We start from the raw sequence: 115343 nt of genomic DNA, 5'->3' as shown, positions 1-115343 counted from the left end.
TTTGGCGGTTGGATTTACCGGTATAGTGTAATTGCCGCTGTCGAGGGAAATTAATGCAAATATAGGACCATTGATACCTTGCCAGATGGTTTTATCAAAGTCCCCGAGCGGTGTAAGCAGATTATAACCTGCAACATGGGTGGGATCTGCGCCAATTGCGGTTAAGGCCAAAATCAAGCGGGAGTATTCCGTGTACTTTTTATCGTGAAGGTTGCCTTGTACATCTTTGACATAGGTTTCAACACCTTTATAATAATCGTCGTAATAGCTTTGAGGTACGTTATAGTTGGAGCGGGCAAGCCCGATAATTGCCCATTCACCGCCTATAGAGCCTACCTGGGGCTTTTTGATAGTTTCAAGTAAATACGCAGCTGTAGACTTTACAGCATCGTCCACAGCCGAATTCGAGTTAGCCGATACACGAACGATGCTTAGACTGCTTGCAAATAGGAATAGAGCCATGAATAGGGTGAAAATCCTATAGGTTAGTTTCATTATTGTCCTCCTAGTAAAATGATAGGGATGATGAGCATACAAAAAAGCCCTTGATTTGAAAGAATCAAGGGCTGTGATGTCAATATGGGTCGTAGACAACAAAAAGGCACCCCCTCCATCGTCCGTAGAGTTTGTGAATACACATTAAGGCTGGTCTCCTGACTCATGCGTCAACGCTTCTCTAACCTTCCCGGTATAGTCATACCAGTGGCAATTCATAGAGTCGCTATTCATTTACAGTGGCGGGACCGTGCTGGATTTGCACCAGACTTCCCAATTAAGCATTACTTATTCATAATAAGCATGCACCTTAACTATCAATTATTTAATTAGTCTAATCATATAGTCAGTTCAATTGTTTGTCTATGGAAGTTTAGTATGGATGTGGCTCTTATAGATGCCATTCAAGATACGGTGATTCACATAATGTGTGTTACAATATTCAAAATTAAGTAAGCTGCTGGTTCGGATTATAGTCGAAGGAGGGATATCCATGACGTTACAACAATTAAAATACGTAATCGAGGTAGCAAATCGCGGATCTATTAATGAGGCTGCCAAAAGGCTGTTTATTTCCCAACCAAGTCTTTCAAATGCGATTCGGGAGTTGGAAGAAGAAATTCAAATCGCTATCTTTGAAAGATCAAATAAAGGGATATCACTTTCCAAGGAAGGTGTTGAATTTCTTAGTTATGCGCGGCAGGTCGTCGAGCAGGCAGAGTTATTGGAAAGTCGATACCTGAATGCGAAGCCTTCATCGCAGCATTTTTCTGTGTCGACTCAGCATTATGCTTTTGCGGTAAATGCGTTCGTAAGTCTTGTTTCGGAGTATGGCCAGGATGAATATGAACTAGCATTACGTGAAACCAAAACCTATGAAATTATTGAAGATGTAAAAAACTTGCGTAGCGAGATTGGGATTTTATATTTGAATGAGTTTAATGGGAAGGTTATAAACAAGCTGCTTAAAAGCGGGAATCTGCAATTCAACAGCCTATTTATCGCCAAACCGCATATTTTTATCAGCATTAAAAATCCCCTCGCGAAGCAATCCATCGTGACTATTGACCAGCTGCAAAACTATCCGTATTTGTCATTTGATCAAGGGGAGTATAATTCCTTTCATTTTGCCGAAGAAATTCTCAGTACGATGTCACATCAGAAAAGCATCCGTGTGAATGATCGGGCCACACTCTTTAATTTGTTGATCGGTTTAAACGGATATACCATATCGACCGGGGTATTGAGCTCAGATTTGAATGGAAATGAGATTATTCCCGTACCTTTGGATTGTGACGAAACGATCAATGTCGGGTGGATTTCCCATAGCCATATTCCGCTATCTAAGCTCGGTGCAGCTTACGTAGCAGCACTCCAACAGGCAATCGCCCCCATGGCATTCTAATATAGCTTTAGGCTATATCTAGATATAGATAATTCCAGTTACGTTATAACTACTTCTCTATGATAAATTTGGTGTAACAAATTATTGCAGAGGAGTTTTGTCGAATGGTAAGAAGCAGTGTATTGGGATATCCGCGTATTGGTGCTGACAGGGAATGGAAGAAAGCACTTGAAGCGTTCTGGGCAGGCAAGCTTGAAGAGTCGGAGTTTGAGTTACAGCTGCAGGAAATTCGTTTAAATCACTTGCGCAAGCAGAAGGAAAAAGGCATCGATCTTATTCCGGTTAACGATTTCAGCTATTATGATCATATCCTTGATACAGCTGCTATGTTTGGCATTATTCCTGAACGTTTTGCTTTTGAGGGGGGCGCAGTGCCCTTGTCAGTCTATTACGGAGTTGCCCGAGGAACGAAGGATGCTACAGCAAGTGAAATGACGAAATGGTTCAACACCAATTATCACTATATTGTGCCAGAACTGACCGGAGCATCTCCTGTCATTACGGAAAACAAGCCTTTAACAGCCTACCGGGAAGCGAAGGAAAAGCTCGGAATCGAAGGAAAGCCAGTCATCGTCGGTCCTTTAACTTTCTTGAAGCTATCCAAAGGATACAGTAAATCAGAAACAGACGCTTGGTTGAGCCGATTGACACCGCTTTATGTACAGATCCTTCAGGAGCTTGCAGAAGAAGGGGTTCAATGGGTACAGATCGATGAACCCATTCTCGTAACGAAGTTAAGCGATGAGGACATGGAGAGACTTCAAAACATCTATGCAACATTTGCTGCAGCTGTGCCAAATCTAAACATCATGTTGCAAACCTATTTTGAATCGGTAGATCGCTACGCTGACATCATCTCTCTGCCAGTGAAGGGGATTGGACTGGATTTCGTTCATGGTCTGGGCGCTAACGTACAGAACATTAAATCACTAGGATTCCCAGCAGATAAGGTTCTGGGTGCAGGCGTAATTGATGGCCGTGGTATCTGGAAAGCATCGATTCGGGAGAAGCTTGAGCTCGTGGAAGAACTCACTAAGCACGTTGCAACGGAGAATCTGGTTATTCAATCGTCGAGCAGCTTACTCCATGTTCCGGTTACGACTGAAAGAGAGACAAAGCTTACTTCTGAGCTGAAGAATGCGCTAGCCTATGCAGAAGAAAAGCTGGATGAGCTTGTTCTTATCACGAAAGCAATCGCTTCGGGCAAAGCTGGGGTACTTGAAGAAATAGAACAATGTGATCGCGCCATCCAAGCACTTCAACAATCGGATGAGCGTAACCGCAGCGATATTCAGCAGTCCGTAGCTGCACTAAGTGTTCAGCAGCCAGAACGTTCCCGTCCTTTTGCCCAGCGTCATGTTGCACAACAAGCGAAATGGCAATTGCCGCTTTTCCCTACAACGACGATCGGTAGTTTCCCGCAGTCTGCAGAAGTTCGTAAGGCGCGTCAATTATGGCGTAAAGGCGAATGGAACAATGAGCAGTATGCTGCGTTCATTCGTGAGCAAATCGATGTTTGGATCAAGCTTCAAGAGGAAATCGAATTGGACGTTCTTGTGCATGGTGAATTTGAGCGTACCGATATGGTCGAGTTTTTTGGTGAAAAGCTTGCAGGATTTGCATTTACGCAAAATGGATGGGTGCAATCCTATGGTTCCCGTTGTGTGAAACCGCCGGTGATATTCGGGGATGTAGCCTTCACAGGGGAAATGACTGTTGAAGAAACCAAGTACGCACAGTCACGCACAAGCCGTCCTGTTAAAGGCATGCTGACTGGACCGATCACGATTATGAACTGGTCGTTTGTCCGTGATGACATTCCTCGTGAACATATCGCCTACCAACTTGCGTACGCGCTTAGACAAGAAGTAGAGGCACTTGAGAGTGCTGGTATTGGCATGATTCAAGTTGACGAGCCTGCTGTTCGCGAAGGTTTGCCGCTGAAGGAAGAGGAACAAGCCGGTTACCTGGCATGGGCTGTTAAAGCGTTCCGCATCGCGACATGCACCGTACAAGACACAACACAAATTCATACGCATATGTGCTATTGCGAATTTCATGACATGATTGATTCGATCGAGGCGATGGATGCCGATGTCATTTCAATCGAAACATCACGTAGCCATGGTGAATTAATTCATAGCTTCGAGTTGAATACTTACAAGCTGGGAATTGGATTAGGCGTATATGATATTCATAGTCCACGTGTTCCAAGTGTTGAGGAAATGACAGCCATGATCGAACGCGCCCTGCGTGTGCTAGATCCTAAGCTATTCTGGATTAACCCAGATTGCGGTCTGAAAACGCGCGGACTCGAAGAGACGGTTGCTTCCTTACGCAACATGGTGGATGCTACTAAAATTGCGCGTGACAAGCATGCTGCTCTCGTATAAATCATTTGAAGCGTTATGGAACCAAAGACCAACAAATCGATTCTAAGGAGTTAGCTAAAGTGGAGCAATTACGTAAACAAGACCCTAAAATTGTTGAAGCGATGAACCTGGAACTTGGCCGTCAACGCGATAAAATCGAGCTGATCGCTTCTGAAAACTTCGTAAGTGAAGCTGTGTTGCAAGCGATGGGAACGGTTTTGACGAATAAATATGCGGAAGGCTACCCAGGTAAACGTTACTACGGTGGTTGCGAGCATGTCGATATCGTTGAGGACATCGCGCGTGATCGTGCCAAAGCATTATTTGGCGCTGAGCACGTTAACGTACAGCCGCATTCCGGCGCACAAGCGAATATGGCGGTTTACTTGGCTGCTCTTCAGCCAGGGGATACGGTGCTTGGTATGAACCTTGCGCATGGCGGTCACTTGACGCATGGCAGTCCTGTTAATGCTTCTGGCATATTATATAACTTTGTTCCTTATGGAGTTAGCGAAAACGATGCACAGATTGATTACAATGAGGTTCGCAAATTAGCCTTCAAGCATAAACCTCGCATGCTCGTGGCTGGTGCCAGCGCCTATCCACGCACGATTGATTTTGAAGCTTTAGCTTCTATCGCGCATGATGTGGGCGCGTTGTTCTTCGTGGACATGGCGCATATCGCCGGACTTGTTGCGGCAGGCTTACATCCGAACCCGGTGCCACACGCGCATTTTGTTACGACTACTACGCATAAAACGCTACGCGGTCCCCGTGGCGGTATGATCCTTTGCCGCAAGCCTTGGGCGGCAGCGATTGATAAAGCGGTATTCCCTGGTACGCAAGGCGGACCATTGATGCATATCATTGCTGCGAAAGCTGTCGCTTTCGGTGAAGCACTCGAACCAGCTTTTAAAACGTATGCTCAAAATGTTGTAACGAACGCCAAGACATTATCAGAAGAGCTCCTAGCTGAAGGTGTTGATCTTGTATCCGGAGGTACAGACAACCATCTGATGCTCATCGACCTTCGCAGCCTCCATATCAGCGGTAAGGATGCTGAACACTTGTTGGACGAAGTAGGTGTAACGGTTAATAAAAATGCGATTCCTTTTGATCCTGCTAAACCGATGATTACAAGCGGGGTTCGTATCGGTACTCCGTCTGTTACTGCCCGTGGCATGGACCAGGCAGCTATGAAAACGATTGCTAAAATCGTCGCTTTAACATTAAAAAATCCATCGGACGCAGCTGTGCATGAACAAGTACGAGGTATGGTAAAAGATTTAACTGCGCAATTCCCGCTTTATCCGGGCTTGAGCTACTAAATTCACTGAATTTAGTTGGGAAAAGTATTTGATCTTTGGATCAAATACTTTTTTTGTTTCCCTCATAATGTTGACTTATCGGAATGAGTGGATTAAGAAGACGATCACATAAGTAAGGGATTGGTGATTATTGTGAAGTATGAGTTCTCTGGTGCTTTGCCAAATCAAAAAATCATATTATCAAAGGAATGTCTCATTGAAGAAGCGAACTGTGTCCTGATTTTTGCCTTCTATCAAGGGGACTTGGTTCTTGTTAGACATCATTCTCGCGGCTGGGAATTACCTGGAGGAACTAGGGAAGAAGGCGAGTCGATTATACAAACGGTAATCAGAGAGATGTATGAAGAGGCGGGAGGAGAACTCGCTTCGATTGAAACGGTTGGACAATATTTGATTTTTGAAAAGGACCATCTTGTATACGTGAAAAATATATATATTTCAAAAGTAAGTATTCTAAGGGAGTTACCGGTTGGATATGAAACGAATGGTGTCATGCTGTTAGATACAATTCCGGAGCAGTTTGAGATCATGAATGACCCAACATTTAGTTCTTTGATGAAGGACAATGTTTATTTAATTGTCTCCGAATGGATAAAGGATCATCGCTTTACGATATAAAAAGCAAAATAACCAAAACCGCAAAGTAACGGTATTTTTGCACAAGATAGCGTCACAATTGTAATCGCATTCTTGGTATGCTAGGAGCAACAAATGTCAGGGAGATGAAATAGATGCTGAAGGTAGCAATTATCGGTGCTGGCGCGATCTCGAAGGCGCATATTGAAGCTTATTTACAATTTCCGGAGCGGTGTACAATTGTCGCGATTAGTGATATTTATGAGGATAAAGCGCAGGAGCGCATTGATCAATTTAAGCTGGATGAAGCAAGAGCGGTAAAAGATTACAAAGAGCTGCTGCTGGAGGACATTGATCTCGTCTCCATCTGTACACCCCCGTACACGCATGCTTCCTTGACGGTTGAGTTTCTAGAAGCAGGATCACATGTGATGGTGGAAAAGCCAATGGCTTCCTCGCTCGAGGAGTGTGATTTGATGAATGCTGCTGCCAACCGCACGGGTAAGCTTCTATCCGTTGTGGCACAGAACCGCTTCAAGACGCCAATGATGAAAATGAAATCCGTCCTGGAAAGCGGCCTGATGGGCAAAGTCGTCCACGTCCAAGTTGATTCCTTCTGGTGGCGCGGTCATTGTTATTACGACCTCTGGTGGCGTGGCACGTGGGAGAAAGAAGGCGGCGGCCCGACGCTGAACCATGCGGTGCATCATATCGATGCCATGCTTTGGATGATGGGCAGTCCGACGGAAGTACAAGCCTTCATGAGCAACGTGTCGCACGATAACGCCGAGGTTGAGGATCTCTCTATCGGTATGCTTCGCTTCGCGAACGGCTCGCTAGGGCAAATCACGAGCTCAGTCGTCCATCATGGTGAGGAGCAGCAGTTGATTTTCCAAGGTGCGAAAGCACGGGTGTCTGCGCCATGGAAAGTGAAAGCGTCGAACTCGACGTCGAACGGTTTTCCAGAGCCGAACACGGAGCTGGAGGAGCAATTGCAGACTTTCTACAACCAACTCCCAGAAGTCATCTACGAAGGACATGCTGGCCAAATCGACAATGTGTTAACCGCGATTGAGACGGGTGCATCCGTGTTGATCGATGGGATTAGCGGTCGTCAAACGTTGGAGCTTATTACGGGGATTTACAAATCAGCGAGCACAGGCGAGCTTGTGAAATTCCCCCTCGATACGCAAGACGCGTTCTATACGAGAAGCGGTGTGATGGCGAAGGCCACTCATTTTTACGAGAAGAACACGTCGATCGAGAATTTCGCGCCACAGACGATTACTACGGGAAGTACTTTTAACTAATATCAGAGGAGACTGACGATAATGCAAAAAAGCGACGGCATGAATTACGCACCACAAGGAAGTTTTAACACGGTTTGTCAGCCAGGGGAGTTTATTTTTGCAGCAGCGGCGCTTGATCATGGGCATATTTATGGGATGTGCAATGGTCTGCGGGAAGCAGGCGGGGAATTGAAATGGGTGTACGATCCGGATCCGGCCAAAGTGGATAAATTCTTGAGCACGTACCCAGGTGTCCGTGCGGCAAGCTCGTTGGAGGAGATTCTAGGCGATGCCGAGGTAAAGCTTGTGGCAGCTGCGGCGATTCCTTGCGATCGCGGGCCGCTTGGACTGCGCGTGATGGACAGTGGAAAGGATTACTTCACGGACAAGGCTCCTTTCACAACACTTGAGCAACTGGAAGAAGCACGTGCGAAGGTAGCCGAGACAGGACAGAAATATGCAGTCTATTACAGCGAGCGTTTACACGTAGAAAGCGCAATTTATGCTGGCCAATTAATTGAACAAGGCGCGATTGGTCGCGTTCATCAAGTCATTGGATTAGGGCCGCATCGCATTAGTTTGTCGAGTAGACCGGATTGGTTTTTTGAGAAGGAGAAGTTTGGTGGTATTTTGTGTGACATTGGGAGTCATCAGATCGAGCAGTTCTTGTATTTTACGGGGGCGAAAGACGCGAAGGTTGTACACAGTAAAGTAGCGAATTACAATTACCCTCAGTATCCGAGTTTTGAGGATTTCGGCGATGCTACTTTGGTCGGGGACAATGGTGCAACTGGCTATTTCCGAGTAGACTGGATGACCCCGGACGGTTTGAGCACATGGGGCGACGGCCGTATGACGATTCTGGGCAGCGATGGGTATATTGAACTTCGGAAATATGTCGACATTGCAAGAGAACAGACGAGTAATCATGTGTACCTCGTGAACAAGGATGGGGAGCAGCATTTCGCCGTCAGCGGCCAGGTTGGTTTCCCTTACTTTGGTCAGTTGATCTTAGATTGCTTGAATCGCACGGAAGTCGCGATGACGCAGGAGCATACCTTTAAAGCAGCGGAACTGTGCCTTATTGCACAGCGCGATGCTATGATCATTAAGGCAGCTGAGTAAGAGTGGCCTCGTACTGCTTCTGTAGTTGCTTGCGATACTGGTGCGGCGTAATGCCGATGTGGCTTTTGAACATTTTGCAAAAATAAGAGCAATTCGTCACACCAATCGCCTCGCCAATGCGAGCGACCGTCTGATCTGTTGACATAAGCAGCTTAACGGCCTGCTGCAGTCGGCGAGCAGTTACATAATCGGAAATGCTGGTACCTGTGCACTCGGTAAACAGATGGGATAAGTGGTAAGGGGAGAGATGCAGCTCTGCTGACATCTGCTCCAAACGCAGTGGTTCGGTGTAGTGCTCCTCCAACCAGCTTAGGATGCGCTCGGCTTGATGGGTTTTGCGCGTAGGGCCAGAACGAATCTGGCCATCGTGCTGCTCCCACAGCGGCATAAAGCTTCGGAAAAAAGCGATGAGAAAGAGGGAGTACTCCTCTAACTCATCGTTTTTATTTATAGAGGGCTGCTTCGTTTCTAAGCTTTGGAATAGGGAATGAAACTGATCCGCCTCGTTTAGTCCATAGAGACAAGGGGCATGCAGCTTGCTGGTATGGATATGCTTGAAAAAAGCCAACAATCGCGGCCAGTGCGCGAAGTAGGATTCATAAACAGATGGTTCATATTGAATAACAGTGCGCGTGAATGGCGTCTCAGGGTCTACCTGAATATGGTGCAGCTGATAAGGCTGAAACACACATAACATCCCGGAGGTTACTTCATAGCTCTTCTGATCAACAATCAACGTGCCGTGGCCCTTGTGAACAATTAAGATTTCTATCCCTTGATGGGCGTGGAACGTGCCCTGAAATTGCTCGGATCCAATGGTTTCTCTCTGATAGGCAAAATAGAGTGGATTCTCGTTCAAACCGATATTTCGAACATAGGACATCAGGGTCACTTCCTTAGCAATACGTAGGGTTTTAGGCGCTCGATACAGCCAAAGTATACAGGAATGAAGCCGTAATCGGCAAGGCATCAGCTGAAGAATTAGCAGCGCAATGAACTCGCTGGGGGATAGAGCTGCTGGAATGGTTAATGGGGTTAAAGATATTGGAGTAATTGGGATCACGTCCAAGACATCTGTCTTGGGCTTTTTGTTGTGCGTGTGGAATTCCATCCGCATCACCTTCTAATCCATTTCTAATTTTCAGATGAGAGAATGTGATCTAAGGGAAGGAGGAACGCATTTGTGCAAATATAAGCAATTAGTTGTTTCACATGATAAACCGGTTATATTTTTGGATAATCGCAATCGTCCTGTAGGGACGAAGGAGTCGTTTATTGTATGAGATGGTTACGGGGCAACGAGGGTCTTACAGCTCTTCTATTTCTATGGCCAAGTCTGGCCGGATTTGCAGTGTTTTTCTTAATACCCTTTGGGATGGGGTTTTATTACTCGCTCATGGACAGCCCTGTGGATGGCTCATTCGTGGGGTTAGAGAACTATCGCGAGCTGCTGGGAAATCCCATTTTTCGGCGGGCAGCCGTGAATACAAGTTTGTTTATGGCGATCTGTGTACCGCTTAACATGTTGATTGCACTAGGCTTGGCCATGCTGCTCAATAGGAAGCTGCCGATGCGCCAAACGTTCCGGATCTCGTTCTTGAGCCCGCTTGTTGTGCCTGTGGCCTCGGTGGTGCTGGTATGGAATGCCCTATTCGACCTTCACGGGACGATCAATGCATGGCTCGCTAGCTGGGGGATGCGTCCGCATGACTGGATGGAAAGCGAGGCCTCCTTGTACGTGCTTATTATTGTCTATCTGTGGAAAAACATCGGCTACAATATGATCCTTTTCTTAGCGGGTCTTCAGAATATTCCAAACGATTATTACGAGGCAGCGTCGATGGATGGAGCCGGTAAATTCCGGCAGTGGCGATCGATTACTTTGGTGTATTTGACGCCAACCGCTTTCTTCGTGTTCATCATGTCGATTATTAATTCGTTCAAAATGTTTCGGGAGACGTACTTAATTGCCGGAAATTACCCCGATGAAAACATTTATATGCTGCAGCATTATATGAACAACATGTTCAAGTCGCTGGATTATCAGAAGCTCACTTCTGCCGCTTTTCTAATGGCAGTGGTGATTGTTCTACTCGTCTTGACGCTATTCGTGGTGGAGAGGCGCATCAGCAAATCACTCGGATAACGGAGGATAGGCGCTTTGAAAGGAGAACCTGCATGCAAAACATTCGCTTAAAGCCGCTTACCGTCCGCATAGGGCGGAAGTCTGCACGAATCGTGCTCATAACCGTGCTCACCGCGCTGATGGCGGGATTTCTGTTCCCGATGGCGCTGACCATTGCGAACTCGTTCATGGCGGAAACAGAAATTTCAAGTAACTACGCTGCCCTTTCGGGAGATATGGATGATGGTCAATTCGTCACCATGAAATGGGTACCTGATCGTGTCACCTTATCCCAATTCTACGCCGTATTGGTTGGCAGACCGCAGTTCCTATTCATGTTCTGGAACTCGGTGAAAATGACCTTGCCAATCATTGCAGGTCAACTGCTTGTGGCATCGCTAGCTGCGTATGCTTTCGCCCATTTGCGTTTTCGCTTTCGCGAGCCGCTCTTCTTCCTGTACATTGTCACGATGCTGATGCCCTTTCAAGTCACGCTGGTGCCAAACTTTATTGTCGCGGAAAAGCTTGGACTACTGGGTTCGTATGGGGCGATTATCTACCCTGGTATCTTCAGCGCCTTTGGCGTGTTCCTGTTGCGGCAATTCATGATGGTCGTACCTGTCAGCTATATCGAAGCAGCGCGTGTAGATGGGGCGAGCCACTTGTACATATGGACAAGAATTGTGCTGCCAATGTGCGGGACCGGCGTAGCGGCACTTTCGATCCTCGTCTTTATCGATAACTGGAATATGGTGGAGCAGCCGCTGATTTTCTTAAATGATGCGATCAAACAGCCGTTATCTGTGTACTTAGCCGTCATTGGTGACGAGGAGCGAGGTATTGCCTTTGCTGCTTCGGTGGTGTATATGCTGCCGCCACTCTTGGTTGCGCTGTATGCAGAGAAGTATTTGGTCGAAGGTATCCAGCTCTCAGGTATTAAGGGATAAGGACGAATGGATCTATACATAGGAGGAACGTTGTATGGAAGTATTAATGGCCGCCGCCGACGGTGAACGCGCCAAGAAGAAAGGAATCCGAAAGGCCATCTTTGCTTTTATTATCGCTATGGTGGCATTAACATTTTTCTCCAATACTTTGCTGGGTATATCGCTGGCTAAGGTGACGGTGGAGAAGTCTGCGGCGAGCACATTGTCACACGAGGTAATGGGTTCGGGGACTGTCGAGTCGGCCGAAACAGCAGATGTTTATGTGGAGACAAACTGGGTCGCAAACGAGGTCGCAGTGAAGGTCGGGGATAAGGTAAAAGCTGGCCAAGAGTTGGTGGTTTTTAAAACAAGAGAGACAGAAGATTCGTTGAAAGACAATCAGGCGCGATATGCCCAGAAGCAGTTGAGCTTGGAAAAGCTGCAGGAAAACTATCAGGAAACTTTCCGCAGCAGTGATGAGAAACTCATGCGCAGCACAGCCCGTGATATCGAAAGCACACAGCTGGACATGCAAATCCTAGAGCGGCAAATCGCGAATCAACAGCGTCAGCTTGCCGAATCCTCTCGGTTGATTGCACCTGTCAGTGGCATTGTGACAGCAGTTAATGCCGTTAAGGGGGCGCCGGTTCAGAGCGGGAAAGCCGCAGTGAGCATCGCCGATTTGTCCAAGGGTCAGCAGATGAAGTCAATCATTGACGATGCTAAGGCGTCTTATGTAGCTGTGGGAGATAAGACGGAGCTCATTTTTGCCACATTAAACAATGCGAGAATTCCAGCGCAAATCACAGATATTCGGGATGCGGTGAGTGCTAGCGGTCAGTCTGGTGAAAAGGGAAAGGAACTGACATTCACGCTGAAGGATGATCGTTTGAAAGGTGGGGAAACGGGCGAATTCGATATTGTCAAAAAAACAGCCGCATTCCGCTCACTCCTGCCTAACGATGCTGTGCGGGAGGATGATCAAGGGACTTACGTGCTGCTCTTGAAGGAGAAGAAGGGTCCGCTTGGTACAGAGTACGTTGCACAGCGGGCGAATGTCCAGATCGGAGATGCGGATGATACGAAAACATCCATCGAGAATGGCGTTACGCCGCTCGATAAAGTGATCGTGTCCAGCTCGAAGTCAATTGCTGATGGCGACCGTGTCCGCGCGGAGCCATAAATGAGAGGAGAGCAGGATATGCAGCGTTCCCGATTGGCCGCATGGATGGTATTTGCTGGTGTGCTGTTGTTGCTGGCCAGCAGCGGATTAATCGCTTCCTTCGTCAGCGACTGGGAGCAGGCAAACGGTGCTCACGGCGTGCAGCAGCTAACGGTGAATGTGGATCCATCTGCTGCGCGAGCAAGCCCAGTAGGCTCCGCAGAGCGGGCAGGCTTGACCTTGAAAGATGCCGAGCTGTTGACGAAAAAGTGGGCGCCGCTGCCCATTGCCTATACAGCGAGAGAGCAAACTCGCGCGGTATATGGCGCTGCGAAGCTGAATACCGATGTTTACGGTGTGAACGGCGCCTACACGGATTTTAACGAGATGAAGCTGAAGGCAGGTGCTTCGTTCGGGCGAAACTCGGTGGAAGAGCACAGCCGAGTAGCTATCGTGAGCAACACGGTTGCTCAGCAGCTATTCCGTGCCAATCTAGTCGTAGGTAAAACGATTGATCTCTTCGGCGTGAATTTTACCGTCATCGGAGTGTTTGACGATGAAGGCTCTCTGCTTCGGCAGATGTCCAACGATGGCAGCCCGAATGTGTTGATTCCTGTCACGACCTTGTTCGATGTGCAACCGAATGCAGTCATTGAGACGATTCAAATGGCAGGTAAGTCTAACGCGGTTGACGGCGGAGAAAGTCAAGTGAGGGAAGCGCTCAGAGCAATCGCTCACAATCCTTCGCAATTCAACATCGTCAACCACGAGCTTGCTTATACGCGCATGACACAGTGGCGATTCATTCAATTATTTGTCTGTGGGATGATCGCGATCTTCTTGCTCGTGAGGTTGATGGTGCGGCAATTATCCGTTATGCAAACGGTTCTAAGAAGCAGATTGACTAGAGATAATTGGACCGATGTGTTGATTCACGAGCGAAAAGCATTGCTGTTAATTACGCTCGCTATACTCGGCATGGCCGCCTGCATCATGGCCCTCTGGATCGGCATCCGGTTTCACCTCTACATTCCGTTGGAATGGGTGCCAGAACAAATTATTGATGTTTCATTTTATATGGAAAAGCTAATAGGCCTTTGGCAGCAAGAAGCGGCACAGATGGGATATGTCCCATCGCCGCAGGAGCTTTTGACGGACGCCGCTAACCATCTTACAGGCAGGTTATTTATCGCTGGCATGTTGTTCGGCTTGCCGCTGTTTATGCTGGGTGCCCGGTTATGGGCGCTGGAACGAGTGCCTGTATATGCCCAACTGCAACGCGTGTTTATCTATGTGCCAGCTGCAGCTGTTATTATTTTCGCCATTGCCCAGTGGGCGGGGTTGTCTTACCAGATCGAACCGCTGGATTATGCGGTAGTAGGTGCGCTATGCACCGTTGCTATGATTCATTTTAACCCATCAGAAGGAGTGGAATTTTCTTATGCGCAAACTCACAGTTAAACAATCGGTTATTGCTTGCTCGCTCGTTTCTCTCTTATCTCTTACAGCCTGTTCGTCCAATACGACGACTACGACAGGTGACACTGGAAGCACGACAACACCTGCTACAGGGAATAAAACCGTTACTTTATCGGTCATGACGTCCGATCGCTTTCTCGAGCTAGCCAAACAGAAGTACGAGGCCCTGCATCCAGATACCAAAATCAACATTAAGGAGTATGAGGCTGCACCTCAAACGGCGACCGGACAGGGGCAAGGACAAGGCCAACAGCAGCAGATGGTAATGGTGAAGAAGCCAGATCCGAAAAACATCGAGAAATACGCTAGTTCGATCGGCGCAGAGCTTATGAGCGGCAAAGCATCGGATGTGATCGTAACGAGTGGACTTCCTTTTCAGAAATATGCGGACAAGAAGCTGCTAGAGAACATTAGTGACCTGATGAGTAAAGATGCTTCATTCAAAAAGGAAAACTATTACGCAGGTATTTTTGATGCTATGACATATAACGGTTCCTTATACACAGTCCCTATTAAAGTGGGATTAAATATGTGGATTGGTAATCAAGCCCTATTGAGTGGTCAGCAGGTCGATGACGGCAAATGGACTTGGGCGGATTTTAAGAAAAAAGCCAGCGCGTTAGTCTCGGATAAAAATAATGACGGCAAGCCGGACACATATCCGCTCGGTAAAATTGAGCCTGACCAGTTGATTACCTCCATGCTGAACAGCAGCTTCTCTAAATTCGCCGATGTTGGCGCAAAGAAAGCGAAGTTCGATTCACCAGATTTTATTAACATGCTAAAGCTGGCAAAATCCTTGTATGACGATAAATTGATTCTTGCGGATAATTCGGACCCTGACAATGTTGTGTTCCAACCTAAAGGGAACGTGCTGATGTACATGGATATGTATATGATGCCGAAGATGAATTTTGATGGCAAGGGAGCTTACTATAACCTGCCTTCCGAGAGCGAAGCCAAGGGAACGCAGTTCACTTCCTCGTTGCCACTCGCAATCAATAGCAAGTCAGCCAACAAGAAGGAAGCTTGGGAATTCGTGAAGTATTTGCTGTCTGATGAGATGCAATCGTCCAGAGAGCTGAGCGGGATTGCGGTCAACAAGAACGGAGCTAAAGCGCAAATCGACTTGTTGAAAACCTTGGGTACAGCAGGTGAAGGTGGCGCTGGCAAAAGCATGAAGCTTAACATCAATGGCAAAGCAATGGCAGTTACGCCTCCTACAGAGCAAGAAGCTGCCGCTATAGAGAAAGTGCTGAACAATATTAGCGTAAATGGTGAAAGCGATCCGAAAATTACGAACATCGTCGTAGAAGAAACAGCCCCATTCTTCCAAGGTCAGAAGTCGGCTGAGGAAGTTGCGAAGGTGATTCAAAACAAGGTCAGCACGTATTTGCAAGAGTAACATGAAGTGCCGATCATCTAAGGAGGATGTTGTCATCATGACGATTCGTCATCATCAAATCATGTATTTGCTTCTGTTCCTCCTCCTAAGCAGCGTAGTTTCCCCCGTTTCGGCTTCGGCCGATTCTGGGGATGCTGCATCTTCTTCCGTGGAGTCAGCGGAGGAGCTTGTCGTAGGATCAACATCGCTAGGGAAGGCTTCCATCGGCGGGGATAGTTACATGGAAGTCACGGATCTCATGCTGCTGCCTGGCGATCAGGATGGGATAGTTACCTTCACGGTGCATGTCCATAACGGCGGTGTGAGTGAGTTGTCTTTCAAGAATTATTGGGTGCGTCTGCAGTCCAAGGCTGGAAGTACCTTTACAGCCAACCAGTTAGCGCAGAGCGGTGATACGAACCGGATCGCACCAGGTACAAGCGAGATGTATAGCTTTTATGCGAAAGTAAGTGCTTCGACCGAGCTTCAGGATCTCGTTATTAAGCTCGTTCAGTTGGATTTCTCGGTGTCTGGCTTTGAGCGAGTGGTGGGTCAAATGTCTCCTTCTGCGGACTACAGTGTGGCGACACCAGTGGGAGCGAATCGCTCGGTTCGAATCGACGGTACGCCATTCTACGCGAACATTCATCGGACGTCCATTAGTCGAAATGAGGATAACTATTTGCCGTCGATCTATTTTGAAATGGAAAATAAGGGGACAGGTAGCATCAAGCTGCCAGATCTGAGCTATTTCATTCGCACCGCCCAAGGGCACATGTATCCGTTGCAAGCGACGAAAGTGGGTAAAGGCATGGAGCTGCAACCTCTAGCTGAAAAGGAAGGGCTGCTCAGCGGGTCTATTCCTAGGGAAGCGGGTGCGGAGGGTTGGCAGCTTGTCATCACGGAAACGACGACCACAAGTGACGGCAAAAGCAGCTTGAAGCTGCCGGTTGCTTTTTTCAAAATGCCGGAAGCTGTGGAAGTTGAGGTTTCGCTTGGGAACGACTACGAATTCTCCAACAAGTCAGGCACCTATACCGCACGGTTGACATCTCTGCAGCGATTGCCATGGGAAGATCAAGACATTTTGGCGGCTAATATCACATTGACCAATAAAGGGAATCAGGCGCTGCCCATTCCGGATTTGAAAGGTTATTTTGAACTTGATGATGCGGTTACTGTTGAGGCGAGTTTAATTCGGACAGACCGTGTGATCAGCCTTCAACCCGGGAAAGAGGTCCATCTACAGCTAGCGGGGAAAATACCGTATACGAGCGATTTCAAGGATTTGAATCTCATTTTGCAAGAGAAGACTGCGGATAACCAAGTGAGTGATTTGCTCACGTTTCATCATAATAAAGAGCTGATGGGGATGAAAATGATTCCTACTGATGGGACGAGAACACTGACAGATATTGGTCAAAGTGCTGCTTATTCTGTTCGCTCCACGCAAACGTTCGAAGGTGAAGGTGCTGATTTATTCACGGTTCAGTTGCGTGTTGAAAATTTGGAGAAGCGGTTCACTGATCTGCGGAAGCAGGTTGCCCAATTTAAGGCGGAAGACGGCACAGTGTTCCCTGCGCATATGACAGCGATCAACAATAAGATCATACCGGGTGGCAAGGCGCTTATCTATATCTATGGTACGATCCCGAAGGGGTATAAAACGGCAGACTTGCAGCTTATTCTGGGGGATGCGGCAACGTTTCAAGGCACAGGTTCGGGTAAAGGAGCCAGTGAAGACGAGGTCGGCTACGTTAACGCTGCTTCCTTCCAATTACCGGATGAAATCGAAGATCCGAAGAATGGCTTCGCTGAGCTAGATGTGTACCCTTATACTCTTACATTAAGTCACATAGGGACACAGATTAATTTTGCACAAGGAACCGTCATGCTTGATTTCGACTATGATTTAAAAAGGGATACCTTCGTGGAAACGAGCATGAAGGACCATTCGTTAATTGTTGAGCTGAGAGACGAATTGAGTGAGAGTGGGAAGGAGATTATCGTGAGCCAAACATATGAGCTGGATGGGACGGATCCGATCAAATCTCTGCAAGTAGGCTTCCACGATACCACGATCACGTACACGAACAAAGATACCATTTATAAAATTCGTGATATGAAGTCGTATCAATTGAATGTCTACCACCAATTCCAAAATGGACAGAAAAAATTACTAGCAACCAAAGAACTAGATTGGTTTATTTATACAGACTAGCCTAAGCTAATTTTAAGCTAGCCTTCATCTAATCCCTTTATACTGAAGCCATGTGTGAGGTTGCGGGTAACGCTTGGGAGGAAAGTTGATGAGAATACTCGTTGTGGAAGACGAGCTGCCTTTGCTGCAAACGATACGAACGTTGCTGGTGGAAGAAGGCTACCAAGTGGATGCGACAGCTTGCGGCGAAGAGGGCTGTTATTTGGCAGAGCAAGGCATCTACGATTTAGTCGTGCTCGACCGGATGCTGCCTGGGATGGATGGCGTCAAGATTGTACATAGTTTGCGAGCTAAGCAAGTTCTGACGCCGATCTTGTTTCTCACGGCCAGAGATAGCGTTGAGGATATGGTAAAAGGGTTGGATTCCGGTGCCGATGATTATATGACGAAGCCTTTCGGGGTACCGGAATTGCTCGCAAGGGTACGGGCGCTGCTGAGAAGGCGCGGAGGAATCGAGGTCGAAGATCGCCTATCCTACAATCAGCTAGTGCTGACAGGCAGAACGAAGGAAGTTGCGATTGCTGGGCAACCGTTGGAGCTGACACTGAAGGAATTCGAGCTGCTCGAATATTTGCTGCGCAATCGCGGGCAAATTCTGACGCGTGAGCAAATTTGTCTACGGGTCTGGGGACTGGATTCGGACGTAGGGTCGAATGTCGTAGATGTCTATGTCTTCTATTTGCGCAAAAAATTGAAGCCCTTCGATTACGATCACATGATTCATACGATTCGCAACGTGGGGTACATTTTGAAGGAGAATACCTCATGTTCAAAAAGACCCGAATTCGTCTGACAGCATTGAACGCGGTTGTTTTCTTCGTCATCATCGTCTGTCTGGGTGTGGTCGTCTATACCGAATTGCGACATCAATTATATGCCAAAGTCGATGAATCGTTACAGCAGAGAGCCCAGCAGGATACACAGTTTTTCTATACCAAATCTCAAATGTTGACGCCTAATCCGGATGATCCTGCAGATGGAACGATGAAGAAGACATTAATTCAGGTTCAAGGGATTGATCCTCGTGTGTTTTTGGTCATGTGGGATGATCAAGGGAACTCCTATCCCATATTAACCGGGGCAGGGATGCACAAAGAGGTGGACGCCTTCAAGCCTTATCGATCCCTCCCCATGCCTCAAACGGTTAACATAGCTAATCATTCATATCGTGTATATGCTGTTCAATACGAGCAGCCGAAACTGATGAATCTGAAAGTATTGACCGATATTTCCCAGGCGAAGGGACTAGATGCCATTACACCATCAACGATTTTTACCGATGCTACGACCAAGATCGTATCCATTCAAGCCATAAGTCTCATTGACTCGGAGCAAAATATGTTGAAGCAATTGTTCGAGCTTATTTTGATAGGAATCGTGATAGGTGGCGCTATAACAGTATTGGCGGGGATGTATCTAGCCAATCAAGCGCTGCGTCCGATTAAGCAGTCCTGGGATAAACAGCAACAATTCGTTGCTGACGCTTCCCATGAGCTGCGGATGCCGTTATCGATTATTCGGGCGAATGTCGAGCTCGCTTTCCGTCATCCGGATCGCTCGATTCTGCACATGAGTGAGCCGTTGTCGGTGGTTTTGGAGGAGTCGAAGCGTATGGGCAGGCTGACGGAACAGCTTTTGACGCTGGCGAGAGCGGATTCCAATCAAGAGGAACTCATGCTGAAGCCGTTGCAGCTGTCAGAGGTTATCCACGAAGTCGTGCAGAAATTCGAACCGTTAGCGGAGCTGAAGCAGCAGAAGCTGGAATCGGATGTCGAGAGTGGGATTGAATTGCTGGGGGATGCCGAACGGATCCATCAGCTGCTAGTTATTCTGCTCGACAACAGCATGAAGTTTACACCTGCTGACGGAACGATTCGTGTCGTTGCTCGGAAGAAGGGCAACGACATTGAGTTGGTGGTAGAAGACACGGGAGCTGGGATATCGGCAGAGGATCTGCCGTATATCTTCGACCGCTTCTATCACGGCGACAAGTCGCGGACGCGCAGCACGGGGGGCACGGGACTCGGCCTCGCGATCGCGAAGTGGATCGTGACCACGCACGGCGGTGAAATCACCCCGTCTAGCGTGCTGGGGCAGGGAACGAAGATGGTGCTTCGTTTCCCGGTGTTGCAGCGGCGGGGGTAGTGTTGTGTAAGAGAGCCGATCCTGTGGATCGGCTTTTTCGTGTATTTAAATTGGACGTGATGTTTAACAGGCTGACTGCGAGCTTGGGTAGTTGTAGTTGTTATTGGAGAAGTAGCAGTAGTGTGCTGTGCGCTCAGTTGAGTAGCTAGTTTTCAAATAACTGTAAAATGTACAGCTAATTTTGCCGTACTACCTAAGTTTTAGCAAATAGATGGAGAAATGGACCTCTGTCAAGAAAGTAGACACCTACTAAGAGAAATTAACTAACGCTTTTGTAATATAGTTCTTCAAATCGATCAGGCGAGACATAGCCCAAAGAACCATGGATTCTTTTACGGTTGTAAAAGAGTTCAATGTACTCGAACATGTCCTGTTGAGCCTGTGCCTTTGTCCAAAATTTCGTACAGTAAACAAACTCCTTCTTTAATACGCTGTGGAAGGATTCGATGCAGGCATTATCGTAGCAGTTGCCTTTTCGGCTCATACTTGCTTTCATTTTGTAGGTTTCAAGTCTTTCGCGGTAATCTTCCGAGGCATATTGTGAGCCTCGATCTGAGTGATGCACAAGCCCTACTGGGGGTTGCTGCGCCACATAAGCTTGGTCTAGTGCAGCCAGGACTAACTCTGTTGTCATGCGGTCTCCGAGCTTCCAACCTACAATTTTGCGCGTGTAAAGATCTAAAACACTAGCTAAATACAACCGGCCTTCACGGCACGGAATATAGGTAATGTCAGTGACCCAGACTTTGTTAGGTGCGGTTGTTTGAAAATTTTGATTTAGCAAGTTAGGTGCAATCGGTGAATCGTGGTTTGAATCCGTCGTGTTCACTCGAAACTTCTTAGAAACGCAGGAACGAAGCCCATTGGCTTTCATTAGTGAACCAACTAGTCGTTCAGATACCGTCCAGCCTTCACGCACGAGTGTCTCTGTGATTTTAGGGCTGCCATACCTACCAAAATGGTCATGAAATATGAACGTGATTCGAGCTAAGAGCGCAGTTCTGCGCTTCTGGTAGCTATTCACCGCCTCTTTTCCAAGTAACCATTTATAGTAACCGCTCCGGGAAACCTCAAGCGTCTGACACATCTTCTCCATTGAAAATTCGGAACGATGCTTTTCAATGAACTGGAACCTTAGTTCTTTGGTTTGCTGAAGATGTGTACGGCCTTTTTTACGATCGCAAGTTCTTCTTGAGCATCTGCAATGAGGCGATCTTTATCTGCAAGTTCGCGGTCTTTCTCTTTCAAAAGCTGTTCTAACTGGCGGAGTCTTTCTGGTGTTGCAATGGATTCACTTTCAAACTGTCTATATTTCGCTACCCATTGGTGCAGGGTTCCTGCCGGAATGTTCAATTCCTCGGCTATCTGCGTTACCGACTTCGTTTGTTCTTGAATAAATTTTACCGTCTGTTGTTTAAATTCATCATTATACCGTTGCCGCTGTTCACCCAAAATGAACACCTCCTGATAAGATTATTATCCTCATCTCTTAACAAGGTGTCTACTTTTTATTCTAGTTCCAAAAGTACAGCTAATATGACCATGATGGGCTGTTTGGTGTATTTTGGCGGAAATTAACAGCATGAAATCCATCTATTGCTCCAAAATGGGGAGAATCAGCAAAATTAGCTACATTAACTCCATTTATTTGTTTAGTGCGGCGGAGAAAAGGCCGGGCAATCGAAGCGGCTTTTAAACTACACGTGCTTCGCTCCGCCTATTATTTCCGTTTCCTATACTCACTGGGGGTCATCCCTTTAATCCGCAGAAATGTGCGTGAAAATGTGGGGTAGGAGGAAAAGCCAGATTCATACGCTACCTGTGAAATAGGAAGATCGGAGGAATTCAATAAACTGCAAGCATGACGAACTCGAAGTTCATGTAGAAAGTCGACGAAATGAATGCCAATGGTTTCGCCGAAATGTGTACTTAACAAGGTCGGATGAATGTGAAATTGTTCGGATAATGATGTTAAGGATAAAGGTTCCAAGTAATGATCGTACACATACTGGATGACGGACCAAATACTTTTCCTGACAGCGGAAGACTGTTTCTCTGCATGTGTGGATTTGTTGTTATCTCTGCCACGGACAAATAACGATAATGCTTCCAGCAATAGAGCTCTGAGCATAATTGGCTTCCAGGTTAGCGATGAATTGTGTTCCTTATATAATTTCTCCCACAGTCGCAGGCTTTCCTCATAAGCTTCGCCTTGCAATTGAATATAGGTCGGTTGGGCGCTATCGAGGCCGAGAAACAGATCATGCAGCCCCCAAGCGGATTCGGGTCCAGTGGTAATTAGCTTCATGTCAAAATTACAAATGTACATCGATAACGTCTCATCAACGTCGGCTCGGTACTCGTGGATCTGATACGGAAGCAGCAAGACCATCGTGCCGGGCAGCATTTCGTGCTCGACTCCGTTTATCCGCTCTTTTCCTTTGCCCTCAAGCACTAACGAAAATTCAATGAAATCGTGACGATGAGAGAAGACAGAGGTATACTTCTTCTTTTTCATATGAAATGGAAAATCTGTATCGATATTCGGGTATTCGAAAAGATATTGTGGGTACATTAGGTTCTGTTTCACCTCCTGACCAAAGTAGCTCTATTATATCTGTTCCTATTTCGTAAAGAAATGATAGGATTTATAAAAAAATGAAATATGAGCCGATCTCCTCCGAGCTACAATACAGGCATAACGTAACTACTATTGTGCGCGAGCAGCGCGAAGGAGAGAACGAACACCATGAACACGACAAAGACAAACAGTAAATCGTATCGCGGGATTTTCACAGCACTTCTGACGCCAATGTTCGAGAATGGCGACATTGATTTCCAGTCTCTGGCTCGGTTGGTTGAGCATCAAATCAAGCAAGGTATCCACGGCTTTTACGTTGGCGGAAGCACGGGAGAAGGATTTATTCTGACAAGTGAAGAGCGTCAGCAGGTGTTGGAGGCGGTTGTTAAGGCTGCGGCAGGTCGTGTTACAATTATTGCCCATGTCGGCAACATTAGTACAAGAGAATCGATCAAGTTGGCCAAGCATGCTGAGCTCCAAGGCGTCGATGCGGTATCCGCGGTCGTGCCGTTTTATTATAAAGTAACGATGAAAGAAATTCGCGAGCATTACGAAGCGATTATGGCAGCTGTGTCATTGCCAATGATCGTTTATCATTTCCCAGGAGCAACGGGAGTTAACCTGTCAATGGACTTCTATGAGGAGATGAGCCGTAATCCGCAATGCATTGGTGTGAAATTCACATCGCTGAATCTGTTTGAAATGCAGCAAATTCGTGCGCGTTGCGGACAGGATTTCCTCATTTATAACGGACATGATGAAGTGTATACAGGCGGTGCTTATGCAGGTGCGGATGGTGCCATCGGAAGCACGTTCAACATGATGCCTGGTTTGTTTGCAGAGATGTTTAAGATTATCTCATCGGCGGAACAGCCTCTAATGGCTGCTCTGCAGGCGATGCAAGCAGAAGCTAATGAATTAATTGCACATATGATTCAGTTCGATGTCATTGCTTATGAGAAATACATGCTGTATCTCCAAGGTGTCTTATCTACGCCAACCGTCCGTCAGCCGTTGAAACAATTTACAGCGGAAGAGCGCGAACGTATCGAACAATATTATGCACAGAGCGATGTACTGCGTCGTCATTCGTTGTAAAGACTGAGTGTTAGGAGGGAACTGTCTTGATTTTGGACTCGATTAGCCATTGGGAGAACAATAAGTGTCAATACGGCGAAGTTGTACGTCGAGCACTTACGGTTATCTCTCATTTGAACGTCACTGACATGCCGTCTTTGCTCGAAATAGACGGAATGAGAATGTATGTGATGAAGCAAACGCCTACGACAGCTACTTTTGAGGAACGGCTTGCTGAGAGTCATGCGCAGTATGCGGATATCCACCTTGTGGTAGAAGGGGAGGAATGGCAAGGCATCGCCCCTGCCTCTCCTCATAACAGCAGCGTGGAAGATCGATTGGAAGAGAGCGATTACGCGTTATTCGAGCAAGTCGAGAAGGAGTCGCGCGTTCAGCTGCTACCGGGTGATTTTAGTATCTTTTGGCCTGGTGAAGTTCACCGTCCGAACTGTCATCCTAAGGGTGTAGTTCCTTTAGTGAAGTTAGTTGTGAAGATTCATCGTGATATATTTGAGTGAAACGAAACGACATCCCGATCATGGTTACTGCTGAGCACAGTCGATGATCGGGATATTTGTAGTTAGGATCAGTGTAATTCATAAAAACCGCTTACTTTTAGTTTTATTTGAAAAGGGAGGTGATTGGTGTTCATTCCATGGGGACGGACCCATTCGTAATCACGATCATAGCTGATGTCCACTAGAGTCCATAGAAGCCCATGGCCTATGAAATTATTTTTGAGCGCAAACTTGGATAATGATCGGATTATCCGCAATAACCCCCTTCTCAAGACAAGGGGGTTTATGATACACTCAACTTGTCTGATAACCTGATAAGTTTACGAAAGAAAGTGGGGCTTCTCCTTATGAAGGTTTCCTTATTTATTACGTGTTTAAGTGATGCACTATATCCGAAAGTTGGCGAAGCAATTGCACGTCTGCTTGGGCATTATGGCGTCCTGTTAGAATTGCCGACGGTGCAAACGTGCTGCGGCCAGCCTGCCTATAACAGCGGCTACTGGGATGAGGCGCGAGCAACAGCGAAGACGATTCTTACCGCATTTGATGATAGTGACTTTGTGATTTCGCCATCGGGCTCATGCACGTATATGATTCATCACTATCCGAATTTATTTAAGGATGAACCGGAGTGGTTGGAGAAAGCCACGCAGCTTCAGAACAAAACGTATGAATTTACACAGTTCCTCGTCAATGTGCTAAACATCGAAGATTTGGGCGCTGTGTTTCCACATAAAGTAACGTACCATCCGTCTTGTCACGGAAGTAGGCTGCTCGGCGTGAAATCAGAGCCACTCGCACTCCTCCAAGGCGTTAAAGATCTGGAGCTAGTGCCGCTTCCTTTTGCAGAAGATTGCTGTGGATTCGGTGGAACCTTTGCAGTGAAGATGGCGGATATCTCTGGTGCGATGGTGCAGGAGAAGGTCGATCATGTGAAGGAAACCGAGGCTGAGGTGCTGGTCGGTCTGGATTTGGCTTGTTTGATGAATATTGCGGGTAATTTGCGCTATCGAAATGAGCCGGTGAGGGTGATGCATCTGGCGGAGCTGCTATATGAAGGGGTGAAGCGAGCATGAGTCACACGACGAGTAAGTCAACAGTTAAGGAGCGGGCAGACCTCGCACTGAACGACGAGTTTTTGCGCAAAGCGGTGAAGTTTACGACAGAACGGCTTCGCGGTGGTAAACTGAAAGCAGCAGCTGATCACGGCAATTGGGACGATTGGCGCGAGCGCGGCAGACAGATTCGTTTGCACACGATCGCGCATTTGGATTATTACTTAACGACGTTTGCGAACAATGCGAGAGCGAATGGGGTTCATGTGCATTTTGCCGATACGGATGTCGAGGCTGTTCAAATTTCCTTGGAAATCGCGGCTGCCAAACAAGCCAAAACTGTCGTCAAATCCAAATCGATGGTGACCGAGGAGCTGCATTTGAACAAGGCGCTGGCCTCCATTGGGGTTGAAGCGATTGAGACGGATCTAGGCGAGTACATCATTCAGTTGGCGGACGAAACACCTTCCCACATCATTATTCCAGCGATTCATAAAAATAGATATCAAATCGCCGACCTGCTCTCCAAAGATGCTGGGGAGACGTTGGCTCCCGACACGACGATTCTGGCTGGCTACGTTCGCAAGAAATTAAGAGAGAAATTCCTTGAAGCGGATATCGGGATGACGGGTTGTAATTTTGCCATTGCGGAGAGCGGATCGATGGTCTTGTTCGAAAATGAAGGCAACGCCCGCATGGTCACAACGGTGCCCAAAACGCAAATCACGCTCATGGGGATGGAGCGCATTATCCCGACGTGGGCGGATCTTGAGGTCATGGCGACCTTGCTCCCACGTTCAGCAACAGGGCAAAAGCTAACCGTGTACATGTCCGGCATCACAGGTCCGAGAAGAGAAGCAGATGCGGATGGGCCGGAAGAGATGCACATCATCATCGTCGACAACGGGCGTTCGCAGCAACTCGGCGATCCCGAGTTCCAAGAGCTGCTTAACTGCATCCGCTGCGGCGCTTGTCTGAACGCCTGCCCGGTGTACCGCCATATCGGCGGCCATGCCTACGGCGGCACGTACAGCGGCCCGATCGGCGCGGTGCTCACGCCAGCGCTCAAGAAAAACGTGGCGGAATGGGATGACATCGCCAATGCTTCAAGTCTTTGCGGCGCCTGTTATGAGGCATGCCCAGTGAAGATCCCACTGCACGACATGCTCGTGTCGCTGCGCCGCCGTAAGGTCGAAAGCGGCCATGGCGATAAGATCGAGGCCGCAGGTATGAAGGGATTTGCTGCGTTGATGGGGAATTCGAAGCGTTTCAACGCCGTGCTCAAGCTGGGCAGAATTGGTCAAAAGCTCGTTGTTCGTGACGGCGGCATCCGCCTGAAGGTAGGACCGCTCAAAGGGTGGAATTCCTACCGCGTGACGCCAAGCCTGCCGAAGGCATCCTTCCGAGATGGCTGGAAAACACTCGAGCAAGAAATTCGCCATGGTCTTACAGAGGCTGATCCTGCGATTCAAGCAAGATTAGCAGAAGCACTGGCTGCACGAGGCAAAAAGGGAGGACATCATCATGGTTAAACGCGACATAACGCCCGAGTGGCAGGAGAAATTAACGAAGCTAGACCAGCAATCGCTGGTTGAGCAGGAGCGTTTCATCCAGGGCATCGCCCAGAAGTTAGGGCGCGCTCGTGTGATCGAGAAGCCAGCTCACCCTTTCCAAGGGGCTTCAGATAGCTGGAAAGCGTTCAACTGGTCTCCAGAAGAACGCATCGAGAACTTCACGGCGAACTTCCATGCCGCAGGCGGGCACGTCGTCCGTGTACCTTCGATGGAAGCGGCGAAGGCAACCATCCAAGAACTCGTGGGCATGTTAAGTGTTAAACGAGTTATCCATCAGGATCAAGCGGAATTACATGCATTGGAACTAGAAGAAGCTCTTCCAGACGTAGACCTCTCGATCTGGAACACCGATGAGGATACGAACTGGAAGGCCAGCGCAGCGAATGCTGATCTGGGGATTGTCCTAGCCGATCATGCGGCGGCTTACACAGGCTCGCTAACTGTGTTATCATCGAAAGAAAAGGGCCGATCGGTGAGCTTGCTCCCTACAGCATTAGTCGTCCTGTTGCCGGTTGAACGATTGCAAACGAGACTAGGCGAGATTCTCGCCCCACTCGATCAGATAGCAAGGAAAGATCTGCCTGCCGGCATTCACTTCATCTCGGGTCCGAGCCGCTCGGCGGATATTGAGAACGATTTGACAATCGGTGTTCACGGTCCAGGGATTGTGCACGTGCTACTTATCGGATAGAAGAGGTATTCCTATGGAAGTTACGAAGCTGCAGAAACAGAATCACTATGATGAGATCGCTCAGCAGATCAAAGAGATGATCATTCAGGGTCAGTTGAAGATGGGCGACAAGCTTCCTTCTACCAAAGAGTTGTCCGAGCGCTTCGGCGTCGGTCGTTCCACGATGCGTGAGGCTCTCAGCGCCTTAAAGGCGATGGGCCTCATCGAGATTCGGCAAGGGGGTGCTTGCCGTGTCATCCGGCAGGCGCCCGCGGAGGTTTCTTTGCCCGAGTGGACAACACTGCGGATGAATCGAACCACGCTCCTGGAGCTCATGGAAGTGCGGCAATCTCTTGAGATTTCGATCGCTGCTATAGCTGCGCGGAAACGAACGACGGAGGACCTAGCTCAGCTCCAGCGAATCATGCAAGACATGGAGAACTCCGTGGGCGATGATGCGGAGGGGGAACGAACCGATCTTGCCTTTCATGAGCTGCTCGTGCAAGCGACACACAACGCCATCATGGTGCAGACGTGTGACTCGATCCGCAATGCGATGGAAATGATGATTCGCGATATTCGGCGCGCGGAGCTCTACGCGAATCAGGAAGTGGCTGTTCAGCTTTTGAAGGAACATAAAGTGATTCATGAAGCGATCCTCAGCGGAGATCCGGTGCTGGCATCTCAAGCGATGCGTGTTCATCTGGAGCATGTTGAAAGTATTTTAATCAAATATATTTGAATAGCCAGAGGGGCTTTCCACAACTCGATGAGGTGAAGGGAAGGCCTCTTTTTGGTATATGAGGGTACTTGCAGGTGTTATAGTCTGTGAAACCGACTAACTCGGAAGAAACAGAGGCCCTGCAGGTGAGTTAGTCTGTGAAACCGAATAACTCGGAAGAAACAGAGGCCCTGCAGGTGGAATTAGTCGATGAAACCGACTAACTCGGAAGAAACAGAGGCCCTGCAGGTGAGTTAGTCTGTGAAAACGACTAATTCCAGGCGAGGGGCAAGCAGGCTCGAAGGTGGCCTACCGCTCTTTTAATGCACCAAACCCGTGCTCTCGATTTTCACATGAGTCTCCACCACGAACTTAACCTCGGGATAAACAGACTGCCAATGCTCCCAATCCTTCTCTTTGCCAAAATACTGTCCCAAATAATGAAGCCCAAAGCCATAAGGGTCAACCTTGGCATCTCTGATTTTGTAGAGGAGAGCCTCAACGGTTTGGTTGACATGCTGTTCAAGTTGCGGCTGAACCTTATGAATATCCAAGCCTAACGTACCTTGTTCAACTATGCCTGTAAGATTGAGTTTCAGCTTGATGACCGGAATATCTGCATTGGAAATCGAGATATGGCGGGAGACTCTGGCGACATAGAAGGCAAGCGGTTCCCCATTATATGTGATCGTAATCCCTGACTTGCTGAACTCATTCGCACTCATATTATACAGCTGAGTCTCAGGTGGGTTGAGAACGATACGCTGATTGGTTTTATTCATCAAAGCAAGATGCTCAACGACATAAGAATCACCATCAAAGCTAATGATCGGAAAATAGGGATCTAACCCTTTTTCTTTGAAACGTCGGAAGGTGTCAAACAAAAGCTCTGTTACTGTGTAAGGAGACACCGTTCCCTCTTTCCCAAAAGTAAGAAAAAAGGAGTTACCGGAAAGTCTCTCGGTAGTTGGGTTCGACTCTAGCAGCTTGCTCGCAGTAGGTTCAGCGACAGCTGTATAAGAAATAAGTTGAATGTCGCGTCTTCGTGTAAGCCAATTCAATGGCTCTTCTAAGGACTCCTTCGTTAAACTAGCGCCAAATAGAAACATCCGGCAATGACCGAAATCAAGCTCTTTATCGACATGAGCTTTAAGATTTCTGACGGCTTCCGCAATGCTCTTGGCTTCTTGATATTCGATCTGGCTCTCTGCCAGCCCCTCGCCAACTTTAGAAGCGGGAATGGCAAGCCGCAAAGTGACGAGATAAGGTTTATCCTCTTTGCCTGTCCAATCGACACCCATGGCGACGACAAAGAAACGCTTGTCGATATCTTTAAAGCTGCAACCGCCAAGACATGTACAGATAAGTAGAAGGGAAATACAGGTGAGAAATGTTTTCATAGGCGTACCTGTTCCTTTTTTTGCTTCCATACAAAATAAAGCATCAAGAAAAGGAAATAGATTTCAACGAAAAATCGAAGGATTAGCCAGCCCTCAGAGAAGTATTGATTTCGCTCCAGATTGACAATACGCATGAACAGGAGAGTAAGTAAGCCAATGCCCACTCCGAGCCATACGTTCATCCAAGGAACAGGGTCTTCTTCAACTTCAGTTGCGCCATTAATTGAGTAGCGAAGCAACATGATGGTCGTATGCCAGGTATTCATGACGAACAACAGCGATAACCCTGTGAAGAGGAGCAGGAAGACGAACAAGACACGGTTAATAAACCCGTATTCCGTCACCATGGAGTCAGCCGTCATACTCCAGAGGTACACATAATTTTCAACCCCAACCGTACCATGAAAACCGATAGGCACAAAAAAAGTAACCAGCAAGAATAATATGCCAAATAGTGGCACGATCCAGCGAAAATGAAATTTAAAACCTACGGTATACAGCCGATTAAAAATAAGGAGGCTGAGATAGCCAGAGAATAGGAAGGTAGAGGCAGCAATCGTCATGAAAGAAGGAGGCTTATTGACATAACCAGCTACATAACGAATCGCATCCCAGTTAATGTTTTCATTGAATATAGCTTTCATGATAAACAAAATGAGCAATGGTGAACTAAGTATGACCATAATTTCATGAATAAATTGGACAGTACGTGTAGATCGGCTGCATGCCCATACGGCTGCGGTTGCCATGAGAAGCAGGTTCAGAAAGGGGTTAATGTCGGGGTAAAAGAACATGCGAACCGTTTCTGAATAAGCATAGATCACGATAATTCCAGCCGGTAACCAAAGACACAGCGCGGCAAATAAGATATTGATTTGACGAAACCAACGTGGCGTATACCGATCACATATTTCCGGGAAGCCGAGTCCTGGAAACCGTTCGAAGCAAGCCATGGTGCCAAGCGAGAGGATGGAGCCAATAACCATTGCGACCAGCATGCCCGAAACGGCGCCATTGAACCGATCTCGAATCAGCAGAGAGGGGACGAACATCATGATATTAATCAAGCCTACATAGAGCACATGATAGTAGGTATAGCGTGACATGATTTACTTTGACCCCTTTCTAAGGTTGTTGTGGTGTGCTTTCGCCTCAAGTTTGGGGATGTAGAAGGCCAAATAGGGTTGGCCAAAGCTTCGAAGACTACACCAATAGGAGATTAAGATGAAGCCAAGGACGACGACACCGAGCAACCCGAAGAAAATGGCAGCTATCACAAAGATGTATTTAACGAAGCGGACCGAGTAGCCGAAGCCGTTATTTGGAATGACGAAATTGGAGATCGCCACAACGGAGGTCACAATAATCATAATGGAGCTTACTAACCCGGCTTGTTGGATAGCTTGACCCAGAATGAGCCCCCCAACCGTTGTGGCTGTCGAGCCCACATATCGCGGTAACCTGAGGCTAGCCTCGTTCAAGGCTTCGATCATGAATAACATGATGAAGACTTCGATAAAGGACGGATAGGGGACGACGACACGGCTTCCTGCGATCGAAAGGGTCAATTGGACACGAAGCACTTCAGGATTGTAAGAGACGATCGCAATATAAAGAGCGGGCAGTGTAATCGTTAAAAGCATGGCGAAATAGCGAAGCAGGACGAGGCACTTGCTCATCCAATAGGATTCATAGTCATCATCCATGGCATGTAGGAAATCAAAGAGCCGTACAGGAAGAACGAGTCCGAAGCGGCTTCCATCTTGAAGAAGGGCAATCTTCCCTCGTTCGAGCATGGCTGCGATACGGTCGGGTCTCTCTGTTTGAAGGATGATCGGGAAAAAACGATGTCTCCGTCCCGAGAGCGACTGCATGAGCTGGCCGGCAGCTTGGAGAATTTTGATTTGTATGGTGGAAATCCGCTCGTTTAAAAGTCCAAGTACATCTTCATTGACCAGGTCTTTGTCATAAAGAACGGAGACTCGCGTGTTCGAAATTTGTCCAATTGTATGTGTTTCTACACAAAGGGAGGGCGCATTATAACGCATCCGAACGAGGCTAATATTTAAATCCAAATCTTCGGTAAGCGCACTCTGAGGCCCCTGAATGGCAACCTCAACCTGAACGGTATCAGGCTTGTCTTGGAACTTCCGCTGTACATCAAAGCGATAGACCTGCTCTTCAATTTGAAAGAGGACAGTGCCTTTGAGCAGCAGGGACGTCCAGTGCTCGGAGTGATCCGCTTTGCCGAAGGCAGGGTTCGAATTCAGCATACGATCGAATTCTTCAGGATTAAAGCAGTAAGAGTAAGGAACGGTTAATCCATTTTTGATTAGTGCAAGGTCACAAAGAGATGGGAAGTAAATCACTTCCATTTGCATATAGCCATTGTCTAGGGTGTCATAGAATAGGTCAGCTGGATTATTCAATTCAGCACGGATGCGTTCAATCATGCCAATCCCCCCAAATTCCCTTACATTACCATGCGGCTTAGCGTGCCCTGAAAGGGAGGAGAATAATCAGAGATTGATACAATCGAAACAGCGACAGTCTTGGACGAGTAATTAAAGTCCTAGACCTGTCGCTGTATGTTTAAACGTTGAAAAGTAATACCGGGTAGTTAGATGCAGCGCCAGCTACTTACATCGCACCGCTATGACAGGCAGGGGTTCACAGGGTTCATGAATCTCACTCAATACTTGAGGGTAGATGTTTCCGATTTTCCATATACCATTGAAAGATCCAAACGCAGAAAGTGAACCAGAATCCGCTAGCTAAATATGCGCCGACAACGTCACTCGGATAATGGACACCGAGATAGATCCGACTGCTGCCAATCATAAGAATCATAAGGATACTAATACAAATGACGATCGTTCTGCCACTTTTCGAAGGGACGTGTCGCCAAAGCAGGAATGAAAGAGCAGCGTACAACGCGAAGGCAGTCATGGAATGACCACTCGGAAAACTATATCCGGTTTCTTCAATCAGTCTGTGAAGCGTAGGGCGCTCCCGTTGAAAAACTAACTTCAAGAGCTGATTCAAGATGGCTGTGCCAGCCACGAGGACTAGGAATAGAACTAATTCAAGTCGGTGATTCAGAAATTTAAATAAGAGAAATAGGGAACATATGGAAATGGTAATTACAACGGGCGTTGAACCGATGAATGTGAAACATTTCATGATGGTAGTCAGCCATGGAGATTCCATTCCTTGAACGACAGAAATAACTCTGCTGTCGAATTGTGCGATCCATCGCCCTTTTATAAGGGAAGCAACTACGCTAAAGCAGATAACCGAAAGAATGCTTAGGACTAAGAAAACAGTTATTTTTAATTTTGATTTTGGTTGCATCGTGAAGTTAGCCCCAGTCGATCAGATCTATGGAAGATAAGGCAGTCGTGCAAACTATTTACATTACCTTCATTTAATTATATTAAACAATTGTCTGCCAAGGTGCAAAGGGGCGATGTCATCGGATATGTCTAGAACCGTAAGTGCCATAGGAAAACGATGGATGGATTTCAGGTAGGAGGAGCAGGATATAGAGATAATGGGAATTGGGAGGAAGTTATTTTATGGCTATGGGGAGAAGTATTGCTGAAGGGCACGGTTTCGATTATAATGAATTGCGCGAAGTTTGGCTCAAGGCCCTTCGGAGCATAAAAAATAACAGACTTCGTCATCGATTGAGTAAATATGTGTTGAAATTGACTATCTATGGACCTACAGCTGAATGCTGCAGGTCTTTCTTAGTAGTTATTCGCTTAATCGACAAGACTTCTTCGACACACTTCTTGTCGTAGTGCTTATAACTATCATATAATAGTAATAATATTTTATCGATTGGCTTATTAATTGATACAGAAAAGGTGTGTGTCTAGGCCGCGACTTGGCTTGCTGTAACGCGAAGCAGGCGCGCCTATATCCTTTCTGCAAATTTCAGGGTATAAGGATGGTAAAAATGAGCAACAGACAAACGAAAACAGACGTCATCTTAATCGGTGCTGGCATCATGAGTGCGACTTTAGGGACACTTCTGAAGGAATTAGTCCCAGAATGGGAAATTAAAGTCTTTGAGAAGCTCGAAAATGCTGGAGAGGAAAGTTCCAACGAATGGAATAATGCAGGTACAGGTCATGCGGCACTGTGCGAGCTTAACTACACTTCCGAAAAACCAGACGGATCTATAGATATCAGTAAAGCTATCCAAATTAATGAACAGTTCCAGCATTCCATGCAGTTCTGGTCTTATCTTGTAAACAGTAAGTTAATCCGTGATCCGCAAGACTTTATCATGCCATTGCCTCATATGAGTATGGTTCTAGGGAAACAAAATGTATCGTTTTTGAAGAAACGGCATGAAGCGATGTCGAAGAACTCCCTATTTCAAGGGATGGAATTTTCCGATGACCCTAAAAAGCTAATGGAATGGATTCCGTTGATTATCAAAGATCGTCCATCAAATGAACCGATTGCGGCAACCAAAATTGACTCCGGTACGGACGTTAACTTTGGCGCTTTAACGCGTATACTATTTGATCACTTAAAGAAGAAGAACGTTGATATCAAATACAAACACAGCGTTGATAATTTGAGACGTACTAGCGATGGCTCGTGGGAATTGAAAATACGCAATATCAATAGTGGCAGTGTTGAGCGCCAAACAGCTAAATTCGTCTTTATCGGCGGAGGCGGTGGAAGCCTGCATCTGCTGCAAAAATCCGGTATTCCAGAAGGTAGAAATATCGGAGGATTCCCTGTAAGCGGCATATTCATGGTATGTAATAATCCAGCTGTTGTCGCGCAGCATCATGCCAAAGTATACGGCAAAGCGAAGCTGGGCGCACCGCCAATGTCAGTTCCGCATTTGGACACACGATTTATCGATAACAAGAAATCGTTGTTATTTGGACCATTTGCCGGGTTCTCGCCGAAGTTCCTGAAGACCGGTTCTATGTTCGATTTGGTAACTTCCGTTAAACCGAATAACCTCGTGACGATGTTGTCGGCTGGTGCCAAGAACATGTCATTGACGAAGTACCTGATCGAGCAAGTGATGCTATCGAAAGAAAAACGGATGGAAGAGCTGCGGGAGTTTATCCCAAGTGCCAAAACCGAGGACTGGGAGTTAGTTGTAGCGGGTCAACGTGTACAAGTTATTAAAGACACGGCTGCTGGCAAAGGTACGCTTCAGTTTGGTACGGAAGTAATTAGTTCAGCTGACGGCTCCTTAGCAGCTTTGCTCGGTGCTTCTCCTGGAGCTTCTACCGCGGTTTCGGTTATGCTTGAGCTAGTAACGAAATGTTTCCCAGAGCATGTTAAGGAATGGGAACCGAAAATTAAAGAAATGATTCCGAGTTACGGTGTGTCACTTCTGAAACATCCAGAGCTTATTGATGAAATTCATACGTCAACTTCACGGATTCTTGGTCTAAGTGGAAAGAAATCGTTAGAGGTGTCACGTTAATAAATAGTGGGGAATTCAGCTTAGCGGCGGGATTCCTTTTTTTGTTGTATACATGACTCCCACGGGGCAAAATAAAAAGCACCACTTGGGTGCTTTGTTGGATTCAGCTGGATGTTCAATTCAGAAGAAGCTGACTTTTTTACACCCGATTTTTGTACACCCGCATTGCAAAGAAATAGGCTACAATCAAAATCCCAACGCACCACGCAAGCGCGACCCATATCTCATTGCCCACTGGCTGCTCTGTCAGTAGTGCACGTATGGCGTTCACGATCGAGGTCACCGGCTGGTTTTCGGCAAAGACGCGAACGATCGTCGGCATTGACTCGGTCGGCACAAACGCCGAACTGATAAACGGCAGGAAGATAAGTGGATAGGAGAATGCACTGGCACCTTCAATCGTTTTTGCGGACAGTCCGGCAATCGCCGCAACCCAAGTTAAGGCCAGTGTAAACAACGCGAGTATGCCTACTACGGCGAGCCATGGCATTATGCCCGCGGACGAACGAAAACCCATAAGCAACGCTACAAGAATGATGACGATTAGGGATAAGGCGTTGGAAACCAGAGAGGTCAGCACATGCCCCCAAAGCAAGGCGGAACGTGAAATCGGCATCGTGTGGAACCGCTCGAATATACCTCGCTGTTTATCCATGAACAGGCGGTAAGACGTATAGGCTATGCCGCTTGCGATCGCCATAAGCAGGATGCCTGGCAACAGGTAATTCACATAGTTATCCGTTCCGGTTTGAATGGCACCGCCTAACACATAGACGAACAGCAGCATCATGGCAATTGGCGTGATGCAGACCGTGATGATGGTGTCTATACTGCGGAAAATATGGCGCATGGAACGTCCAAGCATAACGCTAATATCGGTGAAGAAATGATTTTTTGCCGTTTCCATTTACTTCGCCTCCTTTTTGCTGACGATAGAGAGGAATATGTCCTCTAATGATGGCTGTTTTTCAATATATTCCACTTTTGCAGATGGGAACAGTTTTTTTAGATCCGAGAGGGTGCCGCTGGCGATAATCTTACCTTCATGCAGAATAGCAATTCGGTCTGCAAGCTGCTCAGCCTCCTCCAAATACTGCGTGGTTAGGAGTACTGTCGTGCCGCCATCGGCAAGCTCCTTGACAATCTTCCAAACCTCGATGCGTGCCTCGGGGTCAAGCCCAGTTGTCGGCTCGTCGAGGAAAATAATCTGCGGATTACCCACAAGGCTCAAGGCGATGTCGAGCCTGCGGCGCATACCACCCGAATACGTAGACGCCCTGCGGTCGGCGGCATCTATCAAGTCGAAGCGTTTAAGCAAGTCGTCCGCAACCTGACGCGGATCCTTGAGGTATCGCAGCTTCGCGATCATGATCAGATTTTCCCGTCCTGTCAAAATTTCGTCCACCGCGGCAAATTGCCCAGTCAGAGAGATGGCCTGCCGAACATGATCGGGTTTTGACGCAACATCGTATCCGTTTACGGTGGCAGTTCCGCTGTCTTGTTTGAGCAGCGTGGTGAGGATTTTGACAACCGTTGTTTTCCCAGCCCCGTTGGAGCCGAGAAGGGCGAAAATACTGCCCTTTTCCACCTCGAAATCAACGCCTTTAAGGACTTGATGCTGCTTGTAGGACTTGTGCAATTCAACGACTTGAATCGAATTAGTTGGCATAAGTTTTCCCTCCTTATCGAACAGTTACTTTAGACAAATCGGCTCCCATACCTTTAAGAGATGCATAAGTCAGTTTATCCATGACTGCGCCGTCAAAGCAGATGGTTTTGAAGGCACGGTAATACTTATTGGTCAATGAAAAGAACGCTTGGAAAGACACATTCTTGAATATAGCGCCTTTAAATGAAACTTCGTTTACTGCCGATTTATCAAATTTAACGCCGATAAAGGTTTGCCCGTCAAAATTCAGCCCGCTCAAGTCGGATAATTCAAAGTTCACGCCGTCAAAAATACAATTTACAAAGACTGTTTTCCTAAGGTCGATCTTGCTTAGCGTGACATCGGTTAGTTTTACACCTGTGAATTTGGCACCCTCCATCCCCGAAACGCTGAAGTTGGTACGTACAAGAGTCGATTCATTGAAGCTTACATTTGTAAGGTCAGTTGCAGTTAGGACACAGTCCGTCAGATTGGCGCGGTCAAAATTGGCATCACGTAGATCACTGGTCTTAAATGAACTTCCGGTTAAGTCAGCGCCTGCAAAGTCGGCACCGCGTAACGCGCTAGCATTAAATTGACCTTTATGAGCCTTAACGCCTGCAAAGTCGCTCATTGCCAGGTTGCTTGCGCTAAAGTTAGTCACTAATTGCCGTTCCAGCGAGCGGGAGAGGTTGGCGACTTCTAAGATCGTTTGTTCGATGTCGCCGATGCTCTCAATGGTCATCGTAAACGCGGTTTCATCGTCTTTGCCCTCAGCTTTGAGTTCACGGTAGCGCTCCTGCAAATCGGAGTGCAGATCTGTCTTTAATTCAGTGACGCTTTTTACCCCATCATAGGGTGTGAAAACACCGTTCAAATAGTTCGTTAATTTCTGATTCATCATAGCAATCTCTCCCTTATAATAAATTTTCTAGTACGCGCTTCGAATACTCCCAATTGTTTTTGTTGCTGACGTAAGCACTCTTGCCCTTTTCGGTAATCCTGAAATACTTGCGTCTTCCTCCCTGAGACTCATCGCCCCAATACCACTCGATATCGCCGTCTGTCTCAAGCCGCTTGACGCTGGAGTACATGGTGGCTTCCTTTAATTCATATTCGCCGCCCGAGCGTTCAGCAATCAATTTGACAATTTCGTAGCCGTAGCGGTCAGCTTCGGATAAGAGCCGTAGTATCATCGTATCGGTATGTCCGCGGAGCAGGTCGGATGTAATTTTGTTCTCGCTCATATCATCACCTCACATTTATTATAATACGGCATAGTACTATGACTGTCAAGGTACTATTTTAAATAAAATACTTTGTTTGAAATAAAATTCAATCCACCTGCCCTTCGCCGAGCGGATAGGGCTTCTCGTCTTTTCTTCTTCCCCTCATCACTGAGTATAACAATGACTATACGGTGTTTGATGATGACTACCATGCGGCGAAAACCCTTGGTATGACAGGCTTTGCACGTTCGCATGAAACACGTGCAGGAATGACTATGGACGGCAATGGCGCGTGTTCCCTATGATGCAGAGGTAGCAATTGACGTGTTCGAACATGAACATCACCACTTCAGTCTGATAGGAAAGGAAGTGCAGTTATGCACACGGAATCAGCCCTAGCCGCGAGCAAGGCATCCGCGACATCCGCGAGAGGGATACATCGTAAGCAACATGTGAAACGCTTGCTGCGTAACCGATGGCTGTATCTGATGCTGCTCCCTGGCATCTTATATTTTCTCATTTTTAAGTACGTACCTATGTACGGCGTTCTTATCGCTTTCAAGAATTACCAGCCGTTTCTCGGCTTCTGGGACAGCGAATGGGTGGGGATGAAGCACTTTGATCGTTTCTTTGGAGACCCGCTGTTCTGGCGGCTGCTCAGCAACACGTTCATATTAGCGATCTATAATATTGTTTTCTTTTTCCCATTACCCATTATTATCGCGCTGATGCTGAATGAACTTCGCATTGAGCTGTTCAAAAGAACGATTCAAACCGTGGTGTACATCCCACATTTCATGTCCTGGGTCGTCATCGTATCCATTGTCTACTTGTTCTTCACAACCGAAGGGGGACTGGTGAATGAGGGGATTAAGTCACTTGGTGGTGAAAAGATTAACTTCTTGCTCAGCGCGGATTGGTTCCGAACGTTCATCACAGCAGAGGTGATCTGGAAGGAAACAGGCTGGGGGACGATCATTTTCCTAGCTGCGTTGTCGGGTGTGGACCCCCAGCAATATGAAGCTGCTCGCATCGATGGTGCGAACCGCATGCAACAAATGATGCATGTGACGTTTCCGGCTATTCGCTCCACGATTGTGATTCTGCTCATCCTGCGGCTCGGACATTTCCTGGACACCGGATTTGAACAAATTTGGCTCATGCTGAATGCGATGAATCGCGAGGTAGGCGAAGTGTTCGACACGTATGTGTATTCCACAGGGATTTCGGAAGGACAGTATAGCTATAGCACGGCTGTAGGATTGTTCAAATCAATTGTTGGACTGGTGCTTGTGGCAGCTTCGAACTTTATCGCCAAGCGAATGGGCGAGGAAGGTGTCGTGTAAGACAATGGAACGGAGGTTATCCCATGGTAAAAGATCGTTCGTTTGGCAGTAGACTGTTTGATACGGTTAATATCACATTGTTAACGGTGTTTGCATTAGTGACATTGATCCCTTTTATTTATATCGTTGCGGGCTCGTTTGCGACCCAAAAGGAATTACTGCAGAGAGGCTTTATCCTGTTCCCGACGGAATTTTCGATGAGTGCCTATGAGTACATCTTCTCCACCGGTACGTTGATGCGCAGCATGGGCGTCACAATTTTCATCACGATTGCAGGTACGCTCATTAATATCATAATGACGTGTTTGATGGCCTACCCGCTGGCGCGGAAGGATTTGGATTACCGCAAACCGATTCAGATCGCTGTCATTTTCACCATGTTGTTTAGCGGCGGTATGATTCCTACGTTTCTGGTGATTAAGCAGCTGGGCATGATTGATACGTATTGGTCTTTGTTGATTCCAGGCGCGATTAGCGCATTCAATCTTATCATTATGCGGAATTTCTTTCAGCAGTTGCCCGATGGCTTAGAGGAATCTGCCAAGATCGATGGCTGCTCCGATCCGGGAATTTTGTTCCGCATTGTCATTCCGCTTTCCCTGCCGGCCATTGCCACCTTCTCACTGTTCTACGCGGTGGGCCATTGGAACACTTTTTTCAGTGCCGTGCTCTATATTAATGATTCCACGAAATGGCCGATTCAGGTGCTGCTCAGACAGATTGTCATCATGTCAGATGGCGGCGGGCTGGGGGATTCGACTTCACTCGCAGCTGATTTCGTACAACCGCCTGAGCAAAGTGTGAAGATGGCTGTTATCGTTATTTCCACATTGCCAATCCTCATTGTGTATCCGTTTTTGCAAAAGCATTTCGCCAAAGGCGTGTTGCTTGGTTCTGTTAAAGGGTAAACTGTTTCCACAGTTTCTCGATAGATGTATCATATAAAAAGGGAGGACGTTTATCATGAAAAAAAGGTTACATCCGAAAATGAGTAAGTCCATCGCATTAGCTTCTCTTCTAACACTGACTGCTGGGGTTGCTGCAGGTTGTGGCGGAGGAAGTAAGGAAGCGGTAAGTACCGATGCAAGCGCAAAGCCATCCGGTGCAACAACGGAAGTCGCGAAGCCCGCAGCTCCTTATAAAATGTCGATCATGATGCCGAGCTTCAATCCGGAGCCGATGGCAACTGATGGTGAGATTTTCAAGAAAATTCAAAGCGTGACGAACACAGAACTGAAATTGAATTGGGTGCCATCTGCGACCTATTCGGATAAATTGAGTGCAACGGTGGCTTCAGGTGAGCTGCCGAGTGTCATTACCGTTTTGAATCAGAAGGTACCTTTCATCGTGAATTCCGTCCGCTCAGGCATGTTCTGGGAGCTCGGCCCTTACTTGAAGGATTACAAAAACTTGAGCCGCATGAACCCGATTGCCTTGAACGCGATTTCTATCGATGGGAAAGTGTACGGGATTTATCGTGAGCGCGATTTGGCAAGAGACGGGATTACCCTGCGTAAGGATTGGTTAGACAATCTGGGCCTACAGGTACCGAAGACGATTGATGATTTTTACAATGTGCTGAAAGCTTTTACGAATAATGATCCAGATAAAAATGGTAAAAATGATACGGTCGGACTCGTCGAGCAGCAAACGCCAGCGGGTTGGAGAGACATGTTGGCTTGGCATGGTGGACCAGCAGACTGGGAATTGAAGGATGGCAAGATGAGCCCAGCGCACCTGTCACCGGCGTATTTGGAAACGATGAAGTTCTACAAAAAGCTGTACGATGAGAAGCTGATCAATCTCGATTTCGCTGTAGTCAAAGACGGTCGCCAAGTGATGAACAAAGGAACAGCTGGAGCTTGGGTTGCTAACTTGAATGATGCGAACGGAATTGAAGAACAAGCGAAGAAGGTAGATCCGAAAGCTAAAGTCACAATAATTGGTGCATTGGAAGGGCCGAAGGGACTTCGCAGTATTGCTGGAACAGGATCCTATGGGATATTCATGATTCCCAAAACATCTGTAAAAACAGAAACTGAACTGAAAGCGATTTTGAACTATTTCGATAAATTATCCGATAAAGACATGCAGAATATGCTCTATAACGGAATTGAAGGCCGTCAATACACGGTTGAAAACGGGGAATACAAGAAAACAGCAGATCCTAAATTACTCGTAGAATACGGGATGGGCGATTCTTCTCAGCTTGCTGTATTGAGAGATCAAGTGACAACCTTCGGTCCTGAGCTTGTTCACCAACGGGACAATGTATGGAAAGAAAATGCGAAAATCGCGATTGAGAATCCGGTAAACGCTTTTATTTCGGACACGGCTAGCGAAAAAGGCAAGGAACTGGATAAATTGATCGAGGACGCGAGAACGAAATTTATTATGGGCGCGATTGATGAGAACGGCTGGAACAAAGTAGTGGAACAATGGAAGCAAAATGGCGGCAGCAAGGTGATCGAAGAGTACACAGCCGAATATAACAAATCAGCCAAGAAATAATAAAAGTTTTGTGCCCCGCTGTCAGGGTCTGTGTTTTTCCCCATGACACAGATCCTATTTGTTATACTAGAGGAATTGGCAGTAACCGAGACTAGCCTGCTGAAGGAGACAACCGGGGCATGAAGACACATACTTACTTACGCAAATTAATCGTGCTGACGCTCGTTGTGGGGGCTTTTCCAGTTCTTATTTTGGGGTGGTACTCTTATACGTATTCCTCTCATACCGTTCTGGAAAAGGTAAACGAAAGCAACGCACAAATCTTGCGTCAAACGCAGCTGCGCGTCGAGCAAACCTTGAAGACTATCGATTACACGGCGTCGCAATTGCTGAATACCCCCCTGATGGCGAGCGCGATTGGCAAGCGGCTTACCATCACGGATGCGGAGCTTATCAACGATCTCTATGATAACCTTCTGGGGATACAGACCTTCGAGCTTGGGATCAAGGACGTCTTCCTGTATAGCCTGGAGAATGACTGGTTAATTAACAATTCAGGTTTTAACGAATATAGTCATGTGAAAATGAAGGATCTGTTGCGTGAGTTCGCTACGATGCAACCTGGCTCCAAGTGGGTCAGCATGGACTTATCCGAGCGCTATGATGCGGAATCATTGGTCGTGAGCAATAACTATACGATTATGAATGTGAAAAAGTGGCCGATCAACTCCCTGAAGCCTCAGGGGATGATGGCGGTTCTGTTGTCAGGGAAGGAAACGAACAACCTGATCGATTTAGAAGACGACAACATGGGGCAAATGTACATCGTGGATGAAATGAACAAGCTCGTTGCTCATCGGGATCGAACGTTGATCGGTCAGGATATGTCGCAAGAGGTGTTCATTCGGCACATTGCGGAATCTAGCGAGCCAACAGGACTGTTCAAGTCCAAAGTGCAAGACGAGGACATGTCTATTTCTTATCGTAAATCAGCCTACAATGGTTGGACTTACGTATCTGTGCTCCCAATCAGCGAGATGACGAAGCGGGCCAAAAGCATTGCATGGACGTCCTTATGGGTCAGTGTCATCGCTTTATGTACGTCTGTAATCATCGCGGTACTTGGTACACGCAGCGTGTATAGGCCTGTAAGGAGCATTTATCGCTCCCTTGCAGATGCCAAAACTTCCCGTGAGGCGAAGGACGAATTAGGCGTTATCAGCGAAGGCATACAATCGCTTTTGTCCAATCAATCGCGTATGCAATTTCAGTTAGAAGGCCAACAGGAGCATATGACGGAGCTGCTTGTTCGTAAAATGCTCACGGGCGAGGCGAAGTCATCCGAGATTCAAGAGCGACTCCAGTATTATGGCTATACCTTGGAATGGGATAAAATGCGCGTGCTGCTCTTCCAAATCGATGATTTAGCGGAAAGTCGGTTTGATGAGAAGGACCGTGATTTACTGCTCTTCGCTATCAGCAATATTGTTTCGGAACTAGTGCCAAGTCAAGAGCGACTAGCTCCAATCGTTTTTCAAGATGCGGTGCTATTGATTGCTGGGACGCAGACAGGTTCTGAAGAAGCCTTCAAGAATAAAGTGTTCGATATGGCCGTAGCGATTCAAGAAGCGGTGAAAGGTTACTTATCCGTAGAAGCGAGCGTAGGCATCAGCCGGAGCTTCACGCATTGGATGGATGCGGAGCAAGGCTACGCGGAATGCGTAGTAGCGCTGAAATACCGCGTGCAGCTTGGGAGGGAGGCGGCATTGTTCATTGAGGACGTGCAGCCTAAGAAAGGCAAGGAGAGTCAATATCCGAAGGAAGCAGCAGCGCAATTAATCGATGCGATTCAGTCGTCAGATAAGACGCGTGCACATGAGTCGTTAGCGACATTCATTGAGAATGCCTCCAAATCCGTCGATAACCACAATGATTATCAGCTTTCACTCGTGCGTCTGTTGGTCGATTTGATCCGTCTGCTACAAGATTCCGGCATCTCGTTATATGCGCTGAATCAGAAGGAGCGTTCCTTATTCGATGAACTGCTGCACCTTCATGCTGCCCGCGAGATTGAAGCTTGGTTCTATGAGCAAATTGTGGAGCCTAGCATCGGCTTGCTGGAAGAGCGGAGAGATACGCAGTTCCGCACGATTTCGGATGAGGTGAAGCGACTGATTGAGGAAGCGTTTGATACGGATTTAACGTTGGAAAAATGCGCTGCACGCATTAATTATCACCCACAGTACATCAGTCGGGTGTTCCGACAGGAGACGGGGATTAACTTTGCCGAGTATTTGGCTCAATACCGTCTCGATATTGCCAAACGTTGGCTGCGTGAGACGAATATGACCGTCACGGATATCGCGGAGAAGCTCAAATACAACAATCCGGCGAATTTCATTCGCTATTTCCGCAAAATGGAAGGTATAACCCCTGGACAGTATCGGGGTAAACCAGAGAAGTAAAGAAAAGGACTTTAGGAACAGGTAGTCTGCTGACCTAAAGTCCACCTTCATCACTTTTTGGAAAGCGCTTCCTTATTATATATCCAACTATTTTGATGGGAACAGGAGGTAATTCGGTGTTAATAAAACGATTAACAAGTATGCTATTGCTCTTCGTATTGCTCTTCACGGGAAGCATTGTCGATGCAGCTGAGCCCTCAACGAGCCTTGCTGCGATCGGACAGAAAAAGCAGGGCGAATCGTTGACGATTCAAGGAATAACGAGCTTGCAGGAAGTCCTCGTTCAGATTATGCGACCGAATCAAACGATGTTGGAAATGGACCAACTGACGAAGGCGGAGCTGCTCGCGGGAATGACGGTAACATTGCCGACGAATGCACCACTGGGGGGTTATACGGTGAAGGTTGGTTCTGGAAGCGATGTGAGTGTGGCAACGTTCTTAGTCATTGCAAGCGGGGGCGGTGATCCAGATCCAGGGACGGATCCGGGAACAGATCCAGGGACAGACCCAGGAACAGATCCGGGAACGGACCCAGGTACAGATCTAGGATCAGATCCTGTAACAGATACCCCGACAAAGCCTGAGCTTCCTGCCGTGAAGCCTGACGGCATCGGTGAGCTGAAGCTTCAAGTTGTGAGTAGGCCTGACGCAGCTGGCGTGGCGAAAGCGGCTGTGACACTGGAAGCGCTAGACCAAGCCTTCGCGAACGTGCAGGGCGCTGCTTCGTCCAAACTGACGCTGAACGTGCAGAAAGTAGATGGTGCGCTAGCCTATGAGACGACCCTTCCGGCGGCTGCACTAACCGCAGGAGGCAGGGTCCGACAGCTGACGCTTCAAACCGAGTTCGGTACGATAACTTTGCCTAGCAACATGTTTACGACAGAGGAAATGGCAGGGAAAGCAAATGTGTCTATCACATTGCGTCATATCCAAGCAGATAGCTTCTCGGAGCAAGTGAAGGCAGCAATTGGCGATCGGCCCATCGTGGACATTCATGTGAAGCTTGACGGTAAACCTGTGCCTTGGACTAATGTCCAAGCGCCTGTCAACGTATCGATCCCGTACCAACCTACGGTAACGGAGCGGAATCACCCGGATAACATCACGGTTTGGTATCTTGATGAGAGTGGAAAGCCCGTACCTGTGACAAGTGGCAAATACGACGCGAGCACTGGGCTAGTGACGTTCACCACCACACATTTTAGCCAATATGCCGTTGTTTACGTGACGAAGACATTTGGAGATATCGCCAAATTTCCATGGGCTCAAAAGCAGATAGAGGCTCTCGCAGCCAAAGGAATCATAGCAGGAACTTCGGAGCAGGATTTTTCTCCAGCGGCCTCGATCAAACGGGCTGATTTTGTTCTGCTTCTCATGCGGACAGTAGGAATGACAGCGGCAGCTGGGGAAAGCTTCGCAGATGTTAACGCCAGTGATTACTATCACGATGCGATTCAGACGGCAAGAACGATTGGCATTACCCAAGGCTTTGGCGATAACCAGTTCAAGCCGAACCAAACCATTTCCAGACAGGAAATGATGACGTTTACAGCGAGAGCGCTGACCATCGCGGGTAAGCTGAAGTCTGCCGGATCTGGTATGAATTTGGCCGCATTCAAGGACGCAGCTGATGTAGCGGGCTATGCTTCAGAGAGCATCAAGGCACTGATTCAGCAAGGGATCATCGAAGGCAGCGATGGCTTGCTGTTACCGTTGGCTAATACGAGCAGAGCGGAAGCAGCCGTTATGCTGTACCGGATTTATCATTTATCGGGAGGTAGGTAAGGATGGGATTATTTAGAAAGCATTGTGCTGCGCTGACCGCAGCCCTCATGCTCAGTTCAGTTGCCGTTAGCTTTGCCCCGCAATCTGTCCATGCAGCGAGTGTAAACATGGAGGCAGACTATGCAGTCTCCGAAGGGCCGCTCGTGAGAACGGAGCAATTTAATAATACGAATTACACCCCTTTGCCTGTTCATGTCGTGGATGAATTGAAAGGGATTAAGACGAAGGTCGTAAGGGATTTTGTCAAAATCAACTGGTATTACAATAAAGATAGTGCGAACAGTGATTATTTGGCCTACTCCATCGACGATGCACGGAATGCGACGAATCCAGATTTGCTGAGCGCACGCAAAGAAACGTATGATTTCATGTCACAATTTTCTGATTCCCTCCTCATCTCCCTTGCGTATTCCTATGGCGGCGATGCGAATCCGGAGAAGAACCGTTTGATCGCGGGTGAAACGACGATGAATTGGCCGGAATTTGACAAGGCCATGAAGAAAATTATTTATACGTTGAAGGAAAAGAATCCAGAACTTGAGTACATCGAGGTCGGCAACGAACCTAACCTAGAGCCAGCATTTTACGGGCATACGAAGGATGACATTCCCGGTTATATGCGCATGTATCAAGGCATGTCGGAAGCTGTGAAATGGGTCAATACACAAGGACTAACGGGCCAATCCGTTAAGGTTGGAGGACCGGTGTTATCCGGATATAACTTTGACAAGCAGAAGCAGTTTGTTGATATCGCCTATGCCAATGGTTATCAAGTGGATTTCGTTTCATGGCACCGCTACCAAGAGGATGTGCGGATGAATGAGACACAGGAAATTCAGATGAAGGGCTATTTGCATCAGTTTTATCCGAACGCTACGACAATTGTGAGTGAATACGGTTGGAAGGGCGGTGGAGGCTTAAGCGATGCGACGAACAATGTCGGCCTCGCCAAGCAAGCAGCCTTCATGACCGATTCGGCCTACTTCTATGCGCGTGGAGGTACCGACATTCCGATGAACTGGGTCGCGGTGCATACGCTCAATGCCTATTTCAAAAACCAATTCGATGTCGACTACGCATTAAGCAACGGGGATACGACGAATTGGCAATCTTTTACCAATAGTAATCCTAGATCCTTGCAGTATTTGAACTTACGCGGTTGGCGTGAATCCGCTTCGACTTCGAAGCCAATGAAAATCAAAGAGATTCGCTTCTTTGATAGCAGCAATAATCCGATCCCAATTCCGAATGTACTCAATGATCCTAGCATTGCAGCTGTAACAGACAATGACGATGCAACGCAATTTACGCAATCCGACTACTGGACGTGGTTGAAGTTTGATTTAGGTTCCAATGCCCCAGCAATCGCGAGAGTGGATATCAAATGGGGAAATACAGACATTAACACGTTCCAACTGATTGGGACGAGTGATAAGCTGAAATATTATGAGGTGCTCGGTCGTACCTTCTTTACACCTTATTTCAACACAATGCGTATGTTTGCTCAGTTAGGGGATACGCGCGTTAAAGCTAGCGGCGGCAGCACAGACATCTATGGGACACGGATGTTAGCCACGAAGAATAGCGATACGAAGGCTACGATGATGGTTTGGAACAAGCAAGGTGACGGTACAGCATCCGCCAATGTGGATATTAGCGTGAAGAATTTACCTGCGGGTTTCCAGGGGAAAAGCGTACGCTACAAAAAACTGCTTGTCGATGAGTCTCACAGTAATCATGCGTATAACAAAATTGATGACCTGCAAATGGTCGATGAAGGGATCGTCAATCTTACCGACACGATCGTGCTAAGCCAAACGCTGGAGAAAAACGCAGTCATGCTCATCGAGCTGGAAGCCGTGGATCCGAGCATTAAGAATATCGTGTCCGCAGGTAAAACGGTAACCCTATCTCCCGGCATGACGGGCGGGGCCAACCTGGTTGATGGCTATGAGACAACGGCAGCGGTCGCCGCCAACACGTATCCGCAAACGGTAACAGTCGATCTAGGGAAGTCTTACCAGCTTGCGGGGATGGGCATTGATTGGACGAATAGTGCTTCTAGAGGGTACACCTATAAAATCGAAACCAGCTTGGATGGTGTCAATTTTACACTAGCATCGGATATGACATTTAGCTCGAACCCGGCCTATGTGCCGCCTCTGGGAAATAGTCTGGCGTGGTTCACCGGGAAAGCTCGTTATGTCAAGCTAACAGTAACAGGCTCTACGTACGATGGCCCGTTATCGATCAATGAAGTGAAAGTATTTGCAGATGGCATGTACAAAAATGGTTTCGAATCGGTCACCGATCGGGATACTTCCGCTTGGACGATGACAGGGTATAGCAGCGCCGCCACACCGTGGACATTCGCAACCGACAGCGTGACGAACAACACTTACGCGATTCCGGTAAATACGTATGGCACAACGCCTAGCTTTGCCATCCTTGGGGATGACTTAAAGGACTACGGGGTGGAAGCGCGTGTAAAGGTGGCGAATAGCAGTTACACAGGTAATGTGCAGATGGGATTGCTGGCTAGAGCGAGCACGTATAATAGTCAGTATTATTTTAAATTAATGAGAACGAGTACGACGAATCAAGCTATTCTGGAAAAAAGAATCAGCGGAACGACGACGGTTCTTGCGACGATTGATTTATCAACACCGATTGACTCGTCGAAATGGTATAAGCTCAATCTGGAGACGATCGGCACGACAATCAAAGGCTATGTCGATGGTAAACTTGTCATTGAAACGACAGATACAAGCCGTACGAGTGGTAAATTCGGATTGCGCAGTCATGAAGCCTTAGCAAGCTTCGATGATGTGAGGGTATATCCAATCGTACCATTGCTTGGCAGTATCCAAGTAGATGGCGTGACGATCAACGGCTTTGATCCTAAAATCAACAGTTACACGGTACTTGTGCCTTCTTCAACGAGCACGGTGACGGTTACAGGTTCTGCCTATGGGACTGGCAGCATCTCCGTTGCGCCAGCTTCTGGGCAAGTGACATTTGATGCGGTAGGACAAGAGAAAACTTACACGATTGCGGCCTTATCCAGTGAAGGGAATGGCGCGAATTATTATTCGCTTAGGCTTAAGCAAGCGAGCTCTGATGCGACGCTAAGCAGCTTGAGGCTGTCTGTGGTCACTGATCCATTGACATCTCCAGGTCAGAAACTGCCAGCTATGAGTATTGCACTCATCCCAGGGCAAACGGATTATACAATTCACGTACCTTCCAGGACGAATTATGTTAAAATCGTCGAGGCTGTACCGACAGCGAGCAATGTGGCAACAGCGCAGATCTCAGATGCCGTTATGGTGAATGGAACGGGTACCGCGAAGGTGACAGTTACCTCGGAGGCCGGCACAACTACGGTATATACGCTGCATTTGGTAGCGAATGCAGCGGCTCCGACCGGAGCGGTGCTTTATCAAGAAAATTTTGAAAATGCCAGCTTTAATTCCGATCCTTCTACAGGGTGGAGCAATGGGGCAACACCGAATGGTGCCTCCTCGCATTTACGAGTCGTGGATGAAGAGCAAGGTAAGGTGCTTGAGAAATATACAACGACGAGTATGGCCTTTACCGTTGGTCAAAGCGCATGGACGAATTACGATGTTCGGGCAAGAGTCAAAGCGCAGGTCGGAACTTCCCTGCCTGGTGTAATCGCACGGGCTTCTGATGATGCGAAGAACTTCTATATGCTGCGTATTCACAATGGCACCAATGGCTTAGCGGGCGGCAGTACAGGCTATGTGGCCCTGGGTCGTATGGTGAATGGCAGTCTGAAGGAGCTGGACAGCAAAAAAATCCCTTATCCCTACATCGTCGGGAATTGGTATCAATTGAGACTGGTCGTGAATGGCAATCAGATCAAGGGCTATATCGATGATAACCTCATTTTCGATGAAATAGATAATGGCACGTTATTTTCTTCGAATCCACCTACGTTAACGCAAGGGAAAGCGGGTATTCGAGTCGCCAACCAAGCAGCTAGAATTGATGATTTTCTCGTGACTGAATTGACAGATGAGGTCGTTGTCGTACCGCCGGTTGAAACGCCATTACCTTTCTCCTTAGAAGGTCAATTGAACAGAAGCAATGGGCTGAGTGCGAGTGTACTTGTTAGCCGTACACCAAATGCAGCTGATCATGCGGGTACGGAAGTTGTCTTTTTCCAACTGCTCAAAGGCACAACACCTGTTTCTTATGTCGCAATGGAAAACGATATTGGCATCGGGAATCGTGTAGTTGGACACTTCGATGTAGCGGACCCTGATAATCTGAGCTATCACGTGCATGCATTCGTGGTTAGTTCATGGGATCTCCTGAATGAAAGCTTGCCGGTTTCGCTATCGAATAAGCTGGACATCGAATAAATGTAATAGACAGGCTGTAATCCGACTATCGCGTCGTGTTTACGGCCTGTTTTTGATGGAAGTCGAGATATGACTATAGACGACTATATTTGAATCCGCTTACAATTACGTTGTCTTCAGCGGTACGCGCGGCCGAGGGAGTACGCTATAGGTGAGGAGTGGTATTCAGTTGAACACGAATCGTTCGATCTTTTCGATCAAAGTAGTGATGATGCTTTTTACTGTTATGATAGGCTTCACGTGCTTACCGTTCAGTATCCCGATTGCCGCAGCAGCCGATACGATTACCCTTACGAAAGGGACGACATACCAGGCGATTGATGGTTTTGGAGCGGCGGCGAATAAGCCCGTGTACGACTTGCAGCACACTATGAGCACGGCGAATCAAAGCGCCATTCTAGATAAACTTTTTCTCAATAGCGGCTCTAATGCTGGACTTACGATGATTCGTTGGGAAATCAATCCTTACAAGCTAAGTGAAGATTCATCAGGCATTGAGATTTCCTATTGCGGATGGAACAATTGTACAGAGGACTGGACCACGGATTCGCACCAACGGTGGTTTGCAGACCAGGCGTTGACGCGCTACAGTGCTATGCAGTTCTATGCCGTTCCATGGAGCCCTCCTTCGTGGATGAAAGATACAGCTACTGTAAAAGGCGGCCATTTGCTTCCCGCCCGCTATGCGGATTATGCGAACTATGTGGCGAGATGGGTCCAGAAATATCGGGGAGATTTCGGATACAACATTAAATGGTTAAGCGTTCAAAATGAACCTGATTATGAGAATCCCCTATGGGCAACTGCACGGTACTATAACGCAGAAATGGACAGTGTCATTGGTGAGGTTGACAGCGCTCTAACCAGCAAAGGGATTAGGTCGCAGGTCAAGCTAACGTCTCCTGAGGCCACATCGGAGAATGTCGCGATGAATTTCCTGAATAATATGCCAACGAACAAGAACCTCGTCGACTATGTGGCCTATCATAATTATGGCAATGACAATAGCACGCTGTATGCGGAAACAAAGCCAAAACTAATGACGGAATATAATTTTAAGGACGAGACGAATAATCTCTGGGATCCTGGCAACACGACCTACGATAACCAACAAGCGATTGATCTCGCAGTCCGAATTCATCGTGCACTGACCACCGGCGGCTCGAATGCGGCCAAAGGGTTCTTGTATTGGTGGAGTGTTGGCAGCAATGAGAGCTTGGCGCAACAGTTGATTAATTTGGACACGAGCGGAGGCACGTACGCAACGAGTAAGGTTTTGTATGCGATGGGCAATTTCAGTCGAGTAATGAGGCCTGGCTATGTTCGTATTCAAACGGTATCCAGCAACCCGTCTTTATTGGTCGTGGCGACGAAAATCAACTCAACCAGCAAAGCGCAGCTCGTCGTCATTAACACCTCATCGTCGGATATCACGGCTACCGTGAGTGGGTTCAGTACATCCGCTACTGCAGCCTCCAAGCTTAAAACCAGTGCCACCGATAACCTTACCAACATGACCGATGTGACACTTGTAGGGGGATCGTTTACGCAAACCTTTTCAGCCAAATCGGTCTATTCTTTTTCGGAGAAATAGGCTCAGTTAGTCCTTCCGTACCTTTCATTGCGGGCCAACTGCTGCCGACAAAAAGCGCAGACTTTAATGCATCAAGCCAAAGGCTGCTTGGTCAGCGGTATGCGGATGAAATTTTGAATCCATAGTAAAAGGTTATGGGGCTGCTCCTTTGGGGTAGCCTCTTTTGCTTATTGTTCAACAAGTCGAGGTATTGGTAAAATGAGAAATATAGGAAATATTCAAGACATATATGGAAAATATAATAAAATCCGGAGTGGTTCTATAGGGAGGTAAGATGCAAATTCATATAATGATTATTCTATTTCTTATGGTGATTACTGGGTGTACTACTACAACCAAAGCATTGACCCTTGAGCAAGTAATTGCAGCTTTTCAAGATGAGGGGATGCAACTCCATAAAGCAGATGGAAATGAAGAGAACATATTCCAGCAAGGCATAAACGAGGTAACTCCGAGCTTTTACCAGTTGTCTGATGGCGTAACTTACTTTAATATATTTAATTCAGAGAAAGAACGGATGAAAGGTCTTGAAGATTTTTATCATAGACCTATTGATTTTGTAAAACATAAAGCGTTCGTTATCAATAATGTGCTTATATTTTATGTCTATGGGAAGAATCAAGGCAACGAAATGGATGAAAAAATTAATGTTACTCTCGCAAAACTGAAGAAAACTAATTAGTTAGTATGAATAAACAAGCCACTCCATTGGAGTGGTTTTCTCTTTATAGCGGATGATGTGAAAAAGTCAAAATTTTGGAGTGAAATGTCATATTATTGGAGCCTGCCAGGGAAAATCATAAAATATAATGAAAAAGCGTATTGGAAAGCGCTTTCTTATTTGGGGCGATACCAACATTTTAGGGAGGGGAAAAATTGAGCAAGAACGTACAGCAGTTATTCGCATTCATCCTCATCGTAGCGCTCATGTGCAGTGCTATTCCGGGTGGCAAAGCTTATGCTTTGGAGAAAAGCGAGGAGCCAGGATTGCTGGCTTGGTACAAACTGGATACACCTTATGATCTTAACGGCAAGAACGTGGCAGAGGATTCCTCCGGACAAGGCCATCATTCCATCACTGCAAACGGCACTTGGGTCGAGGATGGCGGTGTACACGGAGGAGCTCTATCGTTTAACGGCGTATCCGATCTAATTCAGCTGAATTTGGGGTCGACGCCAGCAGGATCGTACCTGAAAGATGCCTTCACTGAGCATTCCGCTTCGTTATGGTTTAAAGCCAACGATACGCAAAAGCTGCAGGTACTGTACGAACGTGGAGGCAATGCGTCGGGTATGGCGTTGCAATTGAATGCGAACAGGCTGGAAGCCGCAGTTGCGAGCGCCGACGTGAGGGGTATTGTATCGGTCGATTTTACGGATACTGCCTCTTGGCATCATGTGATGGTTACGTTCAACAATGGCGTGTTCACACTGTACCTGGACGGGAAGGTAGCAGCCACTAAGACCGTGCCATTTACAAAAGTGAACACGGCGCTTAACGAAGCGGCTATCGGTGCAAAATTCGCGGTGTATGCATTCGGTGGGGATAACCAGACTGGGGCTTGGTTCAACGGGATGATCGATAATGTGCGTTTGTACGACAAAGCGGTTACACCATCAATCGAAGTAACAGGCGTTAGCTTGAGCAAGACGCAGTTGACTACGACGGTAGGTGAATCGGTGTATCTAGATGCTTTTCTCCAGCCGTCATTCGCGACGAATCGAAATATCACCTGGACTTCCAGCGATGAATCTGTCGTGACGGTTGCCGTTTACGGTTCAACACAAGCAGCTATTGAAGGCAAAAAAGCGGGCAGTGCAACCGTTACCGTGACAACGGAGGATGGAAATTATACGGCTGCAAGCGTTGTAACTGTTCTTCCAGCGCGGATCTCCATGCCTTTTGAGGGATTGGGCGCCTGGTACAAGTTGGATGCGCCATTCAGTTATAATGGCAAGCAAGTTGCAGAGGATTCCACAGGTAATGGGCATCATTCTGTAAGCGCTATCGGAAGTTGGGTGCCGGATGGTGGTGTTGATGGAGGAGCCTTCTCCTTCAATGGATTGACAAGCACTATTCAACTCAATACAAATACAATGCCCTTCTTGAGGGATGAGTTTTCCGCATTCACCGCTGCGATGTGGTTCAAGCCGACAGATTTGAACACCAGACAGGTATTGTTCGAGCGCGGAGGCAATGGGGCAGGATTGGCTATTCAAATTAACGGAGGGAAGCTCGAGGCAGCGATTGTGAATAACAAACCTGCAATTGATCGCGTCATTCTTTCCACAACGCAGACTGGTGCAGACCAATGGCATCACGTAGCTGTCGCATTTGGCAAAAAATCCTTTAAGTTATTCCTAGACGGACAATTGGCGAAAGAAACCACGACGTCTTTCGATAAAGTTGCCGCAGCCGCTAACGAAGGGGCGCTCGGTGCGAGATTCGCGGTTGACGCTTTCGAAGGACCGTCAACCGGGGCCTATTTTAACGGGGTTATCGATGATGTACGATTGTACAATGCCGCTGTCGAGCCTATCTTAGGTGCCGTCCACCCGCAAAGCGTCAGTCTGGATCGGGCAGCGGTCACGGTTGGGGCCGGCCTTACGCAGGTGCTGACTGCAACAGTTTTCCCGAGGCATGCGACGATTCAGGATGTAATCTGGTCCTCAAGCGATGAATCCGTGGTGAAGGTTACGTCGAATAACGGCCTCAAATCTGTCGTGCAAGGGGTATCGGTAGGTACGGCGACAATCACCGTGACGACGGTCGATGGGAAATACTCGGCGCAGAGTAGCGTAACCGTTGAGAATATTCCGGTAGCGGGGGTCGGTCTTACACCTGCGGCAGCAGAAATTCTGATAGGAACGACACAGGCCTTAACATCGACAGTCACACCGACGAATGCAACGAACCAGAGGGTGAATTGGTCTTCTGACAACCCAACTATCGCATCGGTTAACGAAGCGGGTGTCGTTACGGCACTTCAGCCAGGTACAGCGACGATTACCGTAACGACAGTAGATGGCGCTTATACGGCTTCTGCGGTTGTGACAGTTAAGGGGATCTCGGTCTTGACGATCTCTCCGAATCATTCGAAAGTTGAGTTATCGGTGGGGGGGACGCATTTGTTGTCAGCCGTCATCTGGCCTAAGAACGCCACGAATCGGAATGTATCCTGGTCAACCTCCGATGCTTCTGTGGCAACGGTTGATATGAACGGCTGGGTGACAGCTGTCGGACTGGGCAGAGCGTTCATCACGGGAACAGCGGAGGACGGAGGCTTGTCGGCGAGCAGCGAAATTACTGTAATCCCTTCCGCCATTGAGAAAGTAGATAACCTGTTCAGAGTCGGTTCGGGGTCCGACCTTGGCAAGAAGGCTACCCTCTATGATGGAACGATCGAGAAGTATAACGGTTACTATTATGCGATGGGAACCGGAACTTTGGGGAAGGTATATCGCTCGAAGGATATGATTCACTGGGAAAGCCCGTATCGGTTAATTTCGAATGACCCGAGTACGATGCCGCAGGCGGTGACTCCATCCGATCACAACGAATTAGGCGCATCCGATTTGTTCTTCCATAACGGGGTGATGTTCTATATCTACAATGGTACCTCACTGATCTACGGGGACCCTAGCAAGATGAATACGTCGCCGAATTTCGAGTATGCCCTCAAGGATAAGAAATATGATGATGGGATTGACCCTCAATTATTCGTTGCGCACAACGGAGATTTAATCTTACTGCGCAAGGTAAATCCGGACGAGGTAGACCCTAATACCGGGGCAGCAAAGCCGGCGAATGCCGGTGCATGGCTCTGGGATGTGCAATCCTTCTTTAATGAGAAGGGCAATCCGGGCCGAAGCAAAGCGATCGAAACGGTTCATACACAGAAGGGCCACTGGGCCAATGTGAACTTCGTGAATTTCGAAGGACCGGAGTTATTTTACCATAATGGCGAGTATTACATGCTGTATGTCGGAAATCAAATGTTCCCGGAAACAGGACTGTATGAGACCGGGGTAGCGCAAGCCGATAGCTACGATAAAATAACGAATGCTTCCAAATACCCAGGTAAGCTGCTGGCACGCAATATTGAGGGGCTACTCCTGAAATACAACGTCATCCTGCCGACGGCCGAGCATGGCAGCCAGCCATATCAATATACCTTTAATGCGCCTCAGGTAGGCTGGAACGCGGTTGGCTCAGATGTGAATGGTTGGACGACTGGGGAGGGCGGCTTCGGCTGGCCGGATACGAGAACGGGGAAAATCCCAACTATTTATAACAACGGGAAAACAGCGCCATCCGAGATTTGGGCACACCCGAGCGGTCAAGCCTCCATGTGGGCAAAACGCTCCTTCCATCTGGATGTAGTACCTGAGACCACGGTCCTTCGCTACCGTCTGGAAGGGTATGGAAAGTTGTATGTAAACGGCAAGCCATTCTACACATTCGGTGGTCAGCAGCGAGCCTATAAAATGGTTGAAGTTCCCGCTGATATGCTTCAGCCCGGCGAGAATGTGATCGCCGTAGAGATCAGTAAAAATGGCGGGGCATCTTTGAATTACTACCATCTAGATTTTGGTCTGTATGATACGAACGGGCATCCTGTGGAACCCGACATTATCGGACCATCGCAACCGAATATGATTAAGGGGCCGAATGGTTTTGAGGATTGGGTTACCTATAAAGCTTTTTGGAACAGTGATGAAGGGCAAGGGAAGGATCGTGTCTACTTCTGGGATCAAGAGATGGTCGTTGATGGACCAACCTCCTATGATTCGGAAGGCATTCATCCGGAGGCTTGGACACCAACGTTCCAAGACAGGTTCGATTCGGAAGACAGCTTGCAGCATTACGAAATGCCGGAGACAGGCGTATCGATCGATAGCGAGGCGTTATATGTGAATACGCCTAGCGATTCGAAACAAGTGCTGCTGAACGGATACGAAGCGGAAAATGTGTTTGTAGAGGCTAATCTTCGATTCAATGACAACGATTTTGGAGATGAGGGGCAAGCCGGTATTGTTGCCTGGCATCAGGATGAGAACAACTATGTGAATGTGTTGATCGATCGCAATGACCGGAAACTTATCGTCGATTCTCGCATAGACGGTGTTTCGGAAAGTGCGATCACAGATTTACCTTCGACGTTCGCGTTCATGGAAAATGACTCGCGTGTTAAAGACTTTGCAGAGCAATATCATACGCTCAGAGTTTACAAGAACGGGTCCAAATTGTTTGCGGAATTGGATCATTACACGCTTAACGACGATCGGCCGGTGTTTGAGCAGGAGGCAATGGCTGCTCCTGGGCGAATCGGCTTGATCAGCAACAAGGCGAACGTTCGGATGGATAACGTAACCGTAACGACTGGTTGGAGCGAATACGGTACGTACATCAACGGTTGGGATGAATCATGGTCGGTTTCGGAGAAAGGCTTGCAGTCCCCTGCTGCCGGGGAAGCGATCACGGTCAAGGGTGATCGGACGCTCGGCCATGAATTTTCGGTCAATGTAAATACGGGAGCCTTGCCAGACAGTGGGAAAGCGGGCGTCATGCTGGAGTATGTCGACGACCAAAACTACGTGACGGCAAGTACGAATTATGCCACGAACGAATTCGAGTTGCGCAAGGTCGTGGATGGTCAGGAGGAGGTCATGGCCGTCGCTCCCACAGCGAGAGATACGATCTATGGGCACAGCAACTACGCAGAGAACGGCCAGCGTGAGTATGTGTACGATCTGCGTGCAGAAGCGGAAATTTCATCGGCAAAAATTTTGTGGTTCAATGGCCTGTTCCCATACATGAACAAGAACTTTGAGCTGCCCGATTCAACATCGGCAAATTTCAAGTTCGACAGTCAGAAGGACGGTTGGAACTCGGTACCATTTGCGTATCAAGAAAAGGGAAAAGGCGCGTATCATATCGCCGACTTTACAGATCATGTAAAAACCAGTCAACTTCGACTGAGCGTGCCATCAGATTTAAATCGCCCATTCTCCTTCGCCCTTCGTGAAGAGATCAGCGCGCAAAACTTCTATAAGGTGGTTCGGTCAAAGGGGAAAATCTATGTCTGGGTGAACAACAATCTAATCTTTGATGCAGAGGATCCTTTCGAAAATAAACCCGCACAGGCTGGCCTTTATTCAGATGGGATTCAGGCGACTTACAACGCCCTTACCAGCTTCGACGTATCGGGACAACTCTCCACTAGCGACAACGGCGGTGCTTCCTTGGCCGTGAAAGCGGAGGTTGCCGGTGAATCCGGTAGCAACGGATGGTACGTTTCGGATGTACAGGTCACTTTGCGTCCGGAAGGCGAAGGCTTGGATCATGTCAACATGTTCTACAGCCTGGATGCGGGAGACACATGGCACACGTATAGCGAGCCGATAACGATTTCCGCTGAAGGCCTCAATGAGCTTCGCTATCACGCTGATGATGGAGCCGGTAATAAAACGGAGACCGCAACGTTGACCATCGGCATCGATAAGACGGCGCCGGTCATCACGTTAAATGGACAGTCCAACGTGACCGTACCATTCGGCAGTACTTATAGCGATCAAGGCGCAACAGCAACGGATAATATCGGTCCAGTAGGCGAGATTGTTGTCACAGGCGAAGTGAATACCAATACAGCAAGTATATATACGCTGCGATACAATGTTATCGACCAAGCGGGGAACGCTGCTGTGGAAGCGGTACGCAAGGTGACAGTCGAGGAGGAAGAGGATTCTTCCGGAACTGAGGAGCCTGTCGACGAAGGCAACCAAGCGGAGGAAACCCCTACTGGAGAAAGCACTGTGCCGCCATCTTCCGGGAGCAAGGAACAGCAAACGGATGTGAGCCCGGAAGAAAACAACCAGTTGGAGCTAGAAGGTGGAGTAAAGATTCAAATTCCTGCCGGCGCCGTGTCTTCGAAGGGGACGATCCATATCGCGGTCGTTGAACCCGACCAGATTCCCGCGAATGGCGATCTTCAATCGGTCAGCCAAATTTTCGAATTATCCAGTACGACGGGCGATCGGTTTTCAAAGCCGCTTGAGCTTTCATTCGTCTACGAAGCCAAGCAATTGAAGCCAGGGAACCAACCGGCCGTGTACTATTATAACGAAAGTCAGAAGCGTTGGATATTCATCGGCGGAACTGTAAATGAAGCCGGAACGATCCAGGTGAATGTCGATCACTTCACGAAGTTCGCTGTTTTCACTTATGAACCGGCAGAGATGAAGGATATGGCGAATCATTGGGCAGCAAGCTACGTTCGTCGTCTCACAGGGATGAATGTCGCAGCCGGATACCCAGACGAAAGCTTCCGTCCGGACGCAACCGTAACGAGGTCCGAATTCACTAAGATGCTGGTTTCGGCATTAGGTGTTGAAGTGGCTTCCCGCGACACGAGCTTTTCGGATGAAGCGGTTATCCCATCTTGGGTGAAGCCGCACATCGTGGCCGCAGTGGAAGCGGGCTTGATTCATGGTTACGAGGAAGCTGGCACGATTAGCTTCAAAGGCGAGCTCACCGTGACGCGGGCGGAAGCAGCCGTGATGACGGCAAGAGCTTTGCAGATTTACGGAAACGGTACTGCGAACTTGACGAGTAAAGCATTGAGCCTGAAAGACGCTTCGGACATTCCGTCCTGGGCGAAACCATTGATCGATAAGGCTCTATCCGGGGGCATCCTGAATGGTTACGAGGATGGCACTTTCCGTGCGGGCCAAACAACGACGAGAGGCGAAGCAGCTGCCATGATTTACAAATTGCTGGCCGCGTTGGGAATATAGTTTTAAGCAACACGCACAGAGACCATCTCCACTTTGGAGATGGTCTCTAATTTTAGTAGAAATTCTAGATGCTGTATTAACCGGATTTTATTATCTTAGTAGTAATAACGCACAAGTTGGGAGTATCATGGAAAAGTAATAAGTCGAGGATTTTAAATTGTTAGATATAAATTAAATTAATCTATCCTAAGTGGTTAGAGGGAGATTCTATATGCCATTTCCATTCGATTGTATTAGTGATTTTATGTTTTTTGAAACTGAATTGGGTAATTCAGATGTAATATTAATTCCTGGTGCAAGCCATCCTCAATTAATGGAAAGAGCTGCGATGTTATATCATAAGGGAATAGCTCCGTTGATCCTACCTTCAGGTGGTGCCACTCCACATGTAGAAACAACTGAATCGGAATTTTTACGAAATGTAGGGGTAACACTAGGTGTTCCTTCTGAAGCAATACTTCAAGAAGATAAAGCGACGAATACATTTGAAAATGCACGATTCTCTTTGAAAATATTAGAAGAAAAACGTATTATACCTAATAAAGTAGTATTGGTTTGTAAAAACTATCACGCGCGGAGAGCACTTCTAACCTATCAATTTATTTTTCCAAGAGAAACCATTTTTTACGTAAGTCCAGTGATTGATAAGACAGGTACTTCCAAAGATAACTGGTATTTAGATGAAGATAAAATTAGATATGTAATGAATGAACTTGAGAAGGTAGGAAAATATTTCAGGCCAGCTATATACCAAATTGGATCGAATGGCTAACAATGCTAACGCAGTACCCCAAGCAGCGGTATATGCAGGATATGCCAAGATTGACGCTGATTTAAGCCATTGATTGAGTGAAAAAAGCATCGAGCCTTGGCTCGATGCTTTTTTGGAACTTGGATTATCCTAGTTTAAGTATACAGAACCCTCAGGTAAAACAGTATCCTTATCGACCGCAATGATGCCTACTCCTCCGGGGATATAAACGGCTATTGTATCTTCATCAATTAAATAACGGCCGGGCACATAAATATCATGGACAAGGGTGTAGATATAGCCATTCTGATACGTGTAGGTTGGTGCATCAGTCTCGGTTGCGGCGCTAATGACGCTTGGAACCATTAAACACGATGTTGCAAGAAGCACAGCCAATTTTGTTTTAAGGAATTTCATTTGAACCACTCTCCCAGTCTGTAATATTTATTTTAACTTTATACAACATAAGTAAACCAACTAGATATAATTGAATCATCGTATTACGAATTAATTATTGAAGGAGCAATTAGGTGATGTACAAATCTATCCAGATACATTACTATGGTAAAGTAGTAAACTATTAACGCAGTAAAATAAAGGGGCGTGTTTTTGTCTATGTATAAAGCAGTATTTCTTGATTTCTACGGTACACTCGTGCACGAAGATGATGTTTTTATTGAGGATATATGCCAAAGGATTTTGACATCGACATCAACGCAAACTACGACAAGAGACATTGGGAACTATTGGTGGAATTCTTTCTCTAGCAATTTTCAATCATCTTATGGTGATAACTTTAAAACCCAACGTGAGATCGAAATTTCTTCCTTAGCGGATACAATAGCTTTCTACAAGTCGTCTGAAAATCCAAAAGAACTTAGTAAAATTTTATTTAAACACTGGCAATGCCCACAACTATTTGAGGATGCAAAGACATTCTTGGAAAGTATTAGAACTCCGATAATCATACTGTCTAATATCGACCGAAAAGACATTCTATCGGCAATTCGTCATCATGGATTATCCTTGGACAACATGATTACGAGTGAAGACGTTAAATCATATAAGCCAAGACCTGAAATGTTTCAGAAAGCACTTCAGAAATATAATCTTCATCCCACAGAGGTTCTTCATGTTGGTGATTCTTTGACTAGTGACGTTGCAGGTGCCCAGAGAGCAGGAATTAAGGTTGCTTGGATTAATCGAAGAAATAAAGAGTTACCACAATCCGTTTCTCCAGATTATGTTGTTAATTCGTTAGAAGAATTGATACCTTTGTTGGTGTAAGGACTCCAACATGCTTGAAGTCTGCAAATTGAATTTGCAGGCTTTTTGTCATATGCTGCTTGCGAGTAAGGTTGGAATGTGGGGAGTGGGGGTGAGATTTCCATTTAAAATGATTCACATGATAAGTCGGAGGACTCCAAAAGGTTCACAGACTGTTCACTTATGAAGAGGGTCCTGCTACCGCTATACTAACAAGGGAAAACAGAAAGGATGATGGAACGTGCCAACAACGAAGAAAGAAGAATTTTATTTTGGATTGATGATGTGCTTTGGCATGGTTGTATTCATGACATTTTATAATCTATTTACACACGGTTTGATGGGTAGCATATCAGTGAGGGGGATTTTCACTCAACTTTTACAAATCTTTATTATTGCAACCTTATTGGAATTATTTATTGTTGGTCCAGTGGCCAAAAAAATTGCTTTCTCGTTACCCTATGACAAATCAAACAAGCTGTTTGTGATTCTCTTCCTAGCCTTTTTTATGGTGAGCGGAATGGTTCTTTGTATGTCCTTGTATGGATTGGGGAGTGCTTATTTTTCTAATAGCTTGCAGGGAGAATCTTTGCTGGGAAGTTACTTTACTTTAGTATGTCAAAATTTTATTTTCGCTTTTCCGCTTCAACTCATCATTGTAGGGCCTCTTGTTCGGTATGCCTTTATAAAGTTAGTTAAAACGACTTCTTTTAGCGGAAAAACGATCTGAGGTTCGTTGCCGCGAATTTGACTCCACATGGTCACCATATCGATCCATCCGCGATGCTCGGTTCAATTGTGATATCCGGTCCATATGGGAAATCTGTCCGCATGCCGAAATGGCTGATGTGACACTCGCAACCGTGGTACATGATGAATCGACATGGCGATCAGCACCTCGAAGGTTCTTGAAATGGGGGGATGCTCGCGGGTGAATGAATCTGGAGGAGTTTGAAGCTAGAGTGAAGAAAGCAGCCGGTTATGGCTGCTTTTTTGCTGGAGATAGTCGATAAAACCGACTAACTCCAGTGAAACCGAGGGCTGCGGCCCGGAGATAGTCGACAAAACCGACTAACTCCATTGAAACCGAGGTCTACGGCCTAGAGTTAGTCGACAAAACCGACTAACTCCATTGAAATCGAGGTCTACGGCCTGGAGTTAGTCGACAAAACCGACTAACTCCATTGAAATCGAGGTCTACGGCCTGGAGATAGTCGATAAAACCGACTAACTCGAGTGAAACCGAGGTCTGCGGCCCGGAGATAGTCGATAAAACCGACTAACTCCAGTGAAACCCAGGGCTGCGGCCCGGAGATAGTCGACAAAACCGACTAACTCGAGTGAAACCGAGGGCTACAGCCTGTAGTTAGTCGACAAAACCGACTAACTCCAGTGAAACCGAGGGCTGCAACCCCACAGATGCGGCAACCTATCTTGATTCAACTTACCATGGAATCGAAAACCGGTGGCGCGTACTTTTTCGACTCAATGTACCCGTGAATACGAGTGTGGCGAAATAGAGAAACAGGGAACAAACGATGGAAGTGATTACGCACCATAATTGTGGCATACCATTGCCGACAAAATAGTGATAGGTCCAGTTTCCGCAAAGCATCATCAGTATCATGGAGATCGCAACCTTGACATACGGACGAATACTCCAATAAAATCCGATCGAGCTTGAGATGGAAAAAAAGTTCAGCAGTGTTTGCAACACAATGCCGATACCGATGCCATACGCAACGCCAATAATACCATATTGGCTGCCGAACACGAAGATCGAGACGCTCTTGAATAGGGTGGCTATTACATAGTTCCACAGGGTAGCTTTCGCGCGGCCGAGCCCAAGTAGAATCGCATGAAGTGGCGCGTCGAAATAATGCAGGAAAAACATCGGCGCCAGTATTTGTAGCAGCACGCCTGCTTCCGGCGCATGATAGACAAGTGTCGTTAGTGGAGTTGCCCACACGTATAGGATAACGGTCGCCGGTGCGCCGATCAGGAGTCCCAAGATCATCGCTTGATTCATCCGCTCATGTATGAGCAGACTGTTCTTGTTCGCTGCGGCCTCGCCAATTGCAGGAATGAGAGCGGTGGACAAGGACTGTGTGATAAAACTTGGCATGAACAGCAGCGGAAACGCATAGCCAGCCAACATCCCAAATTGCTTCGTGGCTAACGCTGTGCCGATGCCGGCCAGCGCTAGGCTGGTCGTAATGAGCAGCGGTTGGAAGGTGCTGTACAACGAATGAATAACGCCGTGCCCCGTCGTTGGCAATCCAATTTGAAGCAGCTCGCCGAGCGTGCTTCTTCCTTGTTTCAAGTGACTTGCCCAAGTCTCTCCAGGCATCTTGGATTCGCCGTAAAGCTTGTAGCTTGCCACTAGAAATAAGAGGCTGATCGCTTCGCTGACGACAGAGGCAGCCATCGCTCCGGCAGCCGCATAAGCGACGCCATAAGGGAGCAAGAGGTGGACTAGCGCAAGTACGCAGGCAATTTGAACCGTATGCTCCAGTACATCGGAAGCGGCAATGGTTTTCATTTGCTGCATACCGCGGAAATATCCTTTCAAAACGGCTGAAACAGCGACAATCGGCGCGATCGGCGTAATGGCCAGCATCGCGTAATACGCGCGTTGGTCGCTAAGCAGAATGGATGCGATCCACTCTGATCCGAATAACGATATGGTCGTGAGTGCTACGCTTAAGAAGCCTGTGACTGCGAGAGAGACATGCAGGATGCGCCTCACCTTCATCCGTTCGCCGCGAGCGTTGGCCTCTGCGACCAATTTGGAAATGGCGACCGGCAATCCAAGCTCCGTAATCGTAATGACGAGCGGGACGAGCGGATGAGCCATCATCAAGATGCCGATTCCCTCTGCGCCCAGCACGCGGGCGATATACATGCCGCTAATAAAACCGAGAATACGGTTGATGAAAGCAGCGACAGACAAGACGAACGTTCCTTTCATGAACGATTGCCCATGTTGTGACATGACTTGTGTCCTCCTGGTTATCGAATACTTACATATGTATTCAATAATTGGAAAAGCATGCGAACAAGCCGATGATGATGTTTTTTTGCCTACTTATTTACGATCATCGCGAGTTGCCCTGAGGAAGATAACATGTTATCATTAACCTGACGAACGTTCGGAAGGAATGATCTTATGACAGCAACAAGGATCAAGGAAGTAGCGCGCACTCATTTTGCTAAAAATGGCTATGAAGGTGCATCGCTTGCAGATATTGCTACGGATGTAGGAATCAAAAAACAATCCATTTACACGCATTTTAAAGGGAAAGATGAATTGTTTCTTGCTCTGTTTGATGAGGTGCTAGCGAAAGAATTGCATTTTGTTCATACGTATCTCGACAACAATAAGCATCTTTCAATTGATCAACTTCTTTATGAATTTCTGATCCAATATCAAGACCGTTATGAACAGGATGATAACACGAAATTTTTCTTGCGCGTGGCCTTTTTCCCGCCGTCCCATCTCTACGATGAGATCGTTAAGCAAGGTTACGACTATCTAGATAAGATTGAAACCATGATAATGCCGCTATTTGATCAAGCTTTGCATAATGGGAGCATTAGCCCTGAAGTAAGCAGCGATACGGCCACGGTTGCGTTCTCTGCGGTATTAGATGGCATGTTTGTAGAATTGCTATTTGGAGGTTCTGCTCGGTCGATGAAAAGGCTTGAATCTTCCTGGTTCGTCTTTTGGCGTGGTATCAAAAAGTAAAGTAAAACAGCAGGAGGATTGTACACATGAATCGTTATTGGATCTATATTTTCGTTGGTGTCATTTTTGAAGTGGTATGGGTGACAGGATTAAAACATTCGGATACGACATGGACGTGGATCGCTACGGCCATTGCCATATATATTTCATTTCATCTCGTTATTAGTGCGTCTACCAAACTGCCAGTGGGAACCGTATATGCCGTATTTACAGGGATGGGGACAGCTGGGACAGTCATTGTGGAAATGCTATTTTTCGGAGAGCCATTCCAGTTTCTTAAAGTATTCCTAATTCTACTTCTTTTATCCGGTGTATTTGGATTGAAATTTGTGACAAACGGTGAGAAAGGAGCTGCAGCCTAATGGGTTGGTTTTTTCTAGTATTTGCTGGGATGTTCGAAGTTGTAGGTGTTGTCGGTATGAATCAAATCAATAAAGCGAAGAATATTCGTAGCTTTGCTATTTTCATCGTAGGTATCATTATGAGTTTTGGATTTCTAAGTCAAGCAATGAAAAGCTTACCAATGGGTACCTCTTACGCGGTCTGGACAGGGATTGGGACGGTTGGAGGTGCAGTCGTAGGAATGCTGTTCTATGGGGAATCTAAGAATTGGAAGAGAATTGTGTTCATCGCGATGGTGTTAAGTGCTGCAGTAGGATTGAAATTAATAGCTTAACCATTAGATTGATAATGTGAAAAGACTAGGCACTCCGAGGGGGAGGCTTGGTCTTTTTTGCGTTGGCAGCGGCTTGTTGGCGCTATTCAACCGCACGAATTCCTTTAGACTCCAGTTACTTTCAAGTAACTACGCACATAGAAGTGCCTACTTTTCTGATGAGCGGCATGGCCCTACAATGGGTCTATGGCATTCACCAGAATTGCAAATAGAAGGAGAGATTCTCGATGGAATTGCAACTAGCTTTAGATTTAGTGGATATTCAAGGAGCGAAAGAGATTGTAAATGAAGTGGCAGCTTATGTTGATGTCGTGGAAATTGGCACACCGGTTATCATTAATGAAGGTTTACGTGCTGTCAAAGAATTGAAAGCCGCATATCCTCATGTAAAAGTACTGGCAGATTTGAAGATTATGGATGCGGGCGGTTATGAAGTCATGAAAGCATCTGAAGCGGGAGCGGACATCATTACCGTGCTGGGGGTATCAGATGATACAACCATCAGCGGTGCTGTGGCTGAAGCAAGAAAACAGGGAACTAAGATTATGGTCGACATGATCAATGTGCCTGATATGGCAAAACGGGCAAAAGAAATTGATGCACTGGGCGTCGATTATATATGCGTTCATTCCGGTTACGATCACCAAGCGGCTGGGAAAAACTCGTTAGAAGACTTAGCCACAATTAAGCGAGTGGTTAAACATGCTAAAACGGCTATCGCCGGAGGCATTAAGCTGCACACACTACCCGAGGTATTGGCGGCTAGACCTGATTTGGTTATTGTCGGGGGAGGCATTACGGGGCAAGAGAATCGACAAGCAGCTGCTGCGGAGATGCAGCGGCTGGTTCAAGCGGCAAGGTGAGTCCATGATTCCTTCTCAAACGGCAGGATTATCAAAAGTAGCGACTGAGCTTTATCAAGCACTTCAGCAAATTAATGAAGGTGAAGTTGCAGGGCTTGCCGAGCGGATTATAAAAGCGAAAAGGGTTTTTGTAGCGGGAGCGGGAAGATCGGGACTCATGGGACGTGCTTTTGCCATGCGACTCATGCAGTTGGGTATTCCTGTTTATGTTGTTGGAGAAACCGTTACACCCGCAATAAAGGCCGGCGATCTACTCGTTATTGGTTCAGGTTCAGGGGAGACGCCCCTACTTGTCGCCTTTGCCAACAAATCCGCTTCGCTTCATGCGGAGGTCGTCTTGATTACGCTCTCTGCACACTCGACTATCGGGCGAATGGCGAATCATACGATTACGCTGACAGGGGCTCGCAAAGATCAATTTGATGCAGCAGTCTCCTTACAGCCTATGGGGAGTTTGTATGAGCAAACGCTGCTTTTATTTTACGATGTTGTCATCTTAAGCCTCATGCAGAAGCTAGAGATGGATACGAGCAGCATGTATGCAAATCATGCAAATTTAGAATGATGTTATGAGGTAGAAGGCTTCTTCCTAACTACTGTATAATGGGTATGTAGAGAGGAGGCCGCAACAGAATGGCACTTGAAGTCAAAGAACGAATTAATTTGCAGGATATTAATTGTGAGAAAGAACTAACACTGGCTGTTATCGGAGGAAAGTGGAAGTTAATTATTATGTGGCATCTGGGATTGGAAGGGACGAAGCGCTTCGGAGAGTTAAAGCGGCTGATCCCCGGCATTACTCAGAAAATGTTAACGAATCAACTTCGCGAGCTGGAAGAGGACCTTCTGATTTGCCGTGAAGTATTCGCGGAGAATCCGCCTAAAGTGGAATATTCCCTGACTGGGTATGGGCAAAGTCTGATGCCTTTACTGCAGATGATGTACGATTGGGGCAAAAGCTATAGAGAGAACGTCATTCAAAAAGACGATTCAGTTAGAAAGTAAAGAGAGGTCATTTACATGACTTCTCTTTTTTGCTTATGATTGCCAGTTGACCTTATATAAGATCAGGAAATAAAGATATATGGTGAATGTAGGCAATATTTGGTAACATAAATCTTGACAAAGGAGTCTGAAAGCGTCGACATCTGTCCGAGGAGGAAATGAGCATGATTCAAGCGATCCGGAGTTCATTGGAATGGAAGCTCATTCTAATCATCTTTGCCACTATTTTTATTACGGTAACCGGGGTCAGCACATTCAGCTTCATTAAAAGCTCAGAGGCAATCAATAATGATGTGGTGCGTTTCAGTAACCAGATCCTGAAGCAAGCCAACCTGAACCTGAGCCGATATATCAGGGATAATGAACAGTTCTTTCGCACGATTAGCGGAAGCAGAGAGTTCCAGGATTGGTTAAAGACGGGATCCGATGATCATTATGGCCTCTTCGACAGCTACCAAAAGATAGAAACCGTATGGATTGCTCCCTTTTCCACCTATCATCCAGAAACCTTGTCCATCAAGTTGTATAACGAGAATGGGAACGAGAGCACCTATCGCCCAATGTTTATTTTAGCACAGGCAATCCTGCTCAGACGGGTGGGGATGCTTCTCGATTGGTTAGATCTAAAAACTTGAACGAATATTTGGTCTATAAATCATTTATGAATATGGATATAGACAAATTCGCTGTAGACACATGGTTCTTACCCAGTGAGCCGATCACGGATTTTCAATTCTTTTCTTCACCGGATAATATAACGTATTCTCAAGTCACGCCTATCAGGTCTACAGTGCTTAACGTACCTGGGGTCTGGAATAAAGTCAGCTATAATGAATCACTGCCGATAGGCAGCAAGTTCTTGAAAATCGTCTACATGCACGATTCGGTCAATGCTTGGAATCCGCAGGTAGGTAAAGTTTCGATTACAAGTAAAACGGGAGCACCTGTTACACCGACGCCGACACCAACACCAACGCCAACGCCAACTCCCACACCCACACCCACACCCACACCCACACCCACACCAACACCTCCTGGGCCTACTAATGTAGCATTGAATAAGACAGCAATAACATCCAGTTCAAATGCTCAAAATCGAACACGCTTAACAGACGGAGACAAGAGCACGGCTAACTTCGTCGATATGTATACCAACACGGCTAACTGGATACAGGTAGATCTCGGGGAGAGTTATGATATTAATGATATTAAATTGTGGCATTATTTCTCAGTCGGCAGGATGTATCACGATGTAGTTGTGCAAGTATCGAATGACCCTACATTTGCGACAAAAACAACGGTATTCAACAATGATACGGATAATAGTGCTGGGCAAGGAATAGGGTCAGACGCAGAGTATGCAGAGACAATCGGAGGAAAGGATATACCGTTTGCTGCAACCAACGCAAGGTATGTACGGTTGTGGGTGAATGGAAGTACACTCAATGCCTACAGCCATTATGTGGAACTTGAAGTTTGGGCTCCTCCTATAACAACATCACCACCATCTAATGCTACACTAGCTGCAGATATCACAACGCCGACCAACGCCAATGTGACTGTATCTATCAGCTATCCGGCTGACGCAGCGGTGAAGGAATATAAAGTGGGCGAAAATGGTACATGGACGGCTTATACAGCTCCTGTTGTCGTTTCGGTAAATAACACGGTATTTGCCAGAGGAACGAATACGGCGGGCAACGTATCTAATGTCACCAGCTATATCGTCAGCAATATCGATAAAACAGTACCAGTTACGACTGCAAGCGTATCCCCAGTAGAGCCGGATGGACCCAATGGGACATTCGTGAATACCGTCACAGTAACATTGCATAGTACCGACAATTCGTCGGGTGTGGCGAAAACCGAGTACAGTCTGGATAACGGGACAACATGGCAGCTATACGCGTCAGCTGTAACTTTTGATAACCAGGGTCAGATCAGCTTGATGTATAAGTCAACGGATCAGGCAGGGAATGTTGAGCCTTCTCATATTCTTGGCTTTACGCTTGCTGCGACAGCTGTGAAGGTTCAGCTCAAAGATAGCAACGGGAATCCATTGAGCGGTGGTACAGTTAAATACTATGACAGCGGATGGAAGGATTTTGGTGTAACGGATGCCTCCGGCAGGGTAAGTAAGTCTTTACCGAATAAAAGCTATACATTTGCGATGAGTTATGAAGGAACGTACAAAGAGAAGGTGCAAAATACCGGAAGCGATGCCGTGGTTGTCTTCCAGACGGTGAACGTCAAGGTGCAGCTGAAGAATAGTCAAGGGAATGGGATCGACAGCGGCAATGTGACCTATTATGCAGGAAGCTGGCGGACGATCGGCCATACAACCAGCGGTGAAGTCAGCAAAGAGTTGCTGCCTGGATCTTATACCTTCGCTATGACTTATGAAGGTACATACAAAGAGAAGGTACAGAATACCGCAACCGATGCTGTGGTTGTTTTCCAGACGGTAAACGTGAAGGTGCAGCTGAAGAATAGTCAAGGTAATCCGATAGACAACGGCAAAGTGACCTATTATGCAGGAAGCTGGCGGACGTTCGGAAATACGAGCGGCGGCGAGATTAGCAAGGAGTTATTATCCGGATCGTATACGTTTAGCATGACGTATGAAGGGACGTACAATGAGAAGGTGCAAAATACTGAAACCGACGCCGTGGTTGTCTTCCAAACGGTGAACGTCAAGGTGCAGCTGAAGGATAGTCAAGGCAATCTAATAGACACTGGCAATGTGACCTATTATGCAGGAAGCTGGCGGCCGTTCGGAAATACGAGCGGCGGTGAGATCAACAAGGAATTATTATCAGGCACCTATACCTTCAGCGTGACCTATGGAGGCGCGACGAAAGAAAGTGTAAATGATATCACTGCAAATCCAACCATCGTATTCCAAGTGTGAAATTCGTTAGGCCGCTACAACTGGTCGAACGATCTTATAAGGTGCATGAAGTCACCCTTACTGAATAATATCGGATACTTCGGGTATCGAGGAGCCGCCAGCTTTGGCGGCTTTTTGGCGTGCACGGAAACGCCGGACCTTCAACAGGTTGCCGCACAATTTATCGTCACAGAACCGTTTGGAACGGTTTCGGGTTTCGTCGTAGTAGACGGCCAGGCAATCTGAATTTTCGCAAATGCGCAAGCGAGACGGCTCGCAATCGGTAAGGATGCGACCGAAGGAAGTCGCCACCTCAGCTCCGATACGGGACCAGCCAGCTTGTAAAGGGATGGATTCTAGACGGAAATCTGAATCCGATTCCGCGATACGCAGATACATCGGTCCACCGGACAGTGCCCGATTCAGCCCTTCCAGATCCGCGGGGTCCGCAGACTCGTGCACCGTCAGCTTCTGAACGATACGACGCATGTGCCCCCTCAACCATCTCAGTTCATCTAATTCTTTCGTCGACGGAGCGCCTGGATAGGGAAGGTTGTGGATAGCCAGCCATTGTTCCAACCATCCTGGCTTGTCTAGTCGGTCTTCGGAATGACCAGTACCTCTCCAGTCGTGATAGTCGCTTTTCATAAAATCGTCCCATAGCATCACGCCGCAACTCCCTTGTTTTCAAAATATAGATTTTATATGTTTCACATACTAATTTGTCTATATTTCTCCATAAACACTGCGATATGTCCTCGAGGACGGCGTAGTCGTTTATTTTGTGTGGAATGATTTTATTGTAACATCCAAATCATTCCTAAGCTAGTGTCTTCTAAATGATGTAAAAGCCACAAGTAACCTTCTAAAAAAAAATAGAAGGTTACTTGCATTCCAATATAGTTCGTGCTATATTACGCTGTGTAACCCGTAAAAAATAAATAGAGGGTTACTTAATTGCGGAGGGATCGTAAGATCCGGGTGGAATCATTACTTTTTTTTCTATGATAAGTTCCCAAATGTGCTATTCATGTCCGTTATGATCACGGTCTTTCCTAGCGATATCCACGCAAAAAAAACAAAACATTCAAAAGGAGATTAAAAAATGACACAACCAAGTACTGACAACAACGCGATTCGTCCATTTCATGTCCATATTCCGGAGGAAGAAATTATTGAATTGCGTAGACGTATTAACGCGACTAGATGGCCTGAGAAGGAAACAGTCACGGATCAATCGCAAGGCGTACAGCTAGCGACGATTCAGGAACTTGCTCGTTATTGGGCGAATGATTACGACTGGCGTAAGGTTGAGGCTAAGATTAACGCCATGCCTCATTTCATTACCGAGATTGATAGTCTGGACATTCACTTCATCCACGTTCGTTCGAAGCATGAAAATGCGATGCCGATCGTCATTGCGCACGGCTGGCCGGGTTCGATTTTCGAGCAAATGAAGCTTATTGAACCACTGACCAATCCTACGGCGTTTGGCGGAAGTGAAGCGGATGCTTTCCATGTGGTTATTCCCTCGATGCCTGGTTACGGGTTCTCGGGCAAACCAACCACGACCGGTTGGGATCCTAAACGCATCGCGAGTGCTTACGGTGAGCTAATGACTCGCTTGGGTTATACGAAATATGTGGCGCATGGCGGTGACTGGGGTGCGATTGTCGTTGATTTCATGGGTGTTCAGGAGCCAAAAGGATTGATCGGCCTTCACACCAACATGGCTGGTGTCATTCCGTCAGACGTTGACGCGGCGATTTGGTCTGGCAACCCGCTGCCATCCGGTCTCTCTGACGAAGAGAAGAAAGCATGTGCGCAAGTTCTCGAAAATAAATTCGCCTACGCGTCCATGATGGGAACTCGCCCGCAGACGCTGACTGGATTGGTGGATTCACCTATCGGTTTGGCAACGTTTATGCTTGACCACGATTGGAAGAGTCTTGCCTTGATCGCGAGATCTTTCGCGGGAGTCCAAGAAGGTTTAACGCGCGACGACGTTCTCGACAACATCTCGCTCTTCTGGTTTACGAATTCTGGCATTTCCGCATCCCGTATCTATTGGGAGAATGGGCAAGCTGGCATTTCCTTCTTCGGCGTTAAAGGTGTTAAACTTCCGGTTGCCGTAAGCGTCTATCCAGATGAGTTGTATGAAGCGCCGAAGAGTTGGGCAGAGAAAGCTTATCCGAATCTGCTCCACTACAATAAACTTCCTAAAGGCGGACATTTCGCAGCTTGGGAGCAGCCAGAGTTCGTGACTTCAGAACTTCGCACGGCATTCAAGACGCTGCGCTAAACGAATTAATGGTTGGATAGCAAGAAAGGTGAAGATCATGGATCCAGCAGAAAAAGAGCTTATGGAATCACGTTTAGTTCAATTAATCAAAAAGTACCCAGGCATTACACCAGAAATGGAAGCTATGTTTTACATCGCCTATACACGAGGATTTAGTGATGCATGGTGGGGGCAACAATATAATAATCAACAGGTGATACACTAAGAAATAATCATTTATAAATCGGAGACCCGCAGCCTCGTGCTGTGGGTCTTTTTGTGCTTGGTATTAATAGGACAACGTAATCTGGTTAAGACTATATCAATAGGGTATAAATTCCCTTACATGGCGTCACATGAGAAGGGAGTTATCGATGATCCCGAAAGTTACGGATATGGTCTGGAAAAATCCTGCTTCGTTGAGGTGGCTGTTCGGGCTGAAGCTCGTTTATGATTTGGTTCTGACAGGCATGTTTTATGTTGAAAACTCGATTGCGATCTTTTGGAGATTAAGTTTTGTTGTACTTTCGGTGTTCGTTTTTCTTTTCGTGAATCTGTATTATGCCAAAATGAAAAAGCAATGGCTCTTGTTCCTCTTAATCATCGATTTCTTATTAACCGCTTCTTACGGCTATGTGTATATTGGCGGCCAAATCCCCAATCATTTATTTAATGGCATTACAGCTTTAGCAATTTGCATGTTTGTCAAGAATACCCGTACGCTGATCCTAACGGGCATATGTTTATTAGTGATCTATTTAATTACGATGGGCAGCATTGATTGGTATATGTATGGACGATTTGATAAAACAAGCTATTTTATTTCCTCTTCGTTCATTGTGTTCGCATGCATAGTAAGTTATTTGATTCATTTTTATCAAAGGGCAAGTAAAGAAACCATGCAATTGTATACACAATTGATGCAATCTCACGAACAACTGCAGGCCTATGCAAGCCAGACGGAAGAGTGGGCAGCCGCGAGGGAAAGAGTACGTATTGCACGGGATATCCATGATACGGTTTGTCATAAACTAACGGCATTGTTGGTCCAAATGCAAGTGGCACGCAAACTAAGCAAAATGGATCCTTTACGCAGCGAACAAACCTACTTGGTATGTGAAGATTTAGTTAGGTCTGCCTTGCAAGAGGTACGTCTTTCCGTAAGGGCCATACGCGACGAATCGATTACATCAACTTCATTAGAAGAAAGCCTGACCCGTATAGCAGAAGAGTTCACCCAATTTGCCAAGGTTCAAACGGTTCTTGAAGTCGAGGGGACCCCTGTTGCCTTACCAGGAGATCTTCAGTTAACGGCGTATCGAATTGTACAAGAATCGCTTACGAATGCGCAGAAGCATGGCCATGCGGCCCATGCAGTCATTTCGCTGGCTTTTGCCGAAAATGAATTTTCACTAAGTATACGGAATGATGGCGAACTGCCTACCGAACTGAATCTAGGGTTTGGTTTACTGAATATGAGGGAAAGGGTGAGGGAGTGGAAAGGGGATGTACATTTTGGTATCGATCAGAAAACAGGCTTTTCGGTTGAAGTGAAGCTTCCCTATGCCCAAACAGAAATGGAGGGACATCCTTGAGAATCCTGATTGTCGATGATCAGCGGCTGATGCGAGATGGCCTTGCCACAATCATTAATTTGGAGCTAGGGATGGAAGTAGTTGGCACCGCCGAGGACGGTAGAGATGCCTTTGCCAAAGTCGCCGAACTGCGACCGGATGTTGTGTTGATGGATATTCGAATGCCGGGGATGGATGGTGTTGAAGGTACGGAATTGATTCTGAAACACTACCCCGAGACGAAGGTGTTGATTCTAACTACTTTTGATGACGCGGAACTCATTATGAAGGTGTTGGAAAAAGGCGTTCATGGCTTTTTACTGAAGGATATGCCCTCGGAAGCGATCATTAGTAGCATTCAAACGGTGTACAATGGCGGAACGGTACTTCAACACGATATCACGTCGATGCTGCTCAAAGAATTAATTACGATGTCGGATAGGCACCCTAATCAGACACACACATTAAGTAAAGCAGAGCCAGAGAAGCTAAGTCCATTGACTGACCGAGAGAAGGATGTGCTCGCCTTATTGGGACGCGGGCTTAATAATAAAGAAATTGCCGGCATGTTATATCTGACAGAAGGTACCGTGAAGAATCACGTTTCTAGTTTAATAGCAAAACTGGGGCTTCGTGATAGGACACAAGTAGCTCTATTTGCAGTACGTCATCTACTGGGTTGAATGGGCATGACTTTTGGCATAGAAGCATGAAAATTATCATGCTTTGCTATCCAAAGTTTTGCCTTTTTTCGTAGGCAGTTCATGACTTTTCACAGCTTTGTTTACAATCTATTCATGTTATACTCTTCGAGCATAAAGGCAAAGGAAGTGAATGGATGAAAAAAGGCTGGTTTGAACTGGACAAATTCAAGCATGATGATTGTTATTGTTGCGATTGTCCTGATTGCTTGAAAACATGGGAAATCCATATTTATTCTTACGAAGCCGACGACGATTCAGCACCTGATGTTACATTAATTTTGAATAAGTCAACAGAAACCGGCAACGGATATTATGTCATGGAGTATTCGATTACTTATGTGGGGCGTGCGATTATGTTTGATGAAGCAACTGCCATGGTCAAAAAGATAGATGAGGTCAGCAGCACCAATGACGCAATGGGCTTGACCGATCATTTGGTCATTTGCCGCGAATTCTTTGATTGCGGGAAAATGATTAGCTAATTGGTATCAATTTGGTAAATCATGCAGCCCAAAGTATAGTTGGGTTGCTTGTTTACGAATCGTTATTGTAACTATCATATTTTAATATAGGAGGTTACTTGTAATCATTCAATTTTCGTGATATATTCGTAACCAATAAAATAATTATAAGTAGTTACATCATTGAACGCGATTCACAAATTCATGAAAAAGGGGTTTTCCGCTATGCGAAAAAAATTCATTATATTTCTTCTCATTATTTTAGCTGCGGGCTCTTTTTATGAAATTAATTGTTTTTTGAACTACTGATTCGGGGAGGGGAACAATAAAATGAGAGCTGAATTCGCATTGCGCTTATTGGATAAACACATGAATCAATTCATACATGCATGCAACCAGTGTCCACCGGACAAGCGCAGTATCATTCCGGAAGGATATAAAAACAACATACATTGGCATCTGGGTCATGTTCTTTACATTGCACAATTCGACGTGCTTGGTCTTTCCAAGCGTCATCTAGTTCTTCCGGAAAGCTATAAAAGCTTTTTCGCTTACGGTACGAAACCAAGTGATTGGAGGGAAGAACCGCCGGAGTGGAACGTATTAATCGCTCATTTGAAAGAACTCCGCAATCATATCCACGATACCTTACAAGATAAACTGGATGAGCCCGTGAGCGAGAATTTACTGCGTGCCGAGAATATCGGTGAACTCATCTACGCGACTACGTTGCACATGTCCTATCACCAAGGCATCATTTACGGCATGAATAAATCGCTGAGGTCGCATACGAGCGAGGATCAAGATGTTTTGTCGGCGGATAATGAAAGCTCATCTCCGTCTTCAGATACCGCTATCTTTGCTGGCGGTTGCTTCTGGCACTTGGAAAAGTCGTTCCGTGAGCTTGAAGGCGTTACAGATGTATACACCGGCTATACGGGTGGAAAAGATGACAAACCGACTTACAAAAAAGTCGTTTCTAAAACGTCCGACCATCTTGAGTCGGTTGAGATTCATTACGACCCGAATGTGATTTCGTATGGGGAGTTGCTTCAGAATTTCTGGAAAAACGTCGATCCAACGCATGCTGGAGATCATTCCGCCATTTTTTACACAAGCCCTGAACAAAAAGAGATCGTGGAAGCATCTCGAATGGAATTGGATGCATCCAAACAGTTCTCTAAACCAGTCGTAACGAAGGTCGCCGCTGCATCAACATTTTACAAAGCCGAGGACGAACATCAGAACTATTACAAGAGAGTTCGCTTATCGGTAAAGAATACGATGAACAAGTACTTCTCCGATCCGCGGTATCTGGAACAAAATATGTGGGACTGGGAGTGATGAAACATGAGTACGAACTCAAAGCAAAGTTATCATGGCGATTTTAATAAAGAAGAAAAGTTAAAAACGCTGACCAAACAACAATATAATGTAACCCAGCATGGTGTGGACGAGAGGCCGTATGAGAATGAATACTGGGATAATGAAGCTGAGGGTATTTACGTAGATATCGTTTCAGGCGAGCCGCTGTTTAGTTCGAAGGATAAATTCGATGCACGTACAGGCTGGCCGAGTTTTACAAAACCACTGGATTCCACTAACGTTGTTCTGAAAAATAAAGGATTCTTTTCTGGGTGCGAAGTCAGAAGTCGAAATGCGGATTCCTTCCTAGGTGATGTGTTTAATGACGGACCAGGCGAGACAGGATTGCGATTCTGTGTGAACTCTGCATCCATGAAATTCATTTCAAAAGATGAGCTTGAAGAAAAAGGATACGGTGCCTATCTCGCACTATTTAGCGAGGTATAGCATCAAACCTCTATAAGGATTCTATCACCAATAATGGAGATAGAATCCTTACTTTGTTTCTTCACTTACAACTAACGTTCGTATTTTTTAATGGTTACATAATGCACCTAACCATCCCTAAGATCATTTTGATTTTCCGATATGAGTCAGATCTACTTTTACTTTTACTTTAATATTCAAGTTTGAATAAGTCATATTCCAGTTCATATTGTTCCATCTTTCATATGATAAATGATTGCGTACCACCTTTCCTATTCCGATAGGATCTGTTTGAACTTTTTGTAATTTGGCTAACAGCTTTTCTGAACTGGTTAGTATATATTTTTCAACCTGTTTTTCCAATTCTCTTTGATACTGCTCTTGAGTTATATCCATGGTGCCTGTGTATTCAAGGACGCTTCCTTTTACATCTAAAATGACTTCGACCGACATATTTCCTGTGTTCATTTTTTTATCATTTTTAGAATTAATATTATTTAACAAAAGCTGATAATTTTCTCCTGACTCTTCAGGATTCATATTAATCATTAATCTGCCATTTTTGATGTCACCCATTAATAAATTAAAGATCTGTGTTTCACTTAAGGTTAGGCGTGTAACATATTGATCTCCTTTAAAAATACCCAATCCTTTTAATTCAATGCTCTCGCCTTCAGATGAAAAAACGGGTAGTACCGGATCAATACCATCGTCATAATAATCTCTTAAAAAACGATATTTATTTGTAATAAAAGCTTTATTTTGTTTGCCCGCCTTATCCAAGAACGTGTAAAGAAACTCAGCATTATCTTCGACAGAGGGTAACTTTTTTTTAAGTAAATTCCCTGCATTTCCCTCCACGATAGCAAATTTAACGCGAGTTCCGATTTCTGGATCCCTTGTAAATGACTTCACAACATTGATAAGACCTTTTTTCAACAGTTCCTCACCAAAGAGAATCGTACCCTGACCTCCAACTAACTTTAAATTCGTTAAATTTTGGATTTTTAGGAAAGTATCATGAACGGATTTACCATTTGCAGTAAGCGTCATTGTATCAACCAATCCTTCTTTAGTAACAGTGGGAAAAAGGACTGTTGTTCTAATTGGATTTACATCACTTTCCGACAAATCGTAAGCACCAGCTTCAAGTATGGCCAATTCTTCAATAATATTTCTTTCTGCACAACCTGTTACTAACAAACAGCATATTGCGATCAATACAAGTTTTTTATTTTGCATGATCTGTCTCCCTAGGCATCTTTTTTTTAAGAATTTGAATAGACAGGTTGCATAATACGAACATAGGTAATGCCCAAGCAATTCCGATTGAACAATTACTCAACAAGTTCAACCATTTTTTAACATCCAACAGAGAATCTGGAATCAATGCAAGTATAAAACCGCTTGCTAGTATGATAATAATCCAAACATTAGGTTTTACACTTTTTACCATATTCCCAAAAAATTGCTGAGCTCCCCAATAATAAATGATAGTTGTTGATAATACCTTGAAGGCATACACACAAAAACAAAGATTCTCGGCGCGTGAAATGAATGAAACTTCTGTATATTCAAACAATGTCATAACGGGGTATAGATCATTTAATATTTGATCGAAGCTAAAAAAGCCAAAGCTTATACAGGTGATAATTAAATAAATGAACGTTGAGAGCATATTTCCAATAAAAAGTGCTTTCGTCCATTTTTTTTCAACAAAAGGGAAAAAAAGAATGGAAACTTCAATACCTAAGAATGCTGAATAAACATGAAGAGTCCCCTTGAAAAAATCTGTATCTCCTTTAAAAATGAAAGGCGTGAAACGTGCAAAATCAAATTCTGGAATAAGGTAAAAAAGCAAAACAATCATTGGAATCACGACGAAGAATAAAGCCACAAGTGCTTTAGCAATATGGTAGATTCCACCTCTTAATAATAGAAAACTAAGAAGAGTAAAGAATATGACAAAAAATATGGCAGGTAATGTTGGATAAAACATTATTTTCATGATGAAGATATATTCCCTCATAATCATGCTTGCCATTCCAATCCAAACACAAATGATAAACAAATAGAAAGGAACCATTACCCACTTGGGAACTGTTGCCTCTATGATTTCAAATATTGATCTTCCTTTGCCCAGCTTATAACTTATTGCAATCATCGTAATATTCATATTAACGAGTACGAAAATGAAAATAATACTTAACCAGCCATTTGTTCCAAAATATTCGGCAGTTACTCGAGGTAATGTATACAAGACAAGCCCATTTTGGATGCTATAGAAAAGTAAAGACAGTTGAAGTGGATTGAGCCGTTCTTTCATATTGTCACCATTAATTCCTCTCATTTTCACCATCGTTTTGCATCAAAGAATGTTTCGGTTGCTCCTTTTTAATTTTATAAAAAGGCCCTCTCACAATGCCCTCCATCAAATTTTTGAAGAAGGTGGCAGAAACAGGCTTAACATAAGGTGCTGATAAATTTGTTAACCCGGTTAAGTGGATGATAACTATTCCTAATGCGAAGAAAATGCCGATATTACCCAAAAATCCTGCCATTACAATAAATAGGAACCTAATGATTCTAACGGAAGAACTCATAATATAACTGGGTACTATGAATGAAGCTATCGCCGATACAGAAACAACAATGATTAAGATATTGCTGGTAACCCCAGCTTCAACAGCTGCTTGGCCAATCACAATACCGCCTACTACGCCAATTGTTTGACCAATTTTTGTAGGCAGCCTCGCACCCGCCTCTCTTAAAAGTTCAATTACTATTTCTAAAAACATAGCTTCAACGAAAGGTGCAAAAGGCACTCTACTTCTAGACTGCATAAGGCTTTGTAGTAGGGATTGTGGAATCATTTCGTAATGAAACGTACAAATAGAGACATAAAAAGCTGTAAGTACTAAGGTAATAAATAAAGCAAAGTATCGTAGAATCCTAACCGCTGTTCCTATAGTCCAACGCTGATTATAGTCATCTGGTGACTCGAAAAAATCAGAGAAACTGGAAGGCGTACAAAAAATGTTTGGACTATCTTCGACAAGTCCAATTATCTTTCCAGCATATAGTTTTGTCACAGCAATATCTGGTCTTTCCGTGGTATAAAATTGAGGGAATGGGGAGTTTTGATGATCATCTAACATTTGAACCAAAACATTGGAGTCAGTTATGGAATCAACTTTAATCGATTGAATCCTTTCTTTCAGCTGATTCACAACATCCATTTTTGCAATACCCTCAATATAGATGATAAGAACTTTTGTTCTTGAAATTTCCCCGACAGATAACGTAATCATTTTTAAACGAGAACTTCTGACTCGTCTTCTAATCAACGATACATTCGTTTTTAATGCCTCATTAAAAGAGTCATGTGGCCCACTGATTACAGTTTCTGTTTCAGATTGTGAAATGGCACGTTCTTCAAATCCAGACACATTTATTAAATAGGTATACTCCCCAGTGAACATTGTCACATTGCCGTCTAATATTCCTTGTATGATTTCCTCTTGATTATTTACTTGTTTATAAAGGGATTGTTGAAGGGAATTTCCGAAATCATTGAATGACATTTCTCTTAATGGTGAAAGTATTTCCCACTCTAATGTGTTGGAATCTACTAATGAATTTAAATATATAAGGTGAATGGTACCTTGATGAAATGAACGGTGAACAAGGTCAAAACTATCCCCGAATTTCGCAAGTGTCTTTTCCATATTAGCTTCTGTTTTTGTTTTTTCATTAGAAGCTTTTATATTATTCGACTCATGCATATGATGTGGATTCCTAAAATCTGTATCTGAATCCTTTAGGAGAATTTTTTTGATTTTTGTTCGAAAGCGCCACATGTAAGTACCTACCTTTGAAAATAACATTTGTTATAATATGAACCATAAATCCTACAAATATGTATATAGACACCAATATCAGCTTTATAGCCCACCCCCCAAGCATTCGCAGACGATTGGCATCGGATGGGAGATTAGGTAACGAATGATGGATCAATGGAAAAATACAAATAGAAAAAAGTTACAATCGCTTCTTTTTGGAAGGAATTGCAACTTTTCTATTTCGATGAATTTTATTTGGAGCCTCTCTTTGAGAGGCTATTTTTCACTTTTGCTATTCTTGGGACAATAATCTTTTATAAGTAGATAGGGTTGCGAAGTGCAAACCTTCATGGTACAGGTTATAGCGGAGCGATTGCTCTGGAGTTACTCGAGCGAGTCCCGTGGACGTATTAATCGCGGCTACATTTTCGTTCAAGCGATCCATCGGATACTGCTTGCGAATTCTATCCACGTTCCATGGTTATCAATCCCTTCTTCATATATTGTGAATTAATGGTTTTCGTTATGCTCCAAAAATCTCTCGACATCGATAGCTGCCATTACACCGCTACCCGCCGCAGTAATCGCCTGACGATATTTGTTGTCCTGGACATCTCCGCATGCAAACACGCCATGAAGGATCGGCAAGCCAAAAAGCCGCCTAAACCGGCGGTTCCTAGAGAAAAACGTATTCAAAAACTGGAGGAATCTGCGGTCTATGGCCTGACATGGAGGCAAGTTAAGCACATTCCGATGAAATCATTTTAAGTCACATTAATCCGAAGTTGCATATAGACTTTTTCATTTGGATTTATTCAACACAACAATAAGATCCTCTGTATTTAACTGATCATTTAAAAAGACTGTTAATTAACGTTATATATCTGAAGATAATCGCGTAGAGATCTCCTCGACTTCATTCCTATAATAGACATGAATGTAAATTCATTGTACAAGGAGAGATGTTATGAGAGATAGGATCGCGAAATGGCTAATTGTGTTCATGCTATTGTTAGTCGCGTTGCCAGCCAACGCGGGTATTGGCGTTCAAACTGCGTATGCGGAAGGTCAAACCTACGAAGCAGAGGCGACAGTTAATCTCCTAGGTGGAAACGCATCAGTGGTTGAATGTACCGGATGTTCCGGAGGTAAGAAGGTAGGCGGTCTCTATCAAGGAAGCTCGTTGCAATTTAACGGCGTAACAGTAAACGAAGCTGGAAGTTACAAGATGTCGGTTTCTTATATATCCGGCGATCCCCGTTCGGTGAACATCCATGTAAATGGAGGGAGTGCGGAAAATTACGATTTGCCCAAAACGGTGGACTGGAGCACGGTTGGCACGTTTGATATTACGCTTCAACTCAATGCTGGTGCGAATGCCATCGTGTTTGACGACGGAAATTGGTATGCGCCGGACATTGATAAAATCTTGATTAGTCCCGCTGGTACGCAGAATCCTGGAGATGGTGGCGGAGGTGATCCACCTCCGGTATTCGCTCAGAATTACGAAGCGGAGTCTGCTATCAATTTGCTAACAGGCAAAGCTTCGGTGTCTAATTGCGGGTCATGTTCAGGAGGTAAGAAAGTCGGCAACTTATATCAAGGAAGCGCATTACAATTCAATCAAATCCAAGTGAATGCTCCCGGTATCTACTCGGTGAGGCTTTCCTATATTTCCGGTGATCCTAGGTCTGTTCAAGTCAGTGCTAACGGAGGGGCATCCGAGCTGTATGATCTGCCGAAAACGACGGATTGGAATACGGTCGGTACATTTGACGTCGATCTTACTTTACAGGCGGGCAGCAATACGATTATCTTGTCTGATGGCAATTCGTATTCCCCGGATATCGATAAGATCTCTGTATCCCCCAAAAGTGTAACCTATGAAGCAGAAGCTTCCACGAACACACTTGGTGGCAAAGCAAGCATTTCAAATTGCAGCAACTGTTCAGGAGGCAAAAAAGTCGGCAATTTATATCAAGGCAGCTCCCTGCAATTTAATGGGGTAGAAGTGGCTTCAACAGGGAATTATCAAGTTACGGTTTCTTATATTTCTGGCGATCCTCGCTCTGTACAAGTCAGTGCAAATGGTGGAACGTCGGAGACCTATGATTTTCCCAAAACACCGGACTGGAACACAGTGAATACGTATGTGATTCCTTTGGCTCTAGTGGCTGGCAGCAACACGATCCAGTTCGCTGACGGCAACGGCTACTCCCCGGATTTGGATAAAATCGTCGTCGGTCCGAAGATTGTACAAGATCCTGGTGATGACGATCATGTCGACAGCAGTCTTGGCGAACCCGGCGAGTCGAAACAGTACGGTGCCATTACCGTAACACATTATACGTATGGCGCGACTTTTTCGAATGGTGATACGACTATTACGTACCATACGGATAGCGGCATGGCCGATTATTCATGGAAGGATGCCAAAGTTGTAAAAGGCGTTTACGGCAGCTTACAATTGGGCGAGCTCGTCACCAGCAAGAGTTATCCACAGCATACCTTATCAGACGCGGCGATCGTCCCCGTTCATGACGGTTTCGGCGTAGGAATTCGTTTTACTGTCATCAACGAATTGCCTGGTAAACCTACGCTTCATCAAATCTATACCTTGTATGAAGGGAAGAACTTCTTCCTGACTCAGTTAAAAGCGGCTAACACCGCATCCATGACGACGAATACCATAGCACCTATTGTTGTGAACAATAGTGGCGGCGTGGATATTGGCAGCTATGCGGATAATAGAGCGCTATTTGTCCCTTTTGATAATGATAATTGGATACGGTATAAAGCTCAATCGATCAACACTTCGAACACGGGTTATGAAGTAACGGCTATTTACAATAATGTGAATCGGAATGGTCTCGTGATCGGCTCTGTCACGCATGATACGTGGAAGACGGGTATCTCCTGGAACGGTTCCAATAATAAATTGAACAACCTCACGGTGTATGGCGGAGCATCATCCAACATTACACACGATACTGTGCCTCACGGAAGCATTTCGGGTGTGGAAGTAACATCACCAACTATGTTTGTCGGCTACTTTGCCGACTACCGTGATGGTCTCGAGGAATACGGGCGTGCGAACGCCGTGTTTACTCCGCCATTAAGCTTCCAGGGCTCAGTTGCCCACGAGGTTCCGGTAGGCTGGAACAGTTGGGGAGCCTACGGCAGCGATCTCACCTACCAAGATATTATCGACACGTCGAATTATTTCAAGGAGCACCTACAAAACAAATCTTTTAACAACAAGGGCTCACTCTACATTAACTTAGACTCCTATTGGGACAATTTAACGGATACTCAGCTGCAAAATGCGGTGACAGCCATTCACCAAAATGGTCAGCAAGCCGGTATTTATTGGGGACCCTTCGTCTACTGGGGCACGAATATGAGTCAGACGGTTGAGGGGACGAACAATCAATATACGTACGGAGACATCGTATTGAGAGACAGCACGGGGAAAATCTTCCCTACGCTGGATGGCGCCTATGCACTTGATCCGACTCATCCGGGTACGAAGGCACGAATGGACTATTTTTTGGGTAAATTTAAAGCTTTAGGTTTCACGTATATTAAATTGGATTTCTTAACGCATGGTTCTTTAGAAGGGAAGCATGCCGACCCGACTGTAACCACCGGTATTCAAGCTTATAATCAAGGGATGGCGTACGTGAATCATGTCATAAATGGCAGCATGTTCATTAGCGAATCGATTGCGCCGTTATTTCCTAGTCAATATGCGCACAGCCGTCGAATATCTTGTGATGTATATGGCAAAATCAGTGAAACCGAATATGAGCTGAACTCGCTCACCTATGGTTGGTGGCAGAACGGAACGATTTATCCTTACACCGACCCAGATCATATGTCGTTGTCGAGGGCTAGTTCCATGGATGAGGCGCGCAGCAGAGTAAATTCTGCCGTTATTTCGGGTACGGTTTTCTTGAATTCGGATGATGTGCATAATGAGACTGCTCAAACCTACATGAACGAATTATTGACAAACAAGGCAGTCAATGAAGTCGCTTTACTAGGTAAGGCTTTCCAAGCAGTGGAAGGGAATACGGGAGCGAATGCGGCCGAGACTTTCGTGTTGAATCACAATGGCACGTATTATGTGGCTGTCTTCAATTACAGCGGAGCTTCCTCTGCGACGAAGTCCATTGATTTGGCCCGTGCTGGATTGAATGGCGCCAGTAACTATCTACGAACGGATCTATGGACAGGAGCCGAGGATAAGGTGAGCGGTATGCTGAATGTAACCCTGAAGCCCGCCGAGTCTAAACTATTTAAGCTTCAGCTAGATACAGTACCTCCTACGACCAACGTCATCTTCGACGGGATCAGCGGTTCCGGCACTTTTACCAATAAAGACATCAAGATGACCTTCAACGCAGTGGATCAACAAGGAGGCACCGGCATACTGTTGACTGAATATCAGCTAAATAGCGGAAATTGGGTAACGGTTAATGGACCTGTTACGCTATCCACGGAAGGTGCTTACAGCGTTCATTATCGTTCGAAGGATCGATACGGCAATGTGGAGGCATCCAAGCAAGTGACGGTAGGCATCGATCGTACAGCACCCGTTGTCCAAATAAACGGTCCATTAACAATTTGGCAGACAGATCCGTTGAACCTATCGGTTCAGATCACGGATGCGTTAAGCGGTATAGGCAGTAGCAGTATTCAACTAGATAAGAAAAACTCGGGCAATCCAGTTCAAGCTGTTCCTGCATCCTTAACCGTTGGAAACCATGTGATCGAGATCATCGGGACGGATCTGGCCGGCAATGTGACGGCAAATACGTATACGCTGCAGGTAGAGATGGATACCAATCATTTCATGGATCTCATTAATATCGGTGTTGCGAATGGTTCGATCACAATATCAGACAAGGGCAAGGAGTTGCTTGCCAAAGTGGAAGCGATTGTGCGCAGCCATAATAAAGATGCGACTGTCCTGCAATTAAAAGCACTGCGAATCTTTGTGCAAGTATTAACTGCCGGCAAGAAGATCACCAAAGAATTCTCTGACATCCTTATTGCCGATATTGATTATTTCATCCAAAAGACCAGTAAATAGCTAAAACAAAGGGGCTCTCGCGAGAGCCCCTTTGTTTCACAAGTCGCATTTATTAACCATGTTAAGAATGAATACCGTGCAGAGGAATACGAATTTGCGCCTTCGTTCCGATCCCAAACTTGCTATAGAGATTAACACCGTATTCGTCGCCAAAGGCTAATTTGATCCGCTGGTCAACATTAGTAATCCCGTACCCCGAAATGTTATCGGTTTTATTTAAAGCACGTTCAAGAGTTTCAGGCTGCATGCCCATCCCGTCGTCGATCACTTCCAGATAAATATCGCAATCATCCCTGTACACTCTAATGATGATATTAATGCCCATTTCATCGTCCCAAACAGCATGATTGATGGCATTCTCTACAAATGGCTGCAAGGCTAGTTTGACTGTCTGATAAACAAGGACAGAATCATCAATGTCATAATGGAGTCGAAGCAATCCTTCAAATCGATGTTGTTGAATGGCAAGGTAATACTTCGTGAGTTTGATTTCTTCACTGATGGGTAATATCATTTTTCCTTTATTCAATGAAATTCGATAAAACTTAGCGAGGTGCGAGACCATTTCGTTAATTCTGTTATCCCCATGCTTAATGGCTAATGCCGAGATAGAAGCCAGCGTGTTATATAAAAAGTGCGGATTGATTTGGGCTTGCAGCATGTTCATTTCCGCTTCTTTTTTTGCAATTTCCTTTTTGTAGACCTCATTAATCAATTCTTTGAGGCGACCTGTCATCTTGTGGAAGGCAAAGGATAGCTGTCCAATTTCGTCATGCCCCATAAACGTCATGCTGACATTAAAATCCTCCCTTTCTACCCGTCGGATGACTTGAAGCAGGGATTCGATTCGTTTGGTGAAGAACCGTGAGGTTATATAAATTAATACAACGGAGATCGCTATACTGCTTAAAGCCATGAGTAGAACTCGTTTAGAGGCTTTTTGAGCATTCGTCATGAAGCTCTTGTAGGGGATAACGGAAATCGTTTTCCAGCCATTTTTAATCGTATTGTAAACGACGAGCGATTTTTCACCATTGTATATGCTGTCAAAGCTTCCTGATTTGTTCTCACCAAAAGTACCGGGGATCAAGGTGTCGATATTTTGATTCAGATACGCTTTATTGCGGTTGGATAAAATATTGCCGTTCTCATTGACGATATAAATATCTTTATGTTTATCTTCTTTCTCCATGAGCCGATAGATGTCGGCTTCGGCAATATCGAACGTAAGAATACCGTAAGGAAAGTTAAGGCTGTTGTTATTGAGCAATCGTGCTAGGGTGAATACAGGCTCAGTGGCATCTGTATTTGTGGAAACACTGTAAGTCACATTACCATGAGAGTTGGCGATAGACGCGTACCAATTGGTTGCTTTGGCTGCAGCATCAATTCGCTTAATATATACGCTATCCGCAGGAAATGTGGTATTGCTTATGTAAATGGATACCGCCCGAATATCGGGATTCGTTGCCAATACATTTTTCATTACATTATTGAAGTATATGTAGGAATCCACGTACTCTGTTTCGTCTTCAGAGTAATCTTTGATCAATAGCAGACGTAACGTATTATCCAAATAAAGAGAAGCTGATATTTTCGAATAGGAATCAAGTTTCGTTTCCAAGTTCGTGTTAATTTGATCGGTCGTTGCAATCATATTGGAGTAGATTTGTGTCGTTAACTCCTGTTTGGTCGTGTCATAGGAATATTTGACGAAAAACAATAAGGGTAAGATGGAAACGATGCAAAAGACGGCGAATAATTTACGATTCAAATTGAGATTAAGAAACGTTTTGGCTACAAATCGGAGTGGCCATGGCAATCGTCTCTGTTTCATAAAAGTTTTTTCCTGTATTCGTTAGGGGTCGTTCCTTTGAACTTTTGAAATACGGAGCAGAAATAAGAGACATTTTCGTATCCAACGGATGCAGCAATCTCATGGATTTTTTTGGATTTATCCTTTAGTAACTCAGCTGCATGATGAATGCGTATGCGTGTCAAATATTCCAATATCGTTTCTCCCGTTTTTTCCTTAAATAAAGTTCGTACATAATTGGGTGACAGATACACTTGTTTCGCAAGATCCTCGATGGTTAACTGTCTGCTGAAGCTGTTGTCGATAAGACTAGTAATTTGATGAATAATATAAAGATTCTTGTCCTTGTCCTTTTCTTTCATAAGAGAGAGGATGGCATGACAGACACCCAAAATGTGATTTTCAATTTCATTGATGGTTGAACAATTGGCTATCCCCTTCCAATCGTCGACATACATGGCATTCACGGAGTCACCACCGATAATATTGGTAAAATGCTGCTCGATGGCGGTAATAAGGCGCAATGAGCTTGAGCAGACTAGGTCTCGATCAACCTTGGAGGTGCGCAATTCGTTAAAGAAGTCATGAATAACAGTGCTGGCGACAGCTTCTTGTAAATGGGAAATAGCATGACAAAGTGAAGCAATTGCCTGTTCAGGGTTCACCTCTTTGTACACCGGCTCGACAGCTTGATCGGCCCTTATACATGTCCCCAAGCCGTAATAAAACTTGCTTTCATTCGCTCGTTTAGCGCCATCATATAGCTCGTATAGGCTATCCCAGCCCAGCTGAACGTCGGAGACACCGATTGAAATGATCGCGTTGTTGCTGTCGTTGATATAGCGAATCAGTTGCTCTGCTGCATGGTATAGCTCGAGTGACGCTGTATCTTGCTTATGGCAGAGAAGTAGGAAGGTTCCTTCTTTCATTTGACAGAGAAAGGAACGAGGGATTTCCGCCTGTGCGAAATTGCGGATCTGTGTTACGAGCTCCACACCATAATGGTTAACAGGGTCAATAGTTAGGTAGATCAATTGAAAAAGACCGCTTGAAGGGATCGAAGATGGCAGCAAGACTAGTTTCTCGATCCATTGGGATCTAACCAGAGGACTACTTTCCTGCACCAGCTCCCTCAGATAGGATTCTTTGAGGACTTCCGAGGTCTGAGAGGAAATCCGGAATTCCTCACACTTCTGTTTCACTTTCTCCATTAAAAGTTGAAGCTCTCCCATATCAAGTGGCTTCAATAAATAGCCGATCGCTTCAACCGACAGCGCTGCTTTAATATAGTGAAATTCATCGTGACCACTTAGGAATACGATTTGGACATTGCGATTGATCTGTTTGGCTCGCCTGCTGAATTCCAGGCCGTCCATAATAGGCATACGGACGTCTGTTAATATGATATCAGGTCGAAGTTCTTCCATGCGCTGAAGCGCTTCTCTACCGTTCTTCGCTGTGCCAGCGACACGAATACCCATGTCACCCCAGCGAACGTAATCGGCGAGCATCTCGAGTTCCATTCTTTCATCGTCTACCAGCAGTATGCTGTACATTGAGAGCGCTACCACCTTTCTAAACGCCAGTTATAACACCATTTATTGTAAAACGTATAGCTCAAATAAACAATGACCAAACCCAAGGATCGTTCATTTGGAGTACGTTTCGGAGGATGTTTGTATAGAATTGTTAATTGCCCATTCCTATAATGAGAATATACAAAATGATGATGGTTGTGATCGAGCGGCATTAGCCGTCGCAGCCTGGAAAAGGCGGGTTAACTACATGGAAGCGCGACTCAGAAGGATGAAGAGCCAAAAATACTTATACGTCATGATCCTGCCGGCTTTCATCTCTACCCTATTATTCTCGTATGGTCCGATGTTCGGCTTATACATGGCGTTTATCAATTACTCGCCTGGTGGAGGTTCATTTTTTCATCAGTTTTTTACAAGTAAGTTTGTCGGTTTCGAGTGGTTTCGGTACTTCTTTACCAGCGGTGATTTCTATATCATTATGCGGAATACGATTGCGCAAAGCTTCTTATCGCTGTTAATCGGATTTCCGGCCCCCATTCTGCTGGCTTTAATGCTCAATGAGGTGAAGACGGGTTTATTCAAAAAAGTGATGCAAACGGTATCCTACTTACCTCACTTTATCTCTTGGGTCATAGCAGCAAATATCATCATCACACTGCTTTCTTCACAGGGGCTGATCAACAAGATATTGATGCTCCTGCACATCACAGAGCAACCGGTGCAATTTTTTCAAAACGGTCATTATTTCTGGGGGATCATTGCCGTCTCGAATATGTGGAAGGATATGGGGTTTAACGCAATCATGTATTTGGCTGCAATAGCCGCTATCAATCCCGAACTATATGAAGCAGCAAGAGTTGACGGGGCCAGTCGCATGCGCCAAATGTTCCATGTAACACTTCCGTCTTTACGCCCTACGATTGTCATTCTGGCTATTTTATCCATAGGGGGTATTTTGAACGCGGGGTTCGATCAGCAGTATTTATTGCAAAATAACACGATCTTGAAATATTCGGATGTTATCGATACCTATACGTACCGTTACGGATTGCAAAATGGCATGTTTTCTTATGGAGCCGCTGTAGGGTTGTTCAAATCAGTCATTGCCTTCATCCTCGTGGTTAGCGTCAATTCGTTATCCAAGCGAATGAATCAGCAGTCATTGTTCTAACTAAGAAAAGATAAGAATGGGTGGGTTTACATGAGAACAAAATCGAAAGGCGATGTTTTCTTCGCTTGGTTCGTTTATGGGTTCCTCTTACTGATGTTTATCGCAACGTTCTACCCCTTCTGGAACATTCTTGTACTTTCTCTAAATAGTGCAGAAGATACGATCCGGGGCGGCGTTTATTTCTGGCCAAGAGATTTCTCCCTGACAAGCTATGCACAGATTCTAGGCGATCAGGAAATCATTAATGGGCTCAAAGTGACGATAGCACGTACACTGATTGGCACGCCACTCGCTGTTCTGGTCATCTGTCTGCTTTCTTATCCGCTGAGTAAGCGTGATTTGGTCGGTGGTAAATTCATTACACTGTTTTTCATATTCACGATGTACTTCGGCGGCGGCTTAATCCCTTACTATATGATTCTAAAGAGCCTGCACCTTATTGATACCTTCTGGGTGTACATTGCACCAGGACTTATGAATGTCTTCTATATGATATTGGTACGTACATTTATTCAACAGCTTCCTGGGGAATTAGATGAATCAGCGAAGATAGACGGTGCGAACGATCTGCAAATCTTCGTTATGATCATATTGCCTTTAACAACGCCAGTGCTTGCAACAATAGGTTTGTTTACGGCGATCGGTCACTGGAATTCTTGGTTCGATTCCTATGTATTCACGTATAAGCCCGAATTGAAGACCTTGCAGGCGGTTCTGGTCAAAATTTTGAATCAGTATCAGACGTCTTCTATGGTGTCGGATGCGCAGCAAATGGCGGATTCGGCCAAACGTCTCGCCGTATCATCGGATTCGATCCGCATGGCGGCAACGATCGTCGCAACGCTCCCGATTGTTATTGTGTATCCATTCCTGCAAAAGTATTTTGTCAAAGGGATGACGGTTGGAGCAGTAAAAGCCTAATCAGGTTCATATTTCTGAAAGGTGGTGGTTGGGCGCATTCGTATAAGTTAGGACATTATCCAAGTAAGTCATGCATGCAGACATGTTTCAAATACATTCAGTCAAGGGGGATTTTATTTCATGTTCAATACGAAGAAAACGTTCAATGTGCTGATTTCAGCGGTTCTTATGGGTTCAGTCATTGCTGGTTGTACGACCAAGGAAAATACAGCTTCCTCCAGTGATAAGCCAGCAGCCACAACCGATAACAAAGTAAATGATATGACACCGATAAAAATGACTTTTTTTGATAAAAATACGGGCGATGCGTTTACCAATGAAGTTGCTAAGGAAATTACGAAACGAACGGGAGTCACGATTGAAATTCAGCAGCCAACCGGTAATCCTTCCGAAAAGCTGAATCTGATGCTCGCCAGCAGCGATCTGCCGGATCTTGTTCTAATGGACCGCGGAGATATCGTTAGTAAGTACATCGCTGCAGGGGCGATTATTCCACTGGATGATCTCATTGCGAAATTCGGCCCTAACGTTCAGAAAATGTATGGGGACACTTTGAAAAAGACGCGTTTTACCGACGGTAAAAACTACTATCTTTCTAACTGGTACGGCCAAGAGAATGAGCCTGTATTCGGCATAAATATGCGGAAGGATTGGCTGAAACAGATTGCTCCTGACAAAGCTGAAGGAGGAAAGCCGTTCACGACAGATGAATTCGAAGCTCTACTGAAGGATTTTAAAACAAAGCTTGGTAAGGTAGATGGCAAAGACGTATACCCGATGAGCTTCAACGGTGAAAACATGGGCGCTGTGCTCGGAACGTTTAAAGGCATGTGGGGAATGAGAGTGTACTACGAAGATAATGGAACGCTGAAATATGATGTGAAGGATCCGAAATATAAGGACATGCTGATGTATATCAATAAGTTGTACCGTGAAGGTTTAATTGATCCAGAATGGCCTGTCAACAAGAAACAAACGTGGGAGCAAAAAATCTCGAAAGGGCTCGTATTTGCCTCACCTGGCGCTTATTGGGATTTCGGCACGCCTAACGGTGTACTGAAGAAAGAAGGCGGCATTGAGAAGCAGGTTTATCCGTATAAAATTGTCGGACCAGGCGTTGACCCTGCAAAAACGACCTTAGGGCCAAAAAGCTCGCTTGGTTGGGATGCAATTGCAATTACAAAGACGAATAAAAACCCTGAAAGAACGATGAAACTCATTGACTTCCTAGCTAGCGAAGAAGGGCAATACCTGCTGATGTGGGGAATTGAGGGAGTGCACTGGGATCAGAAGGACGGTAAACATACACCGCGTCCAGAAGTACTTCAAGGTTTCAAAGACGATTGGGATAACTACGCTAAGAAAACAGGTATTCGCAAATGGACTTGGTTCGTGAAGAACGGTAAAGGCTCCGATGGTACGCCGTACGATTTGCCGGGACGTTATCAACGTAACGAGATCGACCAGATGGCACTCAAGAACTTGTCCGATACAGTGTGGGAAACAGCGGCGTATGATAATCTCGGCCCTGCCGGCGGCACCCCGGATGCGCTCGTCAGTCAGAAAATTTCAGATATCATGAGTCAGACCATTACGAAAGTGATCATTTCCAAAACGGAAACGGATGCAGCTGCACTGTTCGATAAAATGCTTGCCGATATGAAGGCAGCAGGTGATGAGAAAGTGGAGAAAATCATCAACGATAACTACAAGAAACGCATGGATCTTTGGAAATAAAAGACTAATTAGGAAGCCGAGAGACTGCTCCGGCTTCCTTCTTCATTTAAATAGGCGTGAAGGAGCGAATCATGATGATAGCGAGTACGATTATCTTTCAAGAGTTAAACGGGAAAGTGGTTGTAGAAAATGGGGTGTGCCGAATTGTCGTCGATTTGGCAAGCGGATTAACTGAATATGAATGGGATTCCGGGAGCCGCTTGAGCAGCGCTTACAGTGCAGCGCGGATCGACGGCAAATACCTTGCTTCGACCGAATATTCGGAGCACAAACTGGTCGGAACGCAAATGATCCAAGATGATTTCGGCAAGGGCTGTTGCTTCTCTGTGATTCATTCCGCTGAGCCGCTACCGGATATGAAGCAGATTTTTTGGCTCTATGAAAAAGCGCCATATTTTTTCATTCAAGTCGAGCTGGAAGGTGAATCGGAAGCTTTGGAGACGAACTATATGTCTCCACTGACGGTGAATCCAGCAACAGGATCATCAGCCATTTCTTTGGATATGGAGGAAAAGGAACTACGTGCGCTGTTGGTACCTTTCGATAATGACAAATGGGTTCGTTACGAATCTGTCGCCATGCCGAATCAGCTGGAAAGCTACGAGGTAACGGCTATTTTTGAACCTGTATCGAGAAATGGGTTAGTTGTTGGTTCTGTTACCCATGATACTTGGAAAACCGGTATCAAAGTAGTCGGATGTGAGGGAACCGCCATACATCATCTGGAAGTATATGGTGGAGCAGCAGGTGAGTACACGCGCGATACCATTGCTCACGGTATGCTAATCGGCAAAACAATTGCTTCACCGCGCATCTTTGTGGGCATGTATGCGGATTACAGGACCGGACTGGAGGAATACGGAAAGGCCAATGCCGTGATAGCCCCGCCACTTCAATGGAACCACGGCGTTCCTTTCGGATGGAATAGTTGGTCGGCGGCAGGGGGAGAACTCGACTATGAACTTTACACCCATACGTCGGACTTTTTAAAGAGTTTGCACGATGGCGGGTTTCATAATCAGGGAACTGTCTATATAAACTTCGATTCCTTTTGGACGAATTTATCCCAAGAGCAGCTTGAAAACGCCGTGAGTCATGTTCGAAATAATGGTCAAAAACCAGGCATATATTGGACACCTTTTGCATTCTGGGGGAAAGATTTCGATCGAGTTGTGGAAGGTACTGATGGCAAATATACGTACCGAGATCTTCTGCTAAGAGATGATCAGGGGCAAATTTTACCTGAGTTGGACGGAGGGCTTGCGATTGATCCTTCCCACCCTGGTAATCTGATGCGAACGGAGTGGCAGCTTGAACGGTTTGTAAAATGGGGCTTCGAGTATATTAAACTCGACTTCCTTGGACACGGTGCATTAGAAGGCAAGCACTTCGATAAAGAAGTTCGTACAGGACTTCAAGCGTACAACCTTGGTATGGCCTTAATCAGGAACAGGCTTGATCCCATGGTTATCGGGCGACCATTCTTTATTAATTTGTCTATCGCACCGATGTTTCCACATCAATACGCGCATAGCAGACGCATTTCATGTGATGCTTTTGGCACATTGGAAGATACGGAGTATATGTTGAATTCACTCACCTATGGTTGGTGGATGAATGGGACCCTCTTCCCTTACAATGATCCGGACCATACTGTACTCTATAAAAGCTTCAACCAAGAACCTACGATGATACAGGAAGGTAGAAGTCGTCTGAATGCTTCCTTAATAGCCGGGACGGTTCTCCTCATGGGGGATGATTTCCGAAATGAGGAAGCAAGAACTAGGGCAGAGGACTGGTTGAGTCGACCTGAGCTACTACAAATTGCAGAGACAGGAAAAAGCTTTGTTCCAGTTGAGGGAAATACAGATGCTGCTTCTGATAGTGTGTTTTTCAAAATGACGGATAACGACTGTTGGATAGCCGCGTTTAACTTTAATAAAGATGCAATGATTGAGAAACAAATATCCATTGAACGTTTGGGCCTGCCCAAAAATGCGACGTATTGGCTGCATGATCTTTGGGAGAAAACTGTCCTTCAGTCAACAGGAGATATAAGCGTTCAATTAAAACCGGCAGAGTCTAAGATTTTTAAGTTGATTTTGTAGAAGAAATATAAATAACTGACGCCACCGAATTTCTCCGATGGCGTCAGTTGTTAGGTATAGCAGGTTACTTATCTATCTCCGTCTCCGTTTTCTCAAAACCGATATAGTTGCCGTAAAGTTCTTCTAACGCAACACCTACATGTTTGTGAGACTTTTGACCTTTCAAATCTGATTTTGCACCGTCACGTAGAGATCTTGCTCTCATGGACGAAGCAACAACTAGCGAATACTTGCTACCAATTTCAAGTAGTTTATCAATTGAAGGATATAACATTTAAATTACCTCATCCATTGTATGATTTTTTTACTTCTGGACTATGACAGAATTAAATATACTCCGTCATTCCTTTTTCTTTTAGCAGGTCTACGATATCTTTGACAGATTGCGCTTTGTCTTTGGGACATATTAACAGTGCATCCCCAGTATCGGCAATAATGAAGCCGTCTATGCCAATTGTCGTGATTAGTCTTCCATTTCCGTATATGATTGAATTTCGTGTATCTATACCCATATGGTTAGCTTTAATAATGTTTCCCGATGGATCTGGAGGGAAGATCGAACCGAGCGCATCCCAACTGCCGATATCATTCCAGCCAAATTGGCCAGACAGGACAACGACTTCATCGGAACGCTCAAGGATCCCGTAATCAATCGAAATATTTTGAAGTGTTGGATAGATGTTAGTAATGATTTCATCTGCTTGATCCGTGCCTAGATAATCGCTGATTGGAAGCATTGTCTTATAAAGCCGTGGCAGGTAACGCTTGAAATTATCTATAATGACGGAAGTTTTCCAAATGAAAATGCCGCTATTCCATAAATAATTACCGGATGACAGATAGCCCTGGGCTTTCTGGAAGTTCGGTTTTTCTACAAATTCAGATACTTCGTATACAGCCACAGGATTTGAACTAATAGGTTCTTTATCAAAAGCGATATAACCGTACCCAGTCGATGGAAATGTAGGCTTAATTCCGATGGTAACGATTTTATCCGTCTCCATTGCGACCGTACAGGCTTCGTCTAACGTAAGCCGAAATTGTTCTTCATCGGTTATATAATGATCGGAAGGTAATACGACCATTAAGGAATCTCCGTGTGATTTCTCTATAGATAATGCCGCGAAAAGTATGCTTGCAGCTGTGTTTCTGGCAACGGGCTCGATCAAAATATTGCTTTTCGAAACACTGCTATGCATGATGCTCTCCATCAAAACGGCTTGAGAACGATTCGTAACAATAACGGTATTTTCCTGAGGGATGATGCCTTTGAATCGTTCGATCGTATCGTTTAGCATAATATCATTCCCGCTAATATTTAGAAGCTGCTTTGGAATCTCTTGTCTAGACAGTGGCCAGAAGCGGGTTCCGCCCCCGCCTGCAAGGATGGTAGCAAATTTATTCATGATGCATCACCAAATGGGCAATGGAGAAGGAAATGATGCTCTCAGAGCCTTGATTAAGGTTCAGTCCAGTGGCATGGATGCCATCATAACAAGCTCCTGTTTGAGGATCTATGAGAGAGGTTTGTAATGAATTATGGCCTAAATACCACTCATAGCATAAGGCAGCTATCCTCAGATAAGCTGGGTCTTGGAGCACGATCGCGGCTTCTTTACACGTAAGAAGCATTTCACAGGCTTCAATGGGCTGTTCATCGTAGAGTGCAGCTTTTTCATCACGCAACTGCCAGCCATGGCTGCCAATCGGTTTATAATATCCTTCTTTAGCAAAGGTTTTGGATACTAGAAAATCCAGACTTTCTTTAGCGGTTTCCTTGAAACCAATGTTATTGGAGATATGTGATGCTTTTAAAAGTGCCCATGGGAGCATGGAGTTTCCGTAGGTAAGGCTGTCTTCAAACCAATTCCAACCGTTTCCCTTATTACGTACATATTGATTGTGCAGTCGGGCCGCTATTTTTTCGATCAAATTGATGATGAATGCTCTTGGTAGAAAGGCCTTTTCTTCTGCGGTATTTGGCGTGTGGAGATAGGGGAAGGAGTAAGTTAAAGCATTAGGAGTTTCTATTAAATAACTTAGACCGATTATCGCATAGGCTCCCGCACGAGGAGATCCTAGGTTTTCGATATGTGGTAATGCCTGATTGATTAAATAACGACATGTATTAAGTACATTATCTGGCAGCAGGGAGGAATGGGTGAGGGCGAATCCTAATGCCCATAGTGTGCGTCCTTGACAATCCTCGGAGCCGCTATCCTCGATAAATGAGCGGTTATAATTCATGAAGTTTCTAAAATTACCATCTGTATTCTGTGCATGGTGAATGAAGGATACATAAGTATGAATGAGATCTAATGTGCTGGCATCTTTTTGGCTGCTATACAATAAAAGGGCTGCGATTAAAGCCCGTGCGTTATCGTCGGTCGTATAACCTTTGGAACGGTCGGGTACTCCAAACTTGGTATGTTGAAAAATGCCCGTATCATCTGTTATCCTTCGCAGATAATCAGCCTTAAAATGCAGTATCGTTTGTACTTGCATTAAATCACTCCTAAGTGTTTTACTTTAGTTGATTTTGAATCAATTGTTTTTTCTTGGAAGATGGCGGCATAGGTTTTGGCAATTTCGTTCCACAGCATGGTTCTTCCGAGTTCGAGCGTACGATTTTCCATTTCCGTTATTCGAGTAGGATCATTCAGTAATTGAAGGATGCAAGCCTCCAAGGATGCTGCATCGCGGAAGTTAGCAAGTAAGCCCCTGCCCTCTGCCAGCATTTCCTCGGCATATCGGTAAGGTGTGGAGACAATAACCCTTCCATAACCGACTCCATACGCCAATGTTCCGCTAACAGCTTGATCCTTTCCTAAATAAGGAGTCATATAAATGTCTGACATGACCAGGGATTGAATGACTTCATCTTGTGATAGAAGCTTGTCGACGAAGCGAACGTTATGCGTTAAATCAAATTCTTCAACAAGATTCATCAGCTTTTCTCTGTACACTTCGCCTGTTTCTTGTTTAACGACCGGATGAGTTTTCCCCCAAACGATATAGAGAGAATCCGGATGTTGTTTGACCACTCCCCGCATGGCTTCAATGCTATACTCAATGCCTTTGCCAGGGCTTAAAAAACCAAAGGTGGATAAAATTTTCCGATCTGCAAAGCCATACTGTTCTTTAAGCTCTGATCTTGACCCGGTTTGGACATGGGGGACGCCATGGTGAATGAAAGCAATTTTGGCGGCATTAACGCCATAAATGGAGATCAAATCAGTTACCGTAGACTGCGCCATCGTGACAACGGTAATACTTAGCTCTGCAACTCGATTCATGATGTGACGCTGCTTGGCAGAAGGTTTCGTTAACACGGTATGAAAAATGACGACAAACGGTATAGTCAGTCTCTCGACGAATGGAATCAAATATTCACCGCTTTCTCCGCCGTAAATACCGAATTCATGCTGAATAACAAGAAGATCAACGTCTGATGTGCTAAGATAATCGGCTGTCTCTATATAATCGGATAGCTTATGTTGGCTAATTTCCCTCATCACTTGCTCTTGATAGTCATAAGTTTCGTTGTTATTGATTGCAATAATACGAGGCTTGTTAAAGCCTTTGATGTGCTGGAGTTCATCTAATAGATCTTGTGTGAATGTAGCTATGCCGCATTCTCTCGGTAGGCTAGTACCTAGAAAAACGATATTCCGATTGCTGCTTGTAAACTTCATATAAGGAGCCTCCATGTTGGAACACGATTTTTGGAACACAAAAAAAAAGAATCTAAAGATAGATCTTTAATTCTTTTGAGGGAAGGAGTATGATATTTTCAGAAAATTCAAAATTATTTCTTGTTCTCACTATAACATGACCATTTTTTCTTGTCAATTTATTGACTCTCCATGACATACCCTATATATTTATTGAGGGGGTGTATGTGTGTCAGTCATACGCAGTAAATTAAAAGAAGTCATGGAAAATCACGATCCTAAATTATCGATACGTAGGCTCGCTAAAGAGATTAACTACCACTTTGACTCCGTTCGTCGTATGTATAAGGATGAGATGGTACAGTATCCTAGGGATTTATTGCTAAAGCTTTGTCTGTATTTTAATGTCCAGCCTGGGCAGCTCATTGGCATCGAAATGGATGTAGAAAGTGATTGGACGATAGATGCATCGATGGATTATCAGGAGGACGTCAATGACAAGGAAATCGATTAAAACGGAGAGCTGTAAACAGCTTCTGGAAACGTTTTATGCAAGCCCTCGAGAATCAAAAGTACAGAAACTAGTGTTCTCAGGGGTTGGAAATCGCGATGTATACAATATAACGGCCCCGTTTCAGTACGACGGGGAGGAAGTCATCTTAGGAAGAGTTGAGGAACGGGATAGCGAGTTCTCTCAAGTCTTCTTTTTTACATGCAAGAATCAGGTTTGGAGCCCCCGAATACATACACACACGTATAACTTACAGGATCCATGTATGACCATCATCAAAGGTGAACTAATCGTTGGCGGAGTTGAAGTCATTACAGCTGTCGATAATCCAAGTAAGATTGTGTCGTGGGTTACTCAATTTTATCGCGGATTTCAAATAGATACATTATGTCACTTCTCGTCTGGACCCGGTACGATGAAGGATATTCGACTCATTGAGCTTAAGGACGGTAGAGTAGGTGTATTTACTAGACCGCAAGGAGAAAGAGGCGGAAGAGGTCAAATTGGATTTACAATCATCAACTCGCTGGAGGAGCTCAATGAGCAAACCTTTGTCGATGCAGAAATTCTTAGAGAGCAATTCGTCTCCGAAGAATGGGGTGGTGCGAACGAAGCACATTTACTGAGGAATGGTCATGTGGGCGTACTGGGACATATAGCTTGCTTCGATACTGTTGGAAATAAGCATTATTATTCCATGGTATTTTCGATAAACCCTGAGACCTGTGAGAAAACACCAATGAAAATTATAGCGACAAGAAGTGATTTTCCAAGAGGTCCTGGCAAACGGCCAGATTTAGAGGATGTCATTTTTAGCGGTGGGCTTATACGGTCTGGCAATGGCCGTGCAGTCCTTTCTGTTGGTGTTAGCGATGCAGAAGCTTATCAGATAGAGATCCCTGATCCATTTCTGGAGTATGAATAGGAACGAGTGGATTTTCATCAAAGTTTGACTAGATTTTATGGTCATGTTATAATCATTTTGACAAGAATTTATGGTCAAAGAGAGCGGGAAACAAACAAATGAGTAAATTTATTCAATTGAACAAGCGCACTGGTGAAACAAAGTCCCACATGAATCAAGCAAGAAAACAGGGACGCATCCCGGCTGTGTTGTATGGGATTGGTAAAGATACTTTGTCTGTAGAAGTAAATGAAAAAGAAATGCTGGATATTTTGAAAAAAAATCCACGAGCTATTCTGCAGGGCAATACATCCGATGAGAAAGTAATTCCGATCATCGTTCAGAGCGTTCAAAAGGATGCAATGTCGGGCAATCTGCTGCATATCGACTTTCATCATGTGAACATGACTCAAATAATGGACAGCAAAGTTACTATTCAGTTTTCTGGAGAGGCAATCGGAGTTAAATCCGGTGGCGTTCTGCAGATCGAAATGTATGAAGTAGAAGTTCGTTGTATGCCTGGTGATTTGCCAACTTCCATGGAAGTGGATATCAGTGGCCTTGATACTGGCGACAAGCTTCTCGTTTCTGACCTGATCTTCAAGGATGGCATTGAAGTGTTGACGGATGCGAATACGGTTATGATTCAAATCAAAACCGTGCATGAAGAAGTCGAAGCAACAGCCTAGAAAAAATCATCCCCTTACCGCGGAGAGTATTTAAGTTCATGAGGAGCTTAGATACTTCCTGCTGTAAGGTTTTTTTGTTTTTTTACCTTGCGATAAAGAAGCTTGAGGAACGTAAGTTGAACAAAATCGGAAAAGCTTAATTTATATGGGTTTTGGTGGACATATCAAAATTACAGCGAGGCGGTTTTTTATCGTGATAATGTCAGTAAAGAAAATTGTTTAGCAAGGAAACTCGGCATATATGGCATATCATTTCGAAGCCAAGCAACGATTACACCAATTAAGGCTGAAGAACCATACCAAATGGCGATGTCGTTTTGAATATTTGCAGTTGAAGAACAGGGTTGACTTCGCGTATTTTCCAACTTTTCAATAATCAATTCTGACAGCAAATTCAACAGCCGTTCTGTAAAGATCGGAATACGATTAGTAGCGAGAGTGGCTTTGTAAAATATAGCGTTTTCAGCAATATGCTCAAGAAGTTCCACCAAAGAATCTCTGTCCTCTATTGGAGTCGGACGTGTTGATGTTTTGTCACGAAGAATCTCATAAATGTTTTCGATCATTTCTTCTGAGATTTTGTCCACCATATCAGGAATATCCAAATAGTGCAGGTAAAAGGTAACGCGGTTGATCCTAGCGCGCTCTGCAAGGCGATTTACGGTTATTTTCTCAGGATCCATTTCTTGAAGCAAATCAACATAGGCATCCCTAAGCAATTGACGTGTACGGAGTTTGCGGGGATCTATTCGAGTTGCTTCTTTATCCATTTCTATCCCATCCTTTAAAATACTGAGATAATCATTAATTATTATAAATAGTGCATTTATTCCAATATTTCCGGATGAGCCCACTGAGTGGGAGTAAGCTTACCGGCGCTTGACCCCGCATCGACAGTGATAGCTGAACCACTAATATAACGAGCCAAATCTGAGGCTAAGAATAAGGCTAAATGTGCAACTTCCTTTGGATCACCTAGTCTTCCATTCGGAGATAGCAACTTTGCATACTGTTGAATAACTTCTTCAGGTGCATTTCCCCAAATGGAAGTCTTGATGGTTCCTGGACAAATCGCATTGACCGTAATGTTATAAGGTGCATAATCGAGTGCCGCACTCTTGGTAAGCCCTACAACGCCATGCTTGGCCGAAGTATAAATAGCCATGGAACTATTGCCTAATATACCAGCTAAAGATGCAACATTGACTACGAATCCTGATGATGACTTCGTCTTGAGGATCGCTTCGATTCCAAACTTCATTCCCAGGAAGACACCCTTTAAGTCAATAGATGTTAACCTATCAAACTCAGATACTGAATACTCATGAGTCGGCCTACTCTCAGCGCTAATTCCGGCGTTATTTACAATACCGTCTAGACGGCCATAGGTTTCAATAGCAAAGTCGACCATTGCTTTTACATCTTCCTCTTGGCTGACATCCGTTCGAAAGAAAGATGCCTCTCCACCTGTCGCTTTAATTTCTTCTACTACCTTAGAACCCTTTTCGGTATTAATATCAGATACAATGACCTTCATCCCATTTTCTGCATAGCACTTTGCAATTGCCTTACCAAGGCCATCTGAAGCGCCAGTAACAATGGCAACTTTGTTTTGTACACTAGTGAAGTCTGTCATGAATCAAATCCTCCTAAAATTCAAATAGATTTAGTAATTCGGGTTTCACAGTATGACTTTTCAGTTTAACTTTACGTCAATCAATGTTTCTTCACTAACGTTTTAACGACTACATTATGGTACTGGAACGACAATTTTAAATAAGTTCTTTTTTATTGTAGGGGCCAAGGGTTCAGGTCTCTTTTTTTCGTTTTTAGAAAGTCGTCAAAACGTTAGTGAAGAGTCGTTGGATTGTTAGTTGCCACTATAGGATCCTTATAAAATGAGATTGCAGCAATTAATCGAAGTTGAGGAGGAGCAAATATGGCACATTTTCCAGAAGGCTTTTTATGGGGGGCATCCACTGCAGCACATCAGGTAGAAGGCAATAATACGAATTCTGATTTTTGGTTGATGGAAAACTTGGAGGGCTCGGTGTTCAAGGAACCATCAGGCAGTGCGGTAGACCACTATAACCGTTTTAAGAGTGATATTACTGAAATGGCTAACTTGGGATTGAATTCCTATAGATTCTCCATTGAATGGGCTCGAATCGAGCCAGAGGAGGGGCAATTCGAAGCGTCAGAAATTGAACATTATCGGGAAGTTTTACTTGCATGCAAAGAAAATAAGATAACTCCGATTGTGACTTTACACCATTTTAGCTCACCACAATGGCTCATTCGGCTAGGGGGTTGGGAATCGGCGGATACACCTGCCCGTTTTGCACGATATTGCACACATGTCATGCGTGAATTAGGCGAGTTGATCCCCTATGTATGTACAATTAATGAGGCGAATATCTCCATCGGGATTAAGAAGATTATGAAGCGATACGCAATGAAGTCTGGTTCTCCTGGTGCACAAGTAGGCATGAACATGGAGAATATGGCGGCTCAGATGCAAAAATACTTCATGGGGTTAAGTAAAGCATTTGGAGTACCTCCTACCGAAGTTCACTCGTTTTTAGCTCCACGTTCGGAGGAAGGATTGGCAGTTATTTTTCAAGCGCATGTGGAAGCAAGAGCAGCTATTCGGCAGATTAGTCCGCAAACCAAAGTAGGAGTTACCTTGTCACTCTACGACATCCAAAGTGTTCCTGGCGGTGAAGAAAATGCGAGACATGCATGGCAAGAGGAATTTGTTCAATTTGTTCCATACCTGCATGAGGATGACTTCTTTGGGTTACAAAACTATACGCGCGCTGTATATGGACCAGATGGCCTTCTCCCCGTGCCTGATGATGCAGAGACGACACAAATGGGGAACGAATTTTACCCGGAGGCACTTGGGGCAGTTGTCCGTTATGTTAGCGAACATTTGAAAATGCCGATTATGATTACTGAAAATGGGATAGCAACGGATGATGATACCCGGCGTATTGCTTTTATTAATCAGGCCCTGAAAGGTGTTCAAGATTGTATTACGGACGGATTCCAAGTTTTGGGCTATATGCATTGGTCCTTGATGGATAATTTTGAGTGGCAGCTTGGGTTCTCCAAGACTTTCGGATTAATTGAAGTGGACCGTAACACGCAGGAGCGTACCACTAAGCCAAGTGGTATCCATCTTGGGAAAATTGCTAAAGAAAACGCGATCTAAAGAGAGGAGGAAGGGGATATGGGAATGAAACTACAAAATAAAGTAGCGATAGTAACAGGAGCCGCTTCAGGTGTTGGCAAAGCGATTGCAGAACTGTATGCGGAGGAAGGCGCCAAGGTCGTGGTAGCGGATATGAATGAAGAAGCCACCTTAGCAGTTGTTAACGCGATTAACCAAAATGGCGGTACAGCTATAGGCGTTGTCGCTAATGTCATGAAGGAAGAAGACATCCAGGCTATGGTGGAAAGGGCTGCCGAAGCATTTGGAAGAGTCGACATCCTCGTTAACAATGCAGGAATCATGGATGGCTTCAGATTAATCGAAACAATCGAAGACGATTTGTGGGACAGGGTAATAGGCATTAATTTGACAGGTCCAATGCGTGCCATTCGCAAAGCACTTCCGTTCATGTTGCAGCGAGGAGAGGGCGTCATTATCAATATTGCGTCCGCCGCTGGAATAACTGGGGGCAAAGGTGGAGTTGCCTATACGTCTTCCAAGCACGGTCTAGTGGGGCTTACCAAAAATGTTGGTTATATGTACGCGAAATCCGGCATTCGCTGTAACGCTATTGCACCAGGTGGTGTTCTAACCAGTATCATGAATTCGATGGGCAATATGGATATGGCAGCTTTACAGGAGTTCCAAAATGGAGCGGGTACTCAACGGCGCGAACCTGTAGATCCAAGTGAAATTGCTTCTGTTGCTCTTTTCCTTGCATCAGAGGATTCAAAGTTTGTGAATGCGACTGTCATCACGGCTGATGGTGGTTGGACGTCGTATTAAACAAATGATTGGCTGAACGGGCTTTTCCCGATCAGTCTTTTTTTTCGAGGAAACGAAAGTCGTTAAAACGTTACTATGTGGTCGTTAGATTGTTAGATGGACGAGATCGTATCCCTTAAAATCAAGGTAAGACATTAGAGAAATAATAAACAGAAAGGAAGGGTTTCTAAGATGGAAAAAGCATCAGCAACTGTACTACGGGCGGGTATCCCGTACAAGAAAAAAGAAAACCGTTTCCGTAAATACCTGCCACTTCTAATTATGATGGCCCCTGGACTTCTGTACCTATTGTTCAATAATTATATCCCGATGCTCGGGATCGTCATTGCTTTCAAAAAAATAAATTTTGCTAAGGGAATTTTAGAGAGTGACTGGATTGGATTTAAAAACTTTGAATATCTCTTTAAGACATCGGACGCTTATATTATTACCCGAAACACCATTCTTTACAATTTATTGTTTATAGTTGTTGGAACCTTTTTGTCTTTAGCCTGTGCAATCTTGTTGAATGAGATTAAAAACAAAGTATTGCTTAAGTTTTATCAAAGTGTGATCACTCTGCCGCATCTGATTTCCATGGTCATCGTCAGCTATTTGGTATATGCCCTCTTAAGTGCAGATACGGGATTCATGAATCACACCGTACTTCCGTGGTTCGGAATAAAGGATGGCATTTCTTGGTACACCGAGGAAAAGTATTGGCCTTGGATTTTAACGTTGGTTCACTTCTGGAAAAGTGTTGGCTATTCGAGCATAGTTTTCTTTGCAGCATTGATGGGAATTGATGAAGAGTATTATGAAGCTGCTAGGCTCGACGGTGCAAGCCGATTGCAGCAGATTCGACATATTACCTTGCCGATTCTAACACCAGTTATTATCATGTTGACACTGCTCAGTATCGGAAGAATTTTTTACTCTGATTTCGGTTTATTTTATCAGGTTCCAATGAATTCTGGTGCATTATTTAATACAACAGCCACAATCGATACGTATGTATTTAAAGGATTAACGGGCAATGGGGATATTGGCTTGTCCACAGCCGCAGGAGTGTATCAATCTCTCGTTGGATTTTTACTTGTTATGCTTGCAAACTATATGGTGCGACTATACAGCAAAGATAGCGCATTGTTCTAAGCGAATGCTTCCGAGGCGAGTTTTCTGCTCGTCAAGATGCATAATCAGGAAGTAACGCAGAAAACTTAAAGGAGGTAGACACCCATGAAAAAAGAGAACAGAGGCTTGACATGGTTCAGCCATATCGCGATGTTTTTGTTCACCGTCATTTGTATTCTCCCGTTCATACTGCTCATTTCCGCTTCATTAACGGATCAGAATGATATTATCGCATATGGTTATTCGTTCATCCCTCATACGTTTAGTGCCGCTGCGTATGTGTATTTATACGAAAGAGGGGGAGAGATCGCTCGGGCTTACGGCGTGACAGTCTTCGTTACGGTAGTCGGAACTGTTTTAGGGGTAACCATGACGGCTCTTTTGGCTTATCCGTTATCCAGAAGTGTTACGCCATATCGCAATTTGATTATGTTTATCGTCTTCTTTACCATGTTGTTTCATGGAGGACTGGTTCCCTCCTACTTGGTTTATACACAGATCTTTCATATTAAAAATACAATCTGGGCATTAATTGTACCGGGGCTTCTGATGAACGGATTTTACGTGATGTTGATGAGAACCTTCTTCCAGACGACGATTCCTAGTGCTTTGATCGAATCCGCACAAATAGACGGAGCAGGCGAGTATAGGACCTTATGGTCCATCGTGCTTCCGCTTTCGGGCCCCATATTGGCAACGATTGGACTCTTCGAGTGTATCATGTACTGGAATGATTGGCAGCTAGGTATGATCTACATTACCAATCCTAATCTGTACAGTGTACAAAATCTGCTGAATCGAATCATGCAGGATATCCAATTCATAAGCACGAATATGACGAATAATGCAAGTGATGCTATGCAACAAATGCCTACAGATGCTGTGAAAATGGCCATTGCCGTCATTGGGGTCCTCCCGATCTTGGTGGCGTATCCATTTTTCCAAAAATACTTTATCAAAGGAATTATGATTGGTGCTGTAAAAGGATAAAGTACCGGTTGGATTCTACTATATGCGATGGCGCCACAACTGACTTAATATGGTTGTGGCGTTGCCAGTTCTTATAAGAGTATGATAGATCTGGAATTTAAATTTGAGTAACAAAAGGAGCCGAAACGACATGAATACACCCGCATGGTACTGGAGACGAGCCTCTTTGAGAGTTAAGTTAATCGTCAGCGTGTTCATAATGACGATGCCGTTGGTGGGGATGCTCTTATACAACAACTACTATGCTATTCATGTCGTAAGGGGTCAGGTTGCGGATTCTTATAAGAATACGTTGAACCTGTATACGGATCAGAGTGATTCTCAATTAGACGATATCGATTTGTATATGCGTACGGTTGCTGGTACAGGATATGATTTGTTATCTCTGAGCCAAGAGGCAGCGGATGGAGAATATTACAGTGCTAAAATATATTTGTTTAACAAGTTAAGTAAGGATATCAACTTATACGATTCGATTAGCTCATTTTTTGCCTATACGGATCATCGGCAAGATTTCTTAAATGTTTCTAAGAAGAATGCTTCAGCCATTAAGGAAAATGACATTATTGAAAAATATCTAATTGCATATATTCATTCTGAGTTATTTTCAAAGGGGGGGACCTCTAAAGTTTGGAAATATGTGCAAATTAACCAAGTTAATTACCTTGTTGATATTGTGCGTGCTGGGGACACCTACCTAGGCGCTTTGATTAATACGGAGGAATTGGTAAACCCCCTTCGTTCGCTTCAAATTGGTGAAGAGGGAGAGGTTTTATTAGCCAATACACAAGGTGAACCTATTTCCAATTCAAAACTAGTAAGTGAATATGGGATTGAACTTCAACAGAAAGTAAACGAATATTATATTTCAGGTACGAAAAAGAAATTTCTTGTAGTTGGCGCTCTGTCTAATCGAGGAGATTTCAGTTTAAATGTATTGATACCCGATCATTATATATTAGCCAAGCTTCCTTATCTGCAGTCCATTGTTTGGTTTATCACGATCGCTGCATTTCTCTTTATCCCTATAGGACTGTATGCTATGAGGCAATCTGTTCTAGTGCCACTTTATCGATTACTGCGCACAATGAAGAAAGTTCGAGAAGGAGATTGGAGCAGTAGGGTAGAGCTTAGCAATACTTCAGGAGAATTTCAGCTGATGGGCGGGGCGTTTAATGCCATGATGTCCGAGGTTGAACGGCTCCGAATTAACGTCTATGAGGAGCAGTTGAATAAGCAAAAGGAGGAATTACAGCGACTGCAGCTGCAAGTTAATCCACATTTCTTCTTGAATACACTTAATATCATTTATAATCTGGCCAAGATTAAGAATTATGATCTGATCTTAGATATGACGATGTCTCTAATCGAATATTTCCGATTTATGTTCCGGAGCAATACGTCTTTCGTACCGCTTAAAGATGAGCTTGAACATACGCGTAATTATTTAAAGATCCAGAACTTACGTTTTCCAGAAAAATTGAAGTGGACGATCCACTCACCGGATTACTTATTAGACGTCCCGATCCCTCCACTCGTCATTCAATCCTTTGTCGAGAATTCAATTAAGCATGCCGTTACGTTGGATGAGCCGCTCATTATTGAGGTTCAGATTGAATTTCTGATTGAAGAGCATGGCTCCAGAATGAAAATAAGCATAAAAGATACAGGACCAGGATTTAAGAACGACATACTTGAAAAACTACAGGCAGGCAGAAGTGTGGAAAATGAACGGGGTGAGCATACTGGGATTTGGAATGTGGAACGGCGATTACGACTCTTGTACGGTGAAGTTGCATCTATCGTATATGATAACGGTCAAGATACCTTTGGAGCAAGAGTAGAGATGATTATCCCTACAAACCCAGGATTGGAGGAAACCAGATGAATGTTCATCTGCTCATTGTAGACGACGAGGTTCTGGCCATTGAAGGGGTCAAATCTGACCTTGATCTGAATAAATTAGGCATCAGCAGACTGCACACAGCTATTAATGTCAGACAAGCCAAAGAAATATTTGTAAGGGAAAGAATCGATATCTTGTTGTGTGATATCGAAATGCCCCAAGGAAGCGGGTTTGATTTGCTAACTTGGGTGAGAGAGCATCATCCGAATACAGCAACGATCTTCTTCACAAGTCATGCTGATTTTAAATATGCGAAAGAAGCACTTCAGCTTGGTAGTGTTGATTATTTACTTAAGCCTGTCCGTGTAACTGATTTGGAAAATGCCATACGAAAGGCACAGGACATCATAAATCGAAACAGTGAGTTCAATAGAAACAGTCAATCCCACCAACTATGGCTCAAGCATCATTCTTTTATTATTGAAAGGTTTTGGGTGGACTTAATCAACCATTCAATACCTAGTCAACCCACCGCGATAAGAGGTCAAGTGGAATTGCATCACATTCCAATAACGGAAGAATCGGTCTTTCTCCCTATTCTCATTTCGGTCCAAAAGTGGAGAAAAGAGTTAAATCGTAGAGACGAGAAGATTCTGGAGTATGCCCTTAAAAATTCAGCCGAAGAAATGATCATTGGTGATGGTTCAAATGGCATATGTTTTCACTTGGATCGAGGAATGCTCTTGTTGATCATGGTCGCAAATAGGGGAACGAATTGGGGATACGAACATCTATTCCGAGTTTGTGAACAATATATCGATTCGTGTAACGATTATTTTTACTGTGATCTCTCTTGTTATTTTGGAAACGCCGTAGAATCTTATGAAATGGCCGAAATGGTAGCCGAATTAAGGAGACAAGACCGTAATAATGTTGCCTTCGTGAACCAAGTCTATCTTCAGCACGATAACGACACCTCTAAACCTCATGCAAAGCTGCCAGCACTCAGCGCAGTAGCTTCGCTAATGAAAACAGCGACAAAGGATGCAGTCGTTCATGAAGTGGAAACGATTTTGGACAGTCTTGTCAAAAAACAAGGAATGAATGCTGATATTTTACACCAATTCAATCAAAATTTTACCCAAGTCGTATACTCCTTTCTGAACTTGAAAGGGATTGAAGCCAATCAATTATTTGGCGATGAAGAATCAAGACATATCTCGGAATCGGCGGGGCGGTCCATCATGGATATGCTCATCTGGGCTCGTCATGCTGTTAACAAAGCTATGATCCATGCAGAAGCGATCAAAGAGACAGAGAAAATAGTCCAGATCGTTAAAACATTTATCTCGCATAACCTGGATCAAGATATGACACGTGAAATGATCGCAGACCAAGTCTTTCTACATCCCGATTATTTAACGAGAATTTTTAAAAAAGAGACGGGGTACGTTTTGTCGGATTATATTGTGATTGAAAAAGTCAAAGTGGCTAAAGAGTTATTGTCACATACAGATCGCCCTGTAAGCTCAATTGCATCGACGCTAGGATACACGAATTTTTCCTATTTTACAAAACTATTTAAAAAACACGTTGGCTTAGGACCAATGGAATATCGAAGTCAAAATAACAAAGATCAATAAGTCGTGAAAACGCTATTATGATGTCGGTAGAGTGTTAGTCGCCCACTTCATTGAAGGATATGATGAAGGTGTAAATGATTGATACTTTGGGGGGGATACGAGATGAAAAAGAAATTAAAGTTGGCGACATTGTCGCTTGTCACAGTTATGTTAACGGGAGTCATTGCTGGATGTTCATCTTCGAAAACGGATGGAAATAGTGGTGCAACAGCAACTCCGGCTTCTAGTACAAGTAATGCAACCAAAGAGCCTTATGAGATCGCAATTGCGATGCCGGCATTCGGAGCAGTTCCGAAGGATACGCAAGCCGTGCAAGATGAAATAAACAAAATCACAAAGGCCAAAATTAACGCAACAGTCAAAATCATACCTATTAGTATCGGGGCCTGGGCTCAACAAAAGAATTTAATGACTTCTGGCCGTGAGAAACTGGATTTGTCATTTGAATTTGGTGCTGGGTACAGCTCGAGCGTAGCAACTGGAAATTTTGTTGCAATCGACAATCTGTTAGATAAGTATGGCGACGGAATTAAAAAACAGATCGATCCTGCCTTTTTGTCTAGTGTTAAAATTGATGGGAAGACCTATGGTGTGCCTGTTTATAAGGATTACACGACAGGGGTTCCTGGGGTATTAATGCGGAAGGATTTAGTTGATAAGTACAAAATTAATATAGCATCCATCAAGACGATTGATGATTTGGATCAAGTGTATAAGACGATTAAAGAAAATGAGCCCAATATCGCTCCACTTGGAGCCGGGTTATCCATGCCGTCGGATGTTTATGTTTGGTATGATAAGCTGGGAGATCGCTTAGGTGTGTTGCCTGGGTATGACAATGGTTTAAAAGTGGTGAATTTGTTCGAAACCAAGGAGTATGAAAACTATTTGAACAAAGTCCATAGTTGGGCTAAAGCGGGATATATCAACAAGGATGCTGCTACAACGCAAGCTAACGCCTCTGATTTGTTGAAGGCTGACAAGGCTTTTTCTTATTTCATCGGACTTAGACCGGGTAACTTAGAATCGGAAATCCGAGCGAACGGCAAAGAACTCGTGTATGCGCCCTTGATGTCTACTATTTATTCGACTACGTCCAATACGCAAGGGGGTTTGTGGACGATATCTGTAAATTCTACTAATCCTGAACGCGTCATGATGCTTATGAATCTGATGTACACGGATAAGGATCTTGCTAATTTATTTATCTATGGCATTGAAGGAAAGCACTATGTGAAGGCGTCGGAGAATTCAATCGATTACCCTGCAGGTATTGATTCTAAGACAGTTGGATATTCAATTCAAAGTTGGATTTACGCTAATCCATCTATCGCTTATCTAATGAAGTCAGACTTACAGGACATGTGGAAATTGACTGCAGAAGCTAATCAAAAAGCGATTAAATCAAAAGCACTTGGATTCACATTCAATTCGGAGCCTGTCAAAAATGAAGTTATTGCGCTCAAAAATGTAACAGATCAGTATGCAAAAGGTTTGGAGTCGGGAACACTCGACCCGGCCGATAAATTGCCTGACTTCAGAGCTAAACTGAAAGCCGCGGGTATTGATAAGGTTATTGCAGAGAAACAAAAGCAGCTTGATGCTTGGGCGGTTGCAAACAAAAAATAGGTGCGTTAAGACCAGGTTTCCATTTTAATGGGCCTGGTTTTTTAATTGCCACTTTAGGCTAAAAAGGAAGTCGGTAAAACGTTATGGATATGTCGTGAGAGTGTTAGTGAGTTACTTTGATTGACATTAAGATGTTAATAGAGCTCTTTGTTTTTGCAGGTGAGATTGATTTTACAATTGGGTAGATAAAGAGAGGGCGATCAAAATGACGGAATCAACGATTCAATATTCAAACCCAGTAATCCCCGGCTTTCATCCTGACCCAAGTGTTTGTCGGGTAGGTGCAGATTTTTATCTGGTTACAAGTTCCTTTGAATATTTTCCGGGAGTACCGATTTTTCATAGCCGAGATCTCGTTCATTGGAAGCAGATTGGACATTGCCTCACCCGCCAAAGCCAGTTGGATCTGGAAGGGTGCAGAAGCTCAATGGGTATCTATGCGCCAACTATTCGCTTTCATAACGGCCGTTTCTATATGATTACAACGAATGTTAAAATGTTTCGCAATTTCTACGTATGGGCTGAAAGTCCTGAAGGCCCATGGTCTGAACCGATATGGCCTGACTGGCCAAGCGTGGATCCGTCCCTATTTTTTGATGAAGATGGGCGTGTTTACATTACAGGAACCGGTGGGTTCTTCGGTGACGAGCCGAAGGGGATTTATCAAGCAGAAATCGACCTAGAGTCAGGTATGTTGTTATCGGAACGACGTCTCATCTGGCAAGGAACAGGCGGTAAATCAGCAGAGGGTCCTCACCTGTATAGGATTAATGGGAAGTACTTTTTGATGATTGCAGAGGGAGGAACTGAGTATGGTCATATGACTACGATCGCTAGGAGCGATTCGCCATACGGGCCATTTGAGAGCAATCCTAACAATCCGATCTTGACCCACCGGAGTACGGGGAATTCCATCCAAGCAACAGGCCATGCGGATCTCGTTCAATTGGAGGATGGAAACTGGTGGGCCGTTTTCCTAGGGATTCGTCCCGTATCCGTTCCGTTTAGCGGGAGACACCATCATTTGGGACGTGAGACCTTTCTTGCTCCAGTTACCTGGTCCGCAGAGGGATGGCCGGTTATCGGGGATGGTGGCAAGATTGCTGAAAAAATGGATGCAGGGACACTTCCACTTGTAGTCGATGAGACTCGGGCGACTGACATTGATGATTTTAATTCCAACCGGCTGCAGCTGGAGTGGAATTTCTTAAGAAATCCGCTGGATGAGGACTGGTCTCTGGAAGAAAGACCGGGTTATTTGACGCTTCACGGCTCAGCATTGACCTTAAATGATATCGGTTCTCCGGCGTTTGTCGGACGGAGACAGCAGCATTTTCGATGCAGCGTTTCTACGCTAATGTCATTTGATCCTTTACACGAAGGTGAAGAAGCTGGGCTTACGGTTTATATGAATGAGCGGTTCCATTATGAAATAGCACTTACCTGTGGGGTTGAAGGACGTCGCCAAGTAATCTTTCGCAGGCGAATTGGTTCACTATGGAAAATGGAGCTGGTAGAAGAGTTTGAAGGCTCGGACATTATCCTCGGTTTGGATGCAGAACCATTCCAATACTCTTTTTTCTACTCATTACCGAATGGAGAACGTAAGGCTTTCGGTTCAGGGGAGTGCTCGCTTGTCTCCACCGAGGTAGCTGGCGGCTTTACAGGTGTGTTTTTCGGATTGTATGCGACGGGGAATGGCAAATCAGCCAAAACTCCGGCCTCGTTCGATTGGTTTCAATATATTAAATCGTGATTGGGGAGGTTACCAAAATGTTGAAAGCAGTATCATTACGAACGGAATATTTGGAAAATCCCTTGGGGTTGGATACGAAAAAGCCGCGTCTGAGCTGGAAACTCCATTGTGACGGCCGGAACACCATACAAACCGCTTATCAAGTTCAAGCTTCGGCGACCGAGAGCTTCACTAGTCTGATTTGGGACAGCGGAAAGGTTGAGACGGATCAGTCACAGGTTGTTGTGTATGAGGGTCCAGAATTAAAATCGCTTGAACGGATCTATTGGAGAGTTAAAGTTTGGAGTAATCAGGAAGAGGAGTCAACGTTCAGCGATCCTGTTTTCTTTGAAACTGGATTGCTGAACGCTTCGGATTGGAAGGCTCGATGGATTGAACCGGAGAAAGAAATAGATATTCACGCCTATAAGCCGGCTCCATATATCCGGAAGGAATTCAGGGTGAAAAAGGGGCTCAAATCGGCTAGAGCTTGCCTGACATCGAAAGGATTGTATAGCTTTTATCTGAACGGAATCGAGGGTACGGATCATCTGTTCAC

At 45.3% G+C, this 115343-nt stretch carries 93 protein-coding genes, 1 pseudogene and 1 riboswitch (2 of these 95 cut by a window edge); of the genes and pseudogenes, 65 read left to right on the top strand and 29 right to left on the bottom strand.

Features of this window, described 5'->3' with window-relative positions:
* Window positions 1–495, bottom strand: partial view of an S-layer homology domain-containing protein gene (locus ACSQ8O_RS25405; protein WP_436243886.1) — the beginning only. The gene continues 1149 nt to the left of window position 1, outside the view; the window shows 495 of its 1644 coding nt (coding positions 1–495); its start codon is at window positions 493–495; its stop codon lies off the left edge, out of view.
* Window positions 496–626: 131 nt separating this feature from the next.
* A riboswitch (cobalamin riboswitch) is annotated at window positions 627–823 on the bottom strand.
* A 165-nt stretch (window positions 824–988) separates the two neighbouring features.
* Between ACSQ8O_RS25405 and ACSQ8O_RS25400 the strand changes: the two genes are divergently transcribed.
* The 6 genes from ACSQ8O_RS25400 (at window position 989) to ACSQ8O_RS25375 (ending at window position 8590) form a co-directional block, all read left to right on the top strand.
* Window positions 989–1900 (top strand): LysR family transcriptional regulator, encoded by a 912-nt coding sequence (locus tag ACSQ8O_RS25400; RefSeq protein WP_436243885.1) that lies wholly within the window; start codon window positions 989–991, stop codon window positions 1898–1900.
* Window positions 1901–2004: 104 nt separating this feature from the next.
* The gene (metE, locus tag ACSQ8O_RS25395) at window positions 2005–4293 is read left to right on the top strand and encodes a 5-methyltetrahydropteroyltriglutamate--homocysteine S-methyltransferase (protein WP_436243884.1); all 2289 of its coding nucleotides are present in this window, start codon (window positions 2005–2007) and stop codon (window positions 4291–4293) included.
* 59 nt (window positions 4294–4352) lie between these two features.
* Window positions 4353–5600 carry a serine hydroxymethyltransferase gene (gene glyA / locus ACSQ8O_RS25390; protein WP_436243883.1) on the top strand — a complete coding sequence of 416 codons (1248 nt, stop codon included), beginning with the start codon at window positions 4353–4355 and terminating at the stop codon, window positions 5598–5600.
* Window positions 5601–5723: 123 nt separating this feature from the next.
* Window positions 5724–6218 carry an NUDIX domain-containing protein gene (locus ACSQ8O_RS25385; protein ID WP_436243952.1) on the top strand — a complete coding sequence of 165 codons (495 nt, stop codon included), beginning with the start codon at window positions 5724–5726 and terminating at the stop codon, window positions 6216–6218.
* Between the two features lie 113 nt (window positions 6219–6331).
* Window positions 6332–7486: a Gfo/Idh/MocA family protein gene (locus ACSQ8O_RS25380; protein WP_436243882.1), complete on the top strand. Its 1155-nt coding sequence runs from the start codon at window positions 6332–6334 to the stop codon at window positions 7484–7486.
* Window positions 7487–7507: 21 nt separating this feature from the next.
* A complete protein-coding gene (locus ACSQ8O_RS25375; RefSeq protein WP_436243881.1) occupies window positions 7508–8590 on the top strand; it encodes a Gfo/Idh/MocA family protein in 1083 nt (360 codons plus the stop codon).
* Here ACSQ8O_RS25375 and ACSQ8O_RS25370 read toward each other — a convergent pair.
* Window positions 8574–9473 carry a helix-turn-helix domain-containing protein gene (locus ACSQ8O_RS25370; RefSeq protein ID WP_436243880.1) on the bottom strand — a complete coding sequence of 300 codons (900 nt, stop codon included), beginning with the start codon at window positions 9471–9473 and terminating at the stop codon, window positions 8574–8576. The two genes, ACSQ8O_RS25375 and ACSQ8O_RS25370, sit on opposite strands and share 17 nt — an antisense overlap.
* A 396-nt stretch (window positions 9474–9869) precedes the next feature.
* Here ACSQ8O_RS25370 and ACSQ8O_RS25365 point away from each other — a divergent pair, with 396 nt between their 5' ends.
* From ACSQ8O_RS25365 to ACSQ8O_RS25330, 8 genes are all read left to right on the top strand, one after another.
* Complete coding sequence (locus ACSQ8O_RS25365; protein WP_436243879.1) at window positions 9870–10736, top strand: carbohydrate ABC transporter permease; 867 nt, start codon at window positions 9870–9872, stop codon at window positions 10734–10736.
* Between the two features lie 32 nt (window positions 10737–10768).
* Window positions 10769–11662 carry a carbohydrate ABC transporter permease gene (locus ACSQ8O_RS25360; protein WP_436243878.1) on the top strand — a complete coding sequence of 298 codons (894 nt, stop codon included), beginning with the start codon at window positions 10769–10771 and terminating at the stop codon, window positions 11660–11662.
* Window positions 11663–11696: 34 nt separating this feature from the next.
* Window positions 11697–12824, top strand: a complete 1128-nt coding sequence (locus ACSQ8O_RS25355) for an efflux RND transporter periplasmic adaptor subunit (RefSeq protein WP_436243877.1) — start codon at window positions 11697–11699, stop codon at window positions 12822–12824.
* An 18-nt stretch (window positions 12825–12842) separates the two neighbouring features.
* The gene (locus tag ACSQ8O_RS25350) at window positions 12843–14264 is read left to right on the top strand and encodes an ABC transporter permease (RefSeq protein WP_436243876.1); all 1422 of its coding nucleotides are present in this window, start codon (window positions 12843–12845) and stop codon (window positions 14262–14264) included.
* On the top strand, window positions 14245–15687 hold the full coding sequence (locus ACSQ8O_RS25345; protein ID WP_436243875.1) for an ABC transporter substrate-binding protein: 1443 nt from the start codon (window positions 14245–14247) through the stop codon (window positions 15685–15687). Before ACSQ8O_RS25350 ends, ACSQ8O_RS25345 begins: the two co-directional genes overlap by 20 nt.
* A 37-nt stretch (window positions 15688–15724) precedes the next feature.
* Window positions 15725–17887 (top strand): hypothetical protein, encoded by a 2163-nt coding sequence (locus ACSQ8O_RS25340; RefSeq protein ID WP_436243874.1) that lies wholly within the window; start codon window positions 15725–15727, stop codon window positions 17885–17887.
* 88 nt (window positions 17888–17975) lie between these two features.
* Entirely contained in the window at window positions 17976–18680 is a 705-nt protein-coding gene (locus ACSQ8O_RS25335; RefSeq protein ID WP_436243873.1) for a response regulator transcription factor, read from the top strand.
* Window positions 18653–20032: a sensor histidine kinase gene (locus ACSQ8O_RS25330; protein WP_436243872.1), complete on the top strand. Its 1380-nt coding sequence runs from the start codon at window positions 18653–18655 to the stop codon at window positions 20030–20032. The genes ACSQ8O_RS25335 and ACSQ8O_RS25330 overlap by 28 nt, the downstream gene beginning before the upstream one ends.
* 259 nt (window positions 20033–20291) lie before the next feature.
* Here the strand turns inward: ACSQ8O_RS25330 and ACSQ8O_RS25325 are convergent, their stop codons facing one another.
* The 3 genes from ACSQ8O_RS25325 to ACSQ8O_RS25315 all read right to left on the bottom strand — a co-directional run bounded on the left by ACSQ8O_RS25325 (window position 20292) and on the right by ACSQ8O_RS25315 (window position 22622).
* Window positions 20292–21155 carry an IS3 family transposase gene (locus ACSQ8O_RS25325; RefSeq protein ID WP_436241980.1) on the bottom strand — a complete coding sequence of 288 codons (864 nt, stop codon included), beginning with the start codon at window positions 21153–21155 and terminating at the stop codon, window positions 20292–20294.
* 11 nt (window positions 21156–21166) lie between these two features.
* Entirely contained in the window at window positions 21167–21493 is a 327-nt protein-coding gene (locus ACSQ8O_RS25320) for a transposase (RefSeq protein WP_436241574.1), read from the bottom strand.
* A gap of 259 nt (window positions 21494–21752) precedes the next feature.
* Window positions 21753–22622, bottom strand: coding sequence for an AraC family transcriptional regulator (locus ACSQ8O_RS25315; RefSeq protein ID WP_436243871.1), 870 nt, complete (start codon window positions 22620–22622; stop codon window positions 21753–21755).
* A gap of 159 nt (window positions 22623–22781) precedes the next feature.
* Here ACSQ8O_RS25315 and ACSQ8O_RS25310 point away from each other — a divergent pair, with 159 nt between their 5' ends.
* From ACSQ8O_RS25310 to ACSQ8O_RS25285, 6 genes are all read left to right on the top strand, one after another.
* The gene (locus tag ACSQ8O_RS25310) at window positions 22782–23711 is read left to right on the top strand and encodes an N-acetylneuraminate lyase (protein WP_436243870.1); all 930 of its coding nucleotides are present in this window, start codon (window positions 22782–22784) and stop codon (window positions 23709–23711) included.
* 26 nt (window positions 23712–23737) lie between these two features.
* Window positions 23738–24208 carry a YhcH/YjgK/YiaL family protein gene (locus tag ACSQ8O_RS25305; protein ID WP_436243869.1) on the top strand — a complete coding sequence of 157 codons (471 nt, stop codon included), beginning with the start codon at window positions 23738–23740 and terminating at the stop codon, window positions 24206–24208.
* Window positions 24209–24555: 347 nt separating this feature from the next.
* Window positions 24556–25284 carry a (Fe-S)-binding protein gene (locus tag ACSQ8O_RS25300; protein WP_056618519.1) on the top strand — a complete coding sequence of 243 codons (729 nt, stop codon included), beginning with the start codon at window positions 24556–24558 and terminating at the stop codon, window positions 25282–25284.
* The gene (locus ACSQ8O_RS25295) at window positions 25281–26795 is read left to right on the top strand and encodes a LutB/LldF family L-lactate oxidation iron-sulfur protein (RefSeq protein WP_436243868.1); all 1515 of its coding nucleotides are present in this window, start codon (window positions 25281–25283) and stop codon (window positions 26793–26795) included. The genes ACSQ8O_RS25300 and ACSQ8O_RS25295 overlap by 4 nt, the downstream gene beginning before the upstream one ends.
* Entirely contained in the window at window positions 26788–27528 is a 741-nt protein-coding gene (locus ACSQ8O_RS25290; RefSeq protein WP_436243867.1) for a LutC/YkgG family protein, read from the top strand. Before ACSQ8O_RS25295 ends, ACSQ8O_RS25290 begins: the two co-directional genes overlap by 8 nt.
* A gap of 13 nt (window positions 27529–27541) precedes the next feature.
* Window positions 27542–28249 carry a FadR/GntR family transcriptional regulator gene (locus tag ACSQ8O_RS25285; protein WP_436243866.1) on the top strand — a complete coding sequence of 236 codons (708 nt, stop codon included), beginning with the start codon at window positions 27542–27544 and terminating at the stop codon, window positions 28247–28249.
* 299 nt (window positions 28250–28548) lie between these two features.
* On the opposite strand, the gene ACSQ8O_RS25280 is transcribed toward ACSQ8O_RS25285, so the two are convergent.
* The 4 genes from ACSQ8O_RS25280 to ACSQ8O_RS25265 all read right to left on the bottom strand — a co-directional run bounded on the left by ACSQ8O_RS25280 (window position 28549) and on the right by ACSQ8O_RS25265 (window position 32982).
* Complete coding sequence (locus tag ACSQ8O_RS25280) at window positions 28549–29628, bottom strand: Ger(x)C family spore germination protein (RefSeq protein ID WP_436243865.1); 1080 nt, start codon at window positions 29626–29628, stop codon at window positions 28549–28551.
* On the bottom strand, window positions 29625–30734 hold the full coding sequence (locus ACSQ8O_RS25275) for a hypothetical protein (RefSeq protein WP_436243864.1): 1110 nt from the start codon (window positions 30732–30734) through the stop codon (window positions 29625–29627). The genes ACSQ8O_RS25280 and ACSQ8O_RS25275 overlap by 4 nt, the downstream gene beginning before the upstream one ends.
* Before the next feature lie 3 nt (window positions 30735–30737).
* Window positions 30738–32081, bottom strand: a complete 1344-nt coding sequence (locus ACSQ8O_RS25270; protein WP_436243863.1) for a spore germination protein — start codon at window positions 32079–32081, stop codon at window positions 30738–30740.
* 235 nt (window positions 32082–32316) lie between these two features.
* The gene (locus ACSQ8O_RS25265; RefSeq protein WP_436243862.1) at window positions 32317–32982 is read right to left on the bottom strand and encodes a phosphatase PAP2 family protein; all 666 of its coding nucleotides are present in this window, start codon (window positions 32980–32982) and stop codon (window positions 32317–32319) included.
* Window positions 32983–33592: 610 nt separating this feature from the next.
* On the opposite strand from ACSQ8O_RS25265, the gene ACSQ8O_RS25260 reads away from it, so the two are divergent.
* Entirely contained in the window at window positions 33593–35098 is a 1506-nt protein-coding gene (locus ACSQ8O_RS25260; protein ID WP_056618547.1) for a malate:quinone oxidoreductase, read from the top strand.
* 139 nt (window positions 35099–35237) lie between these two features.
* Here ACSQ8O_RS25260 and ACSQ8O_RS25255 read toward each other — a convergent pair whose 3' ends face one another.
* Genes ACSQ8O_RS25255 through ACSQ8O_RS25240 form a run of 4 tightly spaced genes read right to left on the bottom strand, consistent with a single transcriptional unit; the run spans window position 35238 to window position 37993 of the window.
* Window positions 35238–36005, bottom strand: coding sequence for an ABC transporter permease (locus ACSQ8O_RS25255; RefSeq protein ID WP_436243861.1), 768 nt, complete (start codon window positions 36003–36005; stop codon window positions 35238–35240).
* On the bottom strand, window positions 36006–36767 hold the full coding sequence (locus ACSQ8O_RS25250) for an ABC transporter ATP-binding protein (protein WP_436243860.1): 762 nt from the start codon (window positions 36765–36767) through the stop codon (window positions 36006–36008).
* 13 nt (window positions 36768–36780) lie between these two features.
* Window positions 36781–37647, bottom strand: coding sequence for a pentapeptide repeat-containing protein (locus tag ACSQ8O_RS25245; RefSeq protein WP_436243951.1), 867 nt, complete (start codon window positions 37645–37647; stop codon window positions 36781–36783).
* Between the two features lie 16 nt (window positions 37648–37663).
* On the bottom strand, window positions 37664–37993 hold the full coding sequence (locus ACSQ8O_RS25240; protein WP_436243395.1) for a PadR family transcriptional regulator: 330 nt from the start codon (window positions 37991–37993) through the stop codon (window positions 37664–37666).
* A 359-nt stretch (window positions 37994–38352) separates the two neighbouring features.
* On the opposite strand from ACSQ8O_RS25240, the gene ACSQ8O_RS25235 reads away from it, so the two are divergent.
* From ACSQ8O_RS25235 to ACSQ8O_RS25190, 10 genes are all read left to right on the top strand, one after another.
* A complete protein-coding gene (locus ACSQ8O_RS25235; RefSeq protein WP_436243859.1) occupies window positions 38353–39321 on the top strand; it encodes an ABC transporter permease in 969 nt (322 codons plus the stop codon).
* 23 nt (window positions 39322–39344) lie between these two features.
* Window positions 39345–40229, top strand: coding sequence for a carbohydrate ABC transporter permease (locus ACSQ8O_RS25230; RefSeq protein ID WP_236289189.1), 885 nt, complete (start codon window positions 39345–39347; stop codon window positions 40227–40229).
* 55 nt (window positions 40230–40284) lie between these two features.
* A complete protein-coding gene (locus tag ACSQ8O_RS25225) occupies window positions 40285–41832 on the top strand; it encodes an extracellular solute-binding protein (protein WP_436243858.1) in 1548 nt (515 codons plus the stop codon).
* 119 nt (window positions 41833–41951) lie between these two features.
* Window positions 41952–44237: a helix-turn-helix domain-containing protein gene (locus tag ACSQ8O_RS25220; RefSeq protein ID WP_056617373.1), complete on the top strand. Its 2286-nt coding sequence runs from the start codon at window positions 41952–41954 to the stop codon at window positions 44235–44237.
* Window positions 44238–44353: 116 nt separating this feature from the next.
* On the top strand, window positions 44354–46024 hold the full coding sequence (locus tag ACSQ8O_RS25215) for an S-layer homology domain-containing protein (RefSeq protein WP_436243857.1): 1671 nt from the start codon (window positions 44354–44356) through the stop codon (window positions 46022–46024).
* 2 nt (window positions 46025–46026) lie between these two features.
* Window positions 46027–50415 (top strand): family 16 glycoside hydrolase, encoded by a 4389-nt coding sequence (locus tag ACSQ8O_RS25210; protein ID WP_436243856.1) that lies wholly within the window; start codon window positions 46027–46029, stop codon window positions 50413–50415.
* Between the two features lie 151 nt (window positions 50416–50566).
* Window positions 50567–52009 (top strand): glycoside hydrolase family 30, encoded by a 1443-nt coding sequence (locus tag ACSQ8O_RS25205; RefSeq protein ID WP_436243855.1) that lies wholly within the window; start codon window positions 50567–50569, stop codon window positions 52007–52009.
* 274 nt (window positions 52010–52283) lie between these two features.
* Window positions 52284–52691, top strand: coding sequence for a hypothetical protein (locus ACSQ8O_RS25200; RefSeq protein ID WP_436243854.1), 408 nt, complete (start codon window positions 52284–52286; stop codon window positions 52689–52691).
* Window positions 52692–52885: 194 nt separating this feature from the next.
* Window positions 52886–59806 (top strand): Ig-like domain-containing protein, encoded by a 6921-nt coding sequence (locus ACSQ8O_RS25195; protein ID WP_436243853.1) that lies wholly within the window; start codon window positions 52886–52888, stop codon window positions 59804–59806.
* A 211-nt stretch (window positions 59807–60017) separates the two neighbouring features.
* Window positions 60018–60578 carry a YdcF family protein gene (locus ACSQ8O_RS25190; protein ID WP_436243852.1) on the top strand — a complete coding sequence of 187 codons (561 nt, stop codon included), beginning with the start codon at window positions 60018–60020 and terminating at the stop codon, window positions 60576–60578.
* 129 nt (window positions 60579–60707) lie between these two features.
* On the opposite strand, the gene ACSQ8O_RS25185 is transcribed toward ACSQ8O_RS25190, so the two are convergent.
* Window positions 60708–60974, bottom strand: coding sequence for a hypothetical protein (locus ACSQ8O_RS25185; protein WP_436243851.1), 267 nt, complete (start codon window positions 60972–60974; stop codon window positions 60708–60710).
* Window positions 60975–61172: 198 nt separating this feature from the next.
* On the opposite strand from ACSQ8O_RS25185, the gene ACSQ8O_RS25180 reads away from it, so the two are divergent.
* Both ACSQ8O_RS25180 and ACSQ8O_RS25175 read left to right on the top strand, forming a co-directional pair.
* The gene (locus tag ACSQ8O_RS25180) at window positions 61173–61844 is read left to right on the top strand and encodes an HAD family hydrolase (RefSeq protein ID WP_436243850.1); all 672 of its coding nucleotides are present in this window, start codon (window positions 61173–61175) and stop codon (window positions 61842–61844) included.
* 220 nt (window positions 61845–62064) lie between these two features.
* Window positions 62065–62553, top strand: coding sequence for a hypothetical protein (locus ACSQ8O_RS25175; RefSeq protein WP_436243849.1), 489 nt, complete (start codon window positions 62065–62067; stop codon window positions 62551–62553).
* A 714-nt stretch (window positions 62554–63267) separates the two neighbouring features.
* On the opposite strand, the gene spoVB is transcribed toward ACSQ8O_RS25175, so the two are convergent.
* The gene (spoVB, locus tag ACSQ8O_RS25170; RefSeq protein ID WP_436243848.1) at window positions 63268–64818 is read right to left on the bottom strand and encodes a stage V sporulation protein B; all 1551 of its coding nucleotides are present in this window, start codon (window positions 64816–64818) and stop codon (window positions 63268–63270) included.
* Window positions 64819–64992: 174 nt separating this feature from the next.
* On the opposite strand from spoVB, the gene ACSQ8O_RS25165 reads away from it, so the two are divergent.
* The 8 genes from ACSQ8O_RS25165 (at window position 64993) to ACSQ8O_RS25130 (ending at window position 71026) form a co-directional block, all read left to right on the top strand.
* A complete protein-coding gene (locus ACSQ8O_RS25165; protein WP_436243847.1) occupies window positions 64993–65571 on the top strand; it encodes a TetR/AcrR family transcriptional regulator in 579 nt (192 codons plus the stop codon).
* A gap of 26 nt (window positions 65572–65597) precedes the next feature.
* A complete protein-coding gene (locus ACSQ8O_RS25160) occupies window positions 65598–65933 on the top strand; it encodes a DMT family transporter (RefSeq protein WP_436243846.1) in 336 nt (111 codons plus the stop codon).
* Window positions 65933–66247: a DMT family transporter gene (locus ACSQ8O_RS25155; protein ID WP_436243845.1), complete on the top strand. Its 315-nt coding sequence runs from the start codon at window positions 65933–65935 to the stop codon at window positions 66245–66247. The genes ACSQ8O_RS25160 and ACSQ8O_RS25155 overlap by 1 nt, the downstream gene beginning before the upstream one ends.
* 227 nt (window positions 66248–66474) lie before the next feature.
* A complete protein-coding gene (gene hxlA / locus ACSQ8O_RS25150) occupies window positions 66475–67110 on the top strand; it encodes a 3-hexulose-6-phosphate synthase (RefSeq protein ID WP_436243844.1) in 636 nt (211 codons plus the stop codon).
* Window positions 67111–67114: 4 nt separating this feature from the next.
* Entirely contained in the window at window positions 67115–67675 is a 561-nt protein-coding gene (gene hxlB, locus ACSQ8O_RS25145; RefSeq protein ID WP_056617329.1) for a 6-phospho-3-hexuloisomerase, read from the top strand.
* Window positions 67676–67743: 68 nt separating this feature from the next.
* Window positions 67744–68115 (top strand): winged helix-turn-helix transcriptional regulator, encoded by a 372-nt coding sequence (locus ACSQ8O_RS25140; protein WP_436243843.1) that lies wholly within the window; start codon window positions 67744–67746, stop codon window positions 68113–68115.
* Between the two features lie 164 nt (window positions 68116–68279).
* The gene (locus ACSQ8O_RS25135; protein ID WP_436243842.1) at window positions 68280–68750 is read left to right on the top strand and encodes a hypothetical protein; all 471 of its coding nucleotides are present in this window, start codon (window positions 68280–68282) and stop codon (window positions 68748–68750) included.
* The gene (locus ACSQ8O_RS25130) at window positions 68729–71026 is read left to right on the top strand and encodes a discoidin domain-containing protein (RefSeq protein WP_436243841.1); all 2298 of its coding nucleotides are present in this window, start codon (window positions 68729–68731) and stop codon (window positions 71024–71026) included. Before ACSQ8O_RS25135 ends, ACSQ8O_RS25130 begins: the two co-directional genes overlap by 22 nt.
* Window positions 71027–71083: 57 nt before the next feature.
* Here ACSQ8O_RS25130 and ACSQ8O_RS25125 read toward each other — a convergent pair whose 3' ends face one another.
* Window positions 71084–71671 (bottom strand): CGNR zinc finger domain-containing protein, encoded by a 588-nt coding sequence (locus tag ACSQ8O_RS25125; RefSeq protein ID WP_436243840.1) that lies wholly within the window; start codon window positions 71669–71671, stop codon window positions 71084–71086.
* A gap of 439 nt (window positions 71672–72110) precedes the next feature.
* Here ACSQ8O_RS25125 and ACSQ8O_RS25120 point away from each other — a divergent pair, with 439 nt between their 5' ends.
* The 7 genes from ACSQ8O_RS25120 (at window position 72111) to msrB (ending at window position 77837) form a co-directional block, all read left to right on the top strand.
* Entirely contained in the window at window positions 72111–73307 is a 1197-nt protein-coding gene (locus tag ACSQ8O_RS25120) for an epoxide hydrolase family protein (RefSeq protein ID WP_436243839.1), read from the top strand.
* A gap of 37 nt (window positions 73308–73344) precedes the next feature.
* Entirely contained in the window at window positions 73345–73512 is a 168-nt protein-coding gene (locus ACSQ8O_RS25115) for a hypothetical protein (RefSeq protein ID WP_157256961.1), read from the top strand.
* A gap of 148 nt (window positions 73513–73660) precedes the next feature.
* Window positions 73661–74881: a sensor histidine kinase gene (locus tag ACSQ8O_RS25110; protein WP_436243838.1), complete on the top strand. Its 1221-nt coding sequence runs from the start codon at window positions 73661–73663 to the stop codon at window positions 74879–74881.
* A complete protein-coding gene (locus ACSQ8O_RS25105) occupies window positions 74878–75543 on the top strand; it encodes a response regulator (protein WP_436243837.1) in 666 nt (221 codons plus the stop codon). The genes ACSQ8O_RS25110 and ACSQ8O_RS25105 overlap by 4 nt, the downstream gene beginning before the upstream one ends.
* A gap of 155 nt (window positions 75544–75698) precedes the next feature.
* Window positions 75699–76046, top strand: coding sequence for a hypothetical protein (locus ACSQ8O_RS25100; protein ID WP_436243836.1), 348 nt, complete (start codon window positions 75699–75701; stop codon window positions 76044–76046).
* 309 nt (window positions 76047–76355) lie between these two features.
* Entirely contained in the window at window positions 76356–77369 is a 1014-nt protein-coding gene (msrA, locus tag ACSQ8O_RS25095; protein ID WP_436243835.1) for a peptide-methionine (S)-S-oxide reductase MsrA, read from the top strand.
* Between the two features lie 6 nt (window positions 77370–77375).
* Window positions 77376–77837, top strand: a complete 462-nt coding sequence (msrB, locus tag ACSQ8O_RS25090; protein WP_056617294.1) for a peptide-methionine (R)-S-oxide reductase MsrB — start codon at window positions 77376–77378, stop codon at window positions 77835–77837.
* A 123-nt stretch (window positions 77838–77960) separates the two neighbouring features.
* Here msrB and ACSQ8O_RS25085 read toward each other — a convergent pair whose 3' ends face one another.
* The 5 genes and pseudogenes from ACSQ8O_RS25085 to ACSQ8O_RS25065 form a co-directional block, all read right to left on the bottom strand.
* On the bottom strand, window positions 77961–79058 hold the full coding sequence (locus ACSQ8O_RS25085) for a Ger(x)C family spore germination protein (protein ID WP_436243834.1): 1098 nt from the start codon (window positions 79056–79058) through the stop codon (window positions 77961–77963).
* Window positions 79048–80175: a GerAB/ArcD/ProY family transporter gene (locus ACSQ8O_RS25080; protein WP_436243833.1), complete on the bottom strand. Its 1128-nt coding sequence runs from the start codon at window positions 80173–80175 to the stop codon at window positions 79048–79050. The genes ACSQ8O_RS25085 and ACSQ8O_RS25080 overlap by 11 nt, the downstream gene beginning before the upstream one ends.
* Window positions 80153–81676: a spore germination protein gene (locus tag ACSQ8O_RS25075; protein ID WP_436243832.1), complete on the bottom strand. Its 1524-nt coding sequence runs from the start codon at window positions 81674–81676 to the stop codon at window positions 80153–80155. The genes ACSQ8O_RS25080 and ACSQ8O_RS25075 overlap by 23 nt, the downstream gene beginning before the upstream one ends.
* 274 nt (window positions 81677–81950) lie before the next feature.
* Window positions 81951–82130, bottom strand: coding sequence for a hypothetical protein (locus ACSQ8O_RS25070; protein ID WP_436243831.1), 180 nt, complete (start codon window positions 82128–82130; stop codon window positions 81951–81953).
* 38 nt (window positions 82131–82168) lie between these two features.
* Window positions 82169–82291, bottom strand: a pseudogene (locus tag ACSQ8O_RS25065) (thioredoxin-disulfide reductase); the annotation flags it as partial.
* A gap of 334 nt (window positions 82292–82625) precedes the next feature.
* On the opposite strand from ACSQ8O_RS25065, the gene ACSQ8O_RS25060 reads away from it, so the two are divergent.
* Window positions 82626–86756, top strand: coding sequence for a carbohydrate-binding protein (locus ACSQ8O_RS25060; RefSeq protein ID WP_436243830.1), 4131 nt, complete (start codon window positions 82626–82628; stop codon window positions 86754–86756).
* Window positions 86757–86817: 61 nt separating this feature from the next.
* Here ACSQ8O_RS25060 and ACSQ8O_RS25055 read toward each other — a convergent pair whose 3' ends face one another.
* Entirely contained in the window at window positions 86818–88593 is a 1776-nt protein-coding gene (locus ACSQ8O_RS25055) for a cache domain-containing sensor histidine kinase (protein WP_436243829.1), read from the bottom strand.
* Entirely contained in the window at window positions 88590–90128 is a 1539-nt protein-coding gene (locus ACSQ8O_RS25050) for a response regulator transcription factor (protein WP_436243828.1), read from the bottom strand. Before ACSQ8O_RS25050 ends, ACSQ8O_RS25055 begins: the two co-directional genes overlap by 4 nt.
* Window positions 90129–90357: 229 nt before the next feature.
* Here ACSQ8O_RS25050 and ACSQ8O_RS25045 point away from each other — a divergent pair, with 229 nt between their 5' ends.
* The 4 genes from ACSQ8O_RS25045 to ACSQ8O_RS25030 all read left to right on the top strand — a co-directional run bounded on the left by ACSQ8O_RS25045 (window position 90358) and on the right by ACSQ8O_RS25030 (window position 96047).
* Window positions 90358–91281 (top strand): ABC transporter permease, encoded by a 924-nt coding sequence (locus ACSQ8O_RS25045; protein ID WP_056617396.1) that lies wholly within the window; start codon window positions 90358–90360, stop codon window positions 91279–91281.
* 30 nt (window positions 91282–91311) lie between these two features.
* Complete coding sequence (locus ACSQ8O_RS25040) at window positions 91312–92202, top strand: carbohydrate ABC transporter permease (protein ID WP_056617273.1); 891 nt, start codon at window positions 91312–91314, stop codon at window positions 92200–92202.
* A 120-nt stretch (window positions 92203–92322) separates the two neighbouring features.
* Window positions 92323–93939 carry an extracellular solute-binding protein gene (locus tag ACSQ8O_RS25035; RefSeq protein WP_436243827.1) on the top strand — a complete coding sequence of 539 codons (1617 nt, stop codon included), beginning with the start codon at window positions 92323–92325 and terminating at the stop codon, window positions 93937–93939.
* Window positions 93940–94010: 71 nt separating this feature from the next.
* Window positions 94011–96047, top strand: a complete 2037-nt coding sequence (locus ACSQ8O_RS25030; RefSeq protein ID WP_436243826.1) for an alpha-galactosidase — start codon at window positions 94011–94013, stop codon at window positions 96045–96047.
* A 64-nt stretch (window positions 96048–96111) separates the two neighbouring features.
* On the opposite strand, the gene rpoZ is transcribed toward ACSQ8O_RS25030, so the two are convergent.
* Genes rpoZ through ACSQ8O_RS25010 form a run of 4 tightly spaced genes read right to left on the bottom strand, consistent with a single transcriptional unit; the run spans window position 96112 to window position 99742 of the window.
* Window positions 96112–96321: a DNA-directed RNA polymerase subunit omega gene (rpoZ, locus tag ACSQ8O_RS25025; protein ID WP_436243825.1), complete on the bottom strand. Its 210-nt coding sequence runs from the start codon at window positions 96319–96321 to the stop codon at window positions 96112–96114.
* 52 nt (window positions 96322–96373) lie between these two features.
* On the bottom strand, window positions 96374–97453 hold the full coding sequence (locus tag ACSQ8O_RS25020) for a mannose-1-phosphate guanylyltransferase (protein ID WP_436243824.1): 1080 nt from the start codon (window positions 97451–97453) through the stop codon (window positions 96374–96376).
* A complete protein-coding gene (locus tag ACSQ8O_RS25015) occupies window positions 97446–98552 on the bottom strand; it encodes a glycosyltransferase (RefSeq protein WP_436243823.1) in 1107 nt (368 codons plus the stop codon). The genes ACSQ8O_RS25020 and ACSQ8O_RS25015 overlap by 8 nt, the downstream gene beginning before the upstream one ends.
* The gene (locus tag ACSQ8O_RS25010; RefSeq protein WP_436243822.1) at window positions 98552–99742 is read right to left on the bottom strand and encodes a glycosyltransferase family 4 protein; all 1191 of its coding nucleotides are present in this window, start codon (window positions 99740–99742) and stop codon (window positions 98552–98554) included. Before ACSQ8O_RS25010 ends, ACSQ8O_RS25015 begins: the two co-directional genes overlap by 1 nt.
* 208 nt (window positions 99743–99950) lie before the next feature.
* Between ACSQ8O_RS25010 and ACSQ8O_RS25005 the strand changes: the two genes are divergently transcribed.
* The 3 genes from ACSQ8O_RS25005 (at window position 99951) to ACSQ8O_RS24995 (ending at window position 101825) form a co-directional block, all read left to right on the top strand.
* The gene (locus ACSQ8O_RS25005; RefSeq protein ID WP_244280190.1) at window positions 99951–100235 is read left to right on the top strand and encodes a helix-turn-helix domain-containing protein; all 285 of its coding nucleotides are present in this window, start codon (window positions 99951–99953) and stop codon (window positions 100233–100235) included.
* Complete coding sequence (locus tag ACSQ8O_RS25000) at window positions 100216–101157, top strand: DUF1861 family protein (protein WP_436243821.1); 942 nt, start codon at window positions 100216–100218, stop codon at window positions 101155–101157. The genes ACSQ8O_RS25005 and ACSQ8O_RS25000 overlap by 20 nt, the downstream gene beginning before the upstream one ends.
* A 98-nt stretch (window positions 101158–101255) precedes the next feature.
* Window positions 101256–101825 carry a 50S ribosomal protein L25 gene (locus ACSQ8O_RS24995; protein ID WP_436243820.1) on the top strand — a complete coding sequence of 190 codons (570 nt, stop codon included), beginning with the start codon at window positions 101256–101258 and terminating at the stop codon, window positions 101823–101825.
* A 188-nt stretch (window positions 101826–102013) separates the two neighbouring features.
* Here ACSQ8O_RS24995 and ACSQ8O_RS24990 read toward each other — a convergent pair whose 3' ends face one another.
* On the bottom strand, window positions 102014–102595 hold the full coding sequence (locus ACSQ8O_RS24990) for a TetR/AcrR family transcriptional regulator (RefSeq protein WP_436243819.1): 582 nt from the start codon (window positions 102593–102595) through the stop codon (window positions 102014–102016).
* Between the two features lie 56 nt (window positions 102596–102651).
* Window positions 102652–103461 carry an SDR family NAD(P)-dependent oxidoreductase gene (locus tag ACSQ8O_RS24985; RefSeq protein WP_436243818.1) on the bottom strand — a complete coding sequence of 270 codons (810 nt, stop codon included), beginning with the start codon at window positions 103459–103461 and terminating at the stop codon, window positions 102652–102654.
* A 303-nt stretch (window positions 103462–103764) separates the two neighbouring features.
* On the opposite strand from ACSQ8O_RS24985, the gene ACSQ8O_RS24980 reads away from it, so the two are divergent.
* The 9 genes from ACSQ8O_RS24980 to ACSQ8O_RS24940 all read left to right on the top strand — a co-directional run.
* Window positions 103765–105042: a glycoside hydrolase family 1 protein gene (locus tag ACSQ8O_RS24980; protein WP_436243817.1), complete on the top strand. Its 1278-nt coding sequence runs from the start codon at window positions 103765–103767 to the stop codon at window positions 105040–105042.
* Window positions 105043–105066: 24 nt separating this feature from the next.
* A complete protein-coding gene (locus ACSQ8O_RS24975) occupies window positions 105067–105828 on the top strand; it encodes a glucose 1-dehydrogenase (protein ID WP_436243950.1) in 762 nt (253 codons plus the stop codon).
* A 171-nt stretch (window positions 105829–105999) separates the two neighbouring features.
* Window positions 106000–106962: an ABC transporter permease gene (locus ACSQ8O_RS24970; protein ID WP_056617240.1), complete on the top strand. Its 963-nt coding sequence runs from the start codon at window positions 106000–106002 to the stop codon at window positions 106960–106962.
* Between the two features lie 84 nt (window positions 106963–107046).
* Window positions 107047–107931 carry a carbohydrate ABC transporter permease gene (locus ACSQ8O_RS24965; protein WP_436243816.1) on the top strand — a complete coding sequence of 295 codons (885 nt, stop codon included), beginning with the start codon at window positions 107047–107049 and terminating at the stop codon, window positions 107929–107931.
* 130 nt (window positions 107932–108061) lie between these two features.
* Entirely contained in the window at window positions 108062–109819 is a 1758-nt protein-coding gene (locus tag ACSQ8O_RS24960; protein ID WP_436243815.1) for a sensor histidine kinase, read from the top strand.
* A complete protein-coding gene (locus ACSQ8O_RS24955) occupies window positions 109816–111420 on the top strand; it encodes a response regulator transcription factor (protein ID WP_436243814.1) in 1605 nt (534 codons plus the stop codon). Before ACSQ8O_RS24960 ends, ACSQ8O_RS24955 begins: the two co-directional genes overlap by 4 nt.
* A gap of 102 nt (window positions 111421–111522) precedes the next feature.
* Window positions 111523–113049, top strand: coding sequence for an ABC transporter substrate-binding protein (locus ACSQ8O_RS24950; RefSeq protein WP_436243813.1), 1527 nt, complete (start codon window positions 111523–111525; stop codon window positions 113047–113049).
* Between the two features lie 205 nt (window positions 113050–113254).
* Window positions 113255–114805: a glycoside hydrolase family 43 protein gene (locus tag ACSQ8O_RS24945; RefSeq protein ID WP_436243812.1), complete on the top strand. Its 1551-nt coding sequence runs from the start codon at window positions 113255–113257 to the stop codon at window positions 114803–114805.
* A gap of 17 nt (window positions 114806–114822) precedes the next feature.
* A protein-coding gene (locus ACSQ8O_RS24940) for a family 78 glycoside hydrolase catalytic domain (RefSeq protein WP_436243811.1) crosses the window boundary here: on the top strand, window positions 114823–115343 show its 5' portion. Its footprint extends 2293 nt past the window's final position; 521 of the gene's 2814 nt are visible here — the first part of the coding sequence; the start codon lies at window positions 114823–114825; its stop codon lies beyond the right edge, outside the window.

It is taken from the genome of Paenibacillus sp. LjRoot56, from assembly GCF_964253335.1.
In the GTDB taxonomy this organism is placed as follows: domain Bacteria; phylum Bacillota; class Bacilli; order Paenibacillales; family NBRC-103111; genus Paenibacillus_E; species Paenibacillus_E allorhizoplanae.
This window is presented reverse-complemented; position numbering and strand designations above follow the sequence as displayed.

Excerpts from the sequence above, each read along its gene's own strand:
- ACSQ8O_RS25400 (WP_436243885.1), top strand. The coding sequence starts at position 989 with ATGACGTTACAACAATTAAAATACGTAATCGAGGTAGCAAATCGCGGA.
- metE (WP_436243884.1), top strand. The coding sequence starts at position 2,005 with ATGGTAAGAAGCAGTGTATTGGGATATCCGCGTATTGGTGCTGACAGG.
- ACSQ8O_RS25380 (WP_436243882.1), top strand. The coding sequence starts at position 6,332 with ATGCTGAAGGTAGCAATTATCGGTGCTGGCGCGATCTCGAAGGCGCAT.
- ACSQ8O_RS25375 (WP_436243881.1), top strand. The coding sequence starts at position 7,508 with ATGCAAAAAAGCGACGGCATGAATTACGCACCACAAGGAAGTTTTAAC.
- ACSQ8O_RS25370 (WP_436243880.1), bottom strand. The coding sequence starts at position 9,473 with ATGTCCTATGTTCGAAATATCGGTTTGAACGAGAATCCACTCTATTTT.
- ACSQ8O_RS25365 (WP_436243879.1), top strand. The coding sequence starts at position 9,870 with ATGAGATGGTTACGGGGCAACGAGGGTCTTACAGCTCTTCTATTTCTA.
- ACSQ8O_RS25360 (WP_436243878.1), top strand. The coding sequence starts at position 10,769 with ATGCAAAACATTCGCTTAAAGCCGCTTACCGTCCGCATAGGGCGGAAG.
- ACSQ8O_RS25355 (WP_436243877.1), top strand. The coding sequence starts at position 11,697 with ATGGAAGTATTAATGGCCGCCGCCGACGGTGAACGCGCCAAGAAGAAA.
- ACSQ8O_RS25350 (WP_436243876.1), top strand. The coding sequence starts at position 12,843 with ATGCAGCGTTCCCGATTGGCCGCATGGATGGTATTTGCTGGTGTGCTG.
- ACSQ8O_RS25345 (WP_436243875.1), top strand. The coding sequence starts at position 14,245 with ATGCGCAAACTCACAGTTAAACAATCGGTTATTGCTTGCTCGCTCGTT.
- ACSQ8O_RS25340 (WP_436243874.1), top strand. The coding sequence starts at position 15,725 with ATGACGATTCGTCATCATCAAATCATGTATTTGCTTCTGTTCCTCCTC.
- ACSQ8O_RS25335 (WP_436243873.1), top strand. The coding sequence starts at position 17,976 with ATGAGAATACTCGTTGTGGAAGACGAGCTGCCTTTGCTGCAAACGATA.
- ACSQ8O_RS25330 (WP_436243872.1), top strand. The coding sequence starts at position 18,653 with ATGTTCAAAAAGACCCGAATTCGTCTGACAGCATTGAACGCGGTTGTT.
- ACSQ8O_RS25310 (WP_436243870.1), top strand. The coding sequence starts at position 22,782 with ATGAACACGACAAAGACAAACAGTAAATCGTATCGCGGGATTTTCACA.
- ACSQ8O_RS25300 (WP_056618519.1), top strand. The coding sequence starts at position 24,556 with ATGAAGGTTTCCTTATTTATTACGTGTTTAAGTGATGCACTATATCCG.
- ACSQ8O_RS25295 (WP_436243868.1), top strand. The coding sequence starts at position 25,281 with ATGAGTCACACGACGAGTAAGTCAACAGTTAAGGAGCGGGCAGACCTC.
- ACSQ8O_RS25290 (WP_436243867.1), top strand. The coding sequence starts at position 26,788 with ATGGTTAAACGCGACATAACGCCCGAGTGGCAGGAGAAATTAACGAAG.
- ACSQ8O_RS25285 (WP_436243866.1), top strand. The coding sequence starts at position 27,542 with ATGGAAGTTACGAAGCTGCAGAAACAGAATCACTATGATGAGATCGCT.
- ACSQ8O_RS25280 (WP_436243865.1), bottom strand. The coding sequence starts at position 29,628 with ATGAAAACATTTCTCACCTGTATTTCCCTTCTACTTATCTGTACATGT.
- ACSQ8O_RS25275 (WP_436243864.1), bottom strand. The coding sequence starts at position 30,734 with ATGTCACGCTATACCTACTATCATGTGCTCTATGTAGGCTTGATTAAT.
- ACSQ8O_RS25270 (WP_436243863.1), bottom strand. The coding sequence starts at position 32,081 with ATGATTGAACGCATCCGTGCTGAATTGAATAATCCAGCTGACCTATTC.
- ACSQ8O_RS25265 (WP_436243862.1), bottom strand. The coding sequence starts at position 32,982 with ATGCAACCAAAATCAAAATTAAAAATAACTGTTTTCTTAGTCCTAAGC.
- ACSQ8O_RS25260 (WP_056618547.1), top strand. The coding sequence starts at position 33,593 with ATGAGCAACAGACAAACGAAAACAGACGTCATCTTAATCGGTGCTGGC.
- ACSQ8O_RS25255 (WP_436243861.1), bottom strand. The coding sequence starts at position 36,005 with ATGGAAACGGCAAAAAATCATTTCTTCACCGATATTAGCGTTATGCTT.
- ACSQ8O_RS25250 (WP_436243860.1), bottom strand. The coding sequence starts at position 36,767 with ATGCCAACTAATTCGATTCAAGTCGTTGAATTGCACAAGTCCTACAAG.
- ACSQ8O_RS25245 (WP_436243951.1), bottom strand. The coding sequence starts at position 37,647 with ATGAATCAGAAATTAACGAACTATTTGAACGGTGTTTTCACACCCTAT.
- ACSQ8O_RS25240 (WP_436243395.1), bottom strand. The coding sequence starts at position 37,993 with ATGAGCGAGAACAAAATTACATCCGACCTGCTCCGCGGACATACCGAT.
- ACSQ8O_RS25235 (WP_436243859.1), top strand. The coding sequence starts at position 38,353 with ATGCACACGGAATCAGCCCTAGCCGCGAGCAAGGCATCCGCGACATCC.
- ACSQ8O_RS25230 (WP_236289189.1), top strand. The coding sequence starts at position 39,345 with ATGGTAAAAGATCGTTCGTTTGGCAGTAGACTGTTTGATACGGTTAAT.
- ACSQ8O_RS25225 (WP_436243858.1), top strand. The coding sequence starts at position 40,285 with ATGAAAAAAAGGTTACATCCGAAAATGAGTAAGTCCATCGCATTAGCT.
- ACSQ8O_RS25220 (WP_056617373.1), top strand. The coding sequence starts at position 41,952 with ATGAAGACACATACTTACTTACGCAAATTAATCGTGCTGACGCTCGTT.
- ACSQ8O_RS25210 (WP_436243856.1), top strand. The coding sequence starts at position 46,027 with ATGGGATTATTTAGAAAGCATTGTGCTGCGCTGACCGCAGCCCTCATG.
- ACSQ8O_RS25200 (WP_436243854.1), top strand. The coding sequence starts at position 52,284 with ATGCAAATTCATATAATGATTATTCTATTTCTTATGGTGATTACTGGG.
- ACSQ8O_RS25190 (WP_436243852.1), top strand. The coding sequence starts at position 60,018 with ATGCCATTTCCATTCGATTGTATTAGTGATTTTATGTTTTTTGAAACT.
- ACSQ8O_RS25185 (WP_436243851.1), bottom strand. The coding sequence starts at position 60,974 with ATGAAATTCCTTAAAACAAAATTGGCTGTGCTTCTTGCAACATCGTGT.
- ACSQ8O_RS25180 (WP_436243850.1), top strand. The coding sequence starts at position 61,173 with ATGTATAAAGCAGTATTTCTTGATTTCTACGGTACACTCGTGCACGAA.
- spoVB (WP_436243848.1), bottom strand. The coding sequence starts at position 64,818 with ATGTCACAACATGGGCAATCGTTCATGAAAGGAACGTTCGTCTTGTCT.
- ACSQ8O_RS25165 (WP_436243847.1), top strand. The coding sequence starts at position 64,993 with ATGACAGCAACAAGGATCAAGGAAGTAGCGCGCACTCATTTTGCTAAA.
- ACSQ8O_RS25160 (WP_436243846.1), top strand. The coding sequence starts at position 65,598 with ATGAATCGTTATTGGATCTATATTTTCGTTGGTGTCATTTTTGAAGTG.
- ACSQ8O_RS25155 (WP_436243845.1), top strand. The coding sequence starts at position 65,933 with ATGGGTTGGTTTTTTCTAGTATTTGCTGGGATGTTCGAAGTTGTAGGT.
- hxlA (WP_436243844.1), top strand. The coding sequence starts at position 66,475 with ATGGAATTGCAACTAGCTTTAGATTTAGTGGATATTCAAGGAGCGAAA.
- hxlB (WP_056617329.1), top strand. The coding sequence starts at position 67,115 with ATGATTCCTTCTCAAACGGCAGGATTATCAAAAGTAGCGACTGAGCTT.
- ACSQ8O_RS25140 (WP_436243843.1), top strand. The coding sequence starts at position 67,744 with ATGGCACTTGAAGTCAAAGAACGAATTAATTTGCAGGATATTAATTGT.
- ACSQ8O_RS25135 (WP_436243842.1), top strand. The coding sequence starts at position 68,280 with ATGATTCAAGCGATCCGGAGTTCATTGGAATGGAAGCTCATTCTAATC.
- ACSQ8O_RS25125 (WP_436243840.1), bottom strand. The coding sequence starts at position 71,671 with ATGCTATGGGACGATTTTATGAAAAGCGACTATCACGACTGGAGAGGT.
- ACSQ8O_RS25120 (WP_436243839.1), top strand. The coding sequence starts at position 72,111 with ATGACACAACCAAGTACTGACAACAACGCGATTCGTCCATTTCATGTC.
- ACSQ8O_RS25115 (WP_157256961.1), top strand. The coding sequence starts at position 73,345 with ATGGATCCAGCAGAAAAAGAGCTTATGGAATCACGTTTAGTTCAATTA.
- ACSQ8O_RS25110 (WP_436243838.1), top strand. The coding sequence starts at position 73,661 with ATGATCCCGAAAGTTACGGATATGGTCTGGAAAAATCCTGCTTCGTTG.
- ACSQ8O_RS25100 (WP_436243836.1), top strand. The coding sequence starts at position 75,699 with ATGAAAAAAGGCTGGTTTGAACTGGACAAATTCAAGCATGATGATTGT.
- msrA (WP_436243835.1), top strand. The coding sequence starts at position 76,356 with ATGAGAGCTGAATTCGCATTGCGCTTATTGGATAAACACATGAATCAA.
- msrB (WP_056617294.1), top strand. The coding sequence starts at position 77,376 with ATGAGTACGAACTCAAAGCAAAGTTATCATGGCGATTTTAATAAAGAA.
- ACSQ8O_RS25085 (WP_436243834.1), bottom strand. The coding sequence starts at position 79,058 with ATGCAAAATAAAAAACTTGTATTGATCGCAATATGCTGTTTGTTAGTA.
- ACSQ8O_RS25080 (WP_436243833.1), bottom strand. The coding sequence starts at position 80,175 with ATGGTGAAAATGAGAGGAATTAATGGTGACAATATGAAAGAACGGCTC.
- ACSQ8O_RS25075 (WP_436243832.1), bottom strand. The coding sequence starts at position 81,676 with ATGTGGCGCTTTCGAACAAAAATCAAAAAAATTCTCCTAAAGGATTCA.
- ACSQ8O_RS25060 (WP_436243830.1), top strand. The coding sequence starts at position 82,626 with ATGAGAGATAGGATCGCGAAATGGCTAATTGTGTTCATGCTATTGTTA.
- ACSQ8O_RS25055 (WP_436243829.1), bottom strand. The coding sequence starts at position 88,593 with ATGAAACAGAGACGATTGCCATGGCCACTCCGATTTGTAGCCAAAACG.
- ACSQ8O_RS25050 (WP_436243828.1), bottom strand. The coding sequence starts at position 90,128 with ATGTACAGCATACTGCTGGTAGACGATGAAAGAATGGAACTCGAGATG.
- ACSQ8O_RS25045 (WP_056617396.1), top strand. The coding sequence starts at position 90,358 with ATGGAAGCGCGACTCAGAAGGATGAAGAGCCAAAAATACTTATACGTC.
- ACSQ8O_RS25040 (WP_056617273.1), top strand. The coding sequence starts at position 91,312 with ATGAGAACAAAATCGAAAGGCGATGTTTTCTTCGCTTGGTTCGTTTAT.
- ACSQ8O_RS25035 (WP_436243827.1), top strand. The coding sequence starts at position 92,323 with ATGTTCAATACGAAGAAAACGTTCAATGTGCTGATTTCAGCGGTTCTT.
- ACSQ8O_RS25030 (WP_436243826.1), top strand. The coding sequence starts at position 94,011 with ATGATGATAGCGAGTACGATTATCTTTCAAGAGTTAAACGGGAAAGTG.
- rpoZ (WP_436243825.1), bottom strand. The coding sequence starts at position 96,321 with ATGTTATATCCTTCAATTGATAAACTACTTGAAATTGGTAGCAAGTAT.
- ACSQ8O_RS25020 (WP_436243824.1), bottom strand. The coding sequence starts at position 97,453 with ATGAATAAATTTGCTACCATCCTTGCAGGCGGGGGCGGAACCCGCTTC.
- ACSQ8O_RS25015 (WP_436243823.1), bottom strand. The coding sequence starts at position 98,552 with ATGCAAGTACAAACGATACTGCATTTTAAGGCTGATTATCTGCGAAGG.
- ACSQ8O_RS25010 (WP_436243822.1), bottom strand. The coding sequence starts at position 99,742 with ATGAAGTTTACAAGCAGCAATCGGAATATCGTTTTTCTAGGTACTAGC.
- ACSQ8O_RS25000 (WP_436243821.1), top strand. The coding sequence starts at position 100,216 with ATGACAAGGAAATCGATTAAAACGGAGAGCTGTAAACAGCTTCTGGAA.
- ACSQ8O_RS24995 (WP_436243820.1), top strand. The coding sequence starts at position 101,256 with ATGAGTAAATTTATTCAATTGAACAAGCGCACTGGTGAAACAAAGTCC.
- ACSQ8O_RS24990 (WP_436243819.1), bottom strand. The coding sequence starts at position 102,595 with ATGGATAAAGAAGCAACTCGAATAGATCCCCGCAAACTCCGTACACGT.
- ACSQ8O_RS24985 (WP_436243818.1), bottom strand. The coding sequence starts at position 103,461 with ATGACAGACTTCACTAGTGTACAAAACAAAGTTGCCATTGTTACTGGC.
- ACSQ8O_RS24980 (WP_436243817.1), top strand. The coding sequence starts at position 103,765 with ATGGCACATTTTCCAGAAGGCTTTTTATGGGGGGCATCCACTGCAGCA.
- ACSQ8O_RS24975 (WP_436243950.1), top strand. The coding sequence starts at position 105,067 with ATGAAACTACAAAATAAAGTAGCGATAGTAACAGGAGCCGCTTCAGGT.
- ACSQ8O_RS24970 (WP_056617240.1), top strand. The coding sequence starts at position 106,000 with ATGGAAAAAGCATCAGCAACTGTACTACGGGCGGGTATCCCGTACAAG.
- ACSQ8O_RS24965 (WP_436243816.1), top strand. The coding sequence starts at position 107,047 with ATGAAAAAAGAGAACAGAGGCTTGACATGGTTCAGCCATATCGCGATG.
- ACSQ8O_RS24960 (WP_436243815.1), top strand. The coding sequence starts at position 108,062 with ATGAATACACCCGCATGGTACTGGAGACGAGCCTCTTTGAGAGTTAAG.
- ACSQ8O_RS24955 (WP_436243814.1), top strand. The coding sequence starts at position 109,816 with ATGAATGTTCATCTGCTCATTGTAGACGACGAGGTTCTGGCCATTGAA.
- ACSQ8O_RS24950 (WP_436243813.1), top strand. The coding sequence starts at position 111,523 with ATGAAAAAGAAATTAAAGTTGGCGACATTGTCGCTTGTCACAGTTATG.
- ACSQ8O_RS24945 (WP_436243812.1), top strand. The coding sequence starts at position 113,255 with ATGACGGAATCAACGATTCAATATTCAAACCCAGTAATCCCCGGCTTT.